The organism is Paludisphaera soli, from assembly GCF_011064595.1.
Taxonomy (GTDB): domain Bacteria; phylum Planctomycetota; class Planctomycetia; order Isosphaerales; family Isosphaeraceae; genus Paludisphaera; species Paludisphaera soli.
This window is the reverse complement of record NZ_JAALJI010000007.1, coordinates 173,015-287,576: the sequence shown is the minus strand read 5'-3', so window position 1 is coordinate 287,576 and position 114,562 is coordinate 173,015. Positions and strand designations below refer to the sequence as shown.

The 114,562-nt window shown below is 69.4% G+C and carries 97 protein-coding genes, 2 tRNA genes, 1 other RNA gene and 1 pseudogene (2 of these 101 cut by a window edge); 46 read left to right on the top strand and 55 right to left on the bottom strand.

Translation table 11 applies throughout. From position 1 onward, the window contains the following. Together G6O68_RS12185 and G6O68_RS12180 are read right to left on the bottom strand one after the other, a co-directional pair. On the bottom strand, positions 1–447 hold the 5' end (the start) of the coding sequence (locus G6O68_RS12185) for a type I restriction-modification system subunit M (RefSeq protein WP_165248129.1). Its footprint begins 1,155 nt before the window's first position; the window shows 447 of its 1,602 coding nt (coding positions 1–447); its start codon is at positions 445–447; its stop codon lies off the left edge, out of view. A gap of 603 nt (positions 448–1,050) precedes the next feature. Then, a complete protein-coding gene (locus G6O68_RS12180) occupies positions 1,051–1,479 on the bottom strand; it encodes a hypothetical protein (protein WP_165248024.1) in 429 nt (142 codons plus the stop codon). 270 nt (positions 1,480–1,749) lie between these two features. Here G6O68_RS12180 and G6O68_RS12175 point away from each other — a divergent pair, with 270 nt between their 5' ends. The 10 genes from G6O68_RS12175 to G6O68_RS12130 all read left to right on the top strand — a co-directional run bounded on the left by G6O68_RS12175 (position 1,750) and on the right by G6O68_RS12130 (position 7,410). Then, complete coding sequence (locus tag G6O68_RS12175) at positions 1,750–2,037, top strand: ArdC family protein (protein ID WP_165248020.1); 288 nt, start codon at positions 1,750–1,752, stop codon at positions 2,035–2,037. 39 nt (positions 2,038–2,076) lie between these two features. Next, positions 2,077–2,694: a zincin-like metallopeptidase domain-containing protein gene (locus G6O68_RS12170; protein ID WP_165248018.1), complete on the top strand. Its 618-nt coding sequence runs from the start codon at positions 2,077–2,079 to the stop codon at positions 2,692–2,694. A gap of 58 nt (positions 2,695–2,752) precedes the next feature. Next, a complete protein-coding gene (locus tag G6O68_RS12165) occupies positions 2,753–3,388 on the top strand; it encodes a hypothetical protein (protein WP_206108079.1) in 636 nt (211 codons plus the stop codon). Between the two features lie 40 nt (positions 3,389–3,428). Then, the gene (locus G6O68_RS12160) at positions 3,429–4,169 is read left to right on the top strand and encodes a hypothetical protein (RefSeq protein ID WP_165248016.1); all 741 of its coding nucleotides are present in this window, start codon (positions 3,429–3,431) and stop codon (positions 4,167–4,169) included. Between the two features lie 48 nt (positions 4,170–4,217). Next, the gene (locus G6O68_RS12155; protein WP_165248014.1) at positions 4,218–4,868 is read left to right on the top strand and encodes a hypothetical protein; all 651 of its coding nucleotides are present in this window, start codon (positions 4,218–4,220) and stop codon (positions 4,866–4,868) included. Between the two features lie 72 nt (positions 4,869–4,940). Further along, positions 4,941–5,273, top strand: a complete 333-nt coding sequence (locus tag G6O68_RS12150; protein WP_165248012.1) for a hypothetical protein — start codon at positions 4,941–4,943, stop codon at positions 5,271–5,273. A gap of 61 nt (positions 5,274–5,334) precedes the next feature. Next, positions 5,335–5,580, top strand: coding sequence for a hypothetical protein (locus G6O68_RS12145; protein ID WP_165248010.1), 246 nt, complete (start codon positions 5,335–5,337; stop codon positions 5,578–5,580). Between the two features lie 226 nt (positions 5,581–5,806). Continuing rightward, entirely contained in the window at positions 5,807–6,712 is a 906-nt protein-coding gene (locus G6O68_RS12140; RefSeq protein WP_165248008.1) for a ParB/RepB/Spo0J family partition protein, read from the top strand. A 51-nt stretch (positions 6,713–6,763) separates the two neighbouring features. Beyond that, a complete protein-coding gene (locus tag G6O68_RS12135) occupies positions 6,764–7,003 on the top strand; it encodes a hypothetical protein (RefSeq protein ID WP_165248006.1) in 240 nt (79 codons plus the stop codon). Positions 7,004–7,101: 98 nt separating this feature from the next. After that, complete coding sequence (locus tag G6O68_RS12130; protein ID WP_165248004.1) at positions 7,102–7,410, top strand: hypothetical protein; 309 nt, start codon at positions 7,102–7,104, stop codon at positions 7,408–7,410. Positions 7,411–7,971: 561 nt separating this feature from the next. Here the strand turns inward: G6O68_RS12130 and G6O68_RS12125 are convergent. Together G6O68_RS12125 and G6O68_RS12120 are read right to left on the bottom strand one after the other, a co-directional pair. Then, positions 7,972–9,633: a hypothetical protein gene (locus tag G6O68_RS12125; RefSeq protein WP_165248002.1), complete on the bottom strand. Its 1,662-nt coding sequence runs from the start codon at positions 9,631–9,633 to the stop codon at positions 7,972–7,974. Between the two features lie 53 nt (positions 9,634–9,686). Beyond that, positions 9,687–9,854, bottom strand: coding sequence for a hypothetical protein (locus G6O68_RS12120; RefSeq protein ID WP_165248000.1), 168 nt, complete (start codon positions 9,852–9,854; stop codon positions 9,687–9,689). Positions 9,855–10,202: 348 nt separating this feature from the next. Here G6O68_RS12120 and G6O68_RS12115 point away from each other — a divergent pair, with 348 nt between their 5' ends. Beyond that, on the top strand, positions 10,203–11,462 hold the full coding sequence (locus G6O68_RS12115) for a hypothetical protein (RefSeq protein ID WP_165247998.1): 1,260 nt from the start codon (positions 10,203–10,205) through the stop codon (positions 11,460–11,462). Then, positions 11,459–11,770, top strand: coding sequence for a hypothetical protein (locus G6O68_RS12110; protein WP_165247996.1), 312 nt, complete (start codon positions 11,459–11,461; stop codon positions 11,768–11,770). The genes G6O68_RS12115 and G6O68_RS12110 overlap by 4 nt, the downstream gene beginning before the upstream one ends. A 35-nt stretch (positions 11,771–11,805) precedes the next feature. Here the strand turns inward: G6O68_RS12110 and G6O68_RS12105 are convergent. The 11 genes from G6O68_RS12105 to ssrA form a co-directional block, all read right to left on the bottom strand. Then, positions 11,806–11,877: transfer RNA gene (locus tag G6O68_RS12105), tRNA-Gln, on the bottom strand. Positions 11,878–11,926: 49 nt separating this feature from the next. Further along, a tRNA-Gly gene (locus G6O68_RS12100) sits at positions 11,927–11,998 on the bottom strand. A gap of 7 nt (positions 11,999–12,005) precedes the next feature. Continuing rightward, complete coding sequence (locus tag G6O68_RS12095; protein WP_206108078.1) at positions 12,006–13,349, bottom strand: hypothetical protein; 1,344 nt, start codon at positions 13,347–13,349, stop codon at positions 12,006–12,008. 171 nt (positions 13,350–13,520) lie between these two features. Beyond that, positions 13,521–14,261: a CbrC family protein gene (locus tag G6O68_RS12090; RefSeq protein WP_165247994.1), complete on the bottom strand. Its 741-nt coding sequence runs from the start codon at positions 14,259–14,261 to the stop codon at positions 13,521–13,523. 50 nt (positions 14,262–14,311) lie between these two features. Then, the gene (locus tag G6O68_RS12085; protein WP_165247992.1) at positions 14,312–16,015 is read right to left on the bottom strand and encodes an ankyrin repeat domain-containing protein; all 1,704 of its coding nucleotides are present in this window, start codon (positions 16,013–16,015) and stop codon (positions 14,312–14,314) included. A gap of 215 nt (positions 16,016–16,230) precedes the next feature. Next, positions 16,231–17,373, bottom strand: a complete 1,143-nt coding sequence (locus tag G6O68_RS12080) for an AAA family ATPase (RefSeq protein ID WP_165247990.1) — start codon at positions 17,371–17,373, stop codon at positions 16,231–16,233. Beyond that, a complete protein-coding gene (locus tag G6O68_RS12075) occupies positions 17,370–18,110 on the bottom strand; it encodes an RNA ligase family protein (protein WP_165247988.1) in 741 nt (246 codons plus the stop codon). The genes G6O68_RS12080 and G6O68_RS12075 overlap by 4 nt, the downstream gene beginning before the upstream one ends. 98 nt (positions 18,111–18,208) lie before the next feature. Beyond that, a complete protein-coding gene (gene clpX / locus G6O68_RS12070; protein WP_165247986.1) occupies positions 18,209–19,360 on the bottom strand; it encodes an ATP-dependent Clp protease ATP-binding subunit ClpX in 1,152 nt (383 codons plus the stop codon). Positions 19,361–19,507: 147 nt separating this feature from the next. Then, positions 19,508–20,206 carry a class I SAM-dependent methyltransferase gene (locus tag G6O68_RS12065; protein WP_165247984.1) on the bottom strand — a complete coding sequence of 233 codons (699 nt, stop codon included), beginning with the start codon at positions 20,204–20,206 and terminating at the stop codon, positions 19,508–19,510. Between the two features lie 2 nt (positions 20,207–20,208). After that, positions 20,209–21,906 (bottom strand): hypothetical protein, encoded by a 1,698-nt coding sequence (locus G6O68_RS12060; RefSeq protein WP_165247982.1) that lies wholly within the window; start codon positions 21,904–21,906, stop codon positions 20,209–20,211. Positions 21,907–22,093: 187 nt separating this feature from the next. Then, positions 22,094–22,460: a transfer-messenger RNA gene (gene ssrA, locus G6O68_RS12055) on the bottom strand. Positions 22,461–22,731: 271 nt separating this feature from the next. Between ssrA and G6O68_RS12050 the strand changes: the two genes are divergently transcribed. Beyond that, positions 22,732–23,571, top strand: coding sequence for a DUF2934 domain-containing protein (locus G6O68_RS12050; RefSeq protein WP_165247980.1), 840 nt, complete (start codon positions 22,732–22,734; stop codon positions 23,569–23,571). A gap of 12 nt (positions 23,572–23,583) precedes the next feature. Here the strand turns inward: G6O68_RS12050 and G6O68_RS12045 are convergent, their stop codons facing one another. The 4 genes from G6O68_RS12045 to nifJ all read right to left on the bottom strand — a co-directional run bounded on the left by G6O68_RS12045 (position 23,584) and on the right by nifJ (position 31,390). Further along, entirely contained in the window at positions 23,584–25,248 is a 1,665-nt protein-coding gene (locus tag G6O68_RS12045) for a SpoIIE family protein phosphatase (RefSeq protein WP_165247978.1), read from the bottom strand. A 131-nt stretch (positions 25,249–25,379) separates the two neighbouring features. Next, entirely contained in the window at positions 25,380–26,183 is an 804-nt protein-coding gene (locus tag G6O68_RS12040; RefSeq protein WP_165247976.1) for a TrmH family RNA methyltransferase, read from the bottom strand. Positions 26,184–26,807: 624 nt separating this feature from the next. After that, positions 26,808–27,815, bottom strand: a complete 1,008-nt coding sequence (locus G6O68_RS12035; RefSeq protein WP_165247974.1) for a dihydroorotate dehydrogenase-like protein — start codon at positions 27,813–27,815, stop codon at positions 26,808–26,810. Then, positions 27,812–31,390 (bottom strand): pyruvate:ferredoxin (flavodoxin) oxidoreductase, encoded by a 3,579-nt coding sequence (nifJ, locus tag G6O68_RS12030; RefSeq protein ID WP_206108077.1) that lies wholly within the window; start codon positions 31,388–31,390, stop codon positions 27,812–27,814. Before nifJ ends, G6O68_RS12035 begins: the two co-directional genes overlap by 4 nt. A gap of 481 nt (positions 31,391–31,871) precedes the next feature. On the opposite strand from nifJ, the gene G6O68_RS32765 reads away from it, so the two are divergent. Together G6O68_RS32765 and G6O68_RS12020 are read left to right on the top strand one after the other, a co-directional pair. Further along, positions 31,872–34,733 carry a fused MFS/spermidine synthase gene (locus G6O68_RS32765; RefSeq protein WP_165247970.1) on the top strand — a complete coding sequence of 954 codons (2,862 nt, stop codon included), beginning with the start codon at positions 31,872–31,874 and terminating at the stop codon, positions 34,731–34,733. 26 nt (positions 34,734–34,759) lie between these two features. Next, on the top strand, positions 34,760–35,362 hold the full coding sequence (locus tag G6O68_RS12020) for a TlpA family protein disulfide reductase (RefSeq protein ID WP_165247968.1): 603 nt from the start codon (positions 34,760–34,762) through the stop codon (positions 35,360–35,362). Between the two features lie 19 nt (positions 35,363–35,381). On the opposite strand, the gene G6O68_RS12015 is transcribed toward G6O68_RS12020, so the two are convergent. After that, positions 35,382–36,158, bottom strand: a complete 777-nt coding sequence (locus G6O68_RS12015) for a hypothetical protein (protein ID WP_165247966.1) — start codon at positions 36,156–36,158, stop codon at positions 35,382–35,384. An 860-nt stretch (positions 36,159–37,018) separates the two neighbouring features. Here G6O68_RS12015 and G6O68_RS12010 point away from each other — a divergent pair. From G6O68_RS12010 to csrA (G6O68_RS11990), 5 genes are all read left to right on the top strand, one after another. Then, positions 37,019–38,131 carry a DUF1559 domain-containing protein gene (locus G6O68_RS12010; RefSeq protein WP_165247964.1) on the top strand — a complete coding sequence of 371 codons (1,113 nt, stop codon included), beginning with the start codon at positions 37,019–37,021 and terminating at the stop codon, positions 38,129–38,131. A 112-nt stretch (positions 38,132–38,243) separates the two neighbouring features. Continuing rightward, positions 38,244–38,750, top strand: a complete 507-nt coding sequence (locus tag G6O68_RS12005; protein WP_165247962.1) for a hypothetical protein — start codon at positions 38,244–38,246, stop codon at positions 38,748–38,750. 158 nt (positions 38,751–38,908) lie between these two features. Next, a complete protein-coding gene (locus G6O68_RS12000; RefSeq protein ID WP_165247960.1) occupies positions 38,909–39,196 on the top strand; it encodes a hypothetical protein in 288 nt (95 codons plus the stop codon). A gap of 611 nt (positions 39,197–39,807) precedes the next feature. Continuing rightward, positions 39,808–40,293 carry a flagellar assembly protein FliW gene (gene fliW, locus G6O68_RS11995; protein WP_165247958.1) on the top strand — a complete coding sequence of 162 codons (486 nt, stop codon included), beginning with the start codon at positions 39,808–39,810 and terminating at the stop codon, positions 40,291–40,293. Between the two features lie 132 nt (positions 40,294–40,425). Further along, entirely contained in the window at positions 40,426–40,692 is a 267-nt protein-coding gene (gene csrA, locus G6O68_RS11990) for a carbon storage regulator CsrA (protein WP_165247956.1), read from the top strand. Positions 40,693–40,860: 168 nt separating this feature from the next. Here the strand turns inward: csrA (G6O68_RS11990) and G6O68_RS11985 are convergent, their stop codons facing one another. Then, complete coding sequence (locus tag G6O68_RS11985; protein ID WP_165247954.1) at positions 40,861–42,792, bottom strand: exo-alpha-sialidase; 1,932 nt, start codon at positions 42,790–42,792, stop codon at positions 40,861–40,863. A gap of 96 nt (positions 42,793–42,888) precedes the next feature. Further along, positions 42,889–43,419, bottom strand: a complete 531-nt coding sequence (locus G6O68_RS32760) for an FHA domain-containing protein (protein WP_240911143.1) — start codon at positions 43,417–43,419, stop codon at positions 42,889–42,891. A 260-nt stretch (positions 43,420–43,679) separates the two neighbouring features. Here G6O68_RS32760 and G6O68_RS32755 point away from each other — a divergent pair, with 260 nt between their 5' ends. Next, positions 43,680–46,445 carry a hypothetical protein gene (locus tag G6O68_RS32755; protein WP_165247951.1) on the top strand — a complete coding sequence of 922 codons (2,766 nt, stop codon included), beginning with the start codon at positions 43,680–43,682 and terminating at the stop codon, positions 46,443–46,445. 42 nt (positions 46,446–46,487) lie between these two features. Here the strand turns inward: G6O68_RS32755 and G6O68_RS11970 are convergent, their stop codons facing one another. The 6 genes from G6O68_RS11970 to G6O68_RS11945 all read right to left on the bottom strand — a co-directional run bounded on the left by G6O68_RS11970 (position 46,488) and on the right by G6O68_RS11945 (position 54,365). Next, complete coding sequence (locus G6O68_RS11970) at positions 46,488–47,783, bottom strand: ATP-dependent 6-phosphofructokinase (RefSeq protein WP_165247949.1); 1,296 nt, start codon at positions 47,781–47,783, stop codon at positions 46,488–46,490. Positions 47,784–47,915: 132 nt separating this feature from the next. Further along, positions 47,916–49,553 (bottom strand): bifunctional phosphoribosylaminoimidazolecarboxamide formyltransferase/IMP cyclohydrolase, encoded by a 1,638-nt coding sequence (purH, locus tag G6O68_RS11965; RefSeq protein WP_240911142.1) that lies wholly within the window; start codon positions 49,551–49,553, stop codon positions 47,916–47,918. Positions 49,554–49,680: 127 nt separating this feature from the next. Further along, positions 49,681–50,982, bottom strand: coding sequence for an outer membrane protein assembly factor BamB family protein (locus G6O68_RS11960; RefSeq protein ID WP_165247947.1), 1,302 nt, complete (start codon positions 50,980–50,982; stop codon positions 49,681–49,683). 211 nt (positions 50,983–51,193) lie between these two features. Then, positions 51,194–52,231, bottom strand: a complete 1,038-nt coding sequence (locus G6O68_RS11955; protein ID WP_165247944.1) for a hypothetical protein — start codon at positions 52,229–52,231, stop codon at positions 51,194–51,196. A gap of 218 nt (positions 52,232–52,449) precedes the next feature. Continuing rightward, on the bottom strand, positions 52,450–52,980 hold the full coding sequence (gene rimI / locus G6O68_RS11950; protein WP_165247941.1) for a ribosomal protein S18-alanine N-acetyltransferase: 531 nt from the start codon (positions 52,978–52,980) through the stop codon (positions 52,450–52,452). 410 nt (positions 52,981–53,390) lie between these two features. Further along, entirely contained in the window at positions 53,391–54,365 is a 975-nt protein-coding gene (locus G6O68_RS11945) for a DUF1571 domain-containing protein (protein ID WP_165247938.1), read from the bottom strand. A 325-nt stretch (positions 54,366–54,690) separates the two neighbouring features. Between G6O68_RS11945 and G6O68_RS11940 the strand changes: the two genes are divergently transcribed. From G6O68_RS11940 to csrA (G6O68_RS11930), 3 genes are all read left to right on the top strand, one after another. Beyond that, a complete protein-coding gene (locus G6O68_RS11940; RefSeq protein ID WP_165247935.1) occupies positions 54,691–55,383 on the top strand; it encodes an MBL fold metallo-hydrolase in 693 nt (230 codons plus the stop codon). Next, on the top strand, positions 55,380–56,090 hold the full coding sequence (locus tag G6O68_RS11935) for a metallophosphoesterase (protein WP_165247932.1): 711 nt from the start codon (positions 55,380–55,382) through the stop codon (positions 56,088–56,090). The genes G6O68_RS11940 and G6O68_RS11935 overlap by 4 nt, the downstream gene beginning before the upstream one ends. 251 nt (positions 56,091–56,341) lie before the next feature. Beyond that, positions 56,342–56,530 carry a carbon storage regulator CsrA gene (gene csrA / locus G6O68_RS11930; protein ID WP_165248121.1) on the top strand — a complete coding sequence of 63 codons (189 nt, stop codon included), beginning with the start codon at positions 56,342–56,344 and terminating at the stop codon, positions 56,528–56,530. A gap of 121 nt (positions 56,531–56,651) precedes the next feature. On the opposite strand, the gene G6O68_RS11925 is transcribed toward csrA (G6O68_RS11930), so the two are convergent. After that, positions 56,652–57,515 (bottom strand): sugar phosphate isomerase/epimerase family protein, encoded by an 864-nt coding sequence (locus G6O68_RS11925; protein ID WP_240911150.1) that lies wholly within the window; start codon positions 57,513–57,515, stop codon positions 56,652–56,654. A gap of 342 nt (positions 57,516–57,857) precedes the next feature. Here G6O68_RS11925 and G6O68_RS11920 point away from each other — a divergent pair, with 342 nt between their 5' ends. From G6O68_RS11920 to G6O68_RS11905, 4 genes and pseudogenes are all read left to right on the top strand, one after another. Continuing rightward, positions 57,858–60,542, top strand: coding sequence for a glycosyl hydrolase (locus G6O68_RS11920; protein WP_240911141.1), 2,685 nt, complete (start codon positions 57,858–57,860; stop codon positions 60,540–60,542). 132 nt (positions 60,543–60,674) lie between these two features. Then, positions 60,675–61,889 (top strand): annotated as a pseudogene (gene tet, locus G6O68_RS11915) (Tet(A)/Tet(B)/Tet(C) family tetracycline efflux MFS transporter); the annotation flags it as partial. Positions 61,890–61,981: 92 nt separating this feature from the next. Next, a complete protein-coding gene (locus G6O68_RS11910; RefSeq protein WP_165247926.1) occupies positions 61,982–62,413 on the top strand; it encodes a hypothetical protein in 432 nt (143 codons plus the stop codon). Positions 62,414–62,499: 86 nt separating this feature from the next. Then, positions 62,500–63,012, top strand: a complete 513-nt coding sequence (locus G6O68_RS11905) for a hypothetical protein (RefSeq protein WP_165247924.1) — start codon at positions 62,500–62,502, stop codon at positions 63,010–63,012. 354 nt (positions 63,013–63,366) lie between these two features. On the opposite strand, the gene trpE is transcribed toward G6O68_RS11905, so the two are convergent. After that, positions 63,367–64,866 carry an anthranilate synthase component I gene (gene trpE, locus G6O68_RS11900; RefSeq protein ID WP_165247922.1) on the bottom strand — a complete coding sequence of 500 codons (1,500 nt, stop codon included), beginning with the start codon at positions 64,864–64,866 and terminating at the stop codon, positions 63,367–63,369. A 355-nt stretch (positions 64,867–65,221) separates the two neighbouring features. Here trpE and G6O68_RS11895 point away from each other — a divergent pair, with 355 nt between their 5' ends. The 4 genes from G6O68_RS11895 (at position 65,222) to G6O68_RS11880 (ending at position 68,162) form a co-directional block, all read left to right on the top strand. After that, on the top strand, positions 65,222–65,746 hold the full coding sequence (locus G6O68_RS11895) for a UvrB/UvrC motif-containing protein (protein WP_165247920.1): 525 nt from the start codon (positions 65,222–65,224) through the stop codon (positions 65,744–65,746). A 64-nt stretch (positions 65,747–65,810) separates the two neighbouring features. Further along, positions 65,811–66,296, top strand: a complete 486-nt coding sequence (locus G6O68_RS11890) for a UvrB/UvrC motif-containing protein (RefSeq protein ID WP_165247918.1) — start codon at positions 65,811–65,813, stop codon at positions 66,294–66,296. Further along, positions 66,293–67,357, top strand: a complete 1,065-nt coding sequence (locus G6O68_RS11885; RefSeq protein WP_165247916.1) for a protein arginine kinase — start codon at positions 66,293–66,295, stop codon at positions 67,355–67,357. The genes G6O68_RS11890 and G6O68_RS11885 overlap by 4 nt, the downstream gene beginning before the upstream one ends. Before the next feature lie 61 nt (positions 67,358–67,418). Next, a complete protein-coding gene (locus tag G6O68_RS11880) occupies positions 67,419–68,162 on the top strand; it encodes a J domain-containing protein (protein ID WP_165247914.1) in 744 nt (247 codons plus the stop codon). Between the two features lie 27 nt (positions 68,163–68,189). Here G6O68_RS11880 and coaD read toward each other — a convergent pair whose 3' ends face one another. From coaD to G6O68_RS11850, 6 genes are read right to left on the bottom strand one after another with little or no spacing between them, the layout of a single operon-like run. Next, positions 68,190–68,771, bottom strand: a complete 582-nt coding sequence (coaD, locus tag G6O68_RS11875; RefSeq protein ID WP_165247912.1) for a pantetheine-phosphate adenylyltransferase — start codon at positions 68,769–68,771, stop codon at positions 68,190–68,192. Continuing rightward, positions 68,771–69,940 (bottom strand): aminotransferase class V-fold PLP-dependent enzyme, encoded by a 1,170-nt coding sequence (locus G6O68_RS11870; protein WP_240911140.1) that lies wholly within the window; start codon positions 69,938–69,940, stop codon positions 68,771–68,773. The genes coaD and G6O68_RS11870 overlap by 1 nt, the downstream gene beginning before the upstream one ends. 34 nt (positions 69,941–69,974) lie before the next feature. Then, positions 69,975–70,187: a hypothetical protein gene (locus G6O68_RS11865; RefSeq protein WP_165247621.1), complete on the bottom strand. Its 213-nt coding sequence runs from the start codon at positions 70,185–70,187 to the stop codon at positions 69,975–69,977. After that, complete coding sequence (locus tag G6O68_RS11860) at positions 70,184–70,744, bottom strand: HYExAFE family protein (protein ID WP_165247910.1); 561 nt, start codon at positions 70,742–70,744, stop codon at positions 70,184–70,186. The genes G6O68_RS11865 and G6O68_RS11860 overlap by 4 nt, the downstream gene beginning before the upstream one ends. A 45-nt stretch (positions 70,745–70,789) precedes the next feature. After that, the gene (locus G6O68_RS11855) at positions 70,790–71,257 is read right to left on the bottom strand and encodes a YkgJ family cysteine cluster protein (RefSeq protein WP_240911139.1); all 468 of its coding nucleotides are present in this window, start codon (positions 71,255–71,257) and stop codon (positions 70,790–70,792) included. 16 nt (positions 71,258–71,273) lie between these two features. Next, positions 71,274–72,356, bottom strand: coding sequence for a site-2 protease family protein (locus G6O68_RS11850; RefSeq protein ID WP_165247908.1), 1,083 nt, complete (start codon positions 72,354–72,356; stop codon positions 71,274–71,276). A 312-nt stretch (positions 72,357–72,668) separates the two neighbouring features. Between G6O68_RS11850 and aroB the strand changes: the two genes are divergently transcribed. Continuing rightward, positions 72,669–73,817: a 3-dehydroquinate synthase gene (gene aroB, locus G6O68_RS11845; protein WP_165247906.1), complete on the top strand. Its 1,149-nt coding sequence runs from the start codon at positions 72,669–72,671 to the stop codon at positions 73,815–73,817. A 26-nt stretch (positions 73,818–73,843) separates the two neighbouring features. Further along, positions 73,844–74,974: a DNA-processing protein DprA gene (gene dprA, locus G6O68_RS11840; RefSeq protein WP_240911138.1), complete on the top strand. Its 1,131-nt coding sequence runs from the start codon at positions 73,844–73,846 to the stop codon at positions 74,972–74,974. Between the two features lie 17 nt (positions 74,975–74,991). Here dprA and G6O68_RS11835 read toward each other — a convergent pair whose 3' ends face one another. From G6O68_RS11835 to G6O68_RS11825, 3 genes are all read right to left on the bottom strand, one after another. Further along, the gene (locus tag G6O68_RS11835; RefSeq protein ID WP_165247904.1) at positions 74,992–75,876 is read right to left on the bottom strand and encodes an alpha/beta hydrolase; all 885 of its coding nucleotides are present in this window, start codon (positions 75,874–75,876) and stop codon (positions 74,992–74,994) included. Positions 75,877–75,982: 106 nt separating this feature from the next. Beyond that, the gene (locus G6O68_RS11830) at positions 75,983–77,113 is read right to left on the bottom strand and encodes a PP2C family protein-serine/threonine phosphatase (protein ID WP_165247902.1); all 1,131 of its coding nucleotides are present in this window, start codon (positions 77,111–77,113) and stop codon (positions 75,983–75,985) included. Positions 77,114–77,118: 5 nt separating this feature from the next. Then, a complete protein-coding gene (locus G6O68_RS11825) occupies positions 77,119–78,831 on the bottom strand; it encodes a sensor histidine kinase (RefSeq protein ID WP_165247900.1) in 1,713 nt (570 codons plus the stop codon). A 199-nt stretch (positions 78,832–79,030) separates the two neighbouring features. Between G6O68_RS11825 and G6O68_RS11820 the strand changes: the two genes are divergently transcribed. The 3 genes from G6O68_RS11820 (at position 79,031) to G6O68_RS11810 (ending at position 82,260) form a co-directional block, all read left to right on the top strand. Next, entirely contained in the window at positions 79,031–79,720 is a 690-nt protein-coding gene (locus G6O68_RS11820; RefSeq protein WP_206108076.1) for a macro domain-containing protein, read from the top strand. Positions 79,721–79,810: 90 nt separating this feature from the next. Beyond that, a complete protein-coding gene (locus tag G6O68_RS11815) occupies positions 79,811–80,740 on the top strand; it encodes an ABC transporter ATP-binding protein (RefSeq protein WP_165247898.1) in 930 nt (309 codons plus the stop codon). Beyond that, positions 80,740–82,260, top strand: coding sequence for a hypothetical protein (locus tag G6O68_RS11810; protein WP_165247897.1), 1,521 nt, complete (start codon positions 80,740–80,742; stop codon positions 82,258–82,260). The genes G6O68_RS11815 and G6O68_RS11810 overlap by 1 nt, the downstream gene beginning before the upstream one ends. 6 nt (positions 82,261–82,266) lie before the next feature. On the opposite strand, the gene G6O68_RS11805 is transcribed toward G6O68_RS11810, so the two are convergent. The 5 genes from G6O68_RS11805 to G6O68_RS11785 all read right to left on the bottom strand — a co-directional run bounded on the left by G6O68_RS11805 (position 82,267) and on the right by G6O68_RS11785 (position 87,831). Continuing rightward, positions 82,267–83,250 (bottom strand): TlpA disulfide reductase family protein, encoded by a 984-nt coding sequence (locus tag G6O68_RS11805; RefSeq protein WP_165247895.1) that lies wholly within the window; start codon positions 83,248–83,250, stop codon positions 82,267–82,269. Between the two features lie 173 nt (positions 83,251–83,423). Beyond that, positions 83,424–84,860 (bottom strand): glycosyltransferase family 4 protein, encoded by a 1,437-nt coding sequence (locus tag G6O68_RS11800; protein WP_240911137.1) that lies wholly within the window; start codon positions 84,858–84,860, stop codon positions 83,424–83,426. Between the two features lie 132 nt (positions 84,861–84,992). Further along, positions 84,993–85,922, bottom strand: coding sequence for an NAD-dependent epimerase/dehydratase family protein (locus tag G6O68_RS11795; RefSeq protein WP_165247893.1), 930 nt, complete (start codon positions 85,920–85,922; stop codon positions 84,993–84,995). 386 nt (positions 85,923–86,308) lie between these two features. Then, positions 86,309–86,650, bottom strand: coding sequence for a hypothetical protein (locus G6O68_RS11790; protein WP_165247891.1), 342 nt, complete (start codon positions 86,648–86,650; stop codon positions 86,309–86,311). Between the two features lie 995 nt (positions 86,651–87,645). Then, a complete protein-coding gene (locus G6O68_RS11785; protein WP_165247889.1) occupies positions 87,646–87,831 on the bottom strand; it encodes a hypothetical protein in 186 nt (61 codons plus the stop codon). A 370-nt stretch (positions 87,832–88,201) separates the two neighbouring features. On the opposite strand from G6O68_RS11785, the gene glmS reads away from it, so the two are divergent. Then, positions 88,202–90,043: a glutamine--fructose-6-phosphate transaminase (isomerizing) gene (gene glmS, locus G6O68_RS11780; RefSeq protein ID WP_165247887.1), complete on the top strand. Its 1,842-nt coding sequence runs from the start codon at positions 88,202–88,204 to the stop codon at positions 90,041–90,043. A 98-nt stretch (positions 90,044–90,141) separates the two neighbouring features. Here glmS and G6O68_RS11775 read toward each other — a convergent pair whose 3' ends face one another. From G6O68_RS11775 to G6O68_RS11765, 3 genes are all read right to left on the bottom strand, one after another. Next, positions 90,142–90,783, bottom strand: a complete 642-nt coding sequence (locus tag G6O68_RS11775; RefSeq protein ID WP_165247885.1) for a hypothetical protein — start codon at positions 90,781–90,783, stop codon at positions 90,142–90,144. Between the two features lie 186 nt (positions 90,784–90,969). Beyond that, on the bottom strand, positions 90,970–91,572 hold the full coding sequence (locus tag G6O68_RS11770) for an FHA domain-containing protein (RefSeq protein ID WP_165247883.1): 603 nt from the start codon (positions 91,570–91,572) through the stop codon (positions 90,970–90,972). Positions 91,573–91,803: 231 nt separating this feature from the next. Continuing rightward, the gene (locus G6O68_RS11765; protein WP_165247881.1) at positions 91,804–93,276 is read right to left on the bottom strand and encodes an RNA polymerase sigma factor; all 1,473 of its coding nucleotides are present in this window, start codon (positions 93,274–93,276) and stop codon (positions 91,804–91,806) included. A gap of 208 nt (positions 93,277–93,484) precedes the next feature. Between G6O68_RS11765 and G6O68_RS32360 the strand changes: the two genes are divergently transcribed. The 3 genes from G6O68_RS32360 (at position 93,485) to G6O68_RS11750 (ending at position 98,033) form a co-directional block, all read left to right on the top strand. Next, positions 93,485–94,360, top strand: coding sequence for a hypothetical protein (locus G6O68_RS32360; RefSeq protein ID WP_206108075.1), 876 nt, complete (start codon positions 93,485–93,487; stop codon positions 94,358–94,360). A gap of 96 nt (positions 94,361–94,456) precedes the next feature. Beyond that, positions 94,457–97,735 carry a transcription-repair coupling factor gene (gene mfd, locus G6O68_RS11755; protein ID WP_165247879.1) on the top strand — a complete coding sequence of 1,093 codons (3,279 nt, stop codon included), beginning with the start codon at positions 94,457–94,459 and terminating at the stop codon, positions 97,733–97,735. 16 nt (positions 97,736–97,751) lie between these two features. Continuing rightward, on the top strand, positions 97,752–98,033 hold the full coding sequence (locus G6O68_RS11750) for a hypothetical protein (protein WP_165247877.1): 282 nt from the start codon (positions 97,752–97,754) through the stop codon (positions 98,031–98,033). 26 nt (positions 98,034–98,059) lie between these two features. Here G6O68_RS11750 and G6O68_RS11745 read toward each other — a convergent pair whose 3' ends face one another. Continuing rightward, on the bottom strand, positions 98,060–99,055 hold the full coding sequence (locus G6O68_RS11745; RefSeq protein ID WP_165247875.1) for a thioredoxin family protein: 996 nt from the start codon (positions 99,053–99,055) through the stop codon (positions 98,060–98,062). Between the two features lie 179 nt (positions 99,056–99,234). Between G6O68_RS11745 and G6O68_RS11740 the strand changes: the two genes are divergently transcribed. The 3 genes from G6O68_RS11740 to G6O68_RS11730 all read left to right on the top strand — a co-directional run bounded on the left by G6O68_RS11740 (position 99,235) and on the right by G6O68_RS11730 (position 104,287). Beyond that, positions 99,235–100,605 carry an RNA polymerase sigma factor gene (locus G6O68_RS11740; protein ID WP_165247873.1) on the top strand — a complete coding sequence of 457 codons (1,371 nt, stop codon included), beginning with the start codon at positions 99,235–99,237 and terminating at the stop codon, positions 100,603–100,605. Positions 100,606–101,060: 455 nt separating this feature from the next. Further along, positions 101,061–101,447 (top strand): hypothetical protein, encoded by a 387-nt coding sequence (locus G6O68_RS11735; RefSeq protein WP_165247871.1) that lies wholly within the window; start codon positions 101,061–101,063, stop codon positions 101,445–101,447. An 89-nt stretch (positions 101,448–101,536) separates the two neighbouring features. Then, entirely contained in the window at positions 101,537–104,287 is a 2,751-nt protein-coding gene (locus tag G6O68_RS11730; protein ID WP_165247869.1) for a right-handed parallel beta-helix repeat-containing protein, read from the top strand. A 7-nt stretch (positions 104,288–104,294) separates the two neighbouring features. Here G6O68_RS11730 and G6O68_RS11725 read toward each other — a convergent pair whose 3' ends face one another. The 7 genes from G6O68_RS11725 to G6O68_RS11695 all read right to left on the bottom strand — a co-directional run bounded on the left by G6O68_RS11725 (position 104,295) and on the right by G6O68_RS11695 (position 111,479). Then, the gene (locus G6O68_RS11725) at positions 104,295–105,611 is read right to left on the bottom strand and encodes an MFS transporter (protein WP_165247867.1); all 1,317 of its coding nucleotides are present in this window, start codon (positions 105,609–105,611) and stop codon (positions 104,295–104,297) included. A 61-nt stretch (positions 105,612–105,672) separates the two neighbouring features. Next, positions 105,673–106,134, bottom strand: coding sequence for an acyl-CoA thioesterase (locus G6O68_RS11720; protein WP_240911136.1), 462 nt, complete (start codon positions 106,132–106,134; stop codon positions 105,673–105,675). Between the two features lie 119 nt (positions 106,135–106,253). After that, a complete protein-coding gene (locus tag G6O68_RS11715; RefSeq protein ID WP_165247865.1) occupies positions 106,254–107,342 on the bottom strand; it encodes an AI-2E family transporter in 1,089 nt (362 codons plus the stop codon). 220 nt (positions 107,343–107,562) lie between these two features. Further along, a complete protein-coding gene (locus G6O68_RS11710) occupies positions 107,563–108,234 on the bottom strand; it encodes a class I SAM-dependent methyltransferase (RefSeq protein ID WP_165247863.1) in 672 nt (223 codons plus the stop codon). Positions 108,235–108,267: 33 nt separating this feature from the next. Continuing rightward, a complete protein-coding gene (locus tag G6O68_RS11705; protein ID WP_165247861.1) occupies positions 108,268–109,131 on the bottom strand; it encodes a sugar phosphate isomerase/epimerase family protein in 864 nt (287 codons plus the stop codon). 204 nt (positions 109,132–109,335) lie between these two features. Continuing rightward, complete coding sequence (locus G6O68_RS11700; protein ID WP_240911135.1) at positions 109,336–110,262, bottom strand: 1-phosphofructokinase family hexose kinase; 927 nt, start codon at positions 110,260–110,262, stop codon at positions 109,336–109,338. Positions 110,263–110,444: 182 nt separating this feature from the next. Further along, entirely contained in the window at positions 110,445–111,479 is a 1,035-nt protein-coding gene (locus G6O68_RS11695; protein ID WP_165247859.1) for an extracellular solute-binding protein, read from the bottom strand. Between the two features lie 181 nt (positions 111,480–111,660). Here G6O68_RS11695 and G6O68_RS11690 point away from each other — a divergent pair, with 181 nt between their 5' ends. Both G6O68_RS11690 and G6O68_RS11685 read left to right on the top strand, forming a co-directional pair. Further along, on the top strand, positions 111,661–112,995 hold the full coding sequence (locus G6O68_RS11690) for a Gfo/Idh/MocA family protein (protein WP_165247857.1): 1,335 nt from the start codon (positions 111,661–111,663) through the stop codon (positions 112,993–112,995). A gap of 320 nt (positions 112,996–113,315) precedes the next feature. After that, positions 113,316–114,562, top strand: the 5' portion of a protein-coding gene (locus G6O68_RS11685) for a peptidylprolyl isomerase (protein WP_165247855.1). Its footprint extends 556 nt past the window's final position; only the first 1,247 of its 1,803 coding nucleotides appear in the window; its start codon is at positions 113,316–113,318; its stop codon lies beyond the right edge, outside the window.

The following is a 114,562-nucleotide window of genomic DNA, read 5'->3' as shown; positions in this document are numbered from 1 at the left end:
GATCGTGATCTGGGAGAACGTCTTCAGCAGCGAGACGAGGGTGGAGTTCTCGATCTTGGTGTAGGTCTTGGGCAGCACGCCCTTGAGATCCTCGTTCTCCGCCTCGATGGCCTTCATCGCTCGGGTGATGGCCTTGTCCACCGTGACCAGCTCGCCGTCCTCGGTGGCCCCGCCCTCCGGGATGTTCAGCAGGTAGGAGAACCGGGCCTTGGGCGGCAGGTAGACGACCCCCTTCGCCTGGTAGTCCTCCTTGCCGATCGCCCGCCGCCCCGACCCCTTGCCCGCCAGTTCCTTCTCGGCGACGGCGAACTTCTGGTCGGCGTACCGGAGGAAGATCAGCCCCAGCACCGGGACCGAGTACTCCGAAGACTTCAACTTCGAGTTCGCCCGCAGCTCATCCGCCGACGACCAGAGCCGCTTCTCGATCTCGCTCTTCGTGTTCGCCATCGTCTCTGGGGTTCCATCGCCGAGGCGTGCGAGGACGCCGTGGTGGTCGTCGTAGCCCAGCAGGAGCCACGTCATCGTGTCCCAATCGCCCACACTGTCACGTCTACTTCGTGGCCGAGGATGCCGGCCGGCACCACTTGGTTGGTTGCGTGGAGATCCACACCTAGTTTAGCTCGCCTCCTGATGGTGAGCAAGTATCCACAGCCCGGCATGATGCTCACCATGGCTCGGCTCGACCAGGCCGGCTATGCACGCCAGTTGTTAGAAATTAAGAGATCGCAGTAATGTTTAAGACAAGAAAATCAGTTTCAACGACTTGTGAAATGAGTGCGACGACAAGGCAAGGATCTGGCCGGCACCAAAGAACATCCAACAATCCGAAGAGATCAACAAGGAATATGATTGAAACAAGAGGCTGATGATAGGCAACCTCCAAAGTCTCTGCCTGTAAGATTGCGTCACGCTCGGCCTCCTTCAAGTCTTCCCCGTCGGCATCCCGACGGTGGGTGCGGCCCGCTCTTCGCACGTCCCCTGCCTCCCCGACGTGATCGGGTGGGTCTGAAGATCTTGAACTCATTAATGCCGGGGGCTCGCCCTTCCGGGTCAATCGTAGCGGAAGCCGAGGGCTCCCTCGATCCGCTCTGGGTCGCCAGACAGCTTCCGCTCGTGCTCGTCGAACAGGAACCGATGGGCACGGCCCCCGAGCCGGTAAGCCTCGATCAACTCCTCCCGCCAGTCGGCGACCGGGGCGTCGTCGCCGTGCAGGATCAGCACCGTCCGCCCCGGTCGGGTGACCCGCCCCCTCGGCAGGCCGGTATAGCGGTCGATCAGCCGCCGACGCAGCGTCCCGGCATCTTGACCCCAGGCTGCGGCGAGGCGATCAACGAGGGTGGGCCAGAGATCGACGTGGCCGACCTCGGGATCGAAGCCCAGATCGTGACACGTCAGCACGGTCCAGGTCGTCCCGCAACCCGTCGGCGTCGGGAACCAGTAATAACCGCCCACCAGCGACTTCGGTCGTGGATCGGGCATCGCACCTCAAGCTCGAAGGGGGCCGGGACCGCCTTTACTAACTCCACCGCCGGTGTCAGTCCCCCTGGCCCCGGCTATCAATACCGAACACCCTCGACCCCCAACACCTCGATCACAAGGGCTCCGAGGGCACTCTCCCCCCCGGGGCCGGGCCCCCTCTCCACACGTTAATAGCCGACCGCCAGCCTGGCGGTGACCATCGCCTTGGCCTCCCGACACCGACGTGTCCGGTCAGTTGATAACCGACCCCGACCGACCCGGAGGCGTGACATGGTCAGCCAGCAGCAGCTCCGTCAGTCCATCACCGAGCAGATCGTCGCCGCCCTGGAGTCCGGCAGCACGCCGCCATGGCGACGGCCCTGGAAGGTCGGCCCCAACGCCGGCTCCCCCGCCAACGTGGTGAGCAGGAAGCCGTACCGGGGGATCAACCCGATCCTCCTGGACATGGCGGCGGCTCGCCACGGCCTCACCTCGAAGTGGTGGGGCACGTTCAACCAGTGGCGGAGCCTCGGCGGCCGGGTCATGCCCCGCCCGTCGCACGTCCACTCCGGCAAGTGAGGCACGCAGATCGTCTTCTGGAGCCCGGTCACCAAGGCCGTGACCAACGACCGGGGCGAGGACGAGGAGGACCGCTTCTTCGTCATGCGGACCTTCACCGTCTTCAACGTCGATCAGGCGGAGGGCGACCACCTCGATCACCTCCGGGCCGGGGGAGGAGAGAACGACACCGCCGGTGAGGTCGTCATCGACTACGAGCCCGCCGAAGCGGCCATCGCCGCCACCGGCATCACCGTCCGCCACGGCGGGGCGGCGTTTTATTCGCCGAGTGAAGATTTCGTCCAGGTGCCGCCCAAGGCGTCGTTCACCGAGCCGGACGAGTACTACGAGACGGTCTTCCACGAACTCGTCCACGCCACCGAGCACCCGAGCCGGCTCGACTGGAACCGCAAGGAGGCGAAGAACACCTACGCCCTGGGGGAACTCGTGGCCGAGATCGGGGCGTGCTACCTGGCCCGAGAGCTGGGCGTGCCGGCCTCCGAGAACCTGACGAACCACGTCCCCTACCTGGGGCACTGGCTCAAAGCGATGAGGAACGACCGCCGTTTCATCTTCGTCGCCTCGTCGCAAGCGTCGAAGGCCGTCGATTTCCTTCTCGCCTACAGCCGCCCCCAGGCCGTCGAGGCGGACGAGGCCGAGGCGCTCGTGGTCGGATAAACGGCCCCGTGGGCGGCGGGACGAACGCCGCCGTCCGACACCATAGGAGTGGGTGTTGATGACAACAACCATTCCGATGGAGGCTGCAATGCTCACGATCGGCGAGATGACCCTTGAGGTCGCCGCAACGCAGGCGGCGGGCAACTGGCGGCGGTTCAGCTGCTTCTGCTGGGGCCGGAACCACGACCTCGACGACCCCGGCGACTGGGCCATCATCTACACCCACAACCGGGACAGCGGGCTGCTCGACCTGTCCAACGCCCAAGCCGTTGCCAAGGCCATTTGGCCTTTCACGGAGGACGACGACCCCGACGTGGTTATGGAGAGCCATGGCCACTGGGCGGTCGGCCACGTGGACGGCTTCTCCATCCGGGTGTATCGGGACGGCGAGATCACCGACGCCTTCCGCACCTATCACGATCTCGTCGAGCGGCTGGCCGAGTACCCGATCCTAGATGAAGAGGACTACGGCCGCCGGGAATACGAGGCCACCCTGGAGAACATCGCCGACTCCGCCTGGCGGCTCAAGGGCGGGTACGACCTGCCCGAGGGATGGGAGGGCGACGTGCACTCCTGGCTCTCGGAGCACCGCCAGCGGGCCGTCGAGAACCTGGCCGACCAGGGCGGCTACCCGGAAGAGGACGACCTCCATAACGCCTTCGAGGCCCTCGACTGCGAGCGGCTCGAAGACTGACGAGGATCGACACCGGCAGAGGGGGCAAGGAGGCCTCGCCATGCCGATCTACCTGACGGGCTACATCGACGAGCATACCGACCGCTGGAAGCACTACCACGACGACCTCCTCCCGCTGGGCATGATCGTCCAGCCCAAGACCTACCGTGAGGGCTATCTGGGCCGGGCCGGTCTCTACGGCTGGGTGGCGATCGACAACGGCCGATTCACCGAGGCCGGACGCCGGCTCTTCGAGCCACGGGAGTACGACAGGCTCATCGGCGAGCGACTGGAGCGGGCGGGCGACCACCTCCTCTTCGCCACGGCCCCCGACGAGCCGTTCGACTGGGCCGAGACCCTGCGGCTCTCCCGCCCGTGGTTGCGGCGGATTCGCCGACTGGGCTGCCCGGCGGCCCTTTGCGCCCAGGAGGGGATGACGCCTGGGAACATCCCCTGGGACGAGTTCGACTGCCTCTTCGTCGGCGGGCGGGACGGCTTCAAGGAGGGGCCGGTCGTGCGGGAAGCCTGCCGGGAGGCCCGGCGTCGGGGCAAGTGGGTCCACATGGGCCGGGTCAACGCCCTACGCCGGCTCCTGGTCGCCCTGGACTTCGGCGTGGACAGCGTGGACGGGACGTACCTGCTGCACGAGGCCCGGAAAGGACGAGCCGACGAAGCCCCGCACGATGTCGTCGGGTGGTTGCGGCAGATCCACGCCGAGCGGCGGAGGAGGTTCCGGCGTGACCTGGTCCGGCTCGGCGTGGAGGGCGAGCGGATCGAGGCCCTCATGGAACAGCTCCGGTGACACCTTTGGGGGCGGTGCGGACATCATCGACACCTGGGAGAGCGAGAGATGGACGAGACCCCCGAGGGATGGGTCGAACGCCTGTTCGAGTTCGAGTACTGCCCGGAGTGCGGCGGGGACGCCGGGGACCACGAGGTCTGCCTGGTCCCCGGCATCGGGAACTACTTCGCCCGCTGCCTGCGGGGGCGGGAGTCGCCGGACCACGGCGAATACGCTGCTCCTCTCAAGGGGCCGACCGACATGGGGATCGACACCGGCGGGGTGGGCATGACCAACCCTCACACCGGTGGAGAACGCCCGATGAAGATCACGGCCTCGTGCAAGTTCGGCGACCACGACATCAAGGACATCCCCGTGCTGAACCCCGGCGGCTGGTTCGGCAAGGCTTGGTTGATCGAGATCGGCGGCGGCTACACGCCGCTGTTCCTGGTCGTCGAGGCCGATTCCGTGACCGACGCCATCGACGAGTTGAGCGACGACCCGACCTTCGGGCCGCAGGTCCACGTCTCGGACGAAGACCTCGGCGACTATCCCGAGAACGAGCGTCGGTACGACGGCTCAGGCCGGGTGATCGACCTGGACTGGGTGGCGGTCCATGGGCGGGAGGGGTGCGACCTCCCGTACTCGATCGAGTACCACGTCGGGGACGAGCCCGTGGCCTTCGACCCCCGACGCTTCGCCGCCTGGCAGCACAACTGACTCCGGGCGAGGACGCATAGCGACACCACCGGGAGGGGCGTTGACCAGAAACGTCCCCTTCGGAGGCCCCCCATGAGCGACCTGACCGCCCGCATCCGTGAAGTCCGCACCTCCGTCCGCCCCCGCCCGACCTTCACGCTGGAGATGGGCCGGGGCGAGACCTACCGCCACTCCAGGCCGGTGCTCTACGCCCACTCGACCCACGGGCGAGGCTCGGTCCTCTCCGGTCAACCCCGGCGGCTCTTCGTCGAGGGATGGGACACGTGGGAGGAGGCCCGTGCCGCCCTCGCCGAGGTCCGCAAGGCCGACCGCACGTTCCGGTTCGAGGACTTCGGCCGGGGCGGCGGGACGAGCTACATCCCGTCCTCCGTGCTGACCCGCCACCTGCCCGACGACGAGGGCTGACACCGCCGGGGAGGTCGCCGGGGAGACGACAGCCCCGGCGATCACCCTGGGAGCCCGAGCGATGGAGCCGATCGCCCACTGCAAAGCTTGCGTCAGGCCCCTGCACGAGGGGGACGACCACCACTTCGACCCGGACGGGATCGTCTGGGTCTGCCGGGCGTGCGTCGAGGCGGAGGAGGACCGGCTCCGGGAGGAGTTCGGCTGGATCGGGGCCTGGAAGGGCGAGGCGGTCCCCAAGGGCGACTCGCCCGAGTACCCAGGTCGGGAAGTCTGCCGAGACGAACACGAGGAATCCCCGCCGTTCTAACACCGGCGGGTCGGTCGGCGAGTGCAAAAGTCGGACGACGAGGAAGAGCGACCCATGAACGGCGACGGACCGTTGCGGACCCATCCCGCCCGACGCCCTCCGCTCCGCCGCCACCGCAACCGGGAGCGGCGGACCCGACGCCGCCGACGTGCGACCCGATGACGAATGACACCGCCGGACACGACGCAGGGCGAACCAACCAGAACTTCCAGCAGGAGCGAGCGACATGGCGTTCACCGCAGAGACCGGCGACCACAAGGTCACCCGCAGCGACATCTTCCTGGTCGATCCCAGGGCGTTGGTCGTGGACTGGACGAAGAACCTGAGCCGCAACGGCGAGGAGCCGCCCGTCGACGAGGCGCTGATCGACCTGGCGAAGGACATGTTGCCCCGGAAGGGCCAGGGGGACGCCGAGGACGGCTCCTCGGGCCAGCTGAACCCGATTCTGACCCGACCTCTGCCCGATCGACGCCTCGAAGTCATCGGCGGCTTCCGCCGCATGCGGGCGGCCTTGCGGCTGATCGAGTCGAAAACGTGCCCGGACTTCAAAATCAAGTACACAGTCTCCCGCCTCTCAGACGCCGAGGCGGCTTTGGTCAACCTGTCCGAGAACCTCCAGCGGGAGGATCCTCGACCGGTCCAGCTGGCCCATGCGATCCGCAGCCTGACCGAAGATTACGGGCTGACGATGAGGCAGGTCGCCGGTCGGCTCAAGCGGTCGGAGGCGTGGTGCGGCAACCTCGTGAACCTCGTGGTGCTGCCCACGGCGATCCAGGAGAGCGTGGCCGCCGGGCGGACGCCCGTCTCGGCCGCCCTGGAGCTGGCGAAGCTGCCCGGCGACCAGCGGATCAAGGTCTTCGAGTCCCTCGCCGAGCAGGGTACTAAGATCACCGCCGCCGGGGTCAAGGCGAGGCGTCGAGAGGCCCACGAGGTGACCGGCGACGGCGGCCCGGTGCCCCGGACGATCAAGCAGGTCCGGGCGTTCTTCGAAGGCAAAACCGGACCCGCCGACCCAGGCCACAGGCTCGCCATGTACCTGCTCGATTACATCGCCGGGAAGCGATCGGACGAGGCCATGGAGAAGTACTGGGACCGGGCGTTCGACCCCGCCGGGTCTCGCACCGTGGGCTGACACCGCCGGTCCTCCCGTCGAGACCACCAACCCTTCGACGGGAGGACCGCCATGAAGACCCACGCCAGGCCATCGAGCCGGACGATCCCCGCTCTCCATCTCCAACACGCCGACATCCTCGGCGGGATGTCGGTCGAACCGCCCGTCGGACGAGGGCGTCCGGCACCGGCCCGGCCCATCGCCATTCGTCCCTGCGACGGCTGCGGCGATCCCGATCCCGCCGTGGACCTCTGGGCCGAGCAGCACGAGACGGGCGAGCAGCTCTGGCTCTGCCTCGCCTGCGGCGACTGACGCAAACGGCCCCCGCCCCGAGCCGGTCATCCCATCGGCACGGGGCGACACCATCGGGCGGGCCGTCGGCGAATTTCAACCTCATGCGGAGAGTAGACATGACGCACACGACCACGGCGGCGAAGTTCCACCCCGGCCGGATCGTCGCCACGCCCGGAGCCCTGGAGGCGATCCGGGCGAGCGGCCAGAACCCCGAGACCTTCCTCGCCGCCCACCTGGACGGCTACTGGGGCGGCGACCTCTGCGACGAGGACCGCCTCCTGAACGACGAGGCGTTGAGCGACGGCTCCCGCATCCTCTCCGCCTACCGGACGCTCCGGGGCGAGCGGATATGGGTGATCACCGAGGCCGTCGGCGACGACGGGCGAAGGGCCTCGACTACTCTTCTGTTGGCATCGGAGTATTGACGACCCTACCCATTCTTGTACTCGATCGAGGACCGACCATGGGATTGACGGCACGAGAGCGGATTGCGTTAGGCGACCGGATCATGCCCGAGTTCTTCATCCTGTTGATCCTGTTCCTGATGTTCGTCGGCTGCTGACGAGACGGAGATGGCGGGGCCGTCGGGACGACCCGGCGGCTCCGTCGACGCCGGCGTGCCGGTCGTGGAGGAGGTGGAGTCCACCCGACAGGTCGTCGGAGCAAGAAGGCGGAGTGGAGTCGACGGCTGACACCCGGGGAGGTCGTGTTGCGAAAGGTTCCGGCCATCAATTCCAGGAGAAAAGTGCAAAAGTCGGTCCCCCACCCCCGGCAGGTGGAGCAAGACCGAGGGGGTGTTTCATTATTTGTGCGAATCAATTCGACGGTATATCCCCGTACGCTCGAAACCCATCCCGCAAAGTCGGAGTCCCGGAATACGCCGCCGTCCGAAAAACGCCCATGGCGAGTGTTCAAGGCCATGAAGATCGTCCGGGCCGTCGGCTTGCGTGTCTCCGCTCCTCGGGTGGGGGACGACGCCATCTCCGTCAGGCGGCCAGGAGCCGGATCGACTGCTCGAAGTCGGGGATGAGGCGGGCCACCTCCTCGGGCGAGAGACGCCAGGGCTTGACCTCGGCGGCCTCCACGGGCCTGATCTTCCGGTCGTCAGCGACCGGATTGAGGGACTGGATGACTTGCCGCAGGGTGTGGTGGTCGGGAGGGAGCTGAACGAAGGATATTGTCATGCTGGCATAATCTTTCGTCTCGACGCCTTCGTCGAAGCGACCAGAGGCCGGGAGGGGAGATTGAGCTGTTCCTACCAAGGGTGCTTCTCCTCTTCCCCTCCCATGAACACCGTCTGCGACCACCGCCGCACCACGCTGATCCCCCTCGGATTCGTCGCCTGCCTCTTCCCACTTTTCCCAGTCGAGCATGTCCATCAACGACTCACCGGCCTTCCACTTGCACGCCCGGCCTTTCTGCCTCTTGCCTGCCTCGTCGATCATTGGGACGACGTAGGTCTTGTCCTCCCAGTCGAGCAGTCCCAGGTCGGACAGGTAGTCCCGGATGGCCTTGAAGCGGTGGCAGTCGAACGACCGCCCGAGATCCCCCGCCTCGTACAGCCCCGACCACAGCCCCTCGAACCTCTTCACCGGCAGCGTGCCGTCTGCGTTCATCCGGTTCGTGAAGAACTTCAGGAGGAGCAGGAAGGCGGCCACGTCCTCGGTCGTGACGACCGACCGGCTCGATGTCTTCAAAACGTGCGACTTTATCAGGGTCGTGGCCACCCTCCGATAGTGGCCGTCCACGGAAAGTTGGGCCAGCTCCTCCTCATCGATCAGCTTCCCGCCGATCGACCCCGAGACCTTCGGCCTCGACGGAGAGGACTCGACCTGGGCGGCGATCGTCTCGGTGGAGGCGACCTCCGGCGTCAGCGAGCGGAGGGTGGTGGTCAGTCTCCTGATCCCGAACTCATTCAGGACCGTCGTCCGCTTCCACTCGTCGAAGCGAGCGACCTGGCGGGGGATCTTGGCCAAGATGCCCGCCGTGTAGTTCGAGATCCGGCCGTCGTCGCCCCACGAGATGACCGGGGGCAGGCCCTTGATCTCGCACAACTCGATGTCGAAGCCCTGGGCGAGCAGGTGGGCGTTCAGGCAACGTTCCAGGGCTTTGAGGCGTCCCTTGACGGGCTCGGCCGCCTGGTCGAACGTGTCGAGGATGAAGTAGCCGTGGCGACCTCGCCCGTTCGTGGACGGCTCGTGGTAGAGGTCCGGGAAGAAGTTCGCCTCCAGGTACTCGGCGGCCTCGAAGGCACCGTCCGGGGAGCCGGAGGCGTGGCAGTCGATGTCGATGTTGACGAGGGTGTAACGATCCCTCGTCGAGCCATTCCCCGTGTAATAGTGGGTCTTCCGGTTGTTCCAGTGGTCGTCCAGCATCGGGTTGGACAACCGCTCGATGCGGTGCCAGTCCCCGAGGCGGAGGGCGTCGATGATCTCAGCGTTGGTGTTGCAGTGGACGGGCCTGGCGGAGACCTGCATCTCGGGACCGATCCTCGTCAACTTCACCCCGAAGTCGAGTGTGGAGATCAGGCCCCGCAGCCATGTGGTCGGCTTCCTCTTGTTTCGGAGGGCCTGGAGAGTGACCGGCTTCCGCTTTCGGGGCTTCACCCGCCGGATCTCGGCCTGGTGTGCATTTATAAAGTTGGACAACTTGGATTCCTTCCGGGCCGGGGGCGGGCCTGCCAGCCCTCCCCGGCCATTCCTTACTCTTCCTGCCGAACGTAGGCCGCCATCAGCTCCCTCAGCACCTCCGAGACGGACTTGTACCGGTCCCGGCAACGCCGCTCGAAGGCGGCGAAGAGGGAGGGCTGCAAGACGAAGACGACCTGCTTGCTGAGACGCTCGGCGTCGGGATTGGGCTGACGTGACATTACTATATGATAGTGTTAATAGGCTGAGTTTCCACGGGTTGCCTGGTCATCAAGGTGGATTGTGAGCTGCGACGGTTTTGCGAACCGACAGGTGTCCGAGACTCAACTTTCGGTCCGAAAGTTACACCCTATCCACCTGAGAAGAGGGTTTTGGGCCGAAATTCGGCCTAGGGTAGAGGACTCCGGCGAGGCCGAATTGCTCAAATGCGCAAGTCGTGAAGGAATCCTTGAAACTCAATATTAACTTCTTGAATGGCAGTCTCACCTTTGCCATAATCCAACCCGTGTGGTGGGCGACGTGGCCCGCACCGAGAAGGGCGAATCGAGACGACTGCCAAGGAGGGCAGCATGTTAGTTAATGAGACCAACATCATCACGTGGGAGCGGCATGAGGCCCACGGATTCCCACACTTCCGCAGCCGGGGCACCGCCTCTCGCTGGGAACTCAGGTACGACGGGGATGGCTGGTGCCTCTCGCAGGACGGCGATCTGCTGGAGTGGTACGGCGTCTTGGACGAGGCGATGGCGTTGGTCGCCGAGGAGGAGGCTCGGCTCGGAGGGACTGGACATGCTGATGGCATGGACCGGTACGGGATTGCGAACCCCGAGCAAGACCTTGCAGGGGCTCGGGTGATCACGCTCCTGGAGAACAATGATGCCGACCTGGAGATTTGGAACGGGGACCGCTTCGAGTTGCGATTCCTAGATAAACCCAGCACCGGAGCGACCTTGGACGTCGGGTATTACCCCGGATCGTGGCCCTGGTTCGGCTGTTTCTCGACGCCGACGGGAGAGGACATGGCGACGGTGAATAACCTCATTGAGGAGGGGGGATGGCAGGTCATACGCATGAGCGACAGGTGGGGGCAAGAGATCCCCCCTTGTCAGGAGCAGTTGTCTCGACCGATACCGCCCTTGGCGGGGACGGGCAAAGTCGCCCTTGAAGTGGACCGCCGAGGAGGAGGCTCGGTTTCGGGGGCCGGGCCACGGGGCTGCGATGACCAGGGCGACCGCACGACGGAGGGCCTCATGGATGGTTTTCACTCGGAGGGCAAGGTCATGGAAGACGACGTGAAGGAGGCGGAGCGGCACCAGGCCGGATTGATCGCCACCGAGAACATTAGCGAGGAGGAGCGAGCCTTCTTCACGGGTTGGCAACCCGTGGCTCAGTTTAAGGGAAAGGACGTGGAGGATTCGGCTCGGCTCCGTAGAGCGATTCGGGCTGCTCCCAAACGCTGCTGGTTCAACGCCCGACGGGTCGTGCAAAAGTTGGACGACTACGCCGACGCCCTCTACATTGAGGGGATCGCCTGCCTGAACGGTTTCACTCCTATGGAGCACGGCTGGGTCGTCCGCCAAGATGGCAGCCTCATCGATCCCACGCTCCCCGCAGCCAGCGGGGTCTACTTTCCCGGCCTGGAGTTCCGGGGCCGGGCGGGGATCGAGGAGTTCCTCGCCACGCCTCGTGGGAGAGAGTACCGCCGGTTTCCATTCTTCTACGCATTCGGCTGGGGCGGAGAACACAGCCCCGGCATGCGGCGGGCCTGGGAGCACGGCAACGCCTATCTGCGTGAACTCTACCCGGAGGCGTTCGAGGTCGCCGAATGATCGACCCCATCCTGACCGGCGGCGAGTACCTGGGGATCGTCCGGGACACGCTGCCCGGAGCCCTCGACGCCGTGCGGCCCGACCTCGTGGTCTACAACGCCGGCTCGGACCCCTTCGTCGGCGACCCGCTGGCCCGCTATCGACTGACGGCGGGCGACCTCGCCCAGCGTGACCTGCTCGTCGTCGACATGGTCCGGAAGCGGGGCGTCCCGCTGGCGATGGTCCTCTCGGGCGGCTACTCGCCCGTGTCGTGGAAGATCCACGCCGACGCCGTCGAGGGCGTCCTGGCGAGGTTCGACCGGGAGTGACGACGAGGAGCCCCGGCCTTCATCATGCAAGCGAGATCTGGGGGCAGGGCTCGAACCTGCGTCCAGTCGGTCCAGAGCCGACCGCTCTACCTCTGAGCTACCCCAGAATCGTCTCGTCGAACGGACGGCCCGCCGACGACCTGCGTCCGGCGGGAGGTCCGGGGGCAGGGCTCGAACCTGCGTCCAGTCGGGTGGGAGCCGACCGCTCTACCGCTGAGCTACCCCGGACGGGGGACTATAGATCGGTCAGGTGGATCTCGACCCCCTTCCCCGAGAAGACGCCCATCCTGCGGAGCGCCAGGGCGAGCCCCGGATGGCCGACTGTCACGCCGTGGACCAGCTCCGGCGTCGGGCGAAAGGCGTGGACCTTGCGGTCGCCGGGCCGGGGGGCCGACCAGCCCGCCTTCAACGGGTCCACGCCATGCCGGCGACAAACGTCCTCCACGAGCTTCCTCGGACAATCGAACGCACCGGAGAGCACCTCCCAGGGGAGCGGCAGGTCGTTCCAGACCTGCGTGTCGGGGTCGAGGCCGCCGCCGACCGACCGGTGCCAGGCCGCCACGTCGGCGGCCATCAGTCGCAGCACCTTGCCGGGGCAGAGCCCCTCCACCACTTCGTCCATGTCGAGGGCGTGCAGCAGGGCGATCCACGAGTCCCTCGCCTTGTTCCAGGCCCCGGCCGTGGCGTTCCAGGTCGAGGAGTCGTTCCCCTTCTTCACGATCATGGTCCGGCGGTCGATGTTGCTACTATTCCACACCCCCTTCAGCAGAGATGCGATCCGGTCGAGGATGCCGTACCAGCGGCCCAACAGCTCGCCCTTGCGAGCGTCGTCGAGGCGGTCGAGGACTTCTCGGTCCGGAAACGCATGGGCGATCGCCCACCAGTTCGTCGAGGCCGAGGCCCGGCAGCGCCGGAACAGCAGGTCGCAGACCTGGTCGAACGGGCGCTGCTGGCCGGCGATGGTGAACTCGCTGCGGAGGTTGCAGCGGGCCGTGAAGTAGGCGACGAAGCAGGCGGCGTTGCGGTCCCTGGAGAACTCCTCCCAGGTCAACGTGGAGGCCAGCCGGCTCTTGCCGATCAGGGTGAACTCCCGCTTCTCGACTTCCCTCGCCAGGCGGTCCCGCTTCCGCTCCATCCGGGCGGCGAGGCGGAATCGCTTGTTGTACTGCCGCTTCGGGATCTCCAGGCCGGCCGACTTGCGGGTCTGGCGGTCGAGGCGGTCGTACTTGAAGTCGCCACGCCCGAACGCCTTGCCGATCGTCGCCCCGGCCCGGACGAGGTAATCCTTGACGCCCTCCAGGTCCGTCCCCGAGGGCCGATCGCCGACGTGGAAGATCGACTCGGCCGTGTCGAGCTGCCGGTCCATGCCGACCGGGCGGCGGAAGTCGTCCGCCATCGAGGAGAAGCCGTAGCCCCACCATCCCCGCTTCAACGAGCCGCCGGCGACCTTCTGGAGCGTGCGAAGCTCCTTGGGGGCGAGGTCGTCGAGTTCGCCGACGATCAGCTCAGCCACGTCCTCGGGCCGCCGGCGGCGGTCGAGCGACTCGAACAGCTCCCTCAGTCGATCCTTTTCGTCCACGTCCAACCCTCCCCGCACATCGGCCCACGTCGGGCGTGTGTGGCATGACGGACATCGCAGACGCCCGCCCGGTTCGCACTCCGGCACAGGTTCGTCCCTCGCCGATCTTCGAGGGAAGGGGACCCTCCGACGTGGAGCGTTACAAGGCGGCGTGTCGTCCTCACCACGGCTTCAATCCCAGTCGTAGGTGGCCCGGCAACGGCCGCACGCAAGGCAGCGGTAGACATACAAGCTGGAGCTCCCCTCATCGAATTCCTCGTACCCCCAGGACCTCGCCTCGTCTTCCGGGGCGAACAACGCCTGGTAGAATGCGTCAGGGTCGTCCGGTCGGAGAGACTCCATGGCGTTTCTCCAGCCTCCCAGGTACGCCATCGGCCGGCTGCAGCAGAACAGCCAGCGTTCGTCCTGCCAGGAATGGAAGCCGGGCGTTCGCAGCAATTCCCAGAGGTGGACGCTCGGGATCCGAGCCCCGGACCAGTCCTCGGCCGGGTCGATCGCCACGACCTCGAATTGTTCGGTCCGCAAGCCTGGGACGCCGTTGGTGACGCCCTCGAAGGCCTGCTCCCAGGAAACCACGCCGAACTCGGTGCCCTGGGTGATCGCCCCCTTCCCGGCCCGGAGGCAGTCGTAGCAGGCGAGGAGTTGCTTCTTCGCCACGAGCGACTCAGGGAAGACGATCAAGCCCCCGCACGATCGGCATGGGACGTCGCCCCGGTCGTCCGCCGGGAGGCCGTTCTCGGCGCCGCAGGCCGGACACGGCAGGATCAGGGCGTCGCCGACGCCCAGCTCGAAGCAATGCCGGTCCCCTCGTTTGCATAAGCGACAGGTCGCCAGGCCGGCGTAGCCGCTCGCTTCGTGCGTCGGGGCTTCGAACAGCGGGAACGGGATGCCGAGGTCGGCGAAGGTCGCCATGGGCAGGCTCCGTCAGAGCGGTCCTTGGGGCCGGGGAAAACGGGGCACCGCTATCGAGGGATTCGGATCAGCCTTCCCCCACCCTCGCCGAGGGCCGCCCAAAGGGCCTGGCGGGACGGCTCCATGGCCAGGGACACGACCGGTGCCACGGGATGGACCCGGACCTTCCTCGCCAACCGGCCATCGCCGACTCGGTAGAACAGCACGAGTCCCTCGGTCGCCCCGCAGGCCAGCGTCTCGTCGTCCACGAATTGGACTTCGGTAAGGAAGCCCATCCCGTGGCCGGCTTCGGCGAGCGTCCGATCGTCGCCGGTCGCCTTCGCATCGACCGAGGCCGTCCATCGGAGCGTCCAGGTGCCGACATCGTACAGCGCCACGTCGCCTCTCCATCCCGCCGGGCGTGGTGAGTTGCGCCTCGTACCGTGCCTCGATGTTTCGAATAGGGCGAGATGCCGGCCATCGGGGCTGAACGCCAAGTGGGCCAACGTGTCCACGAACCGCCCGGCGGGCGTCCGGAAGTCGGACCTTTCGAGTTCCGCCACCGGGATCAATCGCCCGGACTCGATCCGGTCGATCCTAACGTGCCCGCCGCCCTGGAACGAGCAGGCGGCGGCGACCAGGAGCGACGACGGGTGGAACCGCACGCAAAGGGTCTGCTCGCCCCCGTTCACCGTGGCGACGACCTTCCCGGTGGCCCGGTCGATCAAGTGGACCTGCTCGCAGGGGTCGGCGACGGCGAGCCAGCAACCGTCCGGGGCGAGGTCGAGGGCCTGCAAACCTCCCCGACCCTCCATAGGACAGGGCAGCTCGAAGACGACCCGGAGGTCGTCCCAGCGCCGCATCTCGATCGTCGACTCGGGTGTCGTGACGGCGAACACATCGCCTTGCGGAGCCACGGCGATGTCGGCGAACCAGGCATGATGGGACCGGAGCCCGGCCACGACATGGGGAGACTCGCCGAGCGACCAGCGATGCAGTGTCGCCTCGTCGGCGACCGTGACCGCCTCGAACCGCAACGGGTGCGTCCTGACCCTCGTCAGGCCGAGCGACCTCGCAGCCGGCGGCTCGGTGGTCGACCGATCCTCCCCGGCCGACTCGCCCTGGGCAACCTCCAGCAGCTTCGCCGTCGCCTCATGGCCGTTCGATCGAGCCTCGTGTCGAGGCGTCTGGCCGCCCTTGTTCCGCTCGGCGGGGTCGGCTCCGGCCCCGAGCAGCAGCTCCACGACCTCGGCCCAGCCCCGCCAGGCGGCCGAATGGAGCGGGGTGCGGCCCTGGCCGTCCTTCCGATTGGCCCATGCACCCGCCCGGAGGAGCAGCCGGGCGGCCTCGACATGTCCTTGCTGTGCGGCCCAGTGCAGGGGCGTCGACCCGTCCCTGGAGGGGCCGTCCACCCGGGCCCCGGACTCGATCAGCAGTCCGGCCACGTCGGCGTGCCCGGACTGTGCGGCCCAGTGCAGGGGCGTCCGATCGCTCCAGTCCCTGGCCTCGATGTCGGCCCCGTGGTCGATGAGGGCCCTCGCCACACCGGCGTTGGCGGCAAAGTGCAGGGGCGAGTCCTCCCGTTCGGGTCGGCGAGCGTCGACGTTCGCCCCCCGGCGGATCAGCGCCAGGACGATTTCGGGCAGGCCCCGCTCGGCCGCTCGGTGCAGAGGCGTGCCGCCCATCCAACCCGGATGTTCGACCGCCCAACCGGCGTCGAGGGCCGTCTCGACCTCTTCGATGGTCTCGGCCTTGTGCAAGGGCGTATCGTCCATCGAGCCCCCTCCGGACGCCCATCCCAACCGACTCGTCAGTGATCGCAAATCCCCAGAGATCCGACGGAGGACGGCCGACGGCGAACATAGGAAGAGATGCGACCGGCGGTCGAACCATCCGGGCCACCAACCATGACAAGCCATTATGAACCTCCGCCGTCCGGCCGAAAATCGCTGGCCCATCGATGATCGCCCGCACTCCCGGCCAATCTACATCAACCTTCCGATGACAGGCAGCCCCCAGCTTCGCCGCCGTCGGCGACGACGCCGTGGGCCTCGGCGAGGGTGGGCGGTTCGAGCTTCTCGGCGAGGCGGCGGATCACTCGCTCGGGAACCGGGTTCGACCGGCGGGCGTTGTGGGCGAGGATCTCGGGCAGGGGCGGCTCGATGTAGACGATCTCGATCCGTGCGCCGTAGCCGGCGAACAGGTCGATCCAGGCCCGGCGGGTCTGGCGGAGCAGGTTCGTGGCGTTGAAGGCGAACGACCGGGCCGCCCGCAGGTGTTCTCGGCAGCGGTTCCGGGCCGCCTGGATCACGGCCCCCTGGTCATCGGTCGCCTCGACGTTCATCTCGCCCCGCAGGTCGTCGAGCGACACGACGGGCAGGCTGGGGCGACGGGCGGCGAGCCAAGAGTCCTTGCCGGCGGCGGGGAGGCCCCAGAGCATCGTCACGGTGCAGCGGAAGTCCTCGTGCGGGACGTAGTGCAGGCTCGGCCGCTCCTGACGATGGAACAGGAACCGGGCGTGGTCGTTGGCGAACGGGTACGGGCTGTCGAAGCAGCCGACCTCCTCGGCGGCCAGGCGGAAGAGGTGCAGGTTCTCCTCCGGGCGGGTCGTCTCGGCGGTGGTGCGGCCCCGGGTGTCGGCCAGGGCGAAGAGATGCAGGAGGCGGTTGCCGACAAGCCAGGAGACTTTGGCGACCTCGTGCGACGGTTCGGGCTTCTCCAGCAGGAACGCCGGGCGGCCGTGGAAGCGGACCATCCGGGCGACCTCCTCACGGGTCGCCAGGTCGCAGCCCAGATCCCGCAGGACCGACCGGGCCAGGTGCTCCCCCTTCACGGCGTGCTTGGGCGACCTGACCCGCCCCGTCGTCGGATCGACCTGCGACGTGACCGGCTTGCCGGCGTCGTGCAGGAGCGCCGTGAAGAGCAGGACGATCCGCTCGTGGTCGCCCAGCGAGGGCCACTCCTCCAACAGGGGCAACTGGCCGCAGACCATCTTGGTGTGGGTCCACACGTCGCCCTCGGCGTGCCAGCCCCGGTCCTGGACGCAAATGGCCATCGCCCGAGCCCACGGCCGCTCGGCGGCCCACGCCAGGATCTCGTCTTGCGAAGCTGTTTTGATCTCACGCCAGTTCATGACCAGATGTCCGCCGAGTCGTCCAGGCGGTTGGGGACCATCGCCCGGTGCTGCCAATGTTCGCTTTGCTTGATCTTCTCGACGAACTCCGGCCGCACGAATTTCGCCCGGCCCGTGACGACGCCCCCGGCCTCGGTTCGCAGGTAGAGCCCCTCCATGAGGGCGTCGGTGCGGCCGGTGAGCGGGTTCTCGAACTCGGCGTCGAATCGGGACGGTCCGATCAACGCCGAGAGCCGGTCTCGATCGATAGCCCCTCGATGGACCACCGGAACGGTCGAGAGTCCGGTCCCTCCCAGCAGCGTCAGCCGACGTTCCAGGTCCAGGAACGCCCCGGCCGGCTTGTCGTACACGTCGAACTCGAAAAAGTAGTGCGGCAGGCGTTTGTAAGAAACCGAGTGCTTTGCATAAACCCACTCGCCGAAGAGGATGTAGCGGTCCTCCAGCATCGTTTCCAAAACGTGTCGCTTCACGGCGGTCCACTGCTTGAGCAGGTCGTACTGCGGGTGCATCCCCTCCGTGATCAGGTGCCCCCGAGACTGGAGGATCATCGCCCCGTCGGCCGAGAAATGGAGGCCGACGTTGGTGCCGTCGAGCTTCTCCTCGACGATCAGCGAGCCGTCGGCGAGGAACCGGGCCGACCCGGCGTCGTCCAAGTGCTTGTCGTCGTCGGTCCCCCTGGAGCCGAAGAGGTGGGGCGTCCTCGGGTACTTCACGAACTCGCCGTAGGACCGCCCCATGACCGCCGCCCCGATTCACGAACCGTTCCGTCGCAGGCCCGATCGGGCGTAGACATGGCCGCCGGCCCGGAGGTTCACGACACGGCCGATGAACGTCGTCATCTCGCCCGCCCGATCATTCGATGCCGCAACGGTGCGGACTCGTCGACGCATAGGTCGGAGAAACGGAAGACCTCGACGGGCCCGCCCCGGACGGTCTCCTCGGTGATCGTGTAACTCACCCAAGGCTCGGGGTCGTACAGGACCGGCTCCAGCACACGCTCGACGATCGCCCGCAGCCCACGAGCGCCGGTCCCCCGCTGATGGGCCAGCTCGGCGACCGCCCGGATCGCCCCCGTCGTGAAGTCCAGGCGGGCCTTGCGGTACATGAGGAGCTTGCGGTACTGCCCGATCAGCGCATCCTGCGGCCCCCGGAGAATCCGCACGAGGTCGTCCACGCCCAGGGCGTCGAGCGTGGCGATCACGGGCAGCCGCCCGATCAGCTCGGGGATCAGGCCGAAGCCTTCCACATCCTCGGGCAGGACGTGGCGAAGCGGATTCGTCGCCTCGTCGTCGACGGTCGAGCCCGCCTGATCGAAGCCGAACGCCCTCCGCCCGAGCCGGCGGGCGACGAAGTCCTCCAGGCCGACGAACGCCCCGCCGCAGATGAAGAGCACCTGGCTGGTATCGAAAGGGACGCAGGTCTCCCCGGCCATCTTGTAGCCCCCGCCGGGCGGCACGTTGGCGACGGTGCCCTCGATCAGCTTCAAGAGGGCGTGCTGGACCCCCAGCCGAAGATCCTTCGTGCCGAGAGCACGGCCTCCGCCGAGCTTGTCGACCTCGTCGATGTAGACGATCCCCTTTTGGGCTTCGGCGACATCCCCTCCGGCGGCGACGAGCAGCTTGTGGAGGATCGATTCAACGTCCTCGCCGACGTACCCGGCCTCGGTCAGCGTGGTGGCGTCGGCGACGACGAACGGCAGGTCCAGGCACTCGGCCAAAGCTCGGGCCAGATGGGTCTTCCCCGACCCCGACGGGCCGATCAACAGGACGTTCGACTTCTCGATCGTGACTTGGCGCAGGCAGGCGTCCGTGACGGTCGGGGCGGCGGACTCCCGGTCGAGCACGTCCAACAGGCGGACGTAATGGTTGGCGACGGCCACGGCGAGCGTCCGCTTCGCCCGGTCTTGGCCGACGACGGTGCGGTCCAAATGTTCGACGATCCTGCGGGGCGTAGGCAGGGCGGCGGCGATGCTGCACGGATGGGACATTCGGCTCGACTCCGAAGAAGGGACGATCGCCGCCCCCGAAGCGGCGGGCGGTCCCGTTCCCCGATGGTGTCGATCCGCTGCTCGGCGAAGCTCCCGGCCTCGGACTCTCACGCCACCGGCTCGCCCGACCGGCTCATCCTCGGCGGCTCAGCGTCGAGGTCCATCAGCGTCTGCATAATACGAGTCCACGGCGGGCTGACCCGTATAGTTCGGCCCGGCCCGGTCGTCGGCACCCACGTACCGGTAGGGCAGATCCACGTCCCTGCGGCCCCGGCAGGCCACCAGCCTTCGCTTGCGATCGTACTCCAGGCCGGCCCGCCGCAGGTCGGTGGCGAGTCGTCGCACCGTCGATCCGCCGTCGGCGATCTTCAAATTCTGCAGATCGAGGCTCGCCACGAAGAGTCCGTCCTCGGCGAGCCAGGAGGCGGCACGGGCGATCAGGCCGAGCTTGTCGCCGACGTAGTGCAGGCCGTGGACGCAGGTGATCAGGTCGAACGGACGCTCGGGTCGCCAGTTGCTCAGCGATGCCTCGACGAGCCGAAGGGATGTCGGGTCCGCATCATGACGATCGAACATCCCGACCAGATCGACGCCGACGATCTCCACGTCCAGCCCCTCGGAGCGGGCGGTCCTCGCCGCTTGGATCAAGGCCCGGCCGGTCCCGCAGCACAGGTCGAGCCAGGCGGCGGGCCTGCCTGGATCGACACGCCCTTTCAGGAGATCGAGCGGGTCGAAGCCGACTTCCTTGTCGTAGCCGTTGGAGCCGGTGAGGCTCCGCTCCCGGTTCATCCGGCAGTTGGCGACGACAGCCGACCGCTCCAATTGCTCGTCTGCGAGGAGGTCCATGGTCAGTAGTCGTACCGGCCCATCTCCCGGTAGACGGTCATCGGCGAGACGCCGCATGCCTTGGCGATCGTCGGGGCCTTCTTCCCCTCGGCAATCATAGCCCGCACCTTCTCCCGGACGGCCACGGGCAAGTACTGCTTATGCTCCTCGGTCGGATCGTCCGGGGCGGCGGCGAAGACCGGGGTGAAGTGGGCGAGCAACCTCCGCACCGCCTCGTGGAGGCGACCGAACGGGCGGTTGCCGTAGCATTCGAGCAGGTTGTCGCCGTGGTAAGGCTGGCCGTGGGCCAGGCAGATGGATGCCAGTTCGTCGCTCTCTTTATGCCGCAACAAGTCCGGCAGGGTGTCCCGCAGCGTCCCGAAGGGCAGGATCGGGAATTCGGGATCGGACTTCCGCACCCGGTCCAGCAGTCCATTCCAGGTGTTCGCAAATTTGTACTGGGCGTTCGTCGCATGCTCCCTGTACCAGGGCATCCCCCGCTCGGAGATCAGCAGGATGTCAGATCCGATCCGCTTGGAACGCTCCAGCCCCCAGCGGAGCATGCGGACCGTCTCGGGCCACAAGATCCATTCGCCGAAGACCCCGGTCTTGGGCCTCAGGAACCGGATGAAGCCGTCCCGGCTCGTGGACTTGAAATGGAGCCGCTCGGCATACTCATGCTCGTGGTCGAGCAGGATGTCCTGGGCCGTCAGGCGGCCGAGTTCGGCTGCCCCCATGGCGCAATTCAGGCCGACGTAGAGCACGAGCCTTTCGATCGGCGTGGCGTGCTTGTTGATGACCGCCAACTGATCGGGGGAGTACACCACCTTGCTGATGACGGCCTTCCTGCGATCGGCGTCGGACTTGGGGATCTTCCGCTTGATGCCCTCCAACCCCCTCGGCATCCGCCAGTGGAACTTGTCGGCCGTGTCGAGCCAGCGGAAGAACCGCATCAGCTCGCCGACGTGATGGCGGGCGTTGTCCCGGCTCGTCGCCCCCCTCGCCCCGATCGGTCTGGTGCGCCAGTGGGCGACCATCACCGAGCAGCGGTCACGGTCGAGCGAGTGGAGCGGCACATCCTCGTGCTCCCGCTTGAACCGCTTGATGCGTGCCAGGCGGAGCCGGCCGTAGGGGCTCAGGTTCCCGGAGCCGTCTCGTGTGTTGGCCGCCGGCACGTCGTGGGAGGCGTAGGCGTCGAGGGCCTCGTGCAGCGAGCCGGGGATGAGGTTCTCGGGCAGCGAACGCTTCGACGGCAAGGCCCCGAGGCCACGCAACTCCCCCTCCAGCTCCCGGATCGAGGCCGCCACCAAGCCGTCCCGGTTTCGGCGGACGGATTGGGCGTAGAGGTCGGGGTCGGACGGCACCACGTCGAGCGACGGGAAACGGTCCCGCTCGACCTGGATGACCTGGGCGTAATCGGTCAGCGGGTCGAAGATGCACTCCTCGGCGTGGGGAGGAGGGAAGGCGACCTGACGCCGGCCCTTGGCCAACTCCTCGGCGAACGACAACGCCAGCGGGGTCCACACATCCTCTTTGATGAACCGGCAGTTGTCGTCGTAAAGCTCCTTAATGCGAGCGAGCCTCTTCTCGGCCTCTCGCTTATCTGTCCCTAGGTTGAACCGGTGCTGCCGTTTCTTCCCATCCTCTCCAATCTTCCAGCCGAGGTAGGGGCGGTAGCGACCTTGGGGATCGGGGCTGAGGTCACGGTTGCGGCGGGCCATGAGGGTGACTCCCCGGTGGAAGCTTGTCCACGGAAGGCATCATCCTAACGGCCTGTATCTGACACGTCCAGGGTGTTATCTGACACGTTATCTGACACGAGGGCCACGCCGTAAGTCGTTAAATGACCATGAATTCGACGCAAACCCAATGAGAAAGCCCACTTGGGATTGCTCCCAAGTGGGCTTTCAGTGGAGGCGGCGGGAATTGCACCCGCGTCCCGAGAAGCTTCGGCGAGGGCCTCTACGTGCGTAGCCGATCTTTTGATTGTCGACGTCAGGGCCCCGGTCGGCAGGGTCCCTTTCGGCTTAGCTCGTCATGAATTTAGCCTCGGCCTCAACAAGCGGTTTGGCCTAGGCGATCCCGAATTGGCGTCCCTGGGCGGGTCTCTCGGGAGAAGACTCGTCGCAGGGCCGTTGCTGTTTTTTAGGCAGCGAGACGGAGACCAACAGTGTTGTTGGCAACTAAATTTTGGTCGGCTTTTAACGAGGCCCGCTGACCAACCTCGGCACGCCACCGTTCCCCTTGGACATCCGGTCGATCCTGGTTCGCCCCCTTTGATGAGGTGCGAGTGGGAGGCAGGTCGACGAATCGGCCCGCCAACCAGATTCCACACCTCAATTATCGCCCCGGCGACTCCCGGGTCAAGCCGGATCGGCCCGGTTCCTCGGCCCGGCCTGCGAAGGCGCCGGATCGCGGGCGTCGTGGTCGGGCGTGGGCGGGGCCGGTCGACCTTTCTCTGCGATCGCGTTGGGATTAGGATGTCGGTCCGGGAGAGGCCCGGTCGGAGTGTACGGAAACGCGTCGAAGGAACGAGGGATCGCGCGATGCTGCCTACCTGGGATCAGATTCAGCGCGCCGCCTACGGCCGCTGGGAGAGTCGGGGGCGGGTCCACGGGGCGGACCAGGACGACTGGGTCGCCGCCGAGATGGACCTGCTGTTCCAGATGAACTACCGGCCCGCCGCCGAGTACCCCCTGGAGTCGGCCGAGCCCGTCGTGGTGGGATCGCGGTCCCAGTCCCGATGCCGATTCTGCGAACGCGGCGCCCCGAGGGCGAAATTCTCCTCGGCGCGGCCGATCGTCCCCGACGTCGTCGGCCCGACCTCGCTCCTGACCGGAGAGGTCTGCGACGAGTGCCACGAGCAGTTCGCCGGGTCCCTCGACGCCGACTTCGCGAAGTTCTGGCGGTCGCTCGACGAACCCTCCGAGGGGCCCCAGGCGGTCTCGATCGGCGCGTACAAGGCCCTGGTCCGCATGGCGATCGCGATCATGCCGGCGCGCGAGCTGGGGCATTTCGCCGACACCCTGGAGTGGGTGGGCAACCCCGACCACGATTTCGACAGCTCGCTCTTCTCCGGCGCGGGCTGCCTGGTCTACCGGATGCATCAGGCGCATGCGGTGCCGTGGGTCTCGCTCTCGCGGCGGATCGACGCGGACGCCCCCCTGCCCTACGCGGTCTTCGTGCTGGTCGCCGGCGTGCACGCGGTCGAGATCGCCCCTCCGCTCTGCGCCCGGGATCAGGACCACGACGAGGAGGCCCTTCAGCTCCCCCCCCGCTCGTTCACCACGGGGTTCGGCGCCGATTCCCGGACCGCCGTCCGCCGGCTGCTCCCCCTGGAGCGGGTCGACCGTCCCCGCCGGCGCGGGATGCGGCTGTTCGCCTGACCCGACCGCCCCTCAGGGCCGGCCAAAGACGACCAGGGTGAGGTCGTCGAACTGGGCGCGGCCGGCGGCATGGCGGCGGACGTCCTCGAGGACGGCCTCGCCGGCCTCTCGGGGGAACGCCCGGGGGTGGGCGAGCAGCTCGCGGAGCCTCGCCTCGCCGTAGCGTTCGTTGCCGCAGTTCATCGCGTCGGAAACCCCGTCGGTGTACATGATGACGAACTCGCCGGGCTCCAGCCGAGTCTCGGCGGATTCATAGAAGGTCGAGCGGTCGATCGCCAGGGGCAGGCCCGAGACCTCGCAGCCGAGCTCCTCGACCCGGCCGCCGCGGCGTCGGATCAGCGGGGCGGGATGGCCGGCGTTGACGACGCGGAGCGTGTGCGCCTCGACGTCGAGGATGACCAGCAGGAACGTGACGTACATGTCGAGCAGGTCGTTCTCGCTCAGGCGGCGATTCAGTCGGGTGAGGACCTCGGCGGGGTCGCGGGCGTCCTGGAGGAAGAGGCTCACCTCGGCCGAAAGCCGGGCCGTCAGGAGCGCCGCCCCGAGCCCCTTGCCCACCACGTCGCCGACCGCGATCGCCCATCGCCGGGGGGTGCTCCCGGCCGGGGCTTCGCACTCGCACATCGGGATGAACCCGAGGTAATCCCCGCCGACGTGCCGGGCCGGCTCGTAGCAATCCCAGAACGCATATCCGGCCACGTCCCCGGGCCGCTCCGGCAGCAAGGCCTGCATGACGTGGCGGGCGGCGACGAGGTCGCGCTCGAGCTCCCGCTGCTGGATCAGGTCGAGGTGCATCTGGGCGTTCTGGATCGCGACGCTGATCTGGCCGGCGACGGAAGCCAGCAGGTCGAGGTCTTCCTCGGTGAAAAGCTCCCGGCGGTCGTCGGCCTCGATCTGGACGACGCCCATCGGCCGGTGGTCGAGGTCGACGATCGGCACGCACATCAACGACCGGACCCGCCGCCCGGCGACGCTCTCGACGTCCGCCAGCTCCCGATGCGCGTCCCGGCTGAGGATCGCCTGCCCGCTGCGGATCACGCGGTCCAAGATCGTCTTGCTGACGATCACGGACTCGGCCCGGCCGGCTCGGGACCGCACCGCACCCGGGACCAGGCCGCCGGCGGAGTCCTCCAGAAGCACCGCCCCGCTCGAGGCCTGCGGGAAGATCTCGAACAGCGATTCGAGGACCCGGCCCAGCAACGTGTCGACGACCAGCTCGCCCCCGAAATCCCTGCCCATCTTTCTCAGGGCCCGCAGCTTCTCCTCGGGCCGGGCGATGGAGTGGCCCTGCTCCTCCGGGCGCAGCAGGTCGACCGCCGCCGCGATCGTGGAACGCTCGTCGCCGACGATCTGCACCGGGATCGGGCGCAGCAGGAACCTCAGGGCCACCTCGCCGATCTGGATGACGGCCTCGTCGCGGAGGGTGGCGGGCCGGGTCACCCGTCGGCCGTCGACGTACGTCCCTCGGGTGCTCTCCAGGTCGTGGATTCGGAACTCGCCTCCCTCCCGGACGATCCGCGCATGCCTTCGCGAGACCGACTTGGGGCCGAGGATCAGGTCGGAGTCGGGGCTCCGGCCGATCAAGACGATATCCTCGGCCAATTCGAAACAACGACCGGCGGTCGGGCCGCTCAGCACGACCAACCGAGGCCTGGAGAAATTGGGGTGTTGAGGCATTGTGGCCGCCTCCCGCGAGCACGCCGGGTCGATCACCCCCGTCGGCTCCACATGGGATCATACGGCCGTCGCCGCCGAAGATTACGAACGGGCGGAAAATCGGGAGGCGTCCCGGAGGCGGGGGCCGGCGGTCAATCCTCGCCGCGACGGCTGAGGTGGTACAGGAGGATCGCGGCGGCCGTCGAGACGTTGAGCGAACTGGCCCGGCCGCTCATCGGGATCGTGATCGCCTCTCGGCAGCGCGAGACCCACTCCGGGTCCACGCCACGATCCTCGTCGCCCAGGACGAGGCCCACTCGGGCCGGGATCGGGACGCGACCGAAGGGCGTCGCGGCGGCTTCGGCGACGGCGGCGAGGAACGCGACCCCCAGGTTCGCCTCGAACTCCGTCGCCAGCCCGAGCAGGTCGTCCGCCACCAGGATCGGGACGCGCAAGGCCGAGCCCATCGAGACCCGGAGTACGCGGCGGGAGAGCGGGTCGGGGCACGACGATCCGGCGAGGATGCCGTCGACGCCGAAGGCGTCGCAGAGCCGGGCGATCGAGCCGAGGTTCTCGGGATTGCTGACCTGCGGGCAGACGGCGAACGTCAGGGGGCCCGTCGCCGCCCCCCAGAGGTCCCGCCATTCGGGCGCGGGCAGCCGGCGGCCGCACGCCAGGGCCCCGCGATGGAAGGGAAAGCCGACGAGGTCATGCACGCCTTCGAACGGGACGACGTAAACCGGCACGCCTTCGGGGATCGTCGCCCGCAGCCGCTCCAGATGGCGGTCGGTCACGAGGACCGAGGCGACCGGGAATCGGCTGGCGATCAGGCGCTCGACCAGCTTCTCCCCCTCGACCACGAAACAGTCGAGCCCGCGCGTGACGTTCGTCGCCTTGAGCGAGCGGTACACGGCGAGCCGGGGGTCGTCGAGATCGGTGATCCTTTCGGGCGTCATAAGGAGACCGATTCTACCCGAACTTTCATCGAGGGGCTTCGCGTTCTGATTTCGGCACAACCCCGCCCCATCCCCCCACCTGGGGCCATGATCCACTCAAGGACCGGAGCGCGCCGAGCCGCCCGCGCCAGGCCCATCGCCGCTCCGCAACGGCGACGTGAAGCAGGAAAGCGCGCCGAACGAACCCAATCCGCGGACCGAAGCACCACCTTGAACCCCATGATCCATAACAACTTACAGCCGATGGGTTCGTTTCCAGTTCCGCGCGAACGAAGCCGATTTCGGGATGGCGAGGCGGGCGGGATGATCTCCGAAAGTACAAGTCAAGCTTGTCCCGAAGTTGACGACCCGCGCGGGGATCTCGGGAATCCGCGATCGACTGTCGCGAGGTCTTGGCTCATACAAAGGTGCGCCCAACCGCGACGAAGCGCGCCGAACGAAGCCAATTCTCCGGGCCGTCCGAAACCTCCAAACATATTGCCAATTATAGACTTACGGCAATTGGCTTCGTTCTCGGCCCGGCGCGAACGAACCCAATCCCGGACTTGCGTCTCGGGACGGCGAAGACGCCCGCACCGGGGCGGGTCGGCGCGGGGGCTTGGGCATGTCGGGACTTCGCCGAGACTACTCGGCGTCGGTGCTGTACGAGACGATCGTCTTGACGTAATTCGCCCGTTCGAAGGCCTCGGGGTCGGGGATGTTCCGCTGGCTCATGGAGCCTTTCATCTGCTCGACCGATTCGTACTGGTTCTCGTCCAGCCAGGTCCGCATCCCCAGGAGGATCGTTCCCAGGAGCTGGGGGCCGGACTGGAGGAGGGCCGAGGTCGACATGGCGACGTCGGCGCCGGCGAGGATCAGCTTGATCACGTCCTCGGCCGTGTGCACGCCGGTGGTCGCCGCGAGCGACTTCGTGAAGTAGGACCGGAGGATGGCGATCCAGCGCAGGGGGAGCCTCAGCTCGTCGCTGCCGCTGAGGACGAGCCGGGGCTGGACCGAGAGGCTGGCGAGGTCGATGTCGGGCTGGATGAAGCGGTTGAACAGGACGAGGCCGTCGGCCCCCTCGTCGTAGAGCCGCTTGGCCATGTTGGGGAGCGAGCTGAAGAAGGGGCCGATCTTCACGGCCAGGGGGATCGAGACCGACTTGCGGACCGCCGCCACCAGGCTGAGGTAGCGCTGCTCGACGTCGGCCGAGGTCAGCTCGGGGTGGGTGGGGAGGTAGTAGATGTTGAGTTCGAGGGCGTCGGCGCCGGCGTCCTCCATCAGCTCGGCGTAATGGATCCAGCCGCCGTTGGACGTGCCGTTGAGGCTGGCGATCACGGGGATCGTGAGCGCCCCCTTGGCCTGGCGGAGGTGGTGCAGGTAGTTGTCCGGCCCGGTGTGGTACTCCTCCATCTCGGGGAGGTAGGTCTGGGCCTCGGCGAAGGATTCGGTGCCGTACTCGTAGAGCTTGTTGATCTCGTCTTCCTCGCGGACGATCTGCTCCTCGAAGAGGGAGGGGAGGACGACAGCGGCCGCGCCCTCCTCCTCCAGCTTGATGAGGGTCTCGAGCTTGCCGGTGAGCGGGCCCGCGGAGGCGACGAGCGGGTTCTTCAGGTCCAGGCCGAGATACTTGGTCTTCAGTCGCGCGCTCATCGGGAGGGGTCCTCCATCGGGTTGTAGGTGCGCTCGACGCCGGCCATCTGCTCATAAAAATGCCATCGCTCGTTGATGTCTTCCTGGGCCATGGCCAGGAGCTTCTCGGCGTGGGTGGGGTTGGCGCGGGCGAGCATGGCGTAGCGGCCTTCCTTGAGGGCGAAGTCGCGGAACGCGGCGGAGGGCTTGCGGCTGTCGAGGTGGAACGGCTTGGCGCCGCCGACGGCGAGGCGGGGGTCGTAGCGGTAGAGGGGCCAGTAGCCGGTGGCGACGGCGTCCTTCTGGTGGGCCATCGAGGTGGTCATGTCGATGCCGTGGGCGATGCAGGTGCTGTAGGCGATGATCAGCGAGGTGCCCGGGTAGGACTCGGCCTCGCGGAACGCCTTGAGGGTCTGCAGCGGGTTGGCGCCCATGGAGACGGTGGCGACGTAGACGTTGCCGTAGTCCACGGCCATCATCCCCAGGTCCTTCTTGCCGACCGTCTTGCCCCCCGAGGCGAACTTGGCGACCGCCGCGCGAGGAGTGGACTTCGACGCCTGGCCGCCGGTGTTGGAGTAGACCTCGGTGTCGAGGACGAGGATGTTGACGTCGCGGCCCGAGGCCAGGACGTGGTCGAGGCCGCCGAAGCCGATGTCGTAGGCCCAGCCGTCGCCGCCGACGATCCAGACGCTGCGGCGGATCAGCGAATCGGCCACTCCCCGCAGCGCGATCGCGCGGGAGGAGTCCTCGTCGCCGAGGGCCTGCTTGAGGGCCGTCACGCGCTCGCGCTGGGCCTGGATGCCGGCGTCGTCGAGCTGCGGGGAGTCGAGGATCTCGCGGACGAAGTCGTCGCCCAGGTCGGGGGCCATGCGGCGGACCAGCTCGCGGGCGTACATCTCCTGCTGGTCGACGGCCAGCCGCAGCCCCAGGCCGAACTCGGCGTTGTCCTCGAACAGCGAGTTGCACCAGGCCGGCCCGCGGCCGCCGGGGTCGACGGTGTAGGGGGTGGTGGGGAGGTTGCCGCCGTAGATCGACGAGCAGCCGGTGGCGTTGGCGATGATCGCCCGGTCGCCGAAGAGCTGGGTCATCAGCTTGATGTAGGGAGTCTCGCCGCAGCCGGGGCAGGCGCCCGAGAACTCGAATAGCGGCTGCAGGAGCTGCGAGCCCTTCACGGCCTCGATCTTGACCCGGGTGCGGTCGGCCTCGGGGATCGCCAGGAAGAAGTCGAAGTTCGCCCGCTCGCGGTCGAGGTGGTCGAGCTTCGGCTCCATGTTGATCGCCTTGTGCTTGACGGCCTCCTTGCTCCGCGCCGGGCAGACGTCCACGCAGACGCCGCAGCCGGTGCAGTCGTCGGGTGCGACCTGCACGGTCAGCCGCGAGCCGGGCATCTCCTTGCCGGAGAACGGCAGCGACGCGTAGCCGTGAGGGGCCCCGGTGAGCGCGGCCTCCGGGTAGGCCTTGGTCCGGATCGCCGCGTGCGGGCAGACCAGCGAGCAAAGGCCGCACTGGATGCAGATCTCGGGGTCCCAGATCGGGATCGAGAGGGCGATGCTCCGCTTCTCATACTGCGCGGTGGCGGTCGGGAAGGTGCCGTCCACCGGCAGGGCGCTGACCGGCAGCAGGTCGCCCCGGCCCTCGATCATCATGGCCGTGACCCGCTTCACGAAGTCGGGCGCGTGGGCCGGGACCGGGGGGACGCGGAGGACGTCGCCGGCGGGCGCGGCTGGGACGGCGACCTCGTGCAGGTGGGCCAGGGCGTGGTCGACGCCGGCGTAGTTCTGCTGGAGGACGGTCTCCCCGCGCTTGCCGTAGGTCTTCTCGATGGCGTGCTTGATCTCGGCGATCGCCTCGTCGCGCGGCAGGACGCCGGAGAGGGCGAAGAAGCACGTCTGCATGATCGTGTTGATCCGCCGGCCGAGCCCGGCCTTCTGGGCGACCTCCTCGGCGTCGATCACGTAGAAGCGCAGGTGCCTGTCGATGATCTGGCGCTGGGTCTCCAGCGGGATCTTCTCCCAGACCTCGTCCGCGGCGTAGGGGCTGTTCAGCAGGAAGATCCCGCCGACGTCGGCGGACTCCAGGACGTCCATCCGCTCCAGGAAGTTGAATTGGTGGCAGGCGACGAAATTGGCGCTGGAGACCAGGTAGGACGACTTGATCGGTCGCGGGCTGAACCGCAGGTGGGAGACGGTCACCGAGCCCGACTTCTTGGAGTCGTAGACGAAGTAGCCCTGGGCGTGGAAGGGCGTGTTCTCGCCGATGATCTTGACCGTGTTCTTGTTGGCGCCGACGGTGCCGTCGCTCCCCAGGCCGTAGAAGACGGAGCGGTGGACGTCGGCGGCCTCGGTGCTGAAGCTCGGGTCCCACTTGAGGCTCAGGTGGGTGACGTCGTCGACGATGCCGACGGTGAAGTGCTTGCGGGGGGACCCGGCCTCCAGCTCGTCGAAGGCCGCCTTGACCATCGCGGGGGTGAAGTCCTTCGAGGAGAGGCCGTAGCGGCCGCCGAAGACCCGAGGGATCGAGGCGTCGCCGGCGCGGTCGGCCCAGCCCTCGGCGAGGGCGGTGACCACGTCCTGGAAGAGCGGCTCGCCGATGGCGCCCGGTTCCTTGGTGCGGTCGAGGGCGGCGATCCGCCGTGTCGTGGTCGGGAGCGCGGCGAGGAAGGCGGCGACGTCGAACGGCCGGAAGAGGCGGATCTTGACGAGGCCGACCTTGCGGCCTTCGGCGACGAGCCGATCGACCGTCTCCTCGATCGCGCCGCAGCCCGAGCCCATGGCCACGGCCACGGCCTCGGCGTCGGGGGCGCCGACGTATTCGAACAACTTGTAGGACCGGCCGGTCAGCCCTGCGAAGTCGTCCATGGCCTGCTGGACGATCCCGGGGACGGCCTGGTAGTAGAGGTTGCAGGCCTCGCGGGCCTGGAAGAAGACGTCCGGATTCTGGGCCGAGCCGCGGAGGACGGGCCGCTCGGGGGAGAGGGCGCGGTCGCGGTGGGCCTGCACGAGGTCGTCGGGGAGCATCGCCCGCATGTCGTCGCGGGAGAGCTGTTCGAGCTTGTTGACCTCGTGCGAGGTCCGGAAGCCGTCGAAGAAGTGGAGGATCGGGATCCGGGCCTTGAGGGTCGCGGCCTGGGCGATCAGGGCGAAGTCCTGGACCTCCTGCACGGTGTTCGAGCAGAGCAAGGCCCAGCCGGTGGAGCGGGCGGCCATGACGTCGCTGTGGTCGCCGAAGATCGAGAGGGCGTGCGTGGCCAGGGAGCGGGCGGCGACGTGGAACACGGCCGAGGTCAGCTCGCCGGCGATCTTGAACATGTTGGGGATCATCAGCAGGAGGCCCTGCGAGGCGGTGAACGTCGTGGTCAACGCCCCCCCCTGCAGGCCGCCGTGGCAGGCTCCGGCGGCCCCCCCCTCGGATTGCATCTCCACCACGGTGGGCACGACGTCGTAGATGTTCTTGCGCCCGACCGCCGACCAGGCGTCGGCCAGCTCGCCCATGGTGGACGACGGCGTGATCGGGTAGATCGCGATGACTTCATTGGTCGCGTGGGCGACGTAGGCCGCGGCCTCGTTGCCGTCGACCGTCACATGCTGCCGAGTCAAGACGGGCCTCCTTCGGCGCGTTCTCGTGCGTCGAGATCGGCCCGTCGGAACGGCCCATACCCATCCGGGCCGACGCGACGCGAGGTCCCGACGGATCGGTGAGGCCGCGTGCCGGACGGCGCGGGCCTCATCGTGGCTGCTTGTTGATTCCGCTCGTGGGAAAGACCCCGAGGCCCGTCGGAGGACGCGCGAGGGGGGGCGATCGTCGCCTTCGATCCTCCGGCCCGCCATGAGCCGGGATCGACTTATTCATGTCTACCGCGCGCCAGGTCCGGCGTCAATCGAGACGGCCCCGGCGCGGGGACGGATCCGCGGGCGGGCGGGGTCGCGCCGGTCGGCGGGCTCGGGTGCTCGCTTGTGGAAGCCGGTCGGCGGGTTTATCGTGGTGATGGCTCGTCTCGTGACGGGACCCACCACACGTTCCAGGGACGGAATCCCTCCCGCCGAACCAGGATCGGCGCAGACTCGGAGAGCCTCCGGTATGGTCGGCTTGGCAGCTCGCACGTCCCCCTATGCTCTGGCGTTCTTCAGCAGCCTCTGCATCATGATTCTGGAGCTGGTCTCGAGCCGGTTGGTGGCCCGCCACGTCGGGTCGTCGCTGACCGTCTGGAACAGCGTCATCGGGATCATCCTGGGCGGCATCTGCCTGGGCAACGTCCTCGGCGGCCGCCTGGCCGACCGGATGGACCCGCGCCGCGCGGTGGGCCCCTTGTTCGCGCTGGGCTCGTTCCTGAGCTTCGGGGCCCTCGTGGTCAACGCGATGATCCCGGCGATCGTGCCGTCGCCCCAGGCGATCAACTGGGAGCTGCGGACGATCCTGGTGGTCACGCTCGACTTCCTCCTGCCGGCGACGGTCCTGGGCATGGTCGGCCCGGTGGTGGCCAAGATGGCCGTCGAGCTGTCGCGGAAGGCCGGCAGCGCCATCGGCGATGTCTACTTCTGGGGGGCGGTCGGCTCGATCGTCGGCACCTTCCTGGCGGGGTTCGTGCTCATCTACCTGGCCCCGACCTCGGTGATCGTGCTGGTGGTGGCCGCGGCGCTGGCCGTCCTCGCGGCCGCCCTCGACGCGACGCCCGCGCGGCGGGGCCTGGCGATCGCCGTCGCCGCGCTCTTCGGGGCGGCCTCGATCAGCCCCCTGGTGCGGACGCTGGGGATCGGCGGGATCGACCTGGGGGGCTATCAGCTCAACTACCTGGCGGTCGCGGGGGGGGCGGCCTCGATCGCCCTCGCGGCGCTCGCGGCGAACGCGCTCTGGTCGTCGCCCCGGGCGGTCGCGGAAAGCGATGCCGTCGAGGAAATCGCCGACGAGGCGGCCCCGCACGCCAGCCTGCGGGACCTGGCGATCCTCGCCTTCATCGCGAGCCTGGCGTTCATGGCGATGGAGATGGTCGCCGGCCGCCTGGTGACGCGGCACCTGGGCTCCAGCGTGTATGGCTGGACGAGCGTCATCGGCGTGTTGCTGGCGGGCCTGAGCGTGGGCAACTACCTGGGGGGCCGGATCGCCAACCGCATCCGCGACGAGAAGCAGGCGAGCTGGCTGTTCCTGGTCTCCTCCGTCGCCATGCTGGTGATCCTGTTCCTGGACAATCAGCCGGAATGGTTCCGCAACGCGATGGACAACGGCCCCAACCCGAGCCTCCTGAGCCGCGCCATCATCTGGAACGAGCTGAACCTGGGGGGCTCCACCCCCATCGCGCTCACCTGGCCGTTCCGCGTGCTGCTGGTCGTGTTCCTGGTCTTCTTCATCCCGGCGATCACCATGGGGACGGTCAGCCCCGTGGTGGCGAAGCTGGCGGTCGACCGCCTCCGCCGGCACCGTCGCACCGGCACGGCGATCGGCCAGGTCTACGCCTGGGGCATGGTCGGCAGCATCATCGGCACCTTCCTCACAGGCTTCGTCCTGATCGACGTCCTCGGCACCAAGGGCGTGCTCCTGCTGCTGGCGGCGGTCCTGGCGCTGACGGCCACGATCCTGGGCTCGGTCCTGCACGCCGTCTGGGCGGGCATCCCCCTGGGCCTCTGCGTCATCGGCTTCCTGCCGATGCAGTGGACCGAGCGGATCGGCGAGGAGTGGAACATCCGCGAGTCCGTGGGCGACCCGACCACCACCAAGGACGCCCTCGCCTACGCCGACGAGAGCAACTACTACTACATCAAGGTCAACAACGAGCCCGAAGGTGAGGACCTTCAACTCCGCACCCTGGTCCTCGACAACCTGATCCACGGCTACTTCATCCTGGACCACCCCGAGCGGCTCGACTACGACTACGAGCACATCTACGCCATGGTCGCCTATCGGTCGGCCAAGGCGGCCGGGAAGATCACCAAGGCGGGCCCGCCGCCGACCGCCGCCCCCGGCGGCTCCGGCGGCGAAAGCCCGGCCGTCGACGGCTCGACGCTCCCCGATCAGGTCTTCGCCAACGCCCAGCCCGGCGACTCGAAGCCCCCCGAGCTGAAGAAGCCCGACGTCGGGGCCGACGCCCCGCCCGACGACGAGGAGATCCTGGCCTCGCCCTCGAAATCGTGGATGCCGAAGATCGAGAAGTCCTCGCTCAAGACCCTCTTCCTCGGCGGCGGCGCCTACACCTTCCAGCGCCACATGCAGCACGTCTACCCCGGCACGGCGGTCGACGTGGCCGAGATCGACCCGGCGGTCACCCGCGCCAACCACGAGGCGACCGGCCTGCCGCGTGACACCACGATCCGCACCATCTGGGGCGACGCCCGCCAGTTTGTCGAGCGGAACCAGGACGTCGAACAGTACGACATCGTCTTCGGCGACGCCTTCAACGACTTCTCCGTCCCCTGGCACCTAACCACCCGCGAGTTCAACGAGAAGATCGCCAAGATGCTCGCCCCCACCGGCGTCTACATGATCAACATCATCGACGCCTATGAGTCGGACGAGGAAGCCCTGCGGAAGGCCGAGAAGCGGATCGAGGTCGATAAGATCGTCGACCCCGCCGCCCAGCAGGCCAAGCGCGACGAGTACCTGGCGTCGGCCCGCCGCTACGGCGGCTTCCTGGGCTCCTGGACCGCCACGGCCAAGCTCACGTTCCCCCACGTCTACATCTTCGGCACCAACGACGTCATCGGCGAAGGCCAGCGCGAGACCTTCGTCGTCGTCGCGTCGAAGCAGCCCCTGGACCTCGCGGACCTGGGCAAGCGCGACGACGACCCGCGCTTCTTCCAGAAGAGTCGGAGGACCGTCGCCACCCCCTACGGGCCCGAGGACGAGAAGACCGTGCTGGAGAACCGCTCGCGCGGCATCATCCTCACCGACGACTACGCCCCCGTGGAGAACCTGCTGGCCCCGGTCGCCGAGACCCGCGGCCAGGACTGAACCCGACGCGGAAGCGAGGCGTCCCGATGGCCGACCCGATCGACCCGCAGCCGAACGACCCGACGCCCGCCCCGCCTCCCGCCGGCCGTGACCGGACCTGGACGTGGATCGCCTTGATTTTCGCGGCCTTCTGGGTCGTCTACCTGATCGTGGGGGGGCCGAGGCGGATCGACGACCTCGACGCCCCCGGCCTCGGGACCGCCGTCGACTACGACTGGACCCTGGAAGGGCTCGACGGGGCCCCCGTGAAATTCGCCGAATTCCGGGGGAAGGCCCTGTTCGTGAACGTCTGGGCGACGTGGTGCGGGCCCTGCATCCAGGAGATGCCGTCCATCGCCCGCCTGGCCGCCAACCCGGACCTCCGGGGGGACGGCGTGGCTTTCGTCTGCATCGCGACCGACGAGTCGATCGAGGACGTCCGCCGCTTCGTCAAGGGCAAGGGTTGGCCGATGACCATCCTCCACGCACGGGCCCTGCCGCCGGTCTTCCTGACCGAAGGCATCCCCGCCACGTTCCTGGTCACGCCCGACGGGAAGCTCGCCTACTCGCGAGTCGGAAGCGCCGAGTGGGACTCGCCCGAGGTCGTCAAGAAGCTTCGCGACCTGGCGGCGACGGCCCCTCCGGCCTGATCGGTCGTCCCGCCCGGGCTCAGGCGGTGCGCAGCGGCGGGGGCTCGTCCAGGAAGCGTCGCCGCTCGTCCGCGGCGCAGTCCGGGGCCGACGCCTCGGGCCAGATCCCCCTGAGGCGTCCCCGAAGGACGACCCCCTTCTCCAGGTCGTATCCGAAGAGGGCGTACTCCACGTCGCCCGGATTCGACGCCCCGGGGGCGGCGTCGGTGATCGTCCGAGATACGTCCTGGGGATGGACGAATTCGAGATACCCCGCAGGCCCCAGCACCCCGGGCGAATTCCTCGAGATCGGGAGCGTGGCCAGGCGGGACAGGGCGTCGTCGGTCTCGCGTCCGTCGTAGGAGAGCGACGCGACGACGCGGTCGCGGGGGGCGACGAGCAAGGGTCGAGCGGCCCGGTCGCCGCCGATCCCTCGAGAGCCGACCAGGACCTCCAGGCGGAGCAGCTCGCCCACGGTCGAGGTCGAAGCCTGGACTTCCAGGTCCATCCCCCGGCCGTCGCGGCTCGGGCCCCAGGCCGCGCGGACGGTCAGGCCGTTCCAGCCGGAGGGCTCGAAGGTGGCCAGCAGCCGCGAGTGCAGGACCTCGATTGCGACGAGGCTCGCAGGCGTGAACGCGCCGTCGTCGCGACGGCCGACGGCGGCCAGGCCGCGAAGCGTCAGGTACTCGCCCGCCACCCCTTCGCTTCGCAGGCCGAAACGGCCTGCTTCGAAACCGAGGGTCCAGGTCGACCCGCCCCATTCGATCGCCGCGGAGTGGCCAGCGAGCCGCCAGGTCGTCGATTCCCGAGGGTTCACCACGTCGCACCCGCTGCCAAGACAAAAACCCCGCCGACCCGGGTATCCTCGGGTCGACGGGGCCGGAACAGAGAAGAGGCCGAATGATCGAGGCAGACGCCTCGGCCGGTCGGAGAGGCGCTTTGCAGACGGCGTCACGACCGACAAACTCTAAAGTAATCCGCCGACCCGCATTGTCAAGGGGCGATTCCGCATTTCAACATCGGGCCGACCGGGGCCGTCGGCTCGCCCCCGCTCGCCGCGCCGGCCGCCTCCCGGTTCCGGAATTCCTCCCCGGCCCGCCCCCCCGCCTCGGCCCGGACGCGCTCGCGCCGCCCGACGGACTCGACGAACGCTGATCGCCAGATCGGGCATGAGTTTGCGTCGCGGCTCCGGAAGCGGCGGAGGCCGACGCGACTCGCATCCCGGGCTATCCGGGTGACGAAAACATGCAGGAACAAACAAGAGATCAGAAGTCGGCTTCTTGACAACTCCATCGGACCGCGATAAATCCCTTTGATGTGCCGGTCGCCGCGTGGGGCGTCCCGGTGCCGCGAAGCCCGGATCCACGCCTGCATTTCCTCTCGTAAGCTTTCATGCTCGACTGCTGATCGGTCTCCTTCCGGGCGTCGTCCGCCTCCAGCGGGCCGCCTCGCGGCGTCCGACGAATCCATCGAAGAATCCTTGCATCAAGAAGCGAAGCGGTCCCGAGAATCGCCGGATCGGGCGGGCCACGTCGCGCGCCCGATCTTCGACCCGACCTCCCCCGCGGGCGCCGCCCGCGTCGACCCGTCCGAGCGTCCGCCGCGTCCCGGGGTCCGCATCGTGCGCCCCGACGAGGCGGGCGGCTTCCGTCGTCCCCGATCCCCGGAGCGAGTCTCATGAAGCGACGCGGTTTCACCCTGATCGAGCTGCTCGTCGTCATCGCCATCATCGCGGTGCTGATCGCCCTGCTCCTGCCGGCCGTCCAGTCGGCCCGGGAGGCGGCCCGCCGGGCCCAGTGCACCAACAACCTGAAGCAGATCGGCCTGGCACTGCACAACTACGAAAGCGCCCAGGGAGCCTTCCCGCCGGGGGGCGTCTCCGACGAGAGCAAGGGGACCAACTGGGGCGGCTCGGTCGGGGGCAACAACCTGGCCTCGTGGCGGGCGCTGGTGATCCCCCAGATGGAAGGGGGGAACATCTACAACGCCATCAACTTCAACCTGCCGCTGAACAACATCGTCTCCAGCTCGGCCCAGTGGACGGCCCTGATGACGGTCAGCAACGCCTGGCTCTGCCCCTCCGACGACAACTTCCAGGGCCAGGGGCCGGGCATCCGCTCGTCGACCGGGCCCTGGGGCAACTACCCCAACGGCAGCAGCCCCGTCAGCCCGTTCACCGGGCAGCCCGAGGCCCGGACCATGGTGTCCAACTACGCCGGCAGCTTCGGCGACAACTACGCCATCGGCGCGCTGACGTCGGGCCAGAACCCCTGGGAGACCTTCCCATATCCGCCCACGCTGGCCGCCGGCCAGGTCCGCATCGGCTATCCCGGCTTCTGGGGCACCCGATTCAACGACCAGGTCAGCGCGGAATCCGGCGGGCAGCTCCGCGGCATGTTCTCCTATCGCATCCAGAGCATCGGCGCGGTGACCATCGCCTCGATCACCGACGGCACGTCGAACACGATCGCGGTCGGCGAGGTCCTGCCCGCCCAGGCGGCCGACAGCAACTTCTGGAACAACAACGGCGCGACGTTCGGCACCACGATCCCGATCAACTGGCAGACCCTGCGGGCGCCGCTCGACGGCTCGACGCCGTTCGGCAGCGCCGACTGGCAAAACCGCTTCAGCTACGCCAGCAAGGGCGCCAAGAGCAAGCACCCGGGCGGGGCCAACTTCGCGTTCGGCGACGGCTCGGTGCGCTTCCTCAAGAGCTCCATCGCCCTGCCGATCTACTGCGCCCTCGGCAGCCGGAGCGGCGGCGAGGTCATCAGCTCCGACGCCTATTGATCGCCGATCCGTCGTCCGCCCCGCCGGGCCGAGGCCCGGCGGGGCGGGCGGAAGCCGCGCATCCTCCTCGTCGCCAGGCCCATCAAGTCTCGATCTCAGGACCACACAGCCCATGTTGGAATTCTCGCCTCGGCTCCGGGTCTCCCGGCTGAAGACCTGGCTCATCCTCGCCCCCATGGCCCTCATCGCGACCGCCGCCGGCTGCGGCGACGACGGCCTCGCCGAACGCTACAAGGTCTCCGGCACCGTCACCTACAAGGACAAGCCCGTCTCCAGCGGCTCGATCCAGTTCTACCCCGCCGGCGGCGGCGGCCCGGATCAGCGCGGGGCCACCGGCGTCATCACCGACGGCGCCTACACGCTCTCCACCCAGGGGGACGACGACGGCGCCTTCCCCGGCGACTACCTCGTCGCCATCACCGCGCGGAAGCCCGACATGGCCGCCGCCCAGGCCAACGCCGACAAGATCGGCGGGTTGTACCGGCAGGAGGACGTCGCCAAGGCCTACAAGAAGGCCCCCAGCGAGATCCCCCAGAAGTACGAATCGCCGGAATCCGGCGGGCTCAAGGCGAAAGTCGAACCCAGGAGCAACACCATCGACTTCACGCTCGTCGACTGAGCGGCGAGGGCGACGCCATCCCGGACGGCCCGGCCGTCGGCGCATCGCCGCTCGCGCGGCCAGGCTGGCGGCCCCCCGCCCTCGCGGGTTAGAATGCCGGGCGGTTCCGGCGAAGTCCCGCCGGCCGTCCGGCGTCGCACCAGTTCGGGGATCGTCCGTTGAGCAGCCAAGCGGTCCACTGTTCGTTCGGGGGGTGCTCCGAGCCGGCGTCGTACAAGATCGCCGCGAGGTGGAGCGACGGCCGCTTCGCGGAGCTGAAGACTTACGGCTTCGCCTGCTCCGACCACCTCGGCCCGGTCTTCCAGCAGGCCGAGCAGCGCCAGCACGAGTACCGGCCGGCCCCCAACGAGGTCGTCGAGGAGCTGGCGATCTACCGCTACGAGACCGGCAAACGCGACCGGCAACTCCAGCGATTGTGGGGCCTCGAAGAGAACTACCGGACCTGACCTCCGGCCCCTTCCGTCAACCCCGATCGATCGATCGCCGCCCGCCCTCGATCCGGAAAGTTTGATCCGCTCGTCGACGCCGGGTCCCCCTTCCCCGTCGCACCAAGGGCGCGCGCCCCGGCTCGCCGTAAGCGGCGGCGACCGGTCGGCATCAGTAAAGCCCGAGGACGGATCGGATCGGATCCGCCGGTCGCCCGGCAGGCCTATCCTGGCCGTCACGAGCGGAGCGACCGGCGCAGTCCTTGCGCGGTGCGCGCCGGCGTGTAAATCGCGGATCCGGCGGTCACAGATCCGGCCGGGGCGGGACGATATAACGGTCGGTCAAGCCCATCTCCCCCGAAGGAAAACCTCCGACGGAGCGGCGATGGGCGGAGTCTGCGGGATGCGTCGTGGCCGCGTGGGGCGGAACGGGGGGGGCGACGGGGCCGGATCGTCGGGGCGGATCGGAGGGGTGCCCGTCTCGGGGGCTCCGCCGGCGAGCCGAGGCGAGATGAAGGCCGCGGACCGTCCGGCTCGTCGCCCCGGAGCGAGGAAACCCGGCCATGCCGAACGACGCTCGAAGGATCGATCAGGCATGCGCCCCGCTCGGCGTTCAAGGAGGTAACCAGGAAGTGAACATCATCACGACCCGTTTCGGTCTGATCCAGGCCCCGGAATCGGAGATCTACCGGATCCCGGACGGCCTGCTGGGATTCCGCTCGTACACGCAGTTCCTCCACCTCCCCGATCCGGTGGTCTCGGGCCTGTCGTGGCTGCAAAGCGCGACGGCCCCCGACCTGGCCTTCGGCCTGGTCGCGCCGCCCCTGGCGGTCGGCGACTACCGGATCGAGCTTCGTCCCGGCGATCGGGCGGCGTTGGAGCTGAGCGACGAACGGGCCGCCATGATCTACGTCGTGCTGAACCGCGGCGGCGCGGGGGGGTTGACCGTCAACCTCCAGGGCCCCCTCGTGTTCAATCCCGTCCGCCGACTGGGAAGGCAGCTCGTCCTCACCTCCAGCCGCTACCCCGTGCGGTATCCGCTGGAGTCGGGCGGGTCGTCGCAGTCCGCGACCCCGACCCTTCTGCCCGGCCTCACGCCGTTGCGTGCGACGGCCTGAGGCCTGGGATGCGTCATTCAGGTATTTACGGGCTTCTCACCATCCCCGTCTTCGTCGTGGTCGCCGAGAGCCCGGGCTACGTGATCGGGGATGGTCACGGGCCTCGTTGGCAGGAGGAAGGAGCCGAGAACGATGCTGGTCCTGTCCCGACACCGCGACGAGAGTATCATCATCGGGGATGACATCGTCATCACCGTGGTCGATATTCGGGGCGATAAGGTCCGCTTGGGGATCGCGGCCCCCATCGAGATCTCCGTACACCGCCAGGAGGTGTACGAGGCCATCCAACGCGAGAACCGCCAGGCGAGCCGACTGGAACCCCAGGAAGCGCGCCAGATCGAACGCCTCAACCCGCCCGTCCGACGCGACCTGCGTCGAACTCGGTCCGACGAGGTCTGAGCGGACGAGCGAATTCGGGCGGCGATCCTCTCGCCGGCTTGGATGGGCGGCCCCGACGCGACGGCGGCCGCCACGCCCCCCACTACCGTCCCGCATCCGGCCGGACGGCGACTCTCCTCATCCGGGAGTCGCCCGTCCGGTTTTTTCGTCCCCCCGCCCCGCCCCCGCTCAACGTCCCGACGCCTCGTAGAACCGGCCGATCGGGATCGAGCGGAACCGCGACGACAGCCGCTCCCAGGAGTCGGGCCCGACGTAATACGTCAGGAGCGCCCGCCCCCGGTGAAAGGCGAGGCTCGCGTAGGCGTAGGTGTCTCGATCCGACCCCTCGATCGGGATGGGCCGCGACCAGGTCTTCCCCTCGTCGGCCGAGACGGCGGCGGTCAGCGGCGTGCGACGGCCGCCGTGGTCCTGCCCATCGCGGACCGAGTCGTTCCAGACCAGCAGGAGGTCTCCCGTCGAGGGGATCCGTCGGAGCGTCGAGGGCGCCTCGGGGGCCGGCACGCCCCACGACCTCGCCTCGCCCCAGGTCTCGCCGCCGTCGGCCGACTCGCTCACGGCGATGTGGCCGAGCTGGGTGCGAAAGTGCATCAGGAGCCGGCCGTCGTCCAGCTCCAGCACCTCGGGCTCCATCGCGCCTCGCTTCGGGTAGTCGACCGTCGACCGGCCCCGCCGCCAGGTCTTGCCGCCGTCGTCCGAGAGGAAGCACGCGCAGGTGAAATGCCCCCCCTTGTCGACGTTGGGCGTCGACGCCGCCGGCACGACCAGCCGGCCCGTCGAGAGGACGGTCAGGCGATCGTTGTTCACGACGTGGTAGCCGGGGATCGTCGTCGTCCGGACGGGCTCGCCGAAGGTCGTCCCCTCGTCGTCGGACAGGCGCAGGTCGGCGTGGAGGTCCGTGAACGAGTTCTTCTGCAAGTAGAGGAAGCCGATCGGGCCGTCGTACACCGAGCCCGTGACGAGGCGACGGAGCGTGGCCGACATGACGTTCGTCCGGCCGACGTTCTCCTGGAGGACGCGCTTTGATCCCCAGGTCCGGCCCTCGTCGGCCGACTCGACCGCCACGATCCGGGCCTTCGCGAAGTCGGACGTGCTGCCGTCGAACTCGGTCGTCGCGTAGAGCAGCCGGCCGTCACGGAGGGCGACGATCCCCCCCTCGCTGTACCGGGGATGCGCCGCATCGGCCGGGAACACGTCGACGGCGAACGAGGCGGCGGCGTCCGCCGGGGCCGGCTTCGCCAGCGCCAGCAACGCCTGCGAGGCGCGGATGCGGACGTCGAGCGTCGGATCGTCCAGCAGCCTCTGGAGCGAGCCCTTCGCCTCGACCGCCCGGGCCTCGGCCGCGAACTCGGCGGCGTAGACCCGGACCTGAGCGTCTTCGTGGCCCAGGTTCGCGACCAGGGCCGCACGACCCTCGGCGTCGCCGAGCGCGGCCAGCGCATGCTCGAAGTAGGCGCGCGTCAGCGGGGTGGCGAAGCGGTCGCGACCGGCCCGGAGCGCCGGCAGGTCGCGGGGATCGCCGACCCGGCCGAGGATCCAGGCGGCCGTCCGGGCGAGCGACTCGTCCTCGCGGCCGACGGCGGCCCGCAGATGTTCGTAGGCCTTCGGATTCCCCCAACGCGCCAGCGCCGCGGCCGCCATCAGGGACTTCAGGCTCGGCTCGGGTGTTTCCAGGGCCCGGCGAAGGAGGAGGCCGTCGCCGATCTCGCCGACCTTGTACAGGCTCTCGGCGGCGTGGGAGTGGGCGTCGGCTTCGGGCGAGGCCAGGACTTCGAGCAAGGCCCTCGTCCGGGCCAGGTCGCCGGCGCGGACCAGCTCGCGGGCGAGCCCGCATCGGCGACGGCCGTCGGTCTCGGCGGGGAGCCTGGGCGCGAGAGCCTCGCGGACCTCGACTCCGAACCCCTCGCCCGAGAGCGCCTCGGCGGCGTGCATCGACGGCCAGAAGTCGTCCGAGGCCAGGCCTTCCCGGAGGATCGTCAGGCAGCGGTCGCGGTCGGCGTCGTCCAGGACGAGCGGGTCGGCCGAAACCTCGGCGAGGGGCGGACGGAGGGTCAGTAGGAGCAGCAGGGCCGTCGCGGCCCGGGCGGGACTTCTTCGAGCCATGGCGTGTCGCTTCCCCAGGCGGTTGCGAGCGGTGTGGTCAGGGTCCGCCGATGATAGCAGGATCCCCGGGCCGTCGCGCCGCTCCGGCGGGGCGGATCAGTCCAGCTCGATGATCGAGTCGTCCTCGTCGATGAGATCGGCCCCGTCTAGGGAGTTCGCGCGGCCGGTGTACGGGACCTCGTCGAACGAGCTGCTGGGCATCTGCTCGACCGAGGGGGCCGCGAACGAGCCGAAGCGACGGGCCTGGATCGGGTCGACCTTGTGGAGGGCCTCGCCGGCCCCGCGCAACTCGGCGGCCTTGCCGGCCCGCTTGAGATAAAGTTCCGACGGAGACATGGCGTCGTCGGGGCCCAGATAGACGCGCAGCTTGTAGCCGCCGAGGGCGATCCGGTCGCCCGGCAGGAGCGCGGCCCAGCGGATCCGCTGGCCTTTCACCTTCGTGCCGTTCGTGGTGATCAGGTCCCGGATGACCAGAAGGCCGTCCGTCTTGACGAGGACCGCGTGGCGCTTGGACAGACTGGGGTGGTCGATGACCACGTCGGCGAAGTCCCGCCGGCCCACGATCGTCACGTCGCGGGTGATCGCGATCGGCGGGTCGCCGTTGTCGGGGATCAGCTCGGCTTTCATGAACCCCCCGGGACTCAGCCGCTTCGACGAATGGTCTCTTGGGAACCCTGAGGAATGGTAGAACGAAGTCCGGACGGCAACAAGGGTAAAAGCCGCCCCGGATTAGAACGGGTCCGGTCCGGGCCCGATCGAGGATCGCCCGATTCCCGGGTCGTCGTCCCATCCAGGGCGTTGACGAACGTATAATGAGGGCGGGAAGCGGCGACGGCCGGGGGCCTCGCCCGCGACTCGCGCCCGAGACACCTCGGAGGAACCTCGCCATGAGCCGCACCTGGGCGGAAATCCGACGTTACGCGTTCCTCGCGGCGCTCCCGGCGGCCCTGGGTCTCGCCTCGGGCCGGGCCGAGGAGCCGGCGGGTCGTCCGGGGCCGTCGAACGACCTGTCGGCGCTGACCGACGGGCCGTTGCACGAGGCCTTCCTGTCGCCACGACGGGACGTCGAGCCCCGGCCGGTCGCGAAGTCGCCGCCGCCGCCGGTCGTCGAACGGCCGGCCGTCGAGGCCTCGACCGCCGAGGCCCGCTGGATCGAGGGCTACTGGGAGTGGGACGCCGGCCGCGACGCTTACGTCTGGGTCACGGGCACCTGGAGAATCCCCCCGCCGGGCCGGTTCTGGGTCAACGGCCTCTGGCGGCGCGGCGAGGACGGCTGGCGCCGCACCCCGGGCTTCTGGAGCGATCGCTCGACGGATCGGCTCGTCTCCCGCAAGGAAGGCCCCCCCTCGGAACGTCCGGTCGACGATCCCGGCTCGCCCCCCAAGCCGAACTGCTTCTACGTGCCCGGCCAGTTCGTCCCTGACGGCGACGATCTCGCCTGGCGAAAGGGATTCTGGGCCGACGCGAAGGCCGGCTGGTCGTGGGTCCCCGCGAGCTGGACGCGACAGCCCGAGGGCTGGATATTCCAGGAGGGATACTGGGATCGCCCGCTCGAAGAGCGTGGGACCCTGTTCGCGCCGGCGGCCCTCGCCGGTGACGTCCCCGACGGCCGATCGCCGACGTATCGGCCCTATGCTCAGGTCTCCCCGGAACTCTACGGCCAGCTTTACGGGGCCTTCGGGCGGGCTTCCTCCTGCTACGACGGCTACCCGGGCGTCGCCTACGACGACGCCGGCCGCTTCCACGCTTTCGCCGGGTACGGGACGCTTGCGCCGTACTACGGCTATCTCGATTACCCGGCCTACGGCGGCTACGGCTATCCCTACTACACGTCACCGCTGGTGTATCGCACCGCCGGCCCGGTGGCGATGCCGGGGGGGGCGCTGGCCTACGGGCTCGGGTTCCCGTATTTCGGCTTCGGCAATTCCCTGCTGCCGCTGATGGCGGGATATCCGATCTTCGGCAACCTGGGCCTGGTCGGCGGCGGCTGGGGATGGGGGTATCCGGGCTGGGGGATGGGCGGAAACGTGGGGTACGTCGGCTGGAGCGGGATGGCCCTGGGGACCTGGCCGGGGTTCAACTGGGGGACCTTCGGCTGGAGCGGCCCGGCGATCCTCGCCTGGCCGGCGTTCGGCTTCGGCCTGGGGTTCCCGAACTGGACCTCGGGCTGGGGGGGGTTCGGCTGGGGCTTCAACGGGTTCGGCTTCGGCGGGCCGGGATGGAACTGGGGGGGCGTGGGCTTCCCGGGCGGCGTTTGGGGGGGCAGCCCGCCGATCTGGGCGGCCCAGTATCCGTTCCCGAACAGCGGCCGGCGCGAGGCCGAGCCGCCGCTGCTCGTCGATCGACGCCCGGGCGGCGGGATCGTTCGCTCCGAAGGCGGCGACGCGGCTCGGCCGCCGTTTCGCAGCGTGATGCGCCAGGGCCCCGTGGATCAGCCCTTACGCGGCCCCGGCGCGATGCGGGGCCAGGGCGTCCAGCCTCCCCCCTCGACGAGGCCCTTCGCCGCGCTCCGTCAGCCGGGCGAGCGCGGCGAGTCGGCCCTGGCGGGGGCGATCCGGATCGGGCCCGCCGTCGAGCGGCCGGCGAGTTGGAACCACGCCTACAATGGGGTTTCCCCAATCGCGGCATCCCGCCGCGAGGCCGCCCGGCCCGCGTTCACCAACAACGTCGCGGGCGGCGTCGAAGTCCCGGCCCTCGGCCGGATGCGTCAGGAGGCCGTGCGAGCGAACGCGGCCGGGCCGGGCTCGACGGCCGACGCGGGAGGATTTTCGCCCAGGATGCGCGGAGGCGGCTCCCCCGCACCCACCGCTCTGGAACCGCTGCTGAATCCCGGGGCCCGGAACGACGCCCGATCAGCCGGTGGGATGCGGGACCGTCCCGGAGGGCTCGCGGGAGCCCCGGCCCTCCGCAATCTGGGATCGCCGGGCTTCGCGCCTCAGCTCCACGCCGCTCCGTCCGCCGCCCCAATCCTGGGAGGCCCGAGCAACGTGGATCGGCCTGCCGGCTTCCAGGCGGGCGCGATGCGGTCGGCGGGCGTCGCGAACAACCCGGGGCTGCTCCCGGGGGTCGGCGCGGGGGCCGTCAACGCCGGCGGGCCGGCCGGCTTCCAGGGGGGCGAGATGCGAGGCCCCGGCGGGACCGCCTTCGGAGCCCCTCCGACCACCGGCGCCGGCGGCACCGCCCCGAATTTCGGCGGCGGGATGCGCGGCGGTTTCGCGGGAGGGAACATGAGAGGGTCCCTCGGCTCGGGGTTCGACGGGGTGCCGCGGGCGTCGGCCGGTCCGATGCCAGCCGCCGGCTTCGGGGCGGGCACCTTCAACAACGGCGGCATGGGGGTGGGCGGATTCGGCGGCATGCGAGGAGGGGCTTTCGGCGGCGCGGCCCCCGGCGGCGGTGGCATGCCCGCCGGCGGCTTCGGGGGAGGCTCGCTCGGAGGCGGCGGTTTCGGGGGTGGAATGCGCGGCGGGGGGATGAACGGGGGCTTCGGAGGCGGGGGCGGGATGGGCGGCGGTGCTGGGGGCTTCGGAGGTGGCGGGGGCGGGATGAGCGGCGGCATGGGGGGAGGCGGCGGCTTCGGCGGCGGCATGGGGGGAGGTGGCGGAATGGGCGGCGGCTCCGGTGGGGGCGGCTTCAGCGGCGGCTCGATGCGCTGAGCCGCCCCCGGTTCGGAGCGTTGGCAGGCGGCGAGGCTCGGTTCACCATGCGGGCTGGCCGGTGGCACGCATCACGGCGGTCCAGAGGTCGCCCATGACGTCCAGTTGCTTCTTCCTGGCCACGGCGGTCGCGATCGGGACGTGCACCAGCTCGTTGTGGATGTAGCCCATCAGCAGGTCGGTCTTGCCCGCCATCGCCGCGTGGACGGCCATCCGCGCCATCTGGTCGCTCAGGATGCGGTCCGAAGGGTTCGCCGGCACCGATCGGATGAAGTAGCTAGGGTCCAGATACTTCAGGTTGACCTCGATCGACCGCGACCGGAAGTATTCGAGGATCTTGTCGCGGAGGAACAGGCCGATGTCCTGGAGCCGGAGGTTGCCGGACGCGTCCCGGGCGACCTGATCCGACCGGAGCAGATCCTGACCGGCCCCCTCGGCGACGACGACCAGGGCGTGGTTCTTTTCGAGGATCCGCCGCTCCAGGCAGGCGAGGAAGCCGTTCTCGCCCTCCAGCTTGAAGGGGACCTCGGGGATGAGGACGAAGTTCGCATCCTGGCTGGCGAGCGCCGCGCCGGCGGCGATGTAGCCGGCGTGCCGGCCCATCAGCTTGACCAGGCCGATGCCGTTGGGCGCGCACCGAGCCTCGACGTGGGCCCCCCGGAGGACCTCCTGCGCCTTCTCCAGGGCGGTGTAGTAGCCGAACGAGGTGTAGACGAACTCAATGTCGTTGTCGATCGTTTTGGGGATGCCGACGATCGCCTTCTTCAGGCCGCGTCGCCGCGACTCCTCGGCGATCGCCATGGCGCCGCGCTGGGTGCCGTCGCCGCCGACGCAGAAGAGGATGTCGATCCCTTCCCGGACCATCGTGTCGACGATGACGGACGGTTCCTCGGGCCCTCGCGAGGAGCCCAGGACGGTCCCCCCCAGCTCGTGGATGTGGTCCACGAACGCGGGCGACATCTCGACGATCGGCCGGCCGACCTTGGGGTTCAGGCCCATGTAGCCGTCGCGGATCCCCAGCACGCGCGGGACCTCGTAGTTGTACGACAGCTCGGAGTAGACCGAGCGGATGACGTTGTTCAGCCCGGGGGAGAGCCCGCCGCACGTCACCAAGGCGGCGCAGGTCTTCGCGGGATCGAAGAAGATCTCGCGTCGCGGGCCGGCCTCCTCCAGCGTGAAAGCGTCGAGGTGTTCGTATCGGGGCCCGACCCGGTGTTCGAGCCGGATGCGGCACGAGTCGTCGAGGAATCCGTCGTCCCGGAGGCGGATCAGGGGCGAGGTGAACGTGCAGGGGCCGAGCGACGTGATTTCCAGGTCCTGGGGCTGCAGCGTCAGCATGATACTCCCTACGGGCGCATGAAGAAGGGGGCGGAGGACGGCCGGGACGCCCGGGAGCCTCCGCCCCTTCTGGTTCTAAGGGAGCGCCCCGTCCGGGGGCAAGCCCCGGCCGTCCTCCGAAGGTCCGACGGGTCAGTGGCGGAAGTGGCGACGTCCGGTGAAGATCATCGTCATGCCGTGCTCGTCGCAGGCCTCGACCGTCTCGGCGTCGCGCTTCGAGCCGCCGGGCTGGATGACGGCCGCGATCCCCGCCGCCGCGGCGACGTCCGGGCCGTCGCGGAACGGGAAGAAGGCGTCCGACGCCAGCACGCCGCCCCGGACCGCTTCGCCCCCCTTCTCCACCGCGATCCGGACCGAGTCCAGGCGGCTCATCTGGCCCGCGCCCACGCCGAGCAGCCGTCCCCCCTTCGCCACCACGATCGCATTCGACTTGACCATCGCGCAGATCTTCCAGGCGAAGTCCAGGTCGCGAAGCTCTTCGGCGGTGGGCTTCCGCTTGGTCTTCACCTCGCCGGCCGTCGGGTCGGGCTGCTGCTCGTCCCAACTCTGGGCCAGCAGTCCCCCCTCGATCCGGCGCAGGTCCCAGCCCGAGGGCTGCGGCGTCTTCGGGCCGATCGGGGCCCCCAGCTCGACGAGCCGGACGCTGTTCCGCCAGGTCGGCTTCGTCGTCAGAAGTTCGTAAGCGTCGGGCTCGAAGCCGGGGGCGAGGATCGCCTCCAGGAACCGGCCGGGCTTGCACATCAGCTCGGCCGTGGCGCGGTCGACAGGTCGATTCAGACCGACGATGCCGCCGAAGGCGCTGACGGGGTCGCCCTCGTAGGCCGCCTCGAAGGCCGTCGCCGGGTCGTCGGCGATCGCCGCGCCGCACGGGTTGTTGTGCTTGAGGATGCAGGCGGCCGGGCCGTCGAACAGCCTGACCAGGCGCAGGGCGCTGTCGAGGTCGAGCAGGTTGTTGTATGACAGCTCCTTGCCGTGGAGGATCGCGGCCGTCGCCAGGTTGGGGCCGACCGCGTCGGGGTCGACGTAGAGCGCGGCCTTCTGGTGCGGGTTCTCGCCGTAGCGGAGCGTCTGCTTGAGCGGGAAGTGCAGGTTGAGCGACGGCGGGGGCTCGGGCGAGGCGGGGGCGGCCGAGACGGCCTCGGCGGCGGCACCCTGCTGCTTCTCCAGATAGGCGGCGATCGCGCGGTCGTAGGTGCCGGTGTGGGCGAAGGCCTCGCGAGCCAGCCGCTTGCGGGTCGCCAGGCGGGTGCCGCCGGACTCGCGGAACTCGGAGAGGAAGGTCGCGTACTGGCCGGGGTCGGTCAGCACGGCCACGCCGTCGTGGTTCTTGGCCGCACCCCGGATCAGCGAAGGGCCGCCGATGTCGATGTTCTCGACCGCGTGCTCGTAACTGCAATCGGGATCGGCGATCGTCGCCTCGAACGGGTAGAGATTCACCACGACGAGGTCGATCGGCTCCATGCCGGCCTCGGCGAGCGTCTCCAGGTGCTCGGGGACGTCGCGGCGGGCGAGGATGCCGCCGTGGATCCGGGGATGGAGGGTCTTCACCCGGCCGTCGAGGATCTCGGGCTGGCCGGTGTACTCGGCGACCTCCACGACCGGCAGGCCCGCCTGGGCCAGCGCGAAGCGGGTCCCCCCGCTCGCGATCAGTTCCACGCCCGCGTCGGCGAGGGCGGTCGCCAGCTCGACGAGGCCCAGCTTGTCGGACACGCTGAGGAGAGCGCGACGGATCGTCGCCCACCCCTCCTGAGTCTCAGGTTTGGCCATCATGCTCTCGGCGCCGGACGGGGGAATGGGAAGCGACGAGACGACGGGCGGGCGTCCGGCCGACATCCCGTCCCGTCGTCTTGGAGTTTCGATCCGGCCCCGGCTCGTTCGCGGCCGGGGCGTTCGGAGTTCAGAACTGGGGCTCTTCCGCGGGCACGTCGACCGGCTCGGCCGGGGCCTCCTCGAACGGGTTCGGGAGTTCCTTGATCCCCTCGGGCGGGACGAAGCCGAACGGCTTGGCGTTCGGGTCGCGCAGGGGGGCCGGGCTGGTCTGGCCGATCTCGCGGAGGCACACCATCACGCCCGAGGGGGTCGCCAGGTAGAGCCGGTCGTCGTAGCGTTCCGGGAAGCTCAGCGTGAACTCGCGGAGGTTCAGCCCGGCGCGGCTGTAGGTGGCGGCGGCGTCGAGCAGGAGCTTGCCCGAGTCGCGGGCGACGACCAGGAGGTCGAAGTCCTGCGATCGCAGGTAGACCTTGGTCGGGCTGGCGCCCAGGAGCTGGCCCAGGGACGTCGAGGTGGTCCAGCGGGGGGATCCGGTCTTGGGGTCGATCACGCTCAGCCCGCCCGCCTCGTTGATCACGAAGATCTCGTCCTGGGCCACGATGGGCCCCTGGGAGATGGGCGCGCCCGACGCGAACGTCCAGGAGATCTTGGAAGTCAGCAGGTCGACGGCGTAGAGGTTCTGGTCGGCCGAGGGGATCAGCAGGGTGCGCGTGCCGTGGCTGGCCAGTTCGCGGCCGATCGGCCCGGCCGTGACGACGCGATACAGGGTCGTCGCCTCGTGCGTCAGGGTGACGTACACCTTGCCGTCGGTGCTGCCGGAGCAGGCGATCCGGTCGGCCAGGAGGGGACGCGTGCGAACCTCGCCGGCCGTGCCGATCCTCCAGGCCAGCTTCGGCTGCTGGAGGATCTTGTCGGGCCCCTTATCCTGAGGCTCCTTCAGGTCGTAGCAGTAGATCATCCCGTTGCGGAGCCCGACGAGGACGTGCTCGTCGTCGGCGGTCGTGCCGCTCGACGGCAGGCCCGCCAGGTTCGTCTGCCAGATCACCCTGCCGGTGCCGCGGTCGAGGGCGGTCATGATGTTCGCGCTGGTGACGAAGATCGCGTACGAATTCTGCGAGACAGGGAGCGCGGTCTGCGTCGGCTCGCCGATCCGGGCCGACCAGAGGGGCCGGCCGGTCTCGGCCTCATAGACGTGGAGCATCGCCTCGCTCGTCTGCACGAAGAGGAGATCCTTGCCACGGCTGATCCGCAGCACGCGTTCGGAGCCGGACACCGGGGCCACCGTGATCCACTGCCGCTCCAGCCCGAGCCGCGACAGAGCCGTCCGCGACGGGACCACACTGTTCGACAAGGGGGATTGGGCGAGCGCCGTCGGCCCCGTCCAGCACAACAGCGGCAACGCCCAGAGTAGAGCGAATCGGCGGGACATGGTCGGTTCCTTTCAGGGCCCGGTTCACTGCGCTCGATCGAATCCAGTACTCATGCCTAGCCGACGATCCGGGCGCCGTCAACCGAGGCGGGACGGGGTTCCCCGCGGCGCATCTCGAATACTCGGTTGATTCTAACTATTCCGCCCCGCCCGGGTCCAATCCGGCCGCGGACCTCTCGGAGATTTCCCCTCGGCATTCGACCGCCCGGGCTCAGGGCCGGAGGCGACCGTTGGCATCGGGGCCCGGATCCCCGGCCTCCGGCTCGTCCTCGGGGTCGAGGAACCAGCTCGACTCCTCGTCGCGGGCGGGGGGCGTCTCGATCTCGTCGACCGGCTCCAGCTCGGGGATGAAAGGCGGCGGAGGTTCCGGGGCGCCCAGGCAGGCGGGGCAGGCGTCGGCCAGCCCCGCATAGGGCTTGCCGCAGCGCGCGCAGAGCCCGGCGCCGCGGCGGAGGGTCGGCAGGGCGGCCCGCAGGCTCGCACCCTCCTTGGTGTGGCCGAAGGTCGATGAAACCCGCTCCACGAGCGTGACGACCTCCACCTGCAAGAGGCCCGAGCGGAGCCGACGATGGACGGAGGACAGGAACCACCCGGCCAACTCCCTGTCGAGTTCGCGGCGGGAGGGGTCGTCGAGCACGGGCGGCGCTCCTTCGTACAGCTCGAGGACCCGCGCCGCGTCGTTGACCTCGCGGGCGGCCCGAAGCTGTTCGCGCCAGCGATCGGCCGCGTCGCGTCGGGACCTCTCCAACTCCTCCAGCAAGGCGGGCCCCCGGGGGTCGGCCGTCTGCTCGGCGGCGAAGGCGTGGGCCCGCTCGTCGGCGGCCTCCCATTCGCCCTCGCGGATCAGGCGGCGGACCTCGGCGACCTTCGCCGCCGCCTCGGCGGCGTGGCTGCGCGTCTCGTCGGCGGGCGGCAGGGGCGACGGCGAGGCCGTCGACCGAGCCGGGCCCGAGGCAGGCTCGCCCGCCGTCGCCCCGGCTACGCCCCGCTCGACCCAGACCCCGAGCGCCCTGACGGGTGCCGCGAGGAGGAGGCCGGCGACGGCATGCGCGACCCCCTGGTAGGCGGCCTCGGCGACCGTCGCGGCGTCGATCGGGCCGAGCCGCCCGGAAGCGGCCAGCAACTGGGCCGCGCGGATCGCGCCCAGGGCCGCCACGCCACGGAGGATCCAGGCGGAGGAGTTAGCGTACCACTCGCCGACGTTGGTGATCATCGTGGCCGAGTGGGCTTCCGTCGCGTCGCTCTGCATGGTCCGGCGTCCGAGAGGTTCGTCGAGGGGAAGGGGCGTCGCGACACTCCCCTATTATCCCCCGAACGAGCCCTGCGAACCAGTCGCCGAGGCAAATCGACGCGGCACCTCGGCCCGCCGGAGCCTTCGGCGCGCGAAAGACGGCGGCGTCGGCCCACCCCGGGCCGACGCCGCCGTCTTCACATGGTTCGGTCTCGTTCGGATCCGGGCGGGCTCGATCAGGCCCCGTACTGCCGGGCGATGCGATTCACCGCGGCCGGGGGCAGGAGGATCGACTCGTCCAGGTGATAGAGCATGCCGTAAGCGTCTTCGCCGGTGTCGGCGAAGTGCTCGCGGATGACCTCGACGGCCCGGAAGCCCATCGTCTTGTAGAACAACTGGGCCGTGACGTTCGTCTCGCGGAGCAAGAGCGCGATCCGATTCCGGCGCTGGCTGGAGAGCTTGCTGACCAGCTTGGCGATCATCTGCTTGCCGACGCCTTGGCGGCGGAAGTCGGGATGGGTCGCGAAGTCGAGGACGTGGATCCGGTTGCGGTGCAGCTCATAAATCATGAACCCGACGATCCGCTCGCCCTGCTCGGCGATCATGCCGATGCAGTTGCGCTGGCGGAGCACCCGCAGGAACTCGTCCTCGGACCAGGGATATTCGAAGCTCGCGTGCTCGATGCCCAAGACCTCGGGCATGTCGCGGCGGATCATCCAACGCACATGCACCCGAGTCTGCGATGGGGTGGTTGGTATCGTGCTCATCGAGCCTCCTTCCATGGATCGATCGAGGACCTTGGCCGTCCCGGCCCTGGAACAGCCTGCGGCTTGCGCAACATTAAACCAACGACGGCGATTCGGAGAAGTGCAAGAAGGCGGACGCCTGAACGATGTCGTGAAGAGATGATTCAGCGATCGACCCGCTCGCCATCCTTGGAGCGGGGCGGATTCTAGCGGACGGCCCCCCTCCTGCCAAGGTCGCTTGAGCGAGCCTCGGCAGGCGGATCGGGGGATCGTCCGGCGCCTCGAACCCGCGGTCCCGATCGACCGCCGTCTTCGAGTATCGGCCGCCCCCCCCGGCGAGCATGAGGATCGCGGGCGGAGTTCGCGGGTTTCCCGGCGGGAGGCCGATCACGACTAAAAAAGCCGGACTCGTCGCTCGCGAGGGGGTGGGCTCAGAAACGGCCGAAGGAGTAGAGCTGATTGGCGGCGTCGAAGTCGCCGTCGTCGAGGCCGACGTTGAGCTTCACGCCGTCGTAGGCGTACTCCTCAAGCAGCTCGGGGGCCTCGCCCGGCTTGGCCGGCCAGTCGTAGGCTTCGTAGCGAATGGGGATTCCCAGCTCGGAGTGGATGAAGAGCCGGACCTTGTGGAAGTAGTAGCCGGGCTTCTTCTCCGGGTGGATCGCCTCGATGAGCAGGCAGGGGGCCGAGCCGATGCGGATCTTGGGATCGAAGAGGACGACCGACTCCTGGTCGTCCAGTTCGGCCTGCCAGCGATCGGCGATCGTGTCGATGAGGTGGCCGATCCCGGCCTTGGTGATCGGGTGTCGGCAGTTCTCCATCGCCCGGGCGCCCTGCGGATCCAGCCTCATGGTTCCGGCCAGGAGCTTCGTGAAGCCCACGTCGTGGGCCAGGATCCGCCCGTCGTTGCGGCCCTCGACGAAGATCGCCTCCCGGCCCTTGTTGGGCTGATGGAAGCGGAAATAGATGCTATACGGTGCGTTGCGCATCTTCATGCTCATGACGTTCATCGACGACAGTTCACCGTCGATGCGCTCGCGCTTGTAGAACGTGCAGGTGTAATCCTTGACGTTCGCGAACCGGGCCTGGCAACCGAGGATTTCCTTCACCGCGCGTCCGCTCGGGCTCTCGGGCTTGAGGCTGATCGCCTCCTTGATCGGGGACTTCGCGGACAGGTCCGGGTCGGCCCCGCCGATCGGAGCGGCCGCGGCCTCGGTGAGCGCGATGCGGTCCGGCGCAGCCGCCGGCTTCTCGCCGGCCTTCGCGGCCGGGACGTCTCCCCGGGGGGCGTCGGCCGCCATCGCCAGCGCGAGGATCAGCGACGCCGCCGCCGTGCGTTTGCCGAGCGACCCGGCGAGGACGCGCCGCGAACCAGCTTCCGTCAGCCCTCCGGATCGTCGTCGACGCATGTTTCCGCATCCCCCTGCTGGATGACCTTGATATTCCAATTCCCCGAGCGCGGTCGGCGCAGCGCCAACCAGCGGGGGCGGTGTCGCTAGCCGGCCGGTGCAAACGCCGTCCGGGCGTGGGCCGCGAAACCGCCTCGTCGAACTATATCACGCAAATTGCAGGCCCAGTCCGCGACTCGCCTTTTCCCCAGATTCGCGATATGGTGGTTGACCGGTCGTCGGGGCCTCTCAAGGTTCAATCATCGGCGATCCGAACACCGCTCTTCAAGAGCAACGCGCGAACAAAGTTGGAACTGCTTGTCCGAGAGAGGGGAGAACGGCCGTCATGGCGGAATTCACCATCGACGTCGTGGAATCGGCGCCTTACGCCCAGATGGCCTACGTCCTGAGCCGCCCCGGCCGGACCGACGCCCTGGTCGTCGACCCGGGCTTCGACTCGCGCACGATCCTGGAACTGCTGGAGCACGACGGCAAGTCGCTGGCCGCGATCCTCAACACGCACGGCCACGTCGACCACATCGCGGGCAACGCGGCGCTCAAGGCCGCGCACCCGGACGCGCCGCTGATCATCGGCCGGGGCGACGCCCCCATGCTGACCGACCGGGTCAAGAACCTGAGCGCCCCGTCCGGCGAGCCGGTCCTGAGCCCCCCGGCCGACCGCCTGGTCGACGACGGCGATCGCCTCGAACTCGCCGGCTTCTCCATCCTGGTCCGCGAGATCCCCGGCCACAGCCCCGGCTCCGTGGTCTACATCCTGGACGCCGAGGAGCCCGCGGCGGTGCTCGGCGGGGACGTCCTCTTCGCCGGCTCGATCGGCCGCGTCGACTTCGGCGGCGACCCGAAGCGGGACTTCGAGGTCCTCATGTCGGGCATCACGGCCAAGCTGCTGACGCTCCCGGACGAGGCCCGGGTCTACCCCGGCCACGGCGGCGTCACCACGATCGGCTCGGAGCGTCGGACGAATCCGTACGTCCGCGAGTACCTGGCCAGGACGGCCCCGCGGGACGATGGAGCGTGAGCGTCTGGGCCGTCTCGGACCTCCACCTGTCCCTCGCTAGGCCGGACCGGCGCGACCGTTTCGGGGCCCGCTGGGGCGACCACGTGGCGAAGCTGGAGGCCGGCTGGCGCGCGGCCGTCCGGCCCGAGGACCTCGTCCTGATCCCCGGCGACGTCTCGATGGCGAGGAACCACCGCGAGCTTCAGCCCGACCTGCGATGGCTCGAATCCATGCCGGGCCGCAAGGTCCTGGCCCCGGGCAATCACGACGCCTGGTGGAACGACCTGGCGAAGATCCGCCCCTTGCTGCGGCCTTCGCTGCGGGCCGTGGAAGGAACCGCCGAGGTCGTCGCGGGCGTGCTCGTCGCCGGAGCCCGCTCGATGGCCGTCCCCCGCGTCGACGACCCGAACGCCCCCGTCGACGAGAAGGCGGTGGCGCGGACCCTGGCCGGGCTCGAAACGGCGCTCGAGACCGCCTCGGCTCTCCGTCAAGGGCCCGAGCAGCCGCTGATCCTGCTCTGGCATTTCCCGCCGTTCGACGCCTACAACCGCCCCGGCCCTTGGGTCGAGAGCTTCGAGCGCCACGGCGTGTCCGCGTGCCTCTACGGACATCTCCACATCCAGAGCCAATGGTCGCGGGCCGTCCAGGGCCTGCGCGGGAACGTCCGCTATCAGTGCGTCGCCGCCGACGCCGTCGGATTTCGACCGATTCGCGTGGCCGGCGTCTAACTGGATACACGGGTTCCCGTTTTTACAAGCCGCCTCGGTAAGGAGTGGCGATGTTGACAGTTCGAAGACTCTCGGCTTCGCAGTCGAGGGGCACTTGATTTTTTTTCTAAGTCCCGATTTCGCTGAAGCTTAGCGGATTTCTTAAAGTCCGATTTCGGGGTTCGGCACGCCGAATGCTTTTAAGGGAGGGCATGGAAAGACCCAACAGGGTCACCCAACACGACCTCGACGCCTTCATCCGGGAGAGTGCCATGCTGGTTCTGAGCAGGAAGCTGGGAGAGAAGATCGTCATCGGCGATAACATCGTGGTGACGGTGGTCAAGATCGACCGCAACCAGATCCGGATCGGGATTGAAGCTCCTCAGGACGTGCCCGTCTATCGCGAAGAGATCGCCCCCCAGCGGACGACCAATCGCCAGGTGGAAGAGCTCAGCGTCTGACGATTCATCCGGGCCGCCTCCGACCTGGCGACGGCCGCCTCGCCCTCGGCATCTCCCCCGAGACGCAGGAGAGTTCGAGCCGGGGATCCCCCGGCTTCACCCCCCCCGCCCCGGCTCGCGATCAATCCGCGAGGCATCGATCCGGCCAGACTCGACGAAGGGACCCACGCGTCGCCGACGCCCTGTCCCTCGGATCGTCCGTCGCGAAGGAACGACTCTGCGTCAACGGCTCTGCCGTGACCGGACCGTCGTAGCCGCCCTCGGCCAGGGCTCGCAACAGCGTTCCACAGAGGCCTGCGCTCCCCTCTCCGGGCAGCAGCCGCTCATGATCGCGCATCGACGTCCGCTCCGGGTTCGCCGGGTCGGCCAAGTGCACCCATGTCACAGCCGACACGCCCCACCCGAGCGACGCACCGACCTCCTCCCCTGACGCAGAGAGATGGTAGGCGTCCGCCAGCACCCCCACGTTGGCGTGGGCTCGCGCCAGTCCTTCGAACGCGCGAAGCAGCGCGACATAGCTGGAGATGAGCGGAACCCCTCGGCCGGTCCGTTCCGACGCCGACCCGATGATTTCCAGCCCGATCCGGCTGCCGTGCTCCTCCAGGATGCGCGCGATTCGATCGAGCCGGTCCATCTGCCAGGCCGTCGACTCCCTCACCAGGCGCTCGCGGGCCGCGGTGTCCGCGAGCGATTCGGGGTCGCACGGATCGGATTCGAAGCGTACCCAGGTCCCCGTCCGCAGCAGGCCGAGGACGGCCGCCGCCTCGGCGTAATGGGGGAGCCTCGCAAGGTCGGCCTCGAAAGCCTCGGGCTCATTCTTCCAGTTCATCGGCAGCGTCCAACCGCCCCCGCGAAGGCCGAGATCCTCCATGCGACGCCGCAGCATCCTCGGGTCGACTCCCGAATCCACCACGTCGCGGACCAGGAGGTCGACCCCGTCGAAACCGGCCTCCGCGGCCAGCTCGATGGACGCCTCCGCCGTCATGGCGAGCCCGACGGCCCTCGCGTTCCAACATGCGTACATGGCGATTGTCGACCTCCTTCTCGGTTCATTCGAGCACGATGGTTCCGTCGGCCTCGACGGTCCAAACCATCCGTTCCAGCCCCGGCATCCCCTTGGCGCGAGGTCCGGAAAATCGGAGAATCTTCGAGTCCGACGGGACGCCGCGAGGCGGGGCGTGATGCAGCGCGCCCTTCCCGTTCGCGCTCTTATCCTAATCACGCCTGCGAGATGCGCCCACTGGCGAGGTGAGGCTACCCAGTCATGGTGGCGACGTGGATCGAATCGGCGGCGAAGGGGCGCAACGCGGGTCCGATCCGCGCGGGAATGTGGTCCGCGGCGGTCGTCGGGACCCATCCCGTCGAGGACGATCAACGGGTCTGGCTGGAGCTTTACGCCGACGACGTGAACCTGGGCCGGATCCCCACGTTCTGGATCGAGAACAAGGCAGGCAACAGCTACTGGCACGCCCCGATCCCCCCCCAAGCCGTGGGCGTGCGGCTCCATTATCGCTCCGTGGCCGAGCGACAAGGCGAAGAGACCGCCTACAGCGTCTACCAGGACTCGATCGTCCGGCCCAACCTGCCGGATCGGACGGAGGCGGCCGACCTGCTCTCGGCCGCCCCGGAAGGTCTTGTGGGAAATCGCCATATGGCGGTGAGAGTGGACGCCAGGGGATCGACCTACGACGTCTATTACCCGACCGTGGGCCTGCACTCGAACGTCCGGCCGAAGGAAGGCGACCTCCCCCAGAGCCGTTCGCACTTCCGCGCGATCGTGGGCGGACTCGCGGTCGGCCGCCGGCTCGACTGGTTCACGGAGCGGGCGGCCTGGGACGCCTTCCAGAACTATTCCGGCGCCACCAACCTCCTGACGACCGACCTGTCCTGGCGGAACGGCCCCATCCGGGTGCTCATCACCGACTTCGTGGCGATGGGCGACGGCCTGCCTCGGAACGCGGGGATGGAGATCTCGGCCGGCCAGTACATCAAGCGGTTCCGCCTCAAGAACGAAGGGACGGAGCCCCGGCAGGCGATCTTCGGCGTGTACGTCCAGGCCGAGATCAACGGGGGCGTGGGGGATACGGGCCTGAGCTGGCACGACCAGGACCGGACGCTGCTCGCCATCAACCGCGGCCACGGCCACTCGAACCGCAAGCTGGCCCGGGATTCGACCATCGAGTTCGCGCTGGCACTGGACCCCCGGGGCGACGTCGACTGCGAGCCCACGGGGCCGAACGAGGCGATCCTTTACCGGTGGATCGACCTCCCCCCCGGCGAATCGGTCACGATCGACCTGCTGGTGAGCGGGGCCTTCACCGGCTGGAGGGGCGACCAGGGGACTTTCCTCCACTGGCTCCGCCCGGCCCTGAGCTGGTTCCACTCCACCGACCTGGACGCCGTCGAGCAGCGCACCGCGCAGGAATGGGACGAGTACGTCGAGCCGATCCCGACGCTCCACCTCCCCCGCGCCGCCTACGCGGTGAGCCTGAGGCGTTCGGCCCTGGCCGCCTGCCTTCATGCGGACGTGGACACCGGGGCCGTGGCGGCCGGCCTGGATCGGGGCCTTTCCGCCTACTGCTGGCCCCGGGACGCGCTCTGGGTCGGCGGCGCGCTGGCCCGACTGGGCCATCCGGGTATCCTCCGCGGCGTCCTGGAATGGCTGGACCGCACCCGGGCCAAGAGCAGCCCGTTCCTCTACTGGTTCCAGAAGTATTCGATGGACGGGATCCCCGAATGGGAGACCCCGGCCATCGACCAGACCGCCATGATCCCCTGGAGCCTGGAACGCTACTACCAGTCGACCGGCGACCTCGAGTTCGTCGCCGGCGTCTGGCCGATGGTGGAGCAGGCGGCCAGGGTCTGCGCGGGGGACTCGGGCGGGCATCCCGGGCTTTTCTTCGACGAGGACCTGAACCTCGTCAACTCGGCGAGCATGGGCGATCAGCTCTACGGCCGATTCCTCTACTCGAACGCGGCGGTGGTCGCCGGCCTCCGCGCGGCGGCCCGGCTCGCCTTGCGCGTGAATGAGGTCCAGTCGGCCCGAAAGTGGGACGGCCTCGCGGACCGGATCTGGCACGAGGGCATCATGAAGGAGGTCGCCCCCGAGCGCGAGGGGCTCCCCGGCCTGATCGACACGGAGACCGGCCGCTTCCTGAGCGGGAGGCGGATCTCGATGCTTCGGGGACTCTGGACGCAGGATCCGGCGTTCGTGGCCGACCGCTCCTCGACCGTCGACGTCAACGCCCTGGCGCTGTCGCGCCCCTTCCAGCTCCTCTCCGCGACGGACCCGCACCTGCTCAAGACGGCCGAGACGATCCTCCGGGCCAACACCCCGCTGAGCGGCGACCCCAACGTCCTCGCTCGGATGGCCTATCCCCCGGTGCCGCGCGCCCGGACGGGGCACGTCGGCGAACACCCCGAGGTCTCCAGCCTGGCCACCTTCTGGATGATCCGCTACCTGCTGGAGCTGGGCCGGGCCTCCGGCCAGGGACGCCACTGGACTCGCGCGGTCTCGATGATCGACGCCCTGCTGGCGCGACTGGGCCCCCTGGGGCTGCTCCTGCGACCCGGCGGCCGGGGCCAGGAGTCGGTGCGAATCGCCACGACCCCCGGCGGGATCGCCTGGGGGCTCCACGCCATGATGATCGAGACGATGCTCGACCTGGCGGGGCTCGAATACGACGCCGTCGATCGTCGCCTCCGGGTGCGCCCGATCCTGGCGGGCCCTTGGCCGCAGACGGGAGTTTCGCGGAAGTTCGCTTGCGGAGACGTCACTTATCGCCTGGAACGGCCCCTGGGGGGGGCCGTACACCGCCTGACGTTCGAGGGCCAGCTCTCCGTCCCCGTCACCCTCGACCTGGCCGTGACCTGCCCGGGCCTGACGGAACTCGGGCCCTGGCAATCCACCCCGGAATCCGCGCCGCCCGAATTCGACTCCAGGATCGGCCGACTCCGATGGTCCCTGACCTTGCCGGCCGGAGATCACAAATGCTCGTGGACCTGGGGCTGATCGCCCCGACCGAACCTGCCCGATCGCGGCCGATGTCGCGAACCTCGACCTGACGTCGACTGTCTCCAGGGATCGCCCGGGGCCGATCGCAGTCCCGGGCCTCGAGAGACTCGTTCGCGAGGGATCGCCTTGATCGTCGCCAGCTCCTCGAAACGGCCGCTCACCGTCATCCTCGCCACGGCGGCGCTCGACGCCATCGGCATGGGGCTCATCATCCCCGTCCTGCCGACCCTCCTGCGCGAGGTCCTGCACCGGCAGGACGTGGACGACCACTACGGCTACTTCCTGTCGATCTACGCCCTGATGCAGTTCGTCTTCTCGCCGATCCTGGGCGCGCTGAGCGACCGGTTCGGCAGGCGGCCGGTGCTGCTGGTCTCGCTCGCAGGGGCGGCGATCGACTACACGCTGATGGCGTTCGCGCCGACGCTGGCGTTGCTGTACGTCGGCCGGATCATCGCCGGCGTCACCGGGGCGAACCTGGCCGTCGCCACCGCCTACATTGCCGACATCTCGTCGGACGAGGATCGCGCCCGCCGCTACGGCTATCTGAACGCGGCCTTCGGCGTCGGCTTCATCGTCGGGCCGGTCATCGGGGGCCTGGTGGGCTCGTATTCCCCGCGTTATCCGTTTCTGGCGGCGGCCCTCTTCAACGGGATCAACTTCCTGATGGGCCTGCTCGTCCTCCCGGAGTCGCACCGGGCCGAATCGAAGGCGTTCGAGCTGCCGCACCTGAACCCGTTCCGGTCGCTGCGCTGGATGTTCGGCCTGCGGGGGGTGCTGCCGTTCGTGCTGGTCTATGCGATCATCTGCTGCGTCGGACAGGTCCCCCAGTCGATCTGGGTGCTTTACGGCGAGCATCAGTTCCGCTGGGACGCCCGCACCGTCGGGATGACCTTCGCCTTCTTCGGCCTGCTCTACGCCGTGTCGCAAGCGTTCCTGACGGGCCGCCTGACCGCGCGGTTCGGCGAGCGTCGGACGCTCCTCATCGCCTTGATCGCCGACAACGCCGGGTTCCTGATGATGGGGTTCGCCACCCAGGGCTGGATGGGCTTCGCCATCTGCATCCCGCTGGCGATCGGCGGCATCGCCATGCCCGCGCTCCAGGCGATCCTCTCGAAGCAGGTCGACGAGGACCAGCAGGGCGAGCTGCAAGGGACGCTGGTGGCGGTGATGGCCCTGGCGACGATCTTCGGGCCGGTCGTCGTCACCAACTTCTACGCCGCCACCAAGAACGACTACCCGAGCCCCGTCTGGCTCGTCGGCTCGCTCGTCTACCTGCTCTGCTTCCCGATCTTCTGGTATGGTCGACGCGAACCCGAGGCCGGAATTGGGCCCAACCGCGAGGAAACCGGCGGGGATCTCCAAGAATCGCCGGCGGCGGACGAATACTCGTCGCCCGTCGCGTAGGGCGTCTGGAACGTGATTCCAGGGAGTCGACCGTGTCCGGGCCCGAGATCCTCCTGATCCTGGTCGCCGTCTTCGCGGCCGGTCGCGTCGTCGCCCGTTCGCGGGATTCCCGCACCGGCCAGAGGTTCCGACAATCGGGCCCTGGAAACAAGCTGGCGATCGGGCTGTTCGCGTTGGCCGGAATCCAAGGTTTCGTCGGCGTGGTCTGGGCCGTCCGCTGGTTGGGTTCGCTGTTGGAGCCTCAGCGGGGCTGGGGTCCGGTGAGTTCCGGCATGGCCGCGATGTCGGGGACGTTTTTCATGGTCACCGCGTTCCTCCTCTGGCTCGGAGTCCGGCTCGGCCGCGGCGGCGGGCTGTCCGGCCGATTTGCTCGCGCCGCCAGGGCGGCGTACGGGGAATTCTTCGCGTCGACGGACGCGGAGGCGAAGCCCAAGCCGGACGCGGCCTCGCGGCTCCTGGACTGACTCGCCGAAGATTTCGGCCCGCCGGGCGAATAACCGAGAGACCTCGCGACGGACGAGGGATCGTCGGCACGCCCGGGAGACGGCTCATGGATTCCCCTTCTTCGACCCGAACGACCGCGTTCGCCGCTTCGGCGGCCTCCACCTGCGCGATGGCCGCCGGGGCCCTCGCCACCTTCGGCGCGGCGGGGATCGTCTTCGGGGCCGCTGGGCCCCCCCTGCTCCTCGCCTCGGCGGCCTCGGCGGGGCTCGCAGTCCTCTTCGCCTCCGTCGCGAACCGGCCCCAGCGCGCCGAGGCGCAAATCGAGCGGGTCTGGGCCGCCTGGAAGGCCGCGGCCGAGGCCTATCGCACGCCGACGAAGGTCGAGCCGCAGCCCGAGATCCGCTGGCTGGATTCCGGCCCCGACGCGGTATCCGCCGCTGCGCGGTCGACCCGCCGCTGGTTTGGACGGCACGTCGCGACGCCGAGCCGCCGATCGCGGCTGGAACGCGGCCTGCGAGGCCTCGCAGGCCACCTCCGCGCGGCGAGCGTCGCCGGCCGGCTCCACCTGGCCCGCGCCCTGCATCGCGCGGCGATGTTCGTGGCCCCGTCGCGAGCCTGAGCCCGCGCCCCTCGCGTCGGTCCTTCCCCCGAGGGGGCCGAGAGGCCGTTTCTCGGAGGCTCCTCACCCAACGCGACCGAGACGTGGCGGAGGAGCGTCGGGTGCCGCGGGTTTTCCAAACCCGCTGCGACCGACGCGAGGGGCGACTTCGAAACTCCCATTCCGAGACCAGACTCCAGGTGGGAGCCCTGCGCGCAGGGCTCGCCCCACGGTCGCGGATCCGGCTGCGACGTGACCCACCAAGCGAGCCGAACGAAGCCAACCCCCTGCCGAACTTAAGTCGCTGAACGCCAATAGCTTACGTCAATACTCACCGCGCGCGAACGAACCCAATCGAAGCCGATCTCGAGGATCTCAGAGCTGGGTTTCGGCGATCTCGATGGCCTTCAAGAGCCCGCGGGCCTTGTTGACGGTCTCCTCGAATTCGGCGGAGGGGATGCTGTCGTAGACGACGCCGCCGCCGGCCTGGACGTAGGCCTTGTCGCCCTGGAGGACCAGGGTCCGCAGGGCGATGCAGGTGTCCATGTTGCCGGTGAAGTCGATGTAGCCGACGGCCCCCGCATACGGCCCGCGCTTGGTGGGCTCCATCTCGTCGATGATCTCCATCGCCCGGACCTTCGGGGCCCCGGAGACGGTGCCCGCCGGCAGGCCGGCGCGGAGGGCGTCGAAGGCCGTCTTGCCCTCCTTGAGCTTCCCCGTCACGTTCGAGGTGATGTGCATGACGTGGGAGTAGCGCTCGACCTTCATCACGTCGGAGAGGGTCACCGAGTCGTACTCGGCGACCCGGCCGACGTCGTTGCGGCCCAGGTCGACGAGCATGATGTGTTCGGCCCGCTCCTTGGGGTCGGCCAGCAGCTCCTCGGCGAGCGCCTGGTCCTCGGCCTCGTCCTTGCCCCGGCGTCGGGTGCCGGCGAGCGGGCGGATCGTCACCATCCCCTCTTCGACGCGGACCAGGATCTCCGGCGAGCTGCCGATGAGCTGGAAGTCGTCGAAGGTCAGGTAGAAGAGGAACGGGCTCGGGTTCACCACCCGCAGCACGCGGTAAATGTTGAACGGCTTCGCGGTGGTCGTCAGCTCGAACCGCTGGCTGGGGACGACCTGGAAGATGTCGCCGGCCTTGATGTATTCCTGGCAGCGGCGCACGACGTCCTCGTAGGCCTCACGCGAGACGTTGGACCTCGGCTGGAGGCCGAAGGGGCCGTCGGCGTCGATGTCGCGGAGCGGCAGGTCGGCCCCGGGCGTGCCCAGGCGTTCGACCAACTCGTCCACCCGCGAGCAGGCCCGATCGTAGGCCGCCTTGAGGTCGCAGCCGGGCTCCAGGTGGGCGTGGGCGACGACCAGGACCGTCTTGCGGATGTGGTCGAACAGGACCATCCGGTCGAAGAACGCGAAGGAGAGGTCGGGGAGGCCGCGGTCGTCGGCCGGGACGTTCGGGAGGCGTTCGGTGTAGCGGACGGCGTCGTAGGCCGCGTAGCCGACCGCACCGCCGGTGAACCGAGGAAGCCCCGGGACGTGCGCCGCGCGGTACTTGTCGACCAGGCGTTCCAGTTCGACGAAAGGGTCGGCGGACGTGGACCGGCGTTCGGAGCCGGGATTCCCCGGCTCGGTGACGAGGACCTGGTCGCCTCGGGCTTCGAAGCGGAGGAAGGGCTCGGTCCCCAGGAAGCTGAAGCGGCCGACCTTCTCGCCGCCGACGACGCTCTCGAACAGGAAGGACGGTGCCGATCGCTCGATCCGGCCGAAGGCGGAGACGGGGGTCAGGTTGTCGCCGACGAGCTGGCGATAGACCGGGACGCAGGCCGCCGATCCGGCTCGGGCCGCGAAATCCTCGAACGAAGGTCGGTGGATGCTCATGTCGGGTCGTCGCGGTTCCGGGGTCTGGGGCCGTAAGCCGAGTCCGTGAGTACGTTAGCAACCCGGGCCGCGCGCGACAAGCCGGGCGGCTCGGCGAGCCGCCTCGGCGCGCGGGCCGTTCGACTCCGGACGAGGGCCGCGCGGGGTGGGTTCGCGAGGGTCGGGGTCGTCAGGCCGGCGTTCGGGTTTCTTGACACCCTCCGGGGGTCAATTAGAATGAAATTTACGACACGACGGCGGGCGAGATCGTGAAGGCGTCGCACGCGCACGCTCGAAGCGGAATCCCCGCCCGTCGGGCGTCCCCCGGACCACGGCCCGTCGCCGGCCTTCGCGGGCGCCGGCGGAGACAACACCCATGAAATGCCAGAAGTGTGCGAAGCCGGCGACCTTCCACATCACGGACGTCATCGAGAAGGGCAAGCACCAGGAATTCCACTTCTGCGACGAGCACGCCCGGCAGCACCTGGCCCCCCCGGAGGACGCCGCCGAGGCCCCGCCGATCGGCGAGCTGGCCAAGAAGCTGGCGAGCCACGCCGGGGTCGGCAGCGCCCCGCCGACGCTCCGCGAGCCCTCGCCGGCCGACAAGCAGGTGTGCCCGGTCTGCCAGATCACGTTCCTCGAGTTCCGCAACTCGGGACGCCTGGGCTGCCCCTACGACTACGAGGTGTTCCGCGACGAGCTGATGCCGCTGCTGGAGAGCATCCACGGGGAGACCCGGCACTCCGGCAAGGTCCCCAAGCGGGCCCCCCGCAACACCCAGCAGCAGACCACCCTGATCCAGCTCCGCAACGAGCTGAAGCGGGCGGTCGCCGCCGAGGACTACGAGGCCGCCGCCAAGCTCCGAGACAAGATCAAGGAGATCGAGCAGGACCAGGATTGACCGGCGCGAGGCGGGGCGAGGGCCGGGCCGGATCGACATCGAACTCCTGGGGGCGGACCCGGTCATGATTTGCCAGAAATGCCAGAACGAGGCCGTCGTCCACCTCACCGAGCTGGTGGACGGGCGCCGCCGCGAGCGTCACCTGTGCGTCGACTGCGCCCGGGAGGCGGGCCTGACGCTCCCGGACGCCCCGCCGGACCTCGGGCTGGACGCCGTCCTCCAGGGGCTCATCCAGAAGAACGTCGGCGAACTCGTCGGCGAGCTGGCCGAGTCCCGTTGCCCGGACTGCCGGCTCCGCTACATGGACTTCCGCACCGGCGGGCGGCTCGGCTGCCCGCACGACTATCGGGTCTTCCGCGAGGGCCTGCTGCCGATGCTCCAGCGCTTCCACGGGGCCACCCGGCACGTCGGCAAGCAGGCCAGGCTCCGCCCCGGGGCCTCGCTCCGGCTCCGCCTCCGCTCCCAGCTCCGTCAGGCCGTCGCCCGCGAAGACTACGAAGAAGCCGCGAGGCTGAGAGACCAGCTTCGCCTCAAGGATCAACACGCATGACACTGGACGACCTGACGAGGACCTCCGGCGAATGGCTCCGGGGCACCGGCCCCGAGAGCGACATCGTGATGTGCTCGCGCATCCGGCTCGCCCGCAACCTGGCCGACTTCCCGTTCACCAACCGCGCCAGCCGCAACGAGAAGGCCGGGATCGAATCCCAGGTCCGCTCGGCCGTCGACGCCGCCGGGGTCGAGGCCGCCTACTTCGACGTCAACGCCATGAGCGACCTCGACCGCCAGTTCCTGGTCGAGCGTCAGATCATCTCCCGGGAGCTCGCCGCCGGCGAGGGCCCCCGCGGGGTCGCCGTGACCCCCAAGGAGAACATCTCGATCATGGTGAACGAGGAGGACCACCTCCGCATCCAGTACATGCTCTCGGGCTTCCGCCTCCCTGAGGTCTGGGACGAGATCAACGCCCTGGACGACCAGCTCGAGGACGACATCGCCTTCGCCTACAGCTCGTCGCTCGGCTACCTGACCGCCTGCCCCACCAACGTCGGCACCGGTATCCGCGTCGGCGTCATGCTCCACCTCCCGGGGCTCGTGGCCAACAAGCAGATCGACAAGGTCTTCCGCGCCCTCCAGAAGATCAATCTGGCCGTCCGCGGCCTCTACGGCGAGGGCTCCCAGGCCTTCGGCGACTTCTACCAGATCTCCAACCAGCAGACCCTGGGCAAGAGCGAGGAGGAGATCATCAAGATCCTCACCGACGTCGTCCCCCAGGTGCTCCAGTACGAGCGGTCGGCCCGCCAGGAGCTGGTCACCGGCCGCCGCCAGCACCTCCACGACCAGGTCAGCCGGGCCTACGGCGTCCTCAAGACCGCCCAGACCATCTCCAGCGAGGAGACCATGCTGCTCCTCTCCAGCGTCCGCATGGGCGTGAACCTCGGCCTGATCGACGACCTCTCCATCGCCACCGTCAACGAGCTGTTCATCCAGACCCAGCCCGCGTTCCTGCAGAAGCTCCGCGGCAGCGAACTGGACAGCGACCAGCGCAACGTGGCCCGGGCGTCGCTCCTCCGCAGCAGGCTGGCTAACGGCCGAGCCGTCGAGGACGAATGAGGCGAGGCCCCCGGAGGCCGGACGAAGACCGCCCCCACCCCTACCGGACAGGATCGACGACTTGGGATCCTTCAGCTTCGACATCGACCCGTACGCCGTCCTCGGCGTGACCCACGACGCCTCGCTGGAACAGATCCGCGACGCCTACCGCGCCAAGTCCAAGAAGTACCACCCCGACGTCGGCGGCGAGGACTGGACCTTCCGCATCCTCGCCCAGGCGTATGAGCTGCTCAGCACCAACCGCGTCATGCGGGCCACCCGGACCGAGACGCCCCCCTCCCGGCCGGCACCCGCCGGGGCGGCGGGCCAGCAGGCGAGGCCGGGACGCGACGCCCACCACGCCCGCGCCGAGCCCAAGAGCGAGTCGGTCTACGTCGGCATCGTCGACAAGGACGTGCCGGCGCATCGCCGCGTGGCCGTCGAGCTGCTCTCGGTCCGCTACCTCTGGGACCAGGCGTCTTACCTCTGGCTTAACCAGAAGTCCTCCGACGACGACCGCTTCCTGAGCTGCAGCGTCAACATCACCTGGCCGGACCAGGGCCAGGGGGACCTGCAACTCGCCGCGGGCGAGGAAGCGGAGATCCTTGCCTCGCTCAGCGAGGTCTTCGACCACCAGGTGCTCACCACCCGCGCCGTCAGCTCGCGGAGCCACGCCCACGACGGCGGCTTCACCGGCTGGCTCACGTATTCGAGCTTCGACCGCACCTGGAAGTCGATCCGGCTCCTGCAAGAGGCGCTCCATGCCCGCGACCTCGGGATGCGGCAGTGGTCGCGCGACCTCTTCATCCCCCGCAACTGGAGCTGACCGACGGCGGCCCGATCCGGACAGGTCTCAGGGCGGCGAAGGCGCGTCCTTCGGGCCCGACTTGTCGTAGTCGACGTAGGGGTCGTCGGGGGCGTGGCGCTTCACCTTGGCGAGGATCGGCCCGATCAGGACCTCGGGCACGAACGGCCGCAGCGCGTCGGCCCCGCCGAACTTCGCCACCTGCCGGATCAGCGAGCTGGAGACGTGGGAATACTGGCCGTCTGCCATGAGGAAGACCGTCTCGATCTCGGGGTCGAGCCGCTGGTTGGTCAGCGTCATCCCGAACTCGTACTCCATGTCGGTCAGCGTCCGAAGCCCTCGCAGGATCACCCGCGCCCCGATCCGACGGACATACTGGACCGTCAGCTCCTCGAATGACTCGACCGTCACGTTGTCGAACGGGGCGACCACGCGCTCGGCCAGCTCGATCCGCTCCTTCAGGCTGAACAGCGAGGTCTTGCTGGGATGCACGCCGATGCCGACCACCAGGTGCTCGAACAGCAGGCGGCCGCGACGGATCACGTCGAGGTGCCCCAGCGAGATCGGGTCGAACGTGCCGGTGAACACGGCCTTGCGCAGGGGGTCGGAGACGTCTCGGGGCGGTCGCATCAGCGTCCTTTCGCGGTCGGGGGATGCGCGCCGCGTGCGGCGATCAGGCCGTCCCAGAGGCTCCGCAGGTCGCGTTCGTCGGTGTAGAGGTGGGGGCTGAACCGCAGACGTCCCCGGCGCGACGACGCCACTACCTTGCGGCCGCGGAGCAGCGCCACGGCCGCGTCGGGATCGACCCCTTCGGCCGCCGCCGTGACGATCGCCGAGCGTTCCTCGGGGATGGTCGAGCCCAGGACCCGCCAGCCCGCCTCGGCGACCGCCTCGCGGACGGCCTCGGCCCGGTCCAGCAGGCGGCGCGACAGGGCGGCCGGGCCGATCTCCCCCAGCAGTTCCATGCTGGCGGCGAAGCCCTGGAGGCCCGGCATGTTGCACGAGCCCCCCTCCCAGCGCTGGGCGTTGGGCTTGAGGGTGAAGTCCAGCCCCGGGGCGCTGAACGAAGCCGTGACGCTGTGCCAGCCGACGCCCAGGGGGCGGAGGCGGTCGATCCACTGGCGGCGGACGTACAGGAAGCCCGCCCCCTCGGGCCCGAGGAGCCACTTGTGGGAGTCGGCCGCCGCGAAGTCGACGGGCGTCCGGCTCACGTCCATCTCCAGCGGGCCGAGCCCCTGGATGGCGTCCACGAACAGGGCGACGCCCCGCGACCGGCAAAGCTCGCCGATCGCGTCCAGGTCGTTGCGAAAGCCGGAGGCGAACTCGACGTGGCTGACGGCGAGGACCCGCGTCCGGTCGTCCATCGCCGCCCGCAGGTCGTCCAGCAAGATGCGATCGTCCCGAGACGGGACCATTCGGGTCTCGACGCCTCGGTCCGCCAGATTCATCCAGGGGTAGACGTTCGACGGGTATTCGTCCGCCGGGACGACCACGTTGTCGCCGGGACGCCAGGGGAAGCCCTCGGCGACCAGGCCGATGCCGTGGGTCGTGTTGGCGACGAAGGCGATCTCGTCGGGATCGGCGGCGATCCAGCCGGCCAGGCCGACGCGGAGCGCCTCGATCTTGTCGCCCCAGGTCTTCCAGTTCACCGCGCCGTGGTCGGCCTGGTTTTCGGCCCAGAGCCGCACGGCCTCGGCGGCGCGGCGGGGCACCGGGGCCACCGCCGCGTGGTCGAAGTAGGCCCATTCCCGCGCCACCGGGAACTCGACCTCGCGGATCGCGGCCCAGTCGATCGCCATCAGCGGCCCTTCGCTTTCCCAACTCGGCCCGGCCTCAGCGGCGGGCGCTCTTGCCGATGATGAAGACGGCCAGGGCGGCCAGGATGAAGGTCCCCGCGTAGCCGTCGAGCGGCCGACCTTCCGCTTCCCCCTCGGCCTCGGGATCTTCCTGGGCGCGCACGGAGGCCGGGGCGGCGGAGAGCATGAGGCCGAGGGCCACCAGGCCGGTCGCGAGGCTGCGGGTCCATCGGCGTCGCATCGGGTTCATCGTTCGCGTTCCTTGACGGGTTTGGGACGTCTCGGCGATTCGGCGAGCATCGGCAGCCATTCGGAGAGCGGGCGGACGCGGCGTCGGAAGGCCCGGCGGGCCATCGCCACCGCCTTCCAGGCGGGCCCTCGCGACCTCAGGTGGGCCAGGTAGTCGTCCAGGCCGACGGCCCAGAAGCGGTACTCCAGGCCGCGGAAGGCGAAGGCCCCGTCGTGGCTGGCGAGCCCGAACTCCTGGGGCTGCTCGGCATAGGCGAAGGCGAGGATCGGCCGGAAGCCGGGCCCGAACAGCTCGCCCCAGCGGACCAGGCCGTCGAGGTCGTCGGTCGTCACCCAGTTCTCCCAGTCGCGGCGGCCTCGGCGATCCTTGGCCCGCTTCCCCTTCACCTCGACGACCAGGTTGTCGGCGAATCGAGGATACAGGAGGAAGTCCGGGTTTTTCACCCCCCCGTCCCCGAAAATCGCCCGCTTGGCCTCGTCCACCGCCACGCAGGGGACGCGCAGAGAGCGGATGTACGCCTCGAACGCGGCCTCGTAGTGATTGGAGCGGATCGCCATGGATCGGGACTTCCGGCTGGGGGACGACCTCGGCGGGCGAACGGGTCAGGAGGGCGCGGTCACGATCGGCAGCAAGCCGAGGCCGCGCCGCTCCGGGGGCTTCGGCCTGGGGGGGAGCAGGGCCTCGGCGTACTCCCAGATCTGCTCGGGGGTCTCGAAGACCTTGTCGAACGACCAGTCGTCGTCGTACTCGCAGTCCTTGGTGGTGTACTCGCGGCAGATCTTCGGGCGGTCGTGGTAGATGGCGCAGCGATAGTCTTCCAGCAGGTACTGGCACTTGCTGGAAACCAGGAGATACCACGTCTCCTCGTGGACGTAGACCAGGGTCAGCTCATGGGCCAGGTACCAGCGGATTGCGTCGTAGTCGTCCCAGGCGGTGGGGGTCTCGATGGGAGTCGAGAAGTAGCGGCAGCACTTGCCGGTGCAGTAGTCGCAGAGGCTCTCGCCGGGCTTGAGCTGGTCGCGGGTCGGCTTGACGACGGGCAAGGGCAAGGGGAACGAGGGCTTCTTCACCGGGTCTCCCCTGAGGTCAGTCCTGCGTGTTCTGGCGGTTGCGGAAGCGGGCCGAGACGCGGACGAGGAAGCGGTTCTCCTCGTCGGTGAGGGACGATCGCCCCTCGCGGTGGATCTTGTCGAGGATCTCGTCCATCCGCCGCTCTTCGGCCACTTCCTGCATGATCCGGCGCTGGCGTCGCTGGTCGGACCTCCGCCGCCGCCAGCGCTTCAGCGCACTCTCGCGGTAGGGGCGGACCTTGGCCGCGCCGCTTTCGAGGCTAGTATACCCCTCGGAGAAGTCGTAGCCGAACAGGCCGTCGTCGAAATACCCCCCGTCCTCCAGGACTCGCGCCTCCGACCGCACGAACAGCTCGATGAGGACGGCCAGCATGATGATCGTCAGGCCGTCCCAGCGCTGGCCGAACAGCAGCCGGGCGGCACCGATCAGGAACAGCACGGCGGCCGTGGCGCGGGCCGTCCAGGGGGCGACCATGCTGTCGCGGGTCGTGCCGACCGAGCTGTTCGCCAGGCACCAGCGGAACAGCCGGCCGCCGTCGAACGGCAGTGCGGGGAGCAGGTTGGCGAGGAAGATCAGGTAGTTGACGTAGCCGAACCAGCCCAACAGCCACGGGGCCGACATCGCCTCCGCCTTGCCCTGGCCGGCGATCCACGGGGCGCCCACGTCGGCGTCGCGTGCCAGCGGGTTCCAGGCGAACTGGGCGTCCCAGCCGAAGCCGAGGAGGGCCGCGACGACCAACGCGACGGCGCCGCTGGTGAACGGCCCGGCGATCACCACCAGCATGTAGCTCGCGCCGCGGGGGGGCGTCGACGGGCCGACGAGGTTCCCGAGCGGCCAGAGGTGGACGTCCTCCTGCTCGCAATCCAGCCGACGGGCGACGAGCGCGTGGACCGCCTCGTGGATCGCCAGGGCCAGCAGGAAAAGCGCGACCCAGGCGATCGACTCCTCCAGCTTCGAGGAGATGGTGCCCTTGGTGGGCTCGAACGGGGCCGTGATGAGCAGAGAGGCGACGAAGATGATCAGGGAGATGTGGACCTTGACCGTCGTGCCGAACCAACGCCCCAGGTGAATCGGCGACCACGTCAGAAGATCGCTCATGGGCTGGGCGCTCGAAAGGGGATGCCGTCATGCGGTTTGCGGGACGTCGAGCCACTTCAACTGTAACAGCCCCGTCAAGGATCGTCGAGGGCCGAAGAGACGAGGCGGATCACGTCGCCGTCGATCTCCGTAATCTTTCGACGACGGGCCTGGCCCCCGTCGAGTTCGGACCGGCTCCCGAGGCGTCTCGCCCGGCGTGAAAACCCCGGCGCCGCCCCCGCCGCCGCGTCCAACAGCGGGGCGGAATATGCTACACTGGCAGTCGGCCGGAGGCGCCGGCCGTTCCCCCTCACCGCATTCCAGGCCGAGACCATGCAACGCTTCGACGAGGGCCCCGCGACCGTTCCGGTGAGGCTCGGCGACCGTTCCTACGACGTCGAGGTCGCCGACGGCGGCTGGGACCGGCTCCCCGGCCGTCTCCGCGCCGCACTCGACCGATCGTGGGCCGGCCGGGGCTGTCGCAAGGCCCTGATCCTGACCGACGACCACGTCGCCGCCCTCCCCTACCCCGGCCTCGTGCGCGACGCCCTCGAAACCCTGGGGATCGAGACGGTCCAGACGGTCGTCCCCCACGGCGAGGCCAGCAAGGGCCTGGCGACCGCCGCGTCCCTGTACGACCGGCTCGTGGCCCTGGCCGCCGACCGGCACACGCTGGTCGCGGCCGTCGGCGGCGGGGTGATCGGCGACCTGGGAGGCTTCGTCGCGGCGACCTTCGCGCGGGGGCTGCCCCTGTTCATGGTCCCGACGACCCTGCTCGCCCAGGTCGACAGCTCGGTGGGCGGAAAGGTCGGCGTGAACCTGCCGAAGGTCAAGAACCTCGTCGGCGCGTTCCATCAGCCGATCGCCGTCTGGGTCGACGTGGCGACCCTGAACGACCTCCCCGACCGCGAGCTGCGATGCGGGCTGGCGGAGGTGGTCAAGTACGGCGTCATCCTCGACGCCCCCTTCTTCGAGACGCTGGAGGACGACGTCGACGCGATCCTGGCGAAGCGGCCGGCGAGCCTGCGGCGGATCGTCGCCCGCAGCTGCGAGCTGAAGGCCACGGTCGTCTCGGAGGACGAGCGCGAGGAGACCGGGCTGCGGGCGATGCTCAACTTCGGCCACACGATCGGCCACGCCGTCGAGGCGACGGCCGGCTACGGCGGCGCCTTCCAGCACGGCGAGGCCGTGGCCGTCGGCATGGTCGCCGAGAGCCGCCTGGCCGAACGCCTGGGGTGGGTCGACGCCGCATTCACCAACCGCCTCGTCCGCCTGCTCGAACGCTTCGGCCTGCCGACGTCGCTGCGGGGGCTCGCGCCCAGGCCGCTCCTGGAGTCGATGGGGCGCGACAAGAAGAACAAGGGGGGGCGGATCCGCCTGGTCCTGCCGCGTCGGCTCGGGTCAGTCGAGCTGACCGACGCGGCCGGCGTGGACGACCTGCGGGCCCTGCTCGAAGACCTCTGCCGGCCCGACGCCCCCTGACCGCCCCCCGAACCGAGGACCGCCCCGTGGACCCGAGTCCGAGCCCGGCCGACGCCCCGCTCCGCGACATGCTCACGCTGATGCTGACCTCCGGCGTCGGGCCGCTCACCAGCCGGGCGCTCCTGGACCAGTTCGGGACGCCCGGCGCCGTGCTCGACGCGGCGGTTTCCGAGCTTCGCGAGGTGCCGGGCGTCGGCCCCAAGCTGGCCGACCGGATCAAGCACGCCCGCGCCGACAACGATCCCGACCGCGAGCTGGCCGAGTGCCGGCGCCACGGTGTCGCGCTCATCCCTCGCGGCGACGACCGCTATCCCTCGCCGCTGGACGAGATCCCCGACCCGCCCGCCTTGCTCTACGTCAAGGGGTCGTTCGAGGCCCGCGACCAGATCGCCATCGCGTTGGTCGGCTCCCGGCGCTGCACGCCCTATGGCATCCGCACCGCCGAGCGCCTGGCCACAGCCCTGGCGCGGACCGGCTTCACGATCGTCTCGGGGCTGGCCCGGGGGATCGACGCCGCCGCGCACCGCGGGGCGCTGAAGGCCGGCGGCCGGACGATCGCCGTGCTGGGCAACGGCCTCTCGGGCATCTACCCCTCGGAGCACGAGGAACTCGCGGCCGAGATCGCCGCCGGTCGGGGTGCGGTCGTGAGCGAGCTCCCCATGACGCAAGGGCCCCTCGCCGGGCTCTTCCCTCAACGCAATCGCGTCATCTCGGGCCTCTGCCTGGGCGTCATCGTGGTCGAGGCCGCGCCCCGGAGCGGCTCGCTGTCGACGGCGCATCACGCGATGGAGCAGAACCGCGAGGTCTTCGCCGTGCCCGGCCCGGTGGACAGCCTGGCCAGCCGGGGCTGCCACCGGCTCATCCGCGACGGCGCCCGCCTGGTCGAGACGGTCGACGACGTGCTGGAGGAACTCGGCCCCCTCGTCCGCGAGGTCCGGCCCGCGCCCGACGAGCCGGCCGTCCGCCACCCGGCCGAGCTAGGGCTGACCGACCAGGAGCGTTCGCTGCTGGGCTGCCTGGACGACGCACCGAGCGGGGTCGACATCCTCATCGCCCGCACCGGCCTGACAGCCTCGCAGGTCATGGCGACCCTGAGCGTGCTCGAACTCAAGCGTATGGTCAAGCGGCTCCCCGGCCACCAGTTCGTCCGGGCCTGAGGCCGAAGCCGCTCCACTCAGCCGGTGCGGGATCCGTAGTAGGCTTCGCCGGGCCCGAGGCGGGGGGCGAGCCAGCGGACCACGTCGTTCATGACGCGCTCGCGTCCCAGCTCGTTGAGCGGCTCGTGGAACATGCTCGGGTAGAGCATGAGGGTCCTGTCCTCGATCGCCACGGCGTCGAAGAACTCGCGGACCGAGGCCGGGTCGACGACCGGGTCGTCGCCGCCGACGATCATCAGGAGCGGCGTATGCAGTTCGCCGGCGCGTCGGAGGAGCAACTCGCCGCCGGCGACCATGCCGAAGTAGAACGGCGGGTTGATGCGGTTGTGGCGGAGGAGGTCGCGCCGGATCGCCTCGTGGACGACCGGGTCGCGGTTCTCGGCGTGCGAGGCGTCGAAGGCCCGCAGGGTGGCCCACGGAGCCAGACGCAACAGCAGCCGGCCGATCTTCAGCTTCAACGGCGGCACGCGCATGGCCAGCCGGATGAACGGGTTGGAAACGACCACGCCCGCCAGCCCCGCGCCATGATCGAGCGCGTACCGCAGGGCGACCTGGCCGCCGTTGGAGTGGCCCAGCAGGAACAAGGGGACGTGGGCGAAGTGGAGGCGGGCCCAGGAGGCGACCGCGTGCAGGTCGTCGACCAGGTCCTCGTAGCGTCGGACGACGCCGCGACGCCCCGGGCTGCGGCCGTGGCCGTGGAAATCGTGCGCCACCACGTCCACGTTCAGCTCGGCCCCCAGGTGCTCGGCGACGTGGGCGTAAAGCCCGCCGTGCTCTCCGAATCCGTGCGAGACGACGATCACGCCGTCGGGACGGAGTCGGCGCCACCATCGCCCCTTGAGCCGACGTCCCCCCGGGGCGGTGACGGTCAGTTCGGAGAGGCGGCAGCCCGCGTTGGTCATCGTTCGCCTCGGCTTCCGTGGAGGTCGACGGAGCGGGGGTGCGGCTCCGGCGCGTGGAGTCTAGCAGAGGCCGGCCGATCCAATCGAGGCCAAATCTCCCGCGGGCTCAGGCCCCGCCGCGCGCCAGGGTCAGGAGCGTGACGTCGTCGTCGCGGGCCGAGGCCCCCGCGTACCGCCTCACGGCGTCGAGCACGGCGTCGAGCCGCACGCCGCCGTCGGGCCCGCTGCGCTGGAACGCCTCCAGGAGCCGGTCGCGGCCGAACATCACCCCCGCCCCCCGCGCCTCGGTCACGCCGTCGGTGTAGAGCAGGAGCGATTCGCCCGTCGCGAACCCGGCCGTCAACTGCTCGCAGGGGAAGTCGACCAGGGCCGACGAGAGGATGGGGCCGGTCGAGTCCAGCAGCCGAACGCCGCCGCCGCGATCGAAGACGACGGCCTCGGGGTGGCCGGCGTTGACGTATTCGATCTCGTCGCGGTCGGGATGGACCCGGATGCAGCAGAGGGTGACGAAGCGGCCGGGGTCGAAGTCGCGGATCCCCTCGCGGATCCGGTCGACGACCTTGCAGGGCTCGAAGTCGTCGACGTGCGAGGCGCGGAAGCCCGCCTTGACGACGCCCGTGACCATCGCGGCCGAGGTCCCGTGGCCGGCCACGTCGGCGATGAGAAGCGAGACGCCGCCGCCGCGGGTCTCGGCGTAGTCGTAGATGTCGCCGGCCAGTTCGTTGGACGCCTGGTACCGCGCGGCGATCGCCAGCCCTCGCGCCGCGTATTCCGGCGGCGGGAGGAGGCTGAGCTGGAACTGCCGCGCCTCCTCCAACTCGCGGCCGACGCGGTCCAGGAACCGCTCGCGTTCCTCGCGGAGCCGCCGCAGCTCCAGGCAGCGACTGACCAGGGCGAGCATCACCCGGCGGTCGAACGGCTTCTGGATGAAGTAGTACGCCCCCTCGTCGATCGCCCGCAGGAGGTTCTCGTCGGGGTCCTCGGCGTTGCCGGTCATGATGATGACGTCGAGGCCGGGCTGGTCCTTCTTGAGGGCCCTCATCAGCTCGAAGCCGTTCATGTCCGGCATCCGGATGTCCAGGATCGCCAGGTCGAACGGCTCGACGCTCGCGGCCTCCAGGCCCGCCGCGCCGCCCCCGGCCTCGACGACGCGGTGGTGCCGGCGGGAGAGGATCCGCGACACCGCGCGGAGCATCCCGGGGTCGTCGTCGACGACGAGGATCGAGGCGTCTTGCATATCCATCATGGTCCTTCACGCCCTTCGTCGATGGGGAAGCTCACCCTCACCCGCGTCCCCTCGCCGAGGACGCTGTCGATGGCGAGCTGGCCCCGGAGCTGCGCCGCGATCGAGCGGCAGATGGCCACGCCCAGGCCGTGGCCGTTGGTCTTGGTGGTGAAGAACGGTTCCTGGAGCTTCGCCAGGTCCTCCGGCGCGATGCCCGAGCCGGTGTCCTCGACTTCCAGCACCAGCCAGCCGGCCGCCTCGCGCCCGCGGATCGTCAGCGAGTCGCCCGGCCCGGTCGCGTCGCGGGCGTTGCTGATCAGGTTGAGCAGGAGCTGCTCCACGTCGGCCTGAACGGCGTGGAGCGGGGGCAGGTCGGCCGGCACGTCCACGATCAGGTTCACGCCGCGCCGCTCCAGTCCCTCGCGGAAGATGACCAGGGCCGAGTCGACCGCCATGGCCGGCGAGACGTCGCTGGGATTCCGCGTCGAGCCCCGCGCGAAGTTCAGCATGCCGCCGAAGATCCGCCGGCAGACCCGGATCGAACGCTCCACCTGCCGCAGGTCGGCCGTGGCCGACTCGGCGTCGAAGGCGTCGGTCTCCAGGTCGTCCAAAAGCTGCTGGACCAGCGGCAGGACCGCCCCGAGCGCGTTGTTCACGTCGTGCGAGACGCCCCGCGCCAGGTCGGCCATGGCGTGCTTGCGCTCAGCGTCGATCATCCGGCGTTCGAGCGTCTCGGTCCGTCGCGCGTTCTGCAAGGCGACGGCCGCCTGGGGCAGGAATTGCGAGATCAGGTCGACCTCGTACTGGCAGAACGAGCCGGGGTGGATCGAGGCGACCTTCAAGACCCCCAGCAGCCCCGACCGCGTGATCAGCGAGGCGCAGAGGATCGCCCCCTCGGGCGGCGTGAACGTCCCGGCCCGCGAGACCTTGTCGTAGTCGAGCAGCTCGGCCAGCATCGCCGCCCCGCCGCCGGCCCAGTCGGTCCAGCCGTTCCCCTCGCGGTCGAACCCCAGCACCACGGGCTGCGCCAGGACGTCGTGCAGCGAGGCCTTCAGCGGGAACTTGCGGCCGACGTTCTCCCCCTTCGCCTTCCGCCACGCGATCTGCTCGGCGACGACCTCCAGCACTCCCAGGTCGGCGTCGTGGATCAGGAGCGCGGCCGAATGGTCGTAGGAGATCAGCGAGCGGATGCCGTGCAGCACCTCGTAGGAGAGGTGCTTGGGGTGGCTCTGCTCCAGCACCTTGCGGTCGACCCGCGCGCGGACCTCGCGGATCCGGTGGAGGTCGGCCTGGTCGATCAGCTCGTTGGCCAGCCCGCCGATCGTCGAGAAGGCCTGGCGGGCGTCCCAGTCGAAGGTCGCGTCGGCGTCGCGGATCGCCAGGGCGCCCCACATCCGGCCGTGGCGGCGGAGCCGGGCGAGCATGACGTCCGGGGGGACCGTCACCTTCTCGCCTCGCAGGAACCCCGACAGGAGGCGGCGATCCCACGGGCCGTCTTCGGGCGTCCGGTGCAGGAGCCGGGCCTCGGCCGAGCCGGGATGGATCGCGCCCACGCACCCTTCGCGCGCGCCGGCCAGGTCCATCCCGAGCCGAAGGGCCCCGCGGAGGATCTTCTCCGGGTCGCGCACGTCGCGGTACTGCGCCCGGAACCGCCAGAGGTGGTCCGTGAGGCCGGCCCACCCGGCGTCGGGGCCGGGCCCGGTCGACCGATCGCCTTCCTGCTTCACCATCCCTCCGATCGCCAGGCGTCCCCGTCGGCGCACGCCCCCCCGTCGCCCTCCGATCGGGGGAAAATCGGCCCGCCTCCAACGGGAATGATGGCTCCCGGATCGCGGCTTGTCCATCGACGTCTCGGAAGGCTTCCGTTGCGGGACGAGTTCGCGTCCGATATTCTCGGCCGCTGTCCGTACCTCCGATCGAGGACCGAGGATGCTGGAAGCCCTCCGGGCGCGGGCGAGGCGGCTGCGCATGAAGACGATCAAGCCCTTCGGTCGAGGCCGAGGGGGCGCGCCGGTCCGGCTCCATTTCTGCGACGCGAATCCGCAGGTCGCCGCCGCGCTGGCGGGCCGATTCCGCGACGTCGACACCGCCGAGGTGCTCGTCGGCGATCTCCTCGACCTCCGGTGCGACGCCCTCCTCAGCCCGGCGAACAGCTTCGGCGACATGGGAGGCGGCCTCGACAAGCGGATCGACGATTTCCACGGGGGTGCCGCCCAGCGCGAGGTCACGAGGCGGATCGCCGAGCGCCGGCACGGCGAGCTCCCCGTCGGCTCGGCCGAAATCCTCGCCATGCCGTCCAGGCGGTTCCCCTGGCTGGTGGTCGCGCCCACCATGCGAGTGCCCGGCCGGGTCGACCGGACCCTCAACGCCTACCTGGCCTTCCGGGCCGCCTTGATCGCCGTGCTGGAGCACGACCCGGGCGATGGCGCCCGGATCTCGGGGCTGGCCTGCTCCGGACTGGGAACGGGCGTCGGCGGCATGTCGGGCGAGGACGCGGCGGCCCAGATGCGAGCGGCCTACGACATGATCATCGAACGTCGCTGGCGTCGCCTGGTCCACCCGATGCAGGCCCCGTTCGCCGTCTCCGATCAATATCCCGGACCCGCGGGCGAAATCTGATCGGGCGGACGCATTTCGCTTGTGGAATGCGTGCACGCGTCGCACAATCGCGAGGGGCTCGGACGAACGTCGAACCGGCGAGGACGGCGGATGCTCTCGATACGCGACCTGCGCGTCGACTACGACGATTTCTGCGCGGTGCACGACCTCTCACTGGAGGTCGGGCCGGGCGAGGTGTGCGGGCTGATCGGGCCCAACGGCGCGGGCAAAACGACGACCATGCGGACGATCCTGGGGCTGATCGAGCCGACCTACGGCGAGGTCCGCATCCTGGGGGCGAGCGTCCGGGACGACCACGAGCTGGTCGGCCGCGCCGTCGGCTTCATGCCCGACTTCCCGCCGGTCTACGACGACCTCAAGGTCTGGGAGTTCCTCGACCTCTTCGCGGCGAGCTACCGCATCCCCCGGCCCGCGCGGGGGGCCGTCGTCGACCGGCACCTGGAGATCGTCGGGCTTTCCGAGAAGCGGGACGCGACGGTCACGGGGCTCTCGCGCGGGATGCGACAGCGGATGATGCTGGCCAAGACCCTGATCCCCGACCCGGCCGTGCTCCTGCTCGACGAGCCGGCCAGCGGCGTCGACCCCCAGGGGCGGATCGACCTCAAGAACATCCTCAAGCGGGTCTCGGCCGAGGGGAAGGCGGTCCTGATCTCGTCGCACATCCTCGCCGAGATGAACGAGTTCTGCACGTCGGTCGCGATCATGGAACGCGGGCGGCTGGTGGTGGGCGGCCGGATCGACGAGGTGAACCGGCGGATCATGGGGGATATGTCGCTGTCGGTCGAGATCCTCGACGGGCTCGACGCGTTCCATCGGGTGGTCGACGCGGACGATCACGCGGGCCTCGTCGAGGCCCGACCCGGCGGCGTGCAGGAGTTCCGCTACCGGGGCGACGCCGACGCCGCCGCCGAGTTGCTGGCCCGGCTGGTCGCCGCCGGCGTCCGGGTCTCGTCGTTCTCGCGACGCAAGGACAACCTGGAAGAGCTGTTCCTGAAGGTCGGCGCCAAGGAGCTGTCGTGATGATCCGCGAATGGCTGGACAACCCGATCCTCATCAAGCACGTCCGCTCGCGGCTCCGCCCCCAGGCGTTCGCCACGTCGGCTGCGATCACGATCATGATCGGCCTCTGCATCCTCTACGGGGCTTTCCAGGTGCGCGGGTTCGCCTCCGGCGACGGCTTCACGGCCCTCTTGGTGCTCCAGTTCATCATCCTCGCCGTCATGGGGTCGACGCAGGTCGGGGCCTCGGTGGGGAGCGCGCGAGCGTCGGGCATCCTGGACTTCCACCGGGTCTCGCCGCAGAGCCCGCTGGAGCTGACGTTCGGCTTCCTGTTCGGCGCCCCGGTCCGCGAGTACGCCCTGACGGCCCTGACGCTCCCGTTCATGCTGTTCTGCGTGATCATGGGATTCCCCGACTTCCGGGGGCTGATGCAGGCCGAGATCTTGCTGCTGTTCGTCGCCTGGACGCTGCACGCGGCCTCATTGCTCGGGGGGCTCTCGCTCAAGAGCGGGGTCACGGGCCAGAACGCGCTCGGGTTCACCATCGTCATCGGCGTGTTCATCGTGGGGCCGCTCTTTGGGGCGTTCGGGGTCCTGAAGGGCCTGATCGACGGCGACGTCCGGATGGACTTCCTGGGGCTCTCGCTCCCCTGGTTGGCGTTCGTGCTGCTGCACCTGGCGGCGGTCCTGTTTTTCTTCCTGCTGGCGGCGACGCGGAAGATGGGATCGGAGCGGACTCACGGGCTGTCGAAGCCGCAGGCGATCGCGGCGGCGGCGACGTTCGGGCTGCTGGCGGTCGGCGGGGTCTCGAACTGGAACGGCGACGGCATGGCCAGCCTGATCCTGCTCTACATCCTGGTGGGCGTGGGGGTGATCTTGGCCGGGCTCATCACGCCGAGCCTGGCCGAGTACGACAAGGGCCTGCGGCGGGCCCGCAAGCTCGGCCTCGACAGGCCGTCGGCCTGGAGCGACCTCGCGCCGAATCGCCCGGCCCTTGCGGCGATCTGCGGGACGATCCTGGCGGCGGGGTCGATCCTGGGAGCCTGGATCGAGGACTCGGGCCGGCCGAACGTCCCGGGCCGGGGGGGCTTCCCGCTGGCCGTCGCCGTCGGCGTCCTGGTCGTGGCCTACTTCGGCCTGGCATTCCAGTACTTCCTGCTCCGGTTCGGCCGCCGGGCGACCAACTTCTTCGGGCTCTTCCTGTTCACGGCCTGGGCGCTGCCGCTGGTGCTCGGCATCATCACGCTCGCCGCCTCGGCCGGCCCTCGGGCCGTCGAGGAGCAGGCCGTTCTCTTCTTCTCGGCGACCCCCATCGTCGGGATCGCGGCCGCCACGGGGGCCCTCGCGGGCGAGGTCGGCTCGGGCCCGGCGATCGTCGCGATCACCCTCGCCTTGCTGTTCGCCTTCGTCTTCAACGCGCTCTACATCAAGGCGGTGCGGCAAGTCCGGATGGCGCTCGCACGAGGCGACGAACCGGGCCAGGACGGGCGGGACCCCGACCTGTTCGACCTGGATGCGAAGCCGGCGACGGCCCCTGGCTGAGCCGGGTCAGCCGCCGATCTTGATGAGCCTGGAAAGGGCCTCATCGAGGGCCCCGCCGCGGAGGTCGATCCGCACGACGTTCCCCTGCGGGTCGATGAGATAGCTCGCCGGGATCGACCCGACGCCGAAGGCCTCGATCAGGTCGACGCCCGACGTGGTGTTGTGGAGCTGGGTCCAGGGGATCTTGCGAGCCTTCACGAAGTCGACGACGGCCGTGCGGGTGTCGTCCAGGCTGACGCTGACGATCTCAAGCCCCGCGTCGTGATACTTGCGGTAAGCCTCCTGGAGCCGGGGAAGCTCGACGAGGTTGGGCGTGCACCAGGTCGCCCAGAAGTCGATCAGGACATATTTGCCCCGGAGGCTCGCGAGCCGGACGGTCTTCCCCTGGAGGTCCTGAGCCTCGACGTTCGGCGCGGGCTTGCCGACGCGGGCGAGCCGCGCCAGTTCGTTCTCGGCCTTCTGCTTCACCGCGGCGCTCTCGGGGAACCGCGAGGCCAGGGTCTGGTAGACCTGCGCGGCGACGTCGATCTCGCCCGCGACGACGGCGGCGATGGCGAACGTCTCCGAGAAGCTGACGGCGAACTCCTCCTGATCGGTCGCGTTCAGCCCCTGCATCAGCTCCTTGTAGCGGGCCAGGGCGTCCGGGAACTTCTTGGCCTGGGCGCGGGACATCACCGTGATGATCTGGGCGAGCGCGCGGACCGGCCCCTCGGGCTCGTCCTTCAGGTAGCGCTCGGCGGCCTCCTGATTCTCGGCGAACCAGTCGTGCTCGATCGCCTTGTTGAAGAGGGCGGCGTAGGCCTGGTCGCGATCCTCGGCCTTGGGATTGCGGATCAGGTACTCGCCCAGCTCGCGGACGAGCGCTCGGTCGTGGCGGTTCTGGATCTCGGCGACGCTCTCGGTGGGCGTCGTCTGCGCCGGCAGGTCCGCAGCGGTCGCGGCGAGGAGGGTCAGGGCGATCAGGCTGGTTCCGCGACGGCGAAGGTCCACGACGAATTCCTCCGGGAAAAGCTAGGGCCGACGACGAGTCTGCATGGACAAAGATCCCTTACCCCCTGGCGGGGGAAGGTGGCCCTGAGGGCCGGATGAGGAGGCGACGAGCACGGAGACTGTTGGAGGATCGGCCGGTTCCGAGGCATCGCAGGACCGGCGTCGTCACTTCTTCAACCGACTTCCACGGCCCCGACCCGCGTCGGGACGGCGACTGCGACCGGCCGCGACTCGGCCTTGGACGGGGCGAGCAGGCCGCGGGCCAGCTCGAACCACTGGTAGCAGCAGGGGCCCATCTCGTGGGAGGCGAGGAACGCCTGGCGGCCCTTCTCGCCCATCTGTCGGGCCAGGTTGCGGTCGGCGCGCAGGCGTTCCAGGGCCGCGACCACGCCGTCGGCGTCGCCGAAGGGGACCGCGAAGCCGCCGCCGGAGCGCCGGATCAGGTCGGCCGACTCGCAATGCGGCGGGCCGACGAAGAGGGCCGGCCTCGCCGCGGCCATGATGCCGTAGAGCTTGCCCGGCACGACGATGCCGGTCATTTCGGGCCGCATGGAGATCAGGTGGACGTCGGCCGTGGAGAGCGAGAGATGCAGGTCCTCGCGGGCGACGTAGTCCAGGATCCGGACGTTGTCGAGCCCGTCGCGCTCCTTCGCCGCCCTCACCTCGGCGAGCCTCGGCCCGCCGCCGACGTAGAGGAAGATCACGTCCTCGCGGTCGCGCATACGCCGGGCGGCCTCCAGGAACTCGTCGAACGTGTGGGCCAGGCCCAGGTTGCCGGAGTACATGCAGACCAGCTCGTCGCGGAAGCCGAGCTGCTTGCGGAGGCCGTTCGAGGCGTGGGCGACCGGATAGACCTCGTCCTTGCGGCTCCAGACCGGGATCGTGGCGATTCGGTCGGGCCGGACCTTCTTCATGAGGATCCGGTCGGCCATGTACGGCCCCAGGACGACCACGCGATCGGCCTGCCGCAGCACGGCGTCGCTCAGCCAGGCCAGCGACCGGACGATCGGGTTCCTCGGCGACATCCGCCGCAGCGCGAGGCTGGCGTCGGGGTGCAGGTCCATGCTCCAGCAGACGTGGGTCGAGCCCTTCAGCCGTCGCAGGAGCGTCCCGACCAGGCCGATGATCGGCGGGGTGGTCAGCGTGACCACGAGGTCGAACCGGGGGAGTCGGAACGCCTTGACGACCGCCCGCGCGTAGAAGCTGAGGTAGTCGGTCATCCGGCTCAGCGTGCTCTTGCGGCCCAGCGAGGTCGCCGGGACGCGGTGGATGTGCACGCCGTTGTGGACCTCCTCGGCCGGGGGCGCCGGGTCGCCGGGCTTGTATCGGCTCTGCGCGCACAGGACGTGGCATTCGAACCCGCGGGCGGCCAGCGACTCGGCCAGGTCGGTCAAATGCTGGGCCGTGGAGGCGTGGTCGGGCCAGTAGTACTGGTTGATGAGGAGGACCCGCCTGCCGGGCTCCACGCGAGCCGGGCCGGGCCCGTCGACCGTCATCGTCGAGGCTTCGGCCTCGGGACGCCCGAAGGCGTGCAAGGGCCGGCCCGCCGGCCGCGCCGGCTCGGGACCGCCGCGAAACCAGAGTTTCCGGTTCACCATGGTGTCGTTCACCCGGACCGTCGCGGCCCGCTAGGAGTAGGGAAATCGGGATGAGTGGGACTCGGCGCGGCGGGGCCGAGCCATCCGACGACGCGCGGCGCCGGGGGGGGCCGCGTCGCCTCCCCCGGTCGGCCCGCGAGACGATCAGACGTTCGCGAACGGGTTCTGGAACGAGATGAGCTGGGCGGCGCGGACCAGCTCGGAGATGCCGCGGTCGAGGTCGATGGTGGTCTCGAACCCCTTGGCGCGGATCTTCTCGTAGGAGACCTCGTAGTTGCGCTGGTCGGCGTCGCTGCCGACCTCGGCGAAGTGGAGGTAGAAGTCGGTGTGCTCCAGCACCTTGCGGGCGACTTCTTCCTTGGTGAAGTTCATGCTCTCGTGGCCGACGTTGTAGACGTCGTCCTTCACGTCGTCCCAGCGCTCCAGGGCGAAGATGAACGAGCGGGCCATGTCGCGGACATGGACGAAGGTCCGCTTGAAGCCGCCCTCGTAGACGATGAGGTTGCGGTTCTTGACGGCCTGGTAGGTGAAGTCGTTCGGCATGAGGTCGAGCCGCATGCGGTTGCTGACGCCGAAGGCCGTCGCGAAGCGATAGGAGACGCCGTTGCCGGCCTTCTGCACCATCTCCTCGGCCGTCGCCTTGGTCTCGCCGTAGAGCGTGATCGGGGCCCGGGGGGTGTCTTCGTTGCAGACGTAGTCCGGGATCGAGCCGTAGATGCTGCCGGTGGAGGCGAACAGGAACCGGGTGTCCTTGTTCCGGGCGGACAGCAGGTTGCGGGTGCCCTCGACGTTGATCGCCTGGGCGAGCTGGGGCTCTTTCTTGCAGGCGGGGTAGCCGACGATGGCGGCCAGGTGGATGATCGCGTCGACGCCGTCGACGGCCTTCTTGACCGCGGCGGGGTCGCAGACGTCCCCCTGCTGCAGCTCGAAGAAGCGGTTCTGACAGCAGGGGAGCAGGCCCTGGCCGCTGAACCGGAGGTTGTCCAGCACGCGGACCTTGTGGCCCTGTTCGAGGAGCATCGGGACCAACGTGGAGCCGACGTAGCCGGCGCCGCCGGTGACGAGAATACGCATGGCAGGTTCCATCCTTGGTGAGTTCTCGACGCGCCGGTGGCGGCGTCGAGCAAGCGTGACGTCGGGAGACAAGCACGGCCGACAAGTCGAGACGGGCTTGCGACGTCGCGTTGCGTCGCGTGCCAGGCCCCCATCCTTGTGGGCTCGTCCAATAGGTGCGAAACAGCGTCCGAGCGAGGGACCGGGCGTGGGGAGCGATCGTGAGCTAGATAACGTCTGACGGCTCCCGAGGACCCGATTTCCATCCGGTGTCAGGGTCCTCTTGAGGTGGGAGCCGGTCGCCCCGGTCCGTCGGCGAGAGTATCGACGGACTCGGGGCTCCTGTCAACATCAAGATTCGTGCTTGAGGTCGACGATTTTCCCCCGCGAGGATCGTCCCGATCCGATCATCCCAGCCGCGGGACCATGGGGAACCGACTGTTCAGGGCCCCGCTCTCGAACCACGCGACCATCTCGTCGACGCCGCCGCTCGGCGGCTGCGGCATATAGTCCCGGCCGGTGACGCCGGGGAAGGGCTGGTTGCCGAGCCGCATGCGCTCCACGTTGCCCCATAAGAACGCCGCGATCGCCGGGATCCCGTCGAGCCCGCGCGCCTGCTTGAAGACGGCGAGCACGCCCTGGGGGTCGTCGCCGTCCGCGATGGTCCTCGCGACCCAGGCGTCGAAGTCGGCCCGGCCGATCGTGAAGAGGTTCTGGCCCTCGACGGACTGCACCTGGAGATATCCCATCGCCGCCCCGACGGCCTACTGGGCCACCTTCAGGTAATCCTGCGGCCTTGCGGCGTAGCCGATGTCCAGCGCCGAGATCTGGGCGTCGGGATTGATCACGAAGAGGCTCGACCAGCGGTGATGTCCGTCGACGATGTACCGGCCCCCACCCCCGGGTGAGGATTGGACCCCCGAACGGCTTGATCGCCCCCCCGGCGAGATACTCCTCCAGGTCCGACTGGGCCGGCGCCGCTCCCAGGGCGAATCCGAGCGACTTGTCGATGTCGACCTCGGACTGCAACGGCGTCAGCGCGGCCACCGGCACCGTCGTCGTGGCGACGGTCCTCACCTCGTCGAGGGGCCGACCGTCGCGGCCGCCGGCCTTGGTCAGGCCCCACAGCGCCGTGTTGGTCGGCGGGGACGCGACGGGGTCCCCCTCGGCGTCCTCCGCGGGCCTCGTCCCGAGCAGCCGATTGAATGTGTTCACGAAGCCGTCGTTCGCCTCCGTGTAGGGCGCGAGGAGGATCTGCTTGAGCTCGTTCACCGCGGCCATGTCCGGCGCCGACACCGCGCCGCCGCGTAGGCGCGCGGCGTTTTCGCGGCCGTCCAGGATCCGCAGCGAGACGCCTCGGAGGCCCCCGTTCGCCGACCATCGCGACGCCCAGGCGGCCGCCTCGCTCGCAGAAGGAAGCCGACCCAGGACGGCCTGGTAAGCCTCCTGGATCTTGCTGACGCGGTACGAGACCGTCCTCGTGATCGCCGCAGCCACGATCGTCGGCGCGGCGCCCTTCTGGAGCTGGGAGACATAGGTCGCGAGTTCGGCCTCGTCGGCCTGGCGGCCCAGAAGCCCGACGGAGATCGACCTGACGTAAGCGGCCTGGTCGCCGTCGAATCTCTCGACCGACTCGGGCGAGCCGGCGATCGCGGCCGCTACACGGGCCCCGGAACCACCCGCCGCCAACGCCCTCGACCACCGGCCGAGTTCCGCCTCCGTCGGCTGACGTTCGAGGATCTCTTCATATATAGGACGTCAGGACGTCCCTGCGGAATTCGTTCGAATCGTAGAGCCGCGCGGCGACGCGAGCCTCGCTCACGCCGGCGTCGACCGATCTGCTGAACCGCGCCAGTTCCTTGGGCCCGGGGTCGCGGAGCAGGACCTGCCGGAACAATCCCGTCACGACCGTCTCCGACGCCGCGCTCAACAGCCGCCGGGTCTCCATCGACTCGCAGCTCGGCGGAACGCGTTGTGGCTACGCCTCATCGAACCGCACCTTTCTCGGAACGTGCGCCGCGGCCGGCTCGGCGGCGATGCGAGCCCCTTCGCTCGTCGCCCCGCGTCCTCGGGCCGGCGACGGGCCCGGCGCGTGTCTCCATGCGCCAAGGCAGGACATGGAAGCCCGTATCGACGTCGATGCGAAATCCCAGCGCTGTGGACGCGGGGATGGGCCGTCACTCCCCGCCGCGGATCCTGAGCGTTGACGCATCGGGAGCGCCCCGGGTATAGGAGGCTTCGGCCCGAGGCCCGAACGGGGCCGTCGCGCGACCGCCCGAATGCAACACGGAGGCCCGGACATGTGTGGGATCGTCGGCTACACCGGGAGCAAGGAAGCCGCCCCGATCCTCGTCGCCGGGCTCCGTCGGCTCGAGTATCGGGGATATGACAGCGCGGGGATCGCCGCGGTCGAGGACGGCTCGTTGGAGGTCCGCAAGCAGGCCGGGCGGGTCTCCGTGCTGGAGGAGTTGCTCCGCCTACGGCCCGTCAAGGCCTCCAACGGGATCAGCCACACGCGATGGGCGACCCACGGCCCCGCCACCGACGTCAACGCCCACCCCCACGTCGGCGGCCGCGCCGGCAGGCGTTCGACGGCCGTCGTCCACAACGGCGTGATCGAGAACCACGCGTCGATCCGTCGCGAGCTTGAGGCGGAGGGGTTCGCTTTCCTTGGCCAGACCGACACCGAGGTCGTCGCCCACCTGATGGCCCGCGAGCTGGAACGCGGCGACGACCCGATGGACGCTCTGCTCCGCGTCCTCCCCCGGCTCGAAGGGACCTACGGGCTGGCCGTGGTCACCGCCGACCGCCCCGGCGAGGTCCTCGGCGCGAGGCTGGGGAGCCCGCTCGTCGTCGGCGTGGGCGAGGGGGAGCACCTGCTCGCCAGCGACCCGGTCGCCATCGCCCCACACACGGCGAACGTCGCCTATCTCCAGGACGGCGAGGTCGTCCGCCTGACCGCCGACGACTTCGAGATCCGCCATCGCGAGCGCGGGTCGGTCACCCCCCGCATCGACCGGATCGACTGGAAGCCCGACGCCGTGGAGCTGGGGGGCCACGCCCATTACATGCTCAAGGAGATCCGCGAGCAGCCCGATACGGTGATCAACGCCTGTCGGGGCCGGCTCGTCCGCTCCGAGGGCTCGGCGCGGCTGGGGGGCCTGAACTTGACCGCCCGGCAGCTCCGTCGGGCGCGCCGGGTCGTCTTCGCCGCCTGCGGCACGAGCTGGCACGCGGCGCTCGTGGGCGAGTACCTGATCGAGCGTCTGGCCCACCTGCCGGTGGAAGTCGAGTACGCCAGCGAATTCCGCTACCGGAACGCGCCGCTCGACGACCGGACTCTCGTCTTCGTCCTGAGCCAATCGGGCGAGACGGCCGACACCCTGGGGGCGCTCCGCGAGGCCAAGCGCCGCGGCCACCCGACGCTGGGGATCGTCAATACGGTCGGCAGCACGATCGCCCGCGAGGCCGACGGCGGGGTCTACCTGCACGCGGGGCCCGAGGTCGGCGTGGCGAGCACCAAGGCCTTCTCGGCGCAGGTGGCCGTGCTGACGCTCCTGGCTCTGCACCTCGGCCGGCTTCGACAGCTTTCCTTCTCCGAGGGGGCCGCGATCGTCGACGCCATGGAATCGGTGCCGGCCCTGATCGGCGAGGCGCTGAAAGCCGAGCCGATCGTCGAGGCCGCGGCCGAAAGCCTCACGAAGGCGCGAAGCGTCCTGTTCCTGGGGCGGGATGTGCACTACCCCGTCGCCCTCGAAGGGGCGTTGAAGCTGAAGGAGATCAGCTACATCCACGCCGAGGGCTACCCGACGGCCGAAATGAAGCACGGGCCGATCGCGCTCATCGACCCCGAGACCCCCTCGGTCTTCGTCGCCCCCCGGGGGCCCTTGCACGCCAAGACGCTGAGCAACATCGAGGAAGTCCGCGCCCGGCGCGGCCCGATCATCAGCGTCGGGGTCGCCGGCGACGACGAGCTGGCGAGCGTCTCGGACCACGTCCTACCCATCCCGGACGCCCCCGAAGTGATCCAGCCGCTCCTCGCCGTCGTCCCGCTCCAGCTCCTCGCCTACCACGTCGCCCGGCTCAAGGGCTGCGACATCGACAAGCCGCGCAACCTGGCCAAGAGCGTCACGGTCGAGTAGCAGATTCGAAAGCGAAGCGGACGCGAGGGGCCCGATGTCGGCCCCTCGCGCCCGCGAAGCTTGGCGTCAGATGGTCGGGAAAATCGGACTTTCGTCGATCAACGGCCTCGGCCGCCTTCCCAGCGGATCTCGAAGGGGGAGCCGAGGAGCTTGGCGTACTCCGCCTTCTGCTCGTCGGTCATCTTCGCCTCGATCTTGGTCACGGTCGCCTTGCGGTGCTCACGGATCTTCGACATCGTCTCGTCCCGGTCGCCCCCGGACTGGAACAGCTCGCGCATCTCGGTGTTGGAGTCGGCGATGATCTGCTCGGCGGCCGACTTCTGCTCGTCGGTCATCTTGAGCTTCTTCTGGAGATCCTCGTCCTCGAAGGCGGCCGGGCCGGCGACCTGGTAGTGGATGCCGTGCAGGCGGTTGAGCTGTTCGGGCTTGAGGACCTCGGCGGCGGCCTTGAGGGTCGCGGGCTCGATCTCCTTGGCCAGCTCGCGGTATTTGGCCATCCGCTCCTGGGGCTCGAGGTCGCCGGTGACCGAGTATTTCTCGCGGGCCTCGTCGACGATCTCGCTGATCTTCGACTTCTGAGCGTCGTCGAGCTTCAGCTCGTCCAGCACGCTGGCGTTGGAGAGGAGCATGGAGACCCCGGCGCGGCCGAAGCCGCCGCCGCGACGCTGCTGGGCGTAGGCCGGGGCCGTCATCAGGGCCGCCAGGCCCAGAGCCAGGAGGGATTTGCTCAGGGTGTTCATCGCGTTCGACTCCTCTTCAAAGGTTGGAAAGCGTCTCGGCCGATCGGATGCGTCGGGCGCCGGCACGGCCGGCGCGGGAAGGCTTCGACGCCCCGGGATCGGCGGGGCCGCTTCGCTCGCTGTCGATATAATGCGACGTCCGACAGTCTACCGACCGGGCTTTCCGGGCCGGAGCGCGGAAATGGGTCATTCGGGCTTCTGAACGACCTCGTCCTCGATGAGTTTGAGGAAGTCGTCCTCGTCTTCGGCCTTGCGCTTGACCTTGGCGGCCTTGGGCTTGAAGTGCTTGGGGACTGTGTCGTCGAACTCGGCCTCGTCGACCGACAGCCGCTCGATCTCCGCCGGGGCCGTCTTGGGCCTGCTGACGCGCGGGGCCTTGTCGTCGGTGTCGAGCCCGGCCAGCTCCATCAGGGAGTGCCGCTTGCGCTCGTCCTGCACGTCCTCCTCCAGCGCCTGGTGGCTGGAGATCAGCGATTCGGGCCCGCTGGGGACGTAGTCGATCGTGAACAGGTGGCCGGCGAAGCCCAGCTCGTCGTCGGGCATGACCGAGTGCGGGCTGCTCAGCCGCGAGCCGTTGACGCTCGTGCCGTTGGTGCTGGCCATGTCACGGACGTGCCAGAGGCCGTTCACGAGGGTGAGCATCGCATGCTTGCCCGAGACGTTCTCGAAGTCGAGGCGGATGTCGCAGTTCGGCCGCCGCCCGACGAGCAGCTCCGGCTTGACCAGGGGAATCGGATCGCCCCCCCCCACGGGGATCAGGCTCCCGAAAATCTCGCGCGTGGGATCCATGACGCCTCCTCGACTTGGCACTTTTCGCGACGAAGCCGTCCACCGTCGAACCGGGATCATACCCCAGCCGATCGGGCGTCGACAAGCGGCGCGACCCGGGCCCTCGGGGACGTCGCCCAAATCCCTCGCTCGTCGCCCACGGGAACGGCCCGCCGTAGCAAGAAGCAGCAAGGAGGCGAGCGCCGCGTCGGCCCGCAACCGCGCCGAGACGTCGATTCCGGGCTGCGAGGACTACTGCACTCCGCCCGCCCCGCCGCCCGCCGCGGGTTCGCTCGGCCCGTCCATGGCCTTGCGGATCTCCCCGATCAGCTTGATCCTCTGGGCGAGCGACTCCATCTCCTCCAGAGTCATCTCGCCGCGGGTGGCCCTCTCGAAGTCCACCTGCAAAGGGGAGGGGCGGGCCATGTCGGGCCCGAGGCCGGCCTCGGCCGCCCCCTCCGACGTGATGACGAGGATGCCGTCTTCTACGTAATAAACCAGGTCGATCTGTTTCAGCAAGATCTGGAGCGTCCGCCGCAGGGGCACGCCGTCGAGGTCGATCGAGACCGGCGAGGTCGTCGTCTTGTCGGCCTCTTTCAGGCCGATCGGGTCGACGTAGATCGGGATGCCGTTGTCGGCCGGCGTCTGGGTCGCCTGCTTGACGTACTTCAGCACGTCTTCCAGCGGCGTCTCGCTGGGGAAGTTCATCGACAGGGGCTCGTCGAGCTTGGCGAGGATCCCAGCCGACCTAGGGTCCTGGTCGCGGGACGACCCCGGGAGCCCATCGGCCCTGGAGGTCGATGCGGAGGGGGAAGCGGCAGCGTCGTCGCTCGCGGAGACGGTCGGCGGGGCGCCCCCACGCGGAGCCGGGCCTTCCGATCGGGCGGCGGCGATGCCGACGCCGGCGGCCGTGGCGAGGGCGACGGCGGCCAGGGCGGCGGCCGTCAATTGCGTGGCGGTCATGGATTCACTCGCTCCTTTCGTGAGACGGGAAACTGGATCGGACAGAACGACGTTCCACGCGACTCCCTGCGCGACTCGCCGGGCGGCGAGCGAGACGGCGGCGGCCAGGGCTTCCGGCACGGCGGCCGAGCCCAGGCGTTCCGTCGCGAGCGCCGCCGCGCCGGCCGTGACGCCACGCCGGCCCAGGCGGGATGCGAGCGAGGCCCGGGCGCGGGCGAGGCGGCCCTTGACCGAGCCAATCGGCCAGCCCAGCCGGGCCGCCGCCTCCTCGTGGGTCAGCCCCTCCAGGTAGCAAAGGACCACCGGGGCGCGATACTTCCAGGGGAGCCGGCCGATCTCCTCGTCGACCACTTCCCGCAGGGCGAAGTCGGGCGATTCCGGCTCGCGGCCGGGCTCGACGGCCAGGCCGCCGCGCTCGCGGGCCCTTCGCCTGGCTCGGTCCATCCGCGCCCGGCGGGCGACCTTCGTCGCGACCCCGTGCAGCCAGGCGGCGACCACGTCGTCCCTTCCGAGCGTGCCGGCCCGGCGGACCAGTACCAGGAACGTCGCCTGGAACGCGTCGTCGACGTCCGCGGAGTCGGCCAGCACGCGCCGGCAGACGCCCAGGACCATCGGTCCGTGCCGCGCGACGATCGCCTCGAACGCCGCCTGGTCGCCGTGCCTGGCGAACCGTTCGAGCAGCTCGCGGCCCGAGAGGCCGCAGAGCGTCCCCGACTCGAAGAGGGTGCGGACCTGCGACTCGGCCCATCGACTGGTGCTCATGAAGTCTCCCCGAATTGGCGGCCGTCGCTCCATCATGCCGGTACGGGGCCGCACAGATACGAAAAAATCCGGAATCGGCCCGGGCCGCGTTCCATGCCCTCACGCGGCGAATCTCGATTGCCGGGAAGGCCGGAAGTTGGTACGGATGGTGCCGCATCGCGCCCGGTCTCGCGCGTCGCGGCCGGGGGTGCTCCATGGAGGGACGCCGATGGATACGACCTCTTCGACGATCGGCTTCGCGGGCGACCTGGACGACCCCTGGGTCGCCGAGATCGCCCGGGCTCTTTCCGAATTCGACCCGATCCCCTGGGGCGGCATGGGGGCGGACCTCCCCGGGGAGGCCTTCCGTGCCCAGTCCCAGGCCGGCGTCGGGATCCTCGTCCTGCATCGCTCGCGGCTCACCGAGGCGGACGTCGCCAGGCTGGAGGAGCTTCGACGCGAGGCGGGCCCCGCCGGCTGGCCCCGCATCATCCTCTGCGTCAGCCCTTACGTCCGCTACGCCGAGATCGAGCGATTGTCCGGACTGGTCGAGATGGTCGTCCCCGAGGCGACCGCCGCCGAGACCCTGCCGCGACAGCTCGAGCGGATGCTCGGACAGGCCTCGCCCCGGGCCAAGCGCGTGGCCGACGCGATCCCCGTCGAGGTCGTCAGCAGCGACTACGAGCTGAGACAGGTGCTTCGCGAGGCCTGCGCCCGCGCCGGCTACCGCACCGCCGACGCCGCCACCCTGGCCCCCGACCCCGACGCCGACCTGCCGGGCTACCCCCGCCTGACCGTCTGGGACGTGCCGGTGCTGGAGCCTCGCTGGGAGGAACGCCTGGAGCGCCGGGGCCGGCTGGGGCCCGTCCTGGCCCTCCTGGGCTTCGCCGACCGATCCGCCGTGAGCCAGGCCCGGAACGCCGGCGCCGCCGCCTGCCTGGACCTCCCCTGCGCGATGGACGACCTGATCGACGCCCTGGACCGACTGGCCCGGCTGGCGACCCGTCCCCGCGCCCAGCTCGCCCACCCCACGCCCCCCGCCCCGGCGCGGGGGGCCCGGACGCGTCCTCGCACGGCGCGGCGATTGCAAGCCGGGGCCGAGTAGGCGAGGGCGGCCTCCGCGCCTAGAATACACCCGTGATCAGGCGACCGTCCGGCCCTCGGGATCGGCGGCGACGTGTCCACCCCCGAAGAGCCACCGATGCCCAGGGTTTCGTCGAGACGCCCCGCCGCCGCCACGCCGGCCGCGGCGGGAGAGCTGAAGGATCTGACCCGCCTGATCCAGCAGGCGGAGGGATTCCCCGAAGTCATCGCCGCGTTGCGGAACGGCCGGGCGGCTACCATCGACGGCTCCTGGGGCTCGGCCGCCGGACTCGTCTCCGGGGCCCTGGCGCTGCACGCCCCAACGACCCTGGTCGTCGTGCTCCCCCACGTCGGCGACGTCGACGACTTCCGCGACGACGTCGCCGTCTTCTCCGGCCTCGCCCCGGAAGTCCTCCCCGCCTGGGACAAGCTCCCGCGCGAGCAGGACGCTCGCGACGAGGTCTTCGCCGCGCGCATGCGGACCGTCGGCCGGCTGGCCGGCGGCCTCCCCCCCCGCGCCGTCGTCACGTCGATGCAGGCCCTGCTCCAGCCGGTCCCCAGGCCCGAGGTCCTGCGGCGGATGTCGCGACGGCTGGAAGTCGGCGACGTCGCCCCGATCGACGAGCTGGGCGCCTGGCTGATGGACCGGGGCATGCAACGCGTCGAGGTCGTCGAGGTCCCCGGCGAGTTCAGCCTGCGCGGCGGCATCTTCGACGTCTTCCCCGCCGACGCCTCCGACCCCGTCCGCATCGAGTTCTTCGGCGACGAGATCGAATCCATCCGGCCGTTCGACGCCGAGACCCAGCGCTCGCTCGACCGCTGGCAGAACGTCACGATCGCCGTCCCCCCCGCGTTCGACCCCGACCACCACGACGACTTCGGCCCGGCGACCGACGCCTTCCCCGAGGGGACCTGGATCGTCCTCATCGAGCCCCCCGACCTCCGCGAGGAGGGCAAGCATTACCTGGCCCGCGTCGAGGACCTGCGCGGCCTCTACTCCGTCGAGAGCACGTTCGAACGCCTGATCCGACGGCCGACCATCGCCCTCTCGGCGCTCGCGGCCGACTCGCTGGAGGCGACCTGCCACCTGCGGATCGAGAGCGTCGAACGGTTTTCCGGCGAGCTGGCCAAGGTCAAGGCCGAGCTGGACGCCGCCGCGGGCGACGACCGCGTCCTCATCGCCTGCAACAACGCGGCCGAGGTCGAGCGACTCGGCGAGGTCTTCGCCGACTCCGAGCTGGCACGGAGCGGCCGGCTGAAGACCACGGTGGGACGCATCCGTGCGGGCTTCCACCTGGTCGATGCCGCCACGCTGGTCATCGCCGACCACGAGCTGTTCGCCCGCGCCGACGTCCGCCGCACGACCTCGCGGCGGAAGTACGAGACCCGGGCGATCGACAGCTTCCTCGACCTCAACGAGGGGGACCTGGTCGTCCACGTGAACCACGGGATCGCGCGCTACCTCGGCCTCCAGTTCGTCGACAAGGCGAACGACCACGCCGAGGAGACGCTCCTTCTGGAGTTCGCCGAGAAGACCAAGCTCTACGTCCCGATCGCCAAGATCGACCTGGTGCAGAAGTACGTCGGGGGCGGCAACGCCTCGCCGCCGCTTTCGAAGATCGGCTCGTCCGCGTGGGAGAAGCGCAAGAAAAGGGTCGCGGACGCGGTGGTCGACCTGGCCCAGGAGCTGCTGGACATCCAGGCCGACCGCGCCAGCCAGCCGGGCTTCGCCTTCCCCGCCGAGGACAGCCACTGGATGGCCGAGTTCGAGGCCGCCTTCCCGTTCGACGAGACTCCGGACCAGCTCGCCGCGATCGAGGCGATCAAGGAGGACATGGCCCAGACCAAGCCGATGGACCGCCTCATCTGCGGCGACGTCGGCTACGGCAAGACCGAGGTCGCGATCCGCGCGGCGTTCAAGGCGGTCGACGCCGGCAAGCAGGTCGGCGTGCTCGTCCCGACCACGATCCTCTCGGAGCAGCACCACCGCAGCTTCTCAGCGCGGATGGGGGAATTTCCGTTCGTCATCGAGGCGGTCAACCGCTTCCGCCCCAAGGCCGAGGTCAAGGAGATCCTCAAGCGGGCCGCCGACGGCAAGGTCGACGTCCTGATCGGCACCCACCGCATCCTCCAGAAAGACGTCGCCTTCAAGGACCTGGGCCTGATCGTCGTGGACGAGGAGCAGCGGTTCGGAGTCGAGGACAAGGAGTGGCTCAAGACCCTGCGGTCCACCGTGGACGTCCTGACCCTCTCGGCCACGCCGATCCCCCGCACGCTTCACATGAGCCTGCTGGGCATCCGAGACATCTCCAACCTTGAGACGCCTCCGTCCGACCGCAAGGCCATCGAGACCCGCATCCTCCGGTTCGACCCGGACACCATCAAGCGCGCGATCAACCGCGAGCTGAACCGCGACGGCCAGGTCTACTTCGTCCACAACCGGATCCACGACATCCAGCAGGTCGTCGACAAGCTCCGGTCGATCGTCCCCGAGGCCCGCATCGAGTTCGCCCACGGCCAGATGACCGGCGAGACGTTGGAACGCACGATGATGCGGTTCATCCGCCGCGAGTTCGACGTGCTGGTCGCCACCACGATCATCGAGAGCGGCCTGGACATCCCCAACGCCAACACCATCTTCATCAACGAGGCCGACAAGTACGGCCTGGCGGACCTGCACCAGCTCCGGGGCCGCGTCGGCCGGTTCAAGCACCGCGCGTACGCCTACCTGCTGCTGGAATCCGACCGCCCGGTCACGCCCAACGCCGTCAAACGGCTGAAGGCGATCGAGGAGTTCACCTCGCTCGGAGCCGGCTTCAAGATCGCGCTTCGCGACCTGGAGATCCGGGGCGCCGGCAACATCCTGGGCGCCGAGCAATCCGGCCACATCGAGAGCGTCGGCTATGAGCTGTACTGCACGCTCCTCGAATCGGCCGTGCGGTCGGCGACGAAGCAGCCCGACAAGCCGATGTTCGACTGCTCCGTCGAGCTGAAATGGCGAGCGTACCTCCCGCGCGACTACGTCCCCGCGCCGAGGCTGAAGCTGGAGCTTTATCGTCGTCTGGCCAGGCTGAGGAGCCTCGACCATCTGGCCGATTTCCGACATGAGCTGAACGACCGCTTCGGCCCTCCGCCGAAGCCGGCCGAGCACATGCTCGCCGAGGCCGAGATCCGCATCCTCGCCGGCGGCTGGAAGATCGACCGCATCCACGTCGAATCCGAATACGTCGTCTTCACCTACCGCAACTCCCGGAAGATCGAAAGCCTCGCCAAGCGTCACAAGGGCCGCATCCGGGTCGTCGACGAGAAGAAGGCTTACGTCCCGATGGGCGAGGATCCGCTGACCACCCCCGAGATCGCGGCGCTCGTCAAGGAACTCCTGATCGCCAAACGTTGAGCGAGGGCTCGCGGACATGCATCCCCGGCGTCGAATCCTCTTCGGCCTGCGCCCGGCCGACCTCATGCCCCCCCGGACCTTTCGCGACGTGCTCCGCCGCATGGCCGTCCGACTCGGCTTCTGCTCGATCCCCTATCTCGTGATCGCCTGTCTCTTCGCGGCCTTCGGCGACGACCGGCTTTTCAGCGGCCTTGGGTTCTGGTGGTGCGTCGTGGCGATCTCCACGGCCGGGCTGCTGATCGACCTCGTTCGGCTCCGCTGTGTCAGGCGGCTCGGCGTCGAGGCGCCGGCCGGCTGACACGTCCGTTCCCGTCGGAGCCCCGCTCAGCCGGCCTTCTGGATCGCGGCGCGCTCGGCCCGGCGCTTCTCCATCTCGGCCTTGATGGCGGCGGCGGCCGAGTCGAGCCCCTTGCGGACGACCTCGATTCGGGCCGGCTCGATCGTCTTCTGCGCCTCGAGCAGGGCCACGAAGGCGTCGATCTCCTTCGGGTCGATGGGGTAGCCGATGTTCCCGAAGGCGGTGTCGGCCGTGCCGTGGGCCTTCCCCTGGCCGTCGAGGACGACGTACCACGGGATCCCGCCGACCACTTCCTTCCGATGACGCATCATGACCTCGTGCCCGTGGGTCATGCGGTCGACGTCGACCTTGGCGACGATCAGGTCGTCGGCCAGGGCCTCGGCGATCTCGGGCCTGGCCAGGAAGTCTTCGAGCCGGTGGCACCACCCGCACCAGGGCGCGCCGAAAGTCAGCAGCACCCGCTTGTCCTCGGCCGAGGCCCTCGCCAGGGCGTCCTTCACGACCGCCTCCGCGTCCTTCGCCGCGACCTTCCACTGGTCGAGAAACGCCTTCACCTTCTTCGGATCGTGGTGGTCCCCTTCTTCCAGCGGGTCGGTCTTCTGGCCGACGAGGAGCTTGCCGTCGGCGTCGAGCACGGCGAGGAACGGGAAGCCGACGCCCTCCTGCCCCTTGGACGCCTCCTTCAGATACCCCTCCGCATTTGGGGCCTGGGTGTCGATCATCACGAGGGCGTACTCGTTGGAGAGGACCGAGGCGATCTCGCGATCCTCCTCGAACAGCTTGTGAAGCCGGTGGCACCAGCCGCACCAGTCGCCGCCGAACATCAGGAGCACGCGTTTGCCGTCTTTCCTGGCCTCTGCGAGGGCCTTGTCCACCTGCTCGCGGGCGTCGGCCTTCTCGTCGTAGATCGACTTCTTCCCGGCCGGCCCGTCCGCGCCGCTCGCCAGCCCTGCGACCAGCACCCCTCCGAGCAAGGCCAGCGACACCAACCCGCCCCGCGATCCCGCACCCCTCGTCCCCATGACGGCCTCCTGAGAAGATGATCGGACTCGATGCGACACGACCTCGTACGACCGTAGCAGGGATGGGGGAGCCGTCGAAGCGAATTCGCCCCAATCACGCCGATTTCGCGCGAGGATGTCGCTGTCGAGGGCACTAGGAGGGGACAGGGGCGACCGAACGAGGGGAGAGGCCGCGAGCGATGACGACGCCGACCCGGAACAAGCCCGCCGATCCTCTGGCATCCTTGCTGACCCTCGGGGTCCTGGGGGAGCGCTCCGACGCCCGGCTTCTGGAACTCTACCGCACCGGCTCCCCGGGAGCCGACGGAGCCTTCCGAGCGCTGCTGGAAAGACATGGGCCGATGGTGCATTCCGTCTGCCGGGGGGTGGTCCGCGATCGGGACGAGGCGGACGACGCGTTCCAGGCCGTCTTCCTGGTCCTGATCCGCCGGGCCGTCGCGATTCGAAAGGGGGACTCCCTGGGTCCCTGGCTTCACGGCGTCGCCCTCCGGGTCGCGAAGCGGGCGAACCGGCGTTCGACCGACCGAAGGAATCGCCTGAGCCTCGTCGACCCGGCCACGCTCGCGGCCCGCGAGGCCCCCCCGGAGGACGCGACGGCCCTGATCCACGCCGAGATCGACCGGCTCCCCGAACGCTACCGCGGGCCGATCATCCTGTGCGGCCTCGAGGGGCTTTCCTACGAACAAGCGGCCCGGGCGCTCGGCGTCTCCGAACCGGCCCTGCGCGGGCGGCTCCAGCGGGGACGGAGGCGTCTCGAATCAAGATTGACGCCACGGGGCGTCATCGTGCCGGGACCGTTCGTCCTCGCGGCCCCCCCCGCCCCGGTGATCCAGTCCCTGCTGGCGCTCTCGACCCGAACTGCGGCCGTCCCGTTGTCGATCTCCTCGCTCGCGAAAGGAGCCCTCGTCGCCATGACCCTTGCATCCTGGAAGCCCGTCGCCTTCTCGTCGCTGGCGACGCTCGGCGTCGTCGGCTCCGTCGTCCTGGCCCAGCAAGCCGGGCCCACCAAACCGACGCCGCAGCCGTCGGCGGCCGTCCCGGTCTCGCCCCCCGCCACGCCACCGACCTCCGAACCTGAGCCGATCCCAGGGCCTCCGAGTCGGGAGGAACGCGAGGCCAAAAATGCGATCATCCGGGCCAAGCTCGCCGAGAGGCACGACTTCGATTTCCCGGAAGGGATCGAGTTGGAGAAACTCCTGAAGTGGCTGAAGGAGTCCTCGGCCACTCCCAGCGATCCGGGCATCCCGATCTACGTCAATCCCTACGCCCTCTCCATCACGGACAAGCATCTGAGGTCGACGGTCGACATGAAGGCGAAGACCGTCCCGATCGGCGTTTACCTGAGGGACTACCTTGCGGTGCTGGACCTCGGCTACGCCGTGAAGGACGGCTTCTTGATGATCGACACCCGGGCCGGGGCCGCCGATCTTCGCGTCGACGCCATCGAGGAGAAGCTCGATCGGCTGACCCGACTGATCGAAGAGCGGTTGCCGGCCGTCGGGGATTTCGAACTACCGAAGATCGCGCCACGCCAGCTCAAGGAGAGGTGAGAGACTCGCGGGAGCGTCTTTCCTCGCTCGGAATTAGGGGATTCCGGAGCCTCCCCAAGGCTTCCCTCCGCATTCGCCCATTTCGTGATCTAAACTGGCGTCGAGTGGCGGCTTGGCGGCCCATCACCGTAAATGCCGGCCGCGCTCGGCGTTTACTGGCAACGTCTCTCCCGCCAGGCCGATCACTCGAGGGCACGAAGTTGGCCGAATCCCCTGCAACTCGCCGCCGTCCCGGTCTAACTTTGGAGTCGCTCGAAAGCCGCCTGCTCCTCTCGACGACCCCGCGGGCCCCGATGGCGCATCGGGCGGCCGAGGTGGCGGGCGTCCGCCAGCTTCCCAACGCGTCGAGGGCGGCTCCGAGCCGGTGGTCCTGGCTGGCGGACGCCTACTGATACGTCCCAAAACCGAATCTGTCGGCGACGATCTTCGACCCGAGCACGGGCGCGATCGTCCCCGTGCTCGACCAGACGGTTTACCACGTCAGCGGCTACCGCAATGGCTACTTCTGGGGCGAAACGGTCTCGCAACTCGGCTCGGGCGAGCCGATGAGTTCGGCGTTGGTGGGCTCGGTGACGCCCCAGGGGCGGGTGCTCCTGACCTTCTCATCCTCGACCGAGGTGGTCCAGGGCTTCGGCCAGATGACGCGCAAGCACGGCCAATGGACGATGGAGAACCAGATGTTCACGCCCACCTCGTCGGGGGCCCAGGTGGGCCACTGGGCCTACATGGTCCAGACCCGGCCGGGCATGAAGAGCTGGAACGCGCTGCCCGCCGTGGGCGTCTCCGTCCCCACGTTCCTGGCGAATTACGACCTCCCCGGCCCCTCGCCGATCCTCCGCTGAGATGTTCCGGGACGAGGGGCGCCTATCTCGCCCCCTCGGCGTGCGATATCCTCCGATGGGGTCATCTATCCGGATCGAGAGGTGTCGCGATGTCTCGGACTTCGGGGCTTCAGGGCGTGTTGATTCAGGCATTGATCGTGGCCGCCGGGCTGTCGTCGGCGACGCGTGGGGTGGAGGCCGGGCCGCTCAAGCTCTATGTCTCCAACAAGGGGGACGACTCCTGGTCGGGCCGGCTCGCCGATCCGAGGCCGGGGGGCGGCGACGGACCGCTCGCCACTCTGGATCGCGCCCGCGAGGTCGTACGAGACCTCAAGGTGAGTCCCGAAGCCCGCGAGGGGGTCGAGATCTTCATCCGGGGCGGCGAGTATCCCCAGGCGCGGACGCTCCGGTTCGCGAAGGAGGACGGCGGATCGGCGGCGGCTCCAATCGTCTACCGAGCCTTCCCCAGCGAGCGGCCCGTGGTCCGAGGCGCCCGCGCGGTGGTCGGCTTCGCGCCGCACGAGGGAAAGGTGCTGAAGGCGGACCTGAAGGCGCAGGGCTTCACGGATCTGACGTTCCGCGAGCTGTTCCTCGACGGTGCCCGGCTGCCGCTGGCGCGCCATCCGAACTTCGAGGCCGACAACCCGTACGGCGGCGGCTGGGCCTTCGCCGACGGCGAGCGTGTGCCGATGTACCAGGACGTCCCCGGCGAGGTCCGCAACTCGCTCCGCTACAAGGCCAAGGACGCGCGGGGGTGGAAGCGGCCCGAGGAGGTCGAGGTCTTCGTCTTCCCCCGCTACAATTGGTGGAACAACATCGTCCCGATCCGCTCGATCGACGAGGCGCAACGCGTCATCACCCTGACGGCCGACGCCTCGTATCCGATCCGCCCCGGCGACCGGTACTACTTTCGGGGAGGTCGCGAGGATCTCGACGCCCCCGGGGAGTGGTACGTCGACCGCGAGGCCGGCGTGCTCTACTTCTGGCCCCCCGCTCCGCTCGACGCCGGCCACGTCGTCGCCGCGCCGGTGGTCGGCAACCTGATCCGGGTCGAGCCAGGTTCGGCGCACCTGACGTTCCGGGGGCTCACCCTGGAAGCCTGCACCGGCGAGGCCGTCTCCATGGAAGGGACCGACTCCTGCGCCGTGGCGGCCTGCACGGTGCGCGGCGTCGGCGACTACAATCACGCCGCGCTCAGCGTCTCGGGCGGGACGCACAACCGGATCGTCGGCAACGACGTCTCCGACGTCGGCTCGCACGGGGTCTACCTGGGAGGCGGCGACCGGGTGACGTTGACCCCGGCCGACAACCGGGCCGACAACAACTACATCCACCACGTCGGTGTCCTGTACAAGCACGGCGTCGGCGTCTCGATGGAGGGCGTCGGCAACGTCGCGTCGCACAACCTGATCCACGACGGCCCGCGCATGGGCATCCTGTTCAGCGGCAACAATCTCGTCCTGGAATACAACCACATCCGCCACATGAATCTGGAGACCGAGGATACCGGAGCCGTGTACACCGGCGGCCGCGACTGGATCTCCTCGCGCGGGACGGTCATCCGCTACAACCTGATGCACGACATGCTGGGGTTCGGCAAGGACGGCCAGGGACGTTGGGTCTCGCCGCACTTCGCGTGGGGCGTTTATCTGGACGACAATACGGGGGGCGTGGACGTCGTCGGCAACATCGTCTATCGCTGCTCGCGCGCCGGGCTGCACCTGCACAACGGTCGCGACAACCACATCGAGAACAACGTCTTCGTCGACAACGGCCAGCAGCAGTACGAGTACTCGGGCTGGACGGCGAGCCACTCGTACTGGAAGGACCACCTCAAGACGATGCTCGAAGGCTACGCGAAGGTGGCCGACAGCCCCGCGTGGAAGGGCATGCGGGGGATGTCGACCCGCCCGCAGGACGCCCCCCTGCCGAACGGGCAGATCATGACCGGCAACGAGTTCGTGCGCAACATCGTCGCCTACGCCGGGCGGGAGGCCGCGCTCGTCCGAACCAACGACGTGCCGTTCGATCACAACCTCTTCGACTTCAATCTCGTCTGGCATCACGGCCTGCCGATCCGGACCGGCCAGCGCAAGGCCGGGCCCGACGTCTCCGGCGAGTTGGTCCCCAACGCCGACTTCGCGGGCGGCGCCGTCGGCGAACTTCCCGACGATTGGCAGTGGCAGATCCGCACGCCGACCGCGAAGGCGGCGATCGAGGATGACGGCGGGACGCGAGCCCTGCGGATCGACGCCGCGTTCGACGATTCGAAGGAACGCGACAACTACCCCATCGTCGTCAGCCGCCTCTTTCCGGCGAAGCCCGGGAGCAGCTACCGATTGAAGGCGTCGCTCCGGGCCTCGAAGCCCGGGCTCCGGGCGCAGGTCATGCTCCAGGGCTACGAGGCCGGCGCCTTCTTCTGGGCGAACTCGCCGAACGAGGCGAAGCTCGGGACGGAGTGGCGCGACGTCGAATTCCTTTTCACGATCCCGGGGCCGGGCCAGTCGGGGCATCATGAGGCGATGAAGGACTTCCGGGCGCGGGTCGACTTTCCCGAGCGGGAAGGGGCCGTCTACGTGCGAAGCGTCTCGCTGCACGAGACCGAGACGCTCGACGAATGGGCGTCGTGGCGGGCGATGGGGATGGACGCCCACTCGGTCGTCGCCGATCCCCGGTTCGTCGACGCCGCCCGGGACGACTTCCGCCTCCAGACGGGCTCGCCCGCCTTCGACCTGGGCTTCAAGCCGATCCCGGTCGAGAAGATCGGGCCTTACCCGGACGAGTTGCGGGCGTCGTGGCCGATCGTCGAGGCGCCCGGGGCGCGCGAACACCCGGTTCGAACGCCGGAGACGGTCGACTGACGCCCGATCAGGCCCGGACGCCCCGGCGCTGGTCCCAGTAGAAGAAGACGGCCACGCCCCCGGTCAGCAGGGCGACCGCGGCGAGCACGGCGAAGGCCCCCGACCAGCCGAAGGTGACGGAGATCTGGGCCATGACCAGGCCGGAGAGCATCGCGCCGATGTAGCTGACGCCGTCGATGATGCCGGCCGCCGCCGCCGCCCCCTTCTTGCCCCCGAAGTCCAGCGCCACGGCCCCGGCCAGGAACGAGTACGGGCCGACGAGCAGGAACCCGATGAGCGCCACGACCGCCGCCGGCCCGAAGGCCGTCCCGTGGGGCACCTTCATCGCCAGGAACAGCAGGGCGACCGTGGCCAGCAACAGCCCGGATACGATCACCAGGGCCCGGCCGCCCTTGCCCAGACGGTCGCTGAGGAAGCCCACCAGCAGGACCGAGATCCCGCCGAAGAACGGGAACCACGAACTCTTGTCGGCGGCCTCGGCGTCGGTGAAGCCCAGGTCGTCCTTGAAGTAGAGGGGCGTCCAGTTCTGGAACGTCTCGCGGAGGAGCGTCAGGCCGATCGAGAGCAGGCAGGCGTACCAGAACACCCGGCTTCGGAAGAGGGGCCCCAGCACGTCCGCCAACCGAGAGGGCTTCGACTCGGCCCCCTCGGCGCCGAAGAGGTTGTCCGGGTTCGGCTCGGGCTCCGGCTCGCCGACGTCGGCCGGGCTCTCGCGGAGGAAGGCCAGGTTGGCGACGAACATCGCGCCCAGGACGCCCGCCGTGGCGTAGTAGACCCCTCGCCAGGTGAAATCGTAATCCAGGAGGACTTTCATAAATTTGCGCGAGAGCGCGTCGCCGAACAGGTAGCTCAGGCTGACGAAGCCCATGACGGTCCCGAACCGGTTGTGCGGCACCCACCGCGAGACCACCCGGACCACCCCCACCCACCCCAGCGACTGGGCGAAGCGATTGCCCACCGACGTGATCAGGAAGAAGGGGAGGGTCGCGCCCAGCGTGAACGCCAGGGTGCAGACGATCGAGCCCAGCATGCCCGCCAGGTAGATCCGACGTCCCCCCAGCCGGTCCGTGATCCCGCCGCCGAGGAACTTGCCGGCCGCATACGCGAGCGCCCCCAGCGTGATGATGGAGCCCAGGCCGATCTTGGCGTCGTCCAGGCTCATCCCGCCCCGCGCCAGCTCCTCGCGGATCATCGGGGAGCAGACCGGGAAATTGGATCGGCAGAAGTAGTAGCCCGTGTAGCCGGCCATGAGGAGGGCGATCGTGACGAGTTGCCGGCGCGAAAGGCGGGGGCTCGGCGGGGCGGGCGGGGCGTCGATGCTCACGTCGGGTCCCTGCGTGGGGGGGTTGGGGCGTCGTGCGGCGAACGCCGGGTCGGACTAGCGTTCAGGAGCGCGGGAACTCGCGGCCTTCGAGGGCCTCGATCGCCGATCGGATCGCGTCGGGGACGCGGGTCGGCCGCTGGGCCCGGTAATCGAAGATGACGAGCGTAGAGGTCCCCTCGGCGGCGAGGGAGCCCTGGCTCTCGCTGAAGATCTTGTGCTCGAGCGAGATGCTGGCGACGCCGATCCGCGTCACGCGTACGCCGACGTGCACGGTGTCGGGATAGGTGAGCTGGCGGCGGTAGTCGTTCGCGATCGACGCAAGGATCGGGCCGACGCCGTCGCGTTGATGGAGTTCCATCAGGCCGACCTTCCGGGCGTAGGCGATCCGGGAGGTTTCGTACCACCGAAAGTAGTGGACGTGGTTGACATGGCCGAACGGGTCCTGCTCGCCCCACTGGACGGGCTGGACGACCACCACTCGGTACTCCGCGAGCAAAGCGGCCATCTCGCTCGACGTGCTCATCGCGATCCGGCTTCCCTGGAGTCCAAGGCTTGACGTCGGCGCGCCTTCGGCGCGGCTCGGGAGAGGCCCCGATCATAACGACCGAGGCCCCCGGAGTCGACCGACCGACCGACGACGGCTCAGTCGCCGGCGGCGATCGCCCTCGCCTCGGAGGCCGCCATGCGTCGCTTCCAGACCTCGATCAGGGCCATTGTGACGGCCACGATCGCGGGGCCCAGGATCATGCCTGACAGCCCGAAGACCGCCAGGCCGCCGAGGAACGCGAGCAGGGCCGGGACGTCGTGCATCTTCATCCGCTCGCCGACGATCCGGCCGTAGAGGAAGTAGCCGATGATGATGAACGTCAGCACGCCCCAGCCCACCAGGACGATCGCCCCGATCCACTGGCCGTTCATCGCCAGGTAGATCGCGGCCGGCCCCCACACCAGGCCGGCCCCCAGGATCGGCAGGATGCAGAGGATGAACATGATGACCGTCCAGAGCAGCGGCGCGGGCAGGCCGAACCACCAGAACAGCAGCCCGTAGCTGCCCGCGTTGAGCAGGCCGGTGATCAGGGTAGCGTAGAGATTGGCGTGCACCGAGTCGCCCGCGCGTTTGATGATGAAGTCGCTCTCCGACCGCGGCATCGGCAGCAGGTCCTGGATCTCGGTCAAGAACGCCCGTGGGTCCCGAAACAGGTAGAAGAGGATGAACGCGGCGACCAGGAACTGGATGGTGGCCACCGCCGAGACCTGGGTGAAGCCCGAGACGTACTGCGCGAGCGAGCCGGCGAGTCGTCGGGCCTGCCCCTCGACGTCCACGCCCTTGTCCTCCAGCCACTTCATGGCGGCACCGACGAAGGGGATCTCGGCGACGGTCGCCTCGACTCCGCCACCCTCGCTCGTCTTCTTCTCCAGGTGCTGGACCGCGGCCCCGGCCTCGGCGGCGAGGTTGTAGACCACGAAGCCGCCGATCCCCAGGAGCACGACGACCACGATGGTGGTGCTCAGCCCGGCGGCCGCCGAGGGCCAGGGGATGTACTGGCGCAGCCTGACGTGCATCGGCCAGGCGAGGATCGCCAGCGCCACCGCCCAGGTGATCGAGGGGAGGAACGGGAAGGCCAGGACGACGGAGAGCCCCAGGAGGAGGACGGTCAGGGCGATCAGGGCGAAGAGCCGGATCTCCTCGCCGGCCCTGGCCCGGCCGGCCGGTGCGAGTTCTTCGGCCACGCCCGCAGGTCGTTCGATGTCAGTCGTCATATCACCGGCTCTCGGCTCTGGACTCTCGGCGGACGTTCGCGCAGGCGAATCCGGCCCTGGCGGGACGCGGGCTGCGACATTGCTACGCGGAGGACGGCCCACCGCCGGCGACTCGGTCGTCGGCCGTCGATCCAACTATGAAAATTCCGCGCCGCTCCAACGCCGAGTTGCGCAGGAAGCCGCGAAAACGTCAGGCCGGCCGCCGCCAGGTCAGGGTCCAGTGACGGTCGGAGGTCATCGCGATGCAGTCGGCGGGGAGTCCGGCGCCGGCCGCGAGCCTCGTCGCCTCGTCGACCGTCAGGGCGGCGTGGAGCGAGGCGCGGAACAGCTCGCGGGCCTCGGGCGACTCCTCGCCGGCGTATCGCTCGACCAGCGCGGCGAGCGTCTCCGCGTCGTCGGGACGGGCCAGGTCGCGGATCATCAACGTGCCGCCGGGCTCCAGGCGTTCCACCATCGCCGCGAGTGCCGGGGCCGGGTCCGGGATGTGGTGGACGATCGTGTTGGAGAGGACGGCCTCGTACCGGACGTCCCCCAGGGAGGCCGGCGACTTGGCGTCGCCCAGGATGAACCGGATCCGATCGGCTACGCCGGCCTCGGCGACGTTCCGCCCGGCGCGTTCGAGCATCGCCGGGGCGAGGTCGAAGCCGACGATTCGCGCCTTCGGGTCGGCCAGGGCCAGGGCGATGGGGATGCGGGCGGTGCCGGTCCCCACGTCGAGGATCTCGCCGCCACGGCAGGGGCCGTGGGCGGCGAGGAAGTCGGCCACGAAGCGGTCGTTGACCGCCCGATGGTCCATCGCGTCATACTGGGCCACTTCGTCGGGCCCGTCCATCGACTCCGGTTCGAGGACGCGGGGGATCATCGAGGCGGCTCCTTTCGAGACGACGGAGGGAGGTCAGAGGGCGCCGAGCGCCTTGTAGGCTTCTTCCAGGCAGACGCGGATGTCGTCGGCCGGGTCCTGCTCGTTCTCCTCGTACTCCAGGGCGACGAGGCCCGTGTAGCCGTTGGCGGCGAGCACCTTGAACAGGCCGGGGTAGTTGAGGTCCCCCTTGCCCAGGATGGTGAAGTGTTCGGCGTCCTTCACGTCCTTCAGGTGGACGCCGAAGACGCGGTCGCCGAAGACCTCGGCGGCGCGGACGGGGTCTTCCTTGGAGCGGAGGAAGTGGCCGGCGTCGATGCAGCAGCCGATCTTCGGGCTGTGGCCCTCGATCGCCTTGGCGATGACGTCGATCCGGTCGTAGCGGTGACCGGGGCCGTGGTTGTGGATGCCCACGCCGATGCCGAACTCCTCGACCAGCTTGTCCAGCTCGTCGAAGCTGTCGGGGTCGGGGTCGGCGGAAAGGTACTCGACCCCCATCTTCTTGGCGAACTCGAACGGCTTGCGGTTGTTCGGGTCGCCCTTCTTGAAGGGGATGACGCCGTAGCCCACGACCTCGACGTCGGCCCGCTTGAGCAGGGCCTGGGACTTGGCCAGGGCGTCGGAATCTTCGCTCATGGGGATGTGGCCGGGGTAGGCTTCCCAGTATCGGATTCCCAGGTCGCGGGAGACGGCCAGGGCCCTCTCGACGCTGGACTGGCCGCCTTCTTTATAGCCCCGGAGCGAGTAGCTCTGGAGGCCGAGCCGGAAGGGCGCCTTGGCGATGGCGGCGCCGAGCGTGCCCGCCATGAGGGGCCGCCCGGCGGCCAACGCGCCGAGCGCGGCGAGGCCGCCGCCCAGGAGGCCGCGTCGGGAGAGATTCGCGTCGCGTTGCGTGGACATCTTGGGATTCCCTGATTCCGGAGGGTCGTTCCGGGCGGTCGAACCGCCCGCCGGGGGGCGACGAGACGACCCGCCGCTCGCCCCCGCTCACGCCTGCGAGGCTACCCCACCGCCCGGCGGGTCGCCAGGGGCTACCCGGGCGGGACGGGCCGGTCCTGGGTTAGAAGCTCGGGCCGTTCGCGGGCGCGGCGAAGGCCCCGACGTTCAGAATGCCTCCAACTCCAGCTCGTCTTCGAGGCGCTCGACCGTCTCGGGCTCGATCGCGCCGGCGTCCCAGACGGAGGCGTTGGCGGCCGCGCAGGCGACGGCGCGGCGAATGACGGCCTCCGGTTCGCTCCCCTTGAGCCAGCCGTCGACGAGCCCGGCGAGCAGCGAGTCGCCCGAGCCGATCGGGTTCTTCAACGGGATCTCCGGCGGGGCGACCTGATAGAGCACGTCGCCGAACTGGACCAGGGCCGGGTCGGGGCCGTCGGTGACGATCCCACAGGCGACGCCCCGTCGCCTCCAGTCGCGGAGTAGCCGGACGACGTCCTCGTCGTCGACCGAGGGCTTGCCCAGACGCATCGCCGCCTCGCGTCGGTTCATCTGGATGACGGTCGGCCAGAACCCCCAGATGGCCTCCAGCGCCGGGCCGTAGGTGTCGAGGAAGACGGGGATGCGGCGGGCCCGAGCCAGCGAGATCAGCTCGCTGTACACCCCGTGCGTCGTGGGGGAGGGGCTGGAGCCGGAGAGCGTCAACGCCTCCACGCCGGGCTCGGACAGGGCCCGCTCGACCTGCGCGACCAGCTCGTCGGCCTCGGCCTGAGAGATCGCCGGGTCGGGGTCGAAGAAGGCCGTCTGGTCGGTCGTCCCCTCGGTCGCGACGGTCAGGATCACCCGCGTCGTCGACCGCGTCTCCACAACGATCGGATCCAGGCCGTCGACCTCGGCCAGGAGGGCCCGGCAGGTCGCGCCGGCGGCCCCGCCCAGGAACGTCACCGGCCGCGACGACCTCCCAAGCCGCTTCAGCGCCCGGGCCACGTTGTTCCCCTTGCCGCCGACGACGTCGCGGACCGCCTTGCCGCGCACCGAATCGCCGGGCTTCCAACCCGGAACCACCAGCGTTTTGTCCAGGCACGGATTCAGCGTCACGCACAATATCATGAGCGAGGAAACCATCAAGGAGTCGGAGGAATGCGGAGGCGCGGCGGACCGGTTCCACCTGATCGACCAGACGCCTATTGTCCCGGCGATCGGCCCGAGAGCAACCGAGGAGCCTGAAAATACCCGTCCCCGCCGCCGGCGGAGCCTCGGGCGATCCCGCGGGGTCGACCCTACTCGGCGAACTCGGCGGCGAGGAAGGCGGCGGCCCGGTCCCACGCGTCGGCCGCGGCCTGGAAGTCGACCTTCATGGCGGGGACGGTGGCCGGGGTCTCGACGCGGGCGGGCTTGGTGACGGACTTCAGGAGGGGGATCTGGGCGCTCGGACCGTCGGCCAGGCGGTTCTCGACTTCCGGTGAGAGGATGGCGTCGGCGAGCTTGCCCGCCGCGACGGGGTGGGGGGCCCCCTTGATGACGGCGAGGGTGTTGGGGATGAACAGCGTGCCGAGGCCGCCGGGCTCGCGGTCGGGATAGATGATCTCGACGGGGGCGCCGGCCTCGATCTCCAGCATCGCGTCGTCGGTGTCGGTCAGGCCGAAGACGAGCTGGCCCGAGGCGACCGCCGCGGCGACCTGTCGGTTGCCCGCGAGCAGCTGGACGTCGTTGGCCTTGAGGCTCCGGAAGAACGACTTGGCCTTGTCGTCACCCCAGGCGGCGAAGAGGCAGGCGGCGTGGGTCGCCGTCGTGCCGAACAGGGGCTTGGCGATCCCCACCCGGCCGTTCCAGCGAAAGGAGGCCAGGTCGGCGATCCCTTTGGGACGCTCGGGCTTGGGGATGAACCGAGTGTTGACGATGAGGACCCGGGCCCGGCCCGCGAAGCCGTACCAGCATCCCTCGGGGTCCTTGAACGCGTCCGGCACGTCTCCCGAGGAGCGCGGGTGGAAGGGCTGCAGCAGCCCCTTCCGCTTGAGACGGATCGTGTTGAGGATCTCGTTGTTCCAGAACAGGTCGCAGCGGGTGTTGACCGACTCGGCCATGATCGCGTTCACCAGGCCGACGGTCTTCGTGCTCTCCACGTCGTACTTCGCCCGCAGGGTGAGCCCTTCCCGCTTCGTCAGGTCCGTAAGCACCGGATCCGAGAACTCGCGGTCGAGCGCCGAGTAGACGACGACCGACCCGTCTTCCGCGTGAACGGCCGGGAGAGTCCCCAGGCCGAGGACGAGCAGCGCGAGGCCGACGAGCTTCTTGGGGGAAGGGACCTCGCGCATCGCGTCTCTCCTGGCGAACTTCAAGTCCTGGTCTTGCGGAAGTCCCTGAAGGTTAGGAGGCCCCGGAGGACGCGTCAAGCCGGCGGGGCGGCCGGGCGCCCCGTTGATCGCGCCTTACGCCCGGGATACAGTCGGCGCGTTGCGAGGATGGTCCCCCCTTCCCCCCTCCCGAGGACCCGCCATGACGATCGAACGGAAAGCCAGGACCGAAACCGGGGCCAGCCGACGAGGCTTCCTGACCACGGCCGCGGCCTGGGGCGTCGCCGCGAGCTTCCCGACCATCGTCCCGGCCCGCGCGCTCGGCCGCGGGGGCGTCGCGGCGCCGAGCGAGCGGATCGGCCTCGGCGTCATCGGCTACGGGCCGCGATGCACCTACGACCTCGGCCCGATGCTCGCCCAGCGGGACGTCCAGGCCCTCGTCGTCTGCGACGTCCAGGCGAAGCGACGGAACGCGGCCAAGGAGCGGGTCGACAAGCATTACGGCAGCCAGGACTGCGCCTCGGTCCGCGACTTCCGCGAGGTGCTCGACCGCAAGGACGTCGACGCCGTTCTGATCGCCACCGGCGACCGCTGGCACGCCCACGCCTCGATCCTGGCCGCCCGAGCCGGGAAGGACGTCTACAGCGAGAAGCCCTGCGGCCTGACCATCGACCTCTGTCGGAAGCTCGCCGACACGATCCAGGAGACCGGGCGGGTCTTCCAGGCGGGCACCCAACGCCGGAGCGTGCCGAACTTCCAGTTCGCCGTCGACCTCGCCCGGAGCGGCAAGCTCGGCAAGCTGAAGACCCTGTACGCCTCGGTCTACACCCCGTCGATCGACACCCAGTGGCTGCCGACCGAGCCGACGCCGAAGAAGGACGAGGTCGATTGGGACCTCTGGCTCGGCCCCGCCCCCTGGCGGCCCTACAACCACGCCTACGTCGAGGGTCGCTGGCGCGGGCAGTACGACTTCGACTCGGGGGCCCGGCTCCTGGACTGGGGAGCCCATACCGTCGACCTCTGCCAGTGGGCGAACGACGCCGACGGCACCACGCCGATCTCGTTCGAGCCTTCCGAAACCCGCATCACCGCCCGCTACGCCAACGGCGTGGAGCTGGTCCTGGACTTCCTCAAGACCCCGTTCGGCGAGCGCACGGGCTGGATCACCCCGCTGGGGACCTGCCCGGTCCGGTTCGTCGGCGAGGACGGCTGGGTGGAGACCGGCGACAACGGCGGCGTCGAGATCCGGCCCGATGGGCTCAAGGCCAAGCTCAACGACCTCCCCGCCGGCACGCCCGACAGCGGCCTCGACGTCGGCGCCCACGCCCGCAACTGGCTGGACTGCATCAAGTCCCGCGAGAAGCCCGCGGCCAACGCCGAGGTCATGCGGCGCTCCCACGTCGCCTGCCACGCCGCCGCCGCATCCTGGATCCTCGGCCGCAAGCTCGAATTCGACCCGGTCAAGGAGGCTTTCGTGAACGACGACGAGGCCGACGGCCTCCGCACCCGCCCGTTCCGCGAGGCCTGGAAGGTCTGAGCCGGACCTCATCGCCCCCATCGCGATCGGCGGGCCGTCGCCAATCCCGGGACGGCCCGCCGATCGACCTTGCCCGGAACCGAGATTCCGATATCTTGCACGACGCGGGACTCCGCGAACGCCACGTCTTCGAACCGACGTCCCGGACGGGAACCGACCCGGGCCCCAGCCTGTCGCATGAGGGGGCCGGCCTCGGAGCTTCAAAAACAGTGAAGTAGACGCGATCGGCCCTCGCGGGCCGTTCCCTCGCGGCTTCGCGGGCGGGGCCTGCTCGTCCCGCGCGGCGGGGCCTCGGCTCTCCAAGGATGGAGACGGTAGCGATGAAGAGACAGACCCTCGCAGTCGCCCTGATCGGAGTCGCGATCGGCGGCTGCGCGCAATCGCGAAACGCCCGGATGCCCGAAACGTCGGGCGACGGGCCGGTCGGGATGGAGGCGGTCCCCTCGATCCACGACACGATCAATCGCGGGACCCACCCATCCGTCGCACGCGCGACGCTCCCCGACCCGGCGAACCCGAACTGGTCGGGCCACCCCCTGATCGCCAAGCGGCCCGAGACCGGCCTCGCGCCCAGGGTCGCCGCGTCGGACGGAGGGCCGCCGTCCACGACGCCGGCCCCTACCCCGCCGCAGGCCCGCCAAGGCGAGTCTCCCCGGCAGCTCGCCGCGGCCCCGGCATTTGAAGCGACGCCGACCTCGGGCGATCTCCCGAAGCCGGAAGAGGCCGTCGCGAGCGATGCGCCCGCCCTGCCGCCGGCCCTGGAGGCCGACCCCGACCCCAACTCCGACGTCGCGATGCAGGCCCCGCCGCTCCCCGACGCCGAGCCCGCCCCGGCCCCTTACCAGGCCGAGGTCGAATCCGAGGGCGACCCTCTGCTGGGCCCGAAGCCCGAACTGATGCCGGCGATCGAGGTCGCCCCCGCCCCCGCCGAGGCACCCGCGAAGCCGAAGGCCGCCCCGTCGGCCGAGCCCGAGCCCGAGCCGTCTCCGGCGCCCGCGCCGGCCGAGGAAGCCCCCGACCTGTCCCCGGCGCCGGCCAAGGCCGACGCCCCCTCGGCGGGTTACGTCGCCCCCCGGGGCGACGGCCAGGTCCGCCAAGTCGCCACGACGTCGGCCGCCCCAGCGGCCGACGTCGTCGGCTCCGCGAACGTGAAAGAGGCCGGTCTCGCCGCGGCGCGCATCGGCGACGACGTCATCACGATGGGCGAGCTCAGCACGGCCGTCAGGGAGGCCGTGCGCAAGCAGGGAGGCAAGGCCGGCCAGCTCTCTCGCCAGGAGCTGAACATGGTCGCCAAGCACGTCCTCGCGGCGCTCATCGAGCGCACCATGCTGGTCCAGGAGGCCAAGCACCACCTCAAGGACGACGACAAGCAGATCAAGCGGCTCCTGGACGTCGCCGACAAGGTCTGGCGCGAGGAGGAGCTGCCCGTGCTACGCCACCAGAACCTCGCGGACGACGACGTCCAGCTCCGACGGAAGCTCTCGGAAGAAGGACGCTCCCTCTCGGCGATGCACCAGAACTTCCGGCAGGAGTTCCTCGCCCACGTCTTCATGCAGCAGCGACTCAG

Bases quoted from the DNA above. Each gene is read 5' to 3' on its own strand.
- G6O68_RS11720 (WP_240911136.1), bottom strand. From the start codon at position 106,134: ATGAGCACGTCGAGCGAGATGGCCGCTTTGCTCGCGGAGTACCGAGTG.
- G6O68_RS11765 (WP_165247881.1), bottom strand. From the start codon at position 93,276: ATGAGCACCAGTCGATGGGCCGAGTCGCAGGTCCGCACCCTCTTCGAG.
- G6O68_RS12160 (WP_165248016.1), top strand. From the start codon at position 3,429: ATGCCGATCTACCTGACGGGCTACATCGACGAGCATACCGACCGCTGG.
- coaD (WP_165247912.1), bottom strand. From the start codon at position 68,771: ATGCGACCGCCCCGAGACGTCTCCGACCCCCTGCGCAAGGCCGTGTTC.
- G6O68_RS11865 (WP_165247621.1), bottom strand. From the start codon at position 70,187: ATGAACCCGATGCGACGCCGATGGACCCGCAGCCTCGCGACCGGCCTG.
- G6O68_RS11970 (WP_165247949.1), bottom strand. From the start codon at position 47,783: ATGCTGACGCTGCAGCCCCAGGACCTGGAAATCACGTCGCTCGGCCCC.
- G6O68_RS11890 (WP_165247918.1), top strand. From the start codon at position 65,811: ATGATTTGCCAGAAATGCCAGAACGAGGCCGTCGTCCACCTCACCGAG.
- G6O68_RS11745 (WP_165247875.1), bottom strand. From the start codon at position 99,055: ATGGGGACGAGGGGTGCGGGATCGCGGGGCGGGTTGGTGTCGCTGGCC.
- G6O68_RS12140 (WP_165248008.1), top strand. From the start codon at position 5,807: ATGGCGTTCACCGCAGAGACCGGCGACCACAAGGTCACCCGCAGCGAC.
- G6O68_RS11945 (WP_165247938.1), bottom strand. From the start codon at position 54,365: ATGCGTCGACGACGATCCGGAGGGCTGACGGAAGCTGGTTCGCGGCGC.
- G6O68_RS11815 (WP_165247898.1), top strand. From the start codon at position 79,811: ATGCTCTCGATACGCGACCTGCGCGTCGACTACGACGATTTCTGCGCG.
- G6O68_RS11885 (WP_165247916.1), top strand. From the start codon at position 66,293: ATGACACTGGACGACCTGACGAGGACCTCCGGCGAATGGCTCCGGGGC.
- G6O68_RS12040 (WP_165247976.1), bottom strand. From the start codon at position 26,183: ATGACGCCCGAAAGGATCACCGATCTCGACGACCCCCGGCTCGCCGTG.
- G6O68_RS12130 (WP_165248004.1), top strand. From the start codon at position 7,102: ATGACGCACACGACCACGGCGGCGAAGTTCCACCCCGGCCGGATCGTC.
- purH (WP_240911142.1), bottom strand. From the start codon at position 49,553: ATGATGGCCAAACCTGAGACTCAGGAGGGGTGGGCGACGATCCGTCGC.
- G6O68_RS12090 (WP_165247994.1), bottom strand. From the start codon at position 14,261: ATGGCGACCTTCGCCGACCTCGGCATCCCGTTCCCGCTGTTCGAAGCC.
- G6O68_RS12150 (WP_165248012.1), top strand. From the start codon at position 4,941: ATGAGCGACCTGACCGCCCGCATCCGTGAAGTCCGCACCTCCGTCCGC.
- csrA (WP_165247956.1), top strand. From the start codon at position 40,426: ATGCTGGTCCTGTCCCGACACCGCGACGAGAGTATCATCATCGGGGAT.
- G6O68_RS11795 (WP_165247893.1), bottom strand. From the start codon at position 85,922: ATGCGTATTCTCGTCACCGGCGGCGCCGGCTACGTCGGCTCCACGTTG.
- G6O68_RS11920 (WP_240911141.1), top strand. From the start codon at position 57,858: ATGTGGTCCGCGGCGGTCGTCGGGACCCATCCCGTCGAGGACGATCAA.
- G6O68_RS11710 (WP_165247863.1), bottom strand. From the start codon at position 108,234: ATGATCCCCCGCGTCCTCGAACCGGAGTCGATGGACGGGCCCGACGAA.
- clpX (WP_165247986.1), bottom strand. From the start codon at position 19,360: ATGTCCCATCCGTGCAGCATCGCCGCCGCCCTGCCTACGCCCCGCAGG.
- G6O68_RS11925 (WP_240911150.1), bottom strand. From the start codon at position 57,515: ATGACGGCGGAGGCGTCCATCGAGCTGGCCGCGGAGGCCGGTTTCGAC.
- G6O68_RS12045 (WP_165247978.1), bottom strand. From the start codon at position 25,248: ATGCCTCAACACCCCAATTTCTCCAGGCCTCGGTTGGTCGTGCTGAGC.
- G6O68_RS12165 (WP_206108079.1), top strand. From the start codon at position 2,753: ATGACAACAACCATTCCGATGGAGGCTGCAATGCTCACGATCGGCGAG.
- G6O68_RS11905 (WP_165247924.1), top strand. From the start codon at position 62,500: ATGGATTCCCCTTCTTCGACCCGAACGACCGCGTTCGCCGCTTCGGCG.
- G6O68_RS11690 (WP_165247857.1), top strand. From the start codon at position 111,661: ATGACGATCGAACGGAAAGCCAGGACCGAAACCGGGGCCAGCCGACGA.
- G6O68_RS12035 (WP_165247974.1), bottom strand. From the start codon at position 27,815: ATGAGCGCGCGACTGAAGACCAAGTATCTCGGCCTGGACCTGAAGAAC.
- G6O68_RS11775 (WP_165247885.1), bottom strand. From the start codon at position 90,783: ATGAACACCCTGAGCAAATCCCTCCTGGCTCTGGGCCTGGCGGCCCTG.
- G6O68_RS12075 (WP_165247988.1), bottom strand. From the start codon at position 18,110: ATGGGGCGGTCCTACGGCGAGTTCGTGAAGTACCCGAGGACGCCCCAC.
- G6O68_RS12065 (WP_165247984.1), bottom strand. From the start codon at position 20,206: ATGGACCTCCTCGCAGACGAGCAATTGGAGCGGTCGGCTGTCGTCGCC.
- G6O68_RS32360 (WP_206108075.1), top strand. From the start codon at position 93,485: ATGGATACGACCTCTTCGACGATCGGCTTCGCGGGCGACCTGGACGAC.
- G6O68_RS11820 (WP_206108076.1), top strand. From the start codon at position 79,031: ATGCTGGAAGCCCTCCGGGCGCGGGCGAGGCGGCTGCGCATGAAGACG.
- G6O68_RS32755 (WP_165247951.1), top strand. From the start codon at position 43,680: ATGAGCCGCACCTGGGCGGAAATCCGACGTTACGCGTTCCTCGCGGCG.
- aroB (WP_165247906.1), top strand. From the start codon at position 72,669: ATGCAACGCTTCGACGAGGGCCCCGCGACCGTTCCGGTGAGGCTCGGC.
- G6O68_RS11870 (WP_240911140.1), bottom strand. From the start codon at position 69,940: ATGGCGATCGACTGGGCCGCGATCCGCGAGGTCGAGTTCCCGGTGGCG.
- G6O68_RS12120 (WP_165248000.1), bottom strand. From the start codon at position 9,854: ATGTCACGTCAGCCCAATCCCGACGCCGAGCGTCTCAGCAAGCAGGTC.
- G6O68_RS12005 (WP_165247962.1), top strand. From the start codon at position 38,244: ATGTTGGAATTCTCGCCTCGGCTCCGGGTCTCCCGGCTGAAGACCTGG.
- G6O68_RS12175 (WP_165248020.1), top strand. From the start codon at position 1,750: ATGGTCAGCCAGCAGCAGCTCCGTCAGTCCATCACCGAGCAGATCGTC.
- G6O68_RS11705 (WP_165247861.1), bottom strand. From the start codon at position 109,131: ATGTCCACGCAACGCGACGCGAATCTCTCCCGACGCGGCCTCCTGGGC.
- G6O68_RS11960 (WP_165247947.1), bottom strand. From the start codon at position 50,982: ATGTCCCGCCGATTCGCTCTACTCTGGGCGTTGCCGCTGTTGTGCTGG.
- G6O68_RS11730 (WP_165247869.1), top strand. From the start codon at position 101,537: ATGTCTCGGACTTCGGGGCTTCAGGGCGTGTTGATTCAGGCATTGATC.
- G6O68_RS11850 (WP_165247908.1), bottom strand. From the start codon at position 72,356: ATGAGCGATCTTCTGACGTGGTCGCCGATTCACCTGGGGCGTTGGTTC.
- G6O68_RS11825 (WP_165247900.1), bottom strand. From the start codon at position 78,831: ATGGTGAAGCAGGAAGGCGATCGGTCGACCGGGCCCGGCCCCGACGCC.
- G6O68_RS11810 (WP_165247897.1), top strand. From the start codon at position 80,740: ATGATCCGCGAATGGCTGGACAACCCGATCCTCATCAAGCACGTCCGC.
- csrA (WP_165248121.1), top strand. From the start codon at position 56,342: ATGCTGGTTCTGAGCAGGAAGCTGGGAGAGAAGATCGTCATCGGCGAT.
- G6O68_RS12110 (WP_165247996.1), top strand. From the start codon at position 11,459: ATGATCGACCCCATCCTGACCGGCGGCGAGTACCTGGGGATCGTCCGG.
- G6O68_RS11895 (WP_165247920.1), top strand. From the start codon at position 65,222: ATGAAATGCCAGAAGTGTGCGAAGCCGGCGACCTTCCACATCACGGAC.
- G6O68_RS11835 (WP_165247904.1), bottom strand. From the start codon at position 75,876: ATGACCAACGCGGGCTGCCGCCTCTCCGAACTGACCGTCACCGCCCCG.
- glmS (WP_165247887.1), top strand. From the start codon at position 88,202: ATGTGTGGGATCGTCGGCTACACCGGGAGCAAGGAAGCCGCCCCGATC.
- G6O68_RS12080 (WP_165247990.1), bottom strand. From the start codon at position 17,373: ATGAACTGGCGTGAGATCAAAACAGCTTCGCAAGACGAGATCCTGGCG.
- G6O68_RS12180 (WP_165248024.1), bottom strand. From the start codon at position 1,479: ATGCCCGATCCACGACCGAAGTCGCTGGTGGGCGGTTATTACTGGTTC.
- G6O68_RS32760 (WP_240911143.1), bottom strand. From the start codon at position 43,419: ATGAAAGCCGAGCTGATCCCCGACAACGGCGACCCGCCGATCGCGATC.
- trpE (WP_165247922.1), bottom strand. From the start codon at position 64,866: ATGAGCATCCACCGACCTTCGTTCGAGGATTTCGCGGCCCGAGCCGGA.
- G6O68_RS11985 (WP_165247954.1), bottom strand. From the start codon at position 42,792: ATGGCTCGAAGAAGTCCCGCCCGGGCCGCGACGGCCCTGCTGCTCCTA.
- G6O68_RS11860 (WP_165247910.1), bottom strand. From the start codon at position 70,744: ATGGCGATCCGCTCCAATCACTACGAGGCCGCGTTCGAGGCGTACATC.
- G6O68_RS12010 (WP_165247964.1), top strand. From the start codon at position 37,019: ATGAAGCGACGCGGTTTCACCCTGATCGAGCTGCTCGTCGTCATCGCC.
- G6O68_RS12135 (WP_165248006.1), top strand. From the start codon at position 6,764: ATGAAGACCCACGCCAGGCCATCGAGCCGGACGATCCCCGCTCTCCAT.
- mfd (WP_165247879.1), top strand. From the start codon at position 94,457: ATGCCCAGGGTTTCGTCGAGACGCCCCGCCGCCGCCACGCCGGCCGCG.
- G6O68_RS12020 (WP_165247968.1), top strand. From the start codon at position 34,760: ATGGCCGACCCGATCGACCCGCAGCCGAACGACCCGACGCCCGCCCCG.
- G6O68_RS11695 (WP_165247859.1), bottom strand. From the start codon at position 111,479: ATGCGCGAGGTCCCTTCCCCCAAGAAGCTCGTCGGCCTCGCGCTGCTC.
- G6O68_RS12145 (WP_165248010.1), top strand. From the start codon at position 5,335: ATGGAGCCGATCGCCCACTGCAAAGCTTGCGTCAGGCCCCTGCACGAG.
- G6O68_RS12115 (WP_165247998.1), top strand. From the start codon at position 10,203: ATGTTAGTTAATGAGACCAACATCATCACGTGGGAGCGGCATGAGGCC.
- G6O68_RS11940 (WP_165247935.1), top strand. From the start codon at position 54,691: ATGGCGGAATTCACCATCGACGTCGTGGAATCGGCGCCTTACGCCCAG.
- G6O68_RS11955 (WP_165247944.1), bottom strand. From the start codon at position 52,231: ATGCAGAGCGACGCGACGGAAGCCCACTCGGCCACGATGATCACCAAC.
- G6O68_RS12085 (WP_165247992.1), bottom strand. From the start codon at position 16,015: ATGGACGATACGCCCTTGCACAAGGCCGAGACCATCGAAGAGGTCGAG.
- G6O68_RS11750 (WP_165247877.1), top strand. From the start codon at position 97,752: ATGCATCCCCGGCGTCGAATCCTCTTCGGCCTGCGCCCGGCCGACCTC.
- G6O68_RS11790 (WP_165247891.1), bottom strand. From the start codon at position 86,650: ATGGGATATCTCCAGGTGCAGTCCGTCGAGGGCCAGAACCTCTTCACG.
- G6O68_RS11830 (WP_165247902.1), bottom strand. From the start codon at position 77,113: ATGCAAGACGCCTCGATCCTCGTCGTCGACGACGACCCCGGGATGCTC.
- G6O68_RS11770 (WP_165247883.1), bottom strand. From the start codon at position 91,572: ATGGATCCCACGCGCGAGATTTTCGGGAGCCTGATCCCCGTGGGGGGG.
- G6O68_RS32765 (WP_165247970.1), top strand. From the start codon at position 31,872: ATGGTCGGCTTGGCAGCTCGCACGTCCCCCTATGCTCTGGCGTTCTTC.
- rimI (WP_165247941.1), bottom strand. From the start codon at position 52,980: ATGAGCACGATACCAACCACCCCATCGCAGACTCGGGTGCATGTGCGT.
- G6O68_RS12050 (WP_165247980.1), top strand. From the start codon at position 22,732: ATGCTGCCTACCTGGGATCAGATTCAGCGCGCCGCCTACGGCCGCTGG.
- G6O68_RS12155 (WP_165248014.1), top strand. From the start codon at position 4,218: ATGGACGAGACCCCCGAGGGATGGGTCGAACGCCTGTTCGAGTTCGAG.
- G6O68_RS12060 (WP_165247982.1), bottom strand. From the start codon at position 21,906: ATGGCCCGCCGCAACCGTGACCTCAGCCCCGATCCCCAAGGTCGCTAC.
- G6O68_RS11740 (WP_165247873.1), top strand. From the start codon at position 99,235: ATGACGACGCCGACCCGGAACAAGCCCGCCGATCCTCTGGCATCCTTG.